85 protein-coding genes, 1 tRNA gene and 1 rRNA gene (1 of these 87 only partly in view) are annotated in these 92918 nt (G+C 32.4%); 48 read left to right on the top strand and 39 right to left on the bottom strand.

Going from position 1 to position 92918, the window contains the following annotated elements; translation table 11 throughout:
- Positions 1–5: 5 nt before the first annotated feature.
- Positions 6–115 (top strand): 5S ribosomal RNA (gene rrf, locus MW871_RS06720).
- A 1488-nt stretch (positions 116–1603) separates the two neighbouring features.
- Here rrf and MW871_RS06715 read toward each other — a convergent pair.
- Positions 1604–4351, bottom strand: coding sequence for an AsmA family protein (locus MW871_RS06715; protein WP_248428025.1), 2748 nt, complete (start codon positions 4349–4351; stop codon positions 1604–1606).
- A gap of 58 nt (positions 4352–4409) precedes the next feature.
- Positions 4410–4991 carry a MiaE family protein gene (locus MW871_RS06710; protein ID WP_248428024.1) on the bottom strand — a complete coding sequence of 194 codons (582 nt, stop codon included), beginning with the start codon at positions 4989–4991 and terminating at the stop codon, positions 4410–4412.
- Between the two features lie 479 nt (positions 4992–5470).
- Between MW871_RS06710 and MW871_RS06705 the strand changes: the two genes are divergently transcribed.
- Positions 5471–6721 carry a glycosyltransferase gene (locus MW871_RS06705; protein ID WP_248428023.1) on the top strand — a complete coding sequence of 417 codons (1251 nt, stop codon included), beginning with the start codon at positions 5471–5473 and terminating at the stop codon, positions 6719–6721.
- A 63-nt stretch (positions 6722–6784) separates the two neighbouring features.
- Here the strand turns inward: MW871_RS06705 and MW871_RS06700 are convergent, their stop codons facing one another.
- The 6 genes from MW871_RS06700 to porU form a co-directional block, all read right to left on the bottom strand.
- The gene (locus MW871_RS06700; protein WP_248428022.1) at positions 6785–8632 is read right to left on the bottom strand and encodes a hydrolase/aminopeptidase; all 1848 of its coding nucleotides are present in this window, start codon (positions 8630–8632) and stop codon (positions 6785–6787) included.
- A gap of 88 nt (positions 8633–8720) precedes the next feature.
- On the bottom strand, positions 8721–10361 hold the full coding sequence (locus MW871_RS06695; protein WP_248428021.1) for a pyruvate dehydrogenase complex dihydrolipoamide acetyltransferase: 1641 nt from the start codon (positions 10359–10361) through the stop codon (positions 8721–8723).
- Positions 10362–10366: 5 nt separating this feature from the next.
- Complete coding sequence (gene pdhA, locus MW871_RS06690) at positions 10367–11365, bottom strand: pyruvate dehydrogenase (acetyl-transferring) E1 component subunit alpha (RefSeq protein WP_188049903.1); 999 nt, start codon at positions 11363–11365, stop codon at positions 10367–10369.
- Positions 11366–11501: 136 nt separating this feature from the next.
- Positions 11502–11984, bottom strand: a complete 483-nt coding sequence (gene cdd / locus MW871_RS06685; protein ID WP_248428020.1) for a cytidine deaminase — start codon at positions 11982–11984, stop codon at positions 11502–11504.
- A gap of 72 nt (positions 11985–12056) precedes the next feature.
- The gene (porV, locus tag MW871_RS06680) at positions 12057–13238 is read right to left on the bottom strand and encodes a type IX secretion system outer membrane channel protein PorV (protein ID WP_188049905.1); all 1182 of its coding nucleotides are present in this window, start codon (positions 13236–13238) and stop codon (positions 12057–12059) included.
- Positions 13239–13271: 33 nt separating this feature from the next.
- Complete coding sequence (porU, locus tag MW871_RS06675; RefSeq protein ID WP_248428019.1) at positions 13272–17102, bottom strand: type IX secretion system sortase PorU; 3831 nt, start codon at positions 17100–17102, stop codon at positions 13272–13274.
- A 199-nt stretch (positions 17103–17301) separates the two neighbouring features.
- Here porU and gldJ point away from each other — a divergent pair, with 199 nt between their 5' ends.
- From gldJ to MW871_RS06660, 3 genes are all read left to right on the top strand, one after another.
- Positions 17302–18987, top strand: coding sequence for a gliding motility lipoprotein GldJ (gene gldJ / locus MW871_RS06670; protein WP_248428018.1), 1686 nt, complete (start codon positions 17302–17304; stop codon positions 18985–18987).
- A 62-nt stretch (positions 18988–19049) separates the two neighbouring features.
- Positions 19050–20336, top strand: a complete 1287-nt coding sequence (locus tag MW871_RS06665) for a UDP-N-acetylmuramoyl-tripeptide--D-alanyl-D-alanine ligase (RefSeq protein WP_248428017.1) — start codon at positions 19050–19052, stop codon at positions 20334–20336.
- A 130-nt stretch (positions 20337–20466) separates the two neighbouring features.
- A complete protein-coding gene (locus tag MW871_RS06660; RefSeq protein ID WP_248428016.1) occupies positions 20467–21924 on the top strand; it encodes an FAD-dependent oxidoreductase in 1458 nt (485 codons plus the stop codon).
- Positions 21925–21954: 30 nt separating this feature from the next.
- Here MW871_RS06660 and MW871_RS06655 read toward each other — a convergent pair.
- The 7 genes from MW871_RS06655 to MW871_RS06625 form a co-directional block, all read right to left on the bottom strand.
- A tRNA-Val gene (locus MW871_RS06655) sits at positions 21955–22032 on the bottom strand.
- A 90-nt stretch (positions 22033–22122) separates the two neighbouring features.
- A complete protein-coding gene (locus MW871_RS06650; RefSeq protein WP_248428015.1) occupies positions 22123–23343 on the bottom strand; it encodes a bifunctional folylpolyglutamate synthase/dihydrofolate synthase in 1221 nt (406 codons plus the stop codon).
- Between the two features lie 59 nt (positions 23344–23402).
- Complete coding sequence (locus MW871_RS06645; RefSeq protein ID WP_248428014.1) at positions 23403–24200, bottom strand: energy transducer TonB family protein; 798 nt, start codon at positions 24198–24200, stop codon at positions 23403–23405.
- A 30-nt stretch (positions 24201–24230) separates the two neighbouring features.
- A complete protein-coding gene (locus MW871_RS06640; RefSeq protein WP_188049912.1) occupies positions 24231–24623 on the bottom strand; it encodes an ExbD/TolR family protein in 393 nt (130 codons plus the stop codon).
- 2 nt (positions 24624–24625) lie between these two features.
- A complete protein-coding gene (locus tag MW871_RS06635) occupies positions 24626–25330 on the bottom strand; it encodes a MotA/TolQ/ExbB proton channel family protein (protein WP_188049913.1) in 705 nt (234 codons plus the stop codon).
- A 206-nt stretch (positions 25331–25536) separates the two neighbouring features.
- Positions 25537–26763 (bottom strand): Glu/Leu/Phe/Val dehydrogenase dimerization domain-containing protein, encoded by a 1227-nt coding sequence (locus MW871_RS06630; protein ID WP_248428013.1) that lies wholly within the window; start codon positions 26761–26763, stop codon positions 25537–25539.
- An 86-nt stretch (positions 26764–26849) separates the two neighbouring features.
- Complete coding sequence (locus MW871_RS06625) at positions 26850–27434, bottom strand: chalcone isomerase family protein (protein WP_188049915.1); 585 nt, start codon at positions 27432–27434, stop codon at positions 26850–26852.
- Between the two features lie 596 nt (positions 27435–28030).
- On the opposite strand from MW871_RS06625, the gene MW871_RS06620 reads away from it, so the two are divergent.
- On the top strand, positions 28031–29170 hold the full coding sequence (locus MW871_RS06620) for an acyl-CoA dehydrogenase family protein (protein ID WP_188049916.1): 1140 nt from the start codon (positions 28031–28033) through the stop codon (positions 29168–29170).
- A 305-nt stretch (positions 29171–29475) separates the two neighbouring features.
- On the opposite strand, the gene MW871_RS06615 is transcribed toward MW871_RS06620, so the two are convergent.
- Complete coding sequence (locus tag MW871_RS06615) at positions 29476–30054, bottom strand: GNAT family acetyltransferase (RefSeq protein ID WP_248428012.1); 579 nt, start codon at positions 30052–30054, stop codon at positions 29476–29478.
- A 129-nt stretch (positions 30055–30183) separates the two neighbouring features.
- Between MW871_RS06615 and MW871_RS06610 the strand changes: the two genes are divergently transcribed.
- From MW871_RS06610 to MW871_RS06600, 3 genes are all read left to right on the top strand, one after another.
- Entirely contained in the window at positions 30184–30861 is a 678-nt protein-coding gene (locus MW871_RS06610; protein ID WP_248428011.1) for an SDR family NAD(P)-dependent oxidoreductase, read from the top strand.
- A 13-nt stretch (positions 30862–30874) separates the two neighbouring features.
- A complete protein-coding gene (locus tag MW871_RS06605; protein WP_188049919.1) occupies positions 30875–31477 on the top strand; it encodes a SprT-like domain-containing protein in 603 nt (200 codons plus the stop codon).
- 102 nt (positions 31478–31579) lie between these two features.
- Complete coding sequence (locus MW871_RS06600) at positions 31580–32032, top strand: hypothetical protein (RefSeq protein ID WP_188049920.1); 453 nt, start codon at positions 31580–31582, stop codon at positions 32030–32032.
- 16 nt (positions 32033–32048) lie between these two features.
- Here MW871_RS06600 and MW871_RS06595 read toward each other — a convergent pair whose 3' ends face one another.
- From MW871_RS06595 to gcvP, 6 genes are all read right to left on the bottom strand, one after another.
- Positions 32049–32810 (bottom strand): ABC transporter ATP-binding protein, encoded by a 762-nt coding sequence (locus MW871_RS06595; RefSeq protein ID WP_188049921.1) that lies wholly within the window; start codon positions 32808–32810, stop codon positions 32049–32051.
- Positions 32807–33556, bottom strand: a complete 750-nt coding sequence (locus tag MW871_RS06590) for an MlaE family ABC transporter permease (RefSeq protein WP_188049922.1) — start codon at positions 33554–33556, stop codon at positions 32807–32809. Before MW871_RS06590 ends, MW871_RS06595 begins: the two co-directional genes overlap by 4 nt.
- A gap of 68 nt (positions 33557–33624) precedes the next feature.
- The gene (locus MW871_RS06585) at positions 33625–34473 is read right to left on the bottom strand and encodes a glycosyltransferase family 2 protein (RefSeq protein WP_248428010.1); all 849 of its coding nucleotides are present in this window, start codon (positions 34471–34473) and stop codon (positions 33625–33627) included.
- Between the two features lie 74 nt (positions 34474–34547).
- A complete protein-coding gene (locus MW871_RS06580) occupies positions 34548–35081 on the bottom strand; it encodes a class I SAM-dependent methyltransferase (RefSeq protein ID WP_248428009.1) in 534 nt (177 codons plus the stop codon).
- Between the two features lie 303 nt (positions 35082–35384).
- Positions 35385–36443 carry a 3-oxoacyl-ACP synthase III family protein gene (locus MW871_RS06575; protein WP_248428008.1) on the bottom strand — a complete coding sequence of 353 codons (1059 nt, stop codon included), beginning with the start codon at positions 36441–36443 and terminating at the stop codon, positions 35385–35387.
- A 320-nt stretch (positions 36444–36763) separates the two neighbouring features.
- Complete coding sequence (gene gcvP, locus MW871_RS06570) at positions 36764–39613, bottom strand: aminomethyl-transferring glycine dehydrogenase (protein WP_248428007.1); 2850 nt, start codon at positions 39611–39613, stop codon at positions 36764–36766.
- Between the two features lie 147 nt (positions 39614–39760).
- Here gcvP and MW871_RS06565 point away from each other — a divergent pair, with 147 nt between their 5' ends.
- Positions 39761–40573 (top strand): UbiA prenyltransferase family protein, encoded by an 813-nt coding sequence (locus MW871_RS06565; RefSeq protein ID WP_248428006.1) that lies wholly within the window; start codon positions 39761–39763, stop codon positions 40571–40573.
- 59 nt (positions 40574–40632) lie between these two features.
- On the opposite strand, the gene MW871_RS06560 is transcribed toward MW871_RS06565, so the two are convergent.
- The 7 genes from MW871_RS06560 to MW871_RS06530 all read right to left on the bottom strand — a co-directional run bounded on the left by MW871_RS06560 (position 40633) and on the right by MW871_RS06530 (position 46565).
- Positions 40633–41085, bottom strand: coding sequence for an SRPBCC family protein (locus MW871_RS06560; RefSeq protein ID WP_248428005.1), 453 nt, complete (start codon positions 41083–41085; stop codon positions 40633–40635).
- Complete coding sequence (locus MW871_RS06555; RefSeq protein WP_248428004.1) at positions 41086–41991, bottom strand: TIGR01777 family oxidoreductase; 906 nt, start codon at positions 41989–41991, stop codon at positions 41086–41088.
- Positions 41992–41996: 5 nt separating this feature from the next.
- Entirely contained in the window at positions 41997–42818 is an 822-nt protein-coding gene (locus tag MW871_RS06550) for a DUF393 domain-containing protein (protein WP_248428003.1), read from the bottom strand.
- The gene (locus tag MW871_RS06545) at positions 42784–43527 is read right to left on the bottom strand and encodes a YqjF family protein (protein WP_248428002.1); all 744 of its coding nucleotides are present in this window, start codon (positions 43525–43527) and stop codon (positions 42784–42786) included. The genes MW871_RS06550 and MW871_RS06545 overlap by 35 nt, the downstream gene beginning before the upstream one ends.
- On the bottom strand, positions 43524–43871 hold the full coding sequence (locus MW871_RS06540; RefSeq protein ID WP_248428001.1) for a hypothetical protein: 348 nt from the start codon (positions 43869–43871) through the stop codon (positions 43524–43526). Before MW871_RS06540 ends, MW871_RS06545 begins: the two co-directional genes overlap by 4 nt.
- A 58-nt stretch (positions 43872–43929) precedes the next feature.
- Positions 43930–44433: a GbsR/MarR family transcriptional regulator gene (locus MW871_RS06535; RefSeq protein ID WP_188049933.1), complete on the bottom strand. Its 504-nt coding sequence runs from the start codon at positions 44431–44433 to the stop codon at positions 43930–43932.
- A 104-nt stretch (positions 44434–44537) separates the two neighbouring features.
- Complete coding sequence (locus tag MW871_RS06530) at positions 44538–46565, bottom strand: M3 family metallopeptidase (RefSeq protein ID WP_248428000.1); 2028 nt, start codon at positions 46563–46565, stop codon at positions 44538–44540.
- Between the two features lie 226 nt (positions 46566–46791).
- Here MW871_RS06530 and MW871_RS06525 point away from each other — a divergent pair, with 226 nt between their 5' ends.
- Complete coding sequence (locus MW871_RS06525; protein WP_248427999.1) at positions 46792–47463, top strand: hypothetical protein; 672 nt, start codon at positions 46792–46794, stop codon at positions 47461–47463.
- A 109-nt stretch (positions 47464–47572) separates the two neighbouring features.
- On the opposite strand, the gene purE is transcribed toward MW871_RS06525, so the two are convergent.
- Genes purE through MW871_RS06510 form a run of 3 tightly spaced genes read right to left on the bottom strand, consistent with a single transcriptional unit; the run spans position 47573 to position 49858 of the window.
- Entirely contained in the window at positions 47573–48055 is a 483-nt protein-coding gene (gene purE, locus MW871_RS06520) for a 5-(carboxyamino)imidazole ribonucleotide mutase (RefSeq protein ID WP_248427998.1), read from the bottom strand.
- A gap of 60 nt (positions 48056–48115) precedes the next feature.
- Complete coding sequence (locus MW871_RS06515; RefSeq protein ID WP_248427997.1) at positions 48116–49273, bottom strand: 5-(carboxyamino)imidazole ribonucleotide synthase; 1158 nt, start codon at positions 49271–49273, stop codon at positions 48116–48118.
- Positions 49274–49327: 54 nt separating this feature from the next.
- The gene (locus tag MW871_RS06510; RefSeq protein WP_248427996.1) at positions 49328–49858 is read right to left on the bottom strand and encodes a hypothetical protein; all 531 of its coding nucleotides are present in this window, start codon (positions 49856–49858) and stop codon (positions 49328–49330) included.
- A 110-nt stretch (positions 49859–49968) separates the two neighbouring features.
- Between MW871_RS06510 and hpt the strand changes: the two genes are divergently transcribed.
- The 11 genes from hpt (at position 49969) to MW871_RS06455 (ending at position 61754) form a co-directional block, all read left to right on the top strand.
- Entirely contained in the window at positions 49969–50499 is a 531-nt protein-coding gene (gene hpt, locus MW871_RS06505; RefSeq protein ID WP_248427995.1) for a hypoxanthine phosphoribosyltransferase, read from the top strand.
- A gap of 15 nt (positions 50500–50514) precedes the next feature.
- Entirely contained in the window at positions 50515–51087 is a 573-nt protein-coding gene (locus MW871_RS06500) for an adenylate kinase (protein ID WP_248427994.1), read from the top strand.
- A 220-nt stretch (positions 51088–51307) separates the two neighbouring features.
- A complete protein-coding gene (locus MW871_RS06495; RefSeq protein WP_188049944.1) occupies positions 51308–52582 on the top strand; it encodes a hemolysin family protein in 1275 nt (424 codons plus the stop codon).
- A 72-nt stretch (positions 52583–52654) separates the two neighbouring features.
- Positions 52655–53656, top strand: a complete 1002-nt coding sequence (obgE, locus tag MW871_RS06490; RefSeq protein WP_188049945.1) for a GTPase ObgE — start codon at positions 52655–52657, stop codon at positions 53654–53656.
- A 173-nt stretch (positions 53657–53829) separates the two neighbouring features.
- Positions 53830–55974 (top strand): S46 family peptidase, encoded by a 2145-nt coding sequence (locus MW871_RS06485; RefSeq protein ID WP_248427993.1) that lies wholly within the window; start codon positions 53830–53832, stop codon positions 55972–55974.
- Between the two features lie 122 nt (positions 55975–56096).
- Positions 56097–56789 carry a tetratricopeptide repeat protein gene (locus MW871_RS06480; RefSeq protein ID WP_248427992.1) on the top strand — a complete coding sequence of 231 codons (693 nt, stop codon included), beginning with the start codon at positions 56097–56099 and terminating at the stop codon, positions 56787–56789.
- A 44-nt stretch (positions 56790–56833) separates the two neighbouring features.
- Positions 56834–58192 (top strand): UDP-N-acetylmuramate--L-alanine ligase, encoded by a 1359-nt coding sequence (locus MW871_RS06475; RefSeq protein ID WP_248427991.1) that lies wholly within the window; start codon positions 56834–56836, stop codon positions 58190–58192.
- 33 nt (positions 58193–58225) lie between these two features.
- Positions 58226–58921, top strand: coding sequence for a RadC family protein (gene radC / locus MW871_RS06470; protein ID WP_248427990.1), 696 nt, complete (start codon positions 58226–58228; stop codon positions 58919–58921).
- A gap of 9 nt (positions 58922–58930) precedes the next feature.
- On the top strand, positions 58931–59620 hold the full coding sequence (locus tag MW871_RS06465; RefSeq protein ID WP_248427989.1) for a YjjG family noncanonical pyrimidine nucleotidase: 690 nt from the start codon (positions 58931–58933) through the stop codon (positions 59618–59620).
- Positions 59621–59623: 3 nt separating this feature from the next.
- Positions 59624–60373, top strand: coding sequence for a hypothetical protein (locus tag MW871_RS06460; RefSeq protein ID WP_248427988.1), 750 nt, complete (start codon positions 59624–59626; stop codon positions 60371–60373).
- A 67-nt stretch (positions 60374–60440) separates the two neighbouring features.
- Entirely contained in the window at positions 60441–61754 is a 1314-nt protein-coding gene (locus tag MW871_RS06455; protein WP_248427987.1) for an amidohydrolase family protein, read from the top strand.
- A 48-nt stretch (positions 61755–61802) separates the two neighbouring features.
- Here MW871_RS06455 and MW871_RS06450 read toward each other — a convergent pair whose 3' ends face one another.
- Complete coding sequence (locus MW871_RS06450; protein ID WP_248427986.1) at positions 61803–63080, bottom strand: replication-associated recombination protein A; 1278 nt, start codon at positions 63078–63080, stop codon at positions 61803–61805.
- 283 nt (positions 63081–63363) lie between these two features.
- Here MW871_RS06450 and MW871_RS06445 point away from each other — a divergent pair, with 283 nt between their 5' ends.
- Positions 63364–64140, top strand: a complete 777-nt coding sequence (locus MW871_RS06445) for a rhomboid family intramembrane serine protease (RefSeq protein ID WP_248427985.1) — start codon at positions 63364–63366, stop codon at positions 64138–64140.
- A 57-nt stretch (positions 64141–64197) separates the two neighbouring features.
- Here MW871_RS06445 and rlmB read toward each other — a convergent pair whose 3' ends face one another.
- From rlmB to MW871_RS06415, 6 genes are all read right to left on the bottom strand, one after another.
- On the bottom strand, positions 64198–64932 hold the full coding sequence (gene rlmB / locus MW871_RS06440; protein WP_188049955.1) for a 23S rRNA (guanosine(2251)-2'-O)-methyltransferase RlmB: 735 nt from the start codon (positions 64930–64932) through the stop codon (positions 64198–64200).
- A gap of 61 nt (positions 64933–64993) precedes the next feature.
- Positions 64994–66442 carry a SusD/RagB family nutrient-binding outer membrane lipoprotein gene (locus tag MW871_RS06435; protein WP_248427984.1) on the bottom strand — a complete coding sequence of 483 codons (1449 nt, stop codon included), beginning with the start codon at positions 66440–66442 and terminating at the stop codon, positions 64994–64996.
- Between the two features lie 9 nt (positions 66443–66451).
- Positions 66452–69532, bottom strand: coding sequence for a SusC/RagA family TonB-linked outer membrane protein (locus MW871_RS06430; RefSeq protein WP_248427983.1), 3081 nt, complete (start codon positions 69530–69532; stop codon positions 66452–66454).
- Positions 69533–70557: 1025 nt separating this feature from the next.
- On the bottom strand, positions 70558–72102 hold the full coding sequence (locus tag MW871_RS06425; RefSeq protein WP_188049958.1) for a SusD/RagB family nutrient-binding outer membrane lipoprotein: 1545 nt from the start codon (positions 72100–72102) through the stop codon (positions 70558–70560).
- A gap of 10 nt (positions 72103–72112) precedes the next feature.
- Positions 72113–75211 carry a SusC/RagA family TonB-linked outer membrane protein gene (locus MW871_RS06420; protein ID WP_248427982.1) on the bottom strand — a complete coding sequence of 1033 codons (3099 nt, stop codon included), beginning with the start codon at positions 75209–75211 and terminating at the stop codon, positions 72113–72115.
- A 3209-nt stretch (positions 75212–78420) separates the two neighbouring features.
- Positions 78421–80124: a BamA/TamA family outer membrane protein gene (locus tag MW871_RS06415; protein ID WP_248427981.1), complete on the bottom strand. Its 1704-nt coding sequence runs from the start codon at positions 80122–80124 to the stop codon at positions 78421–78423.
- Positions 80125–80392: 268 nt separating this feature from the next.
- On the opposite strand from MW871_RS06415, the gene rpsL reads away from it, so the two are divergent.
- The 25 genes from rpsL to secY all read left to right on the top strand — a co-directional run.
- Complete coding sequence (rpsL, locus tag MW871_RS06410) at positions 80393–80776, top strand: 30S ribosomal protein S12 (RefSeq protein ID WP_022828353.1); 384 nt, start codon at positions 80393–80395, stop codon at positions 80774–80776.
- A gap of 70 nt (positions 80777–80846) precedes the next feature.
- Positions 80847–81323 carry a 30S ribosomal protein S7 gene (gene rpsG / locus MW871_RS06405; protein WP_035668130.1) on the top strand — a complete coding sequence of 159 codons (477 nt, stop codon included), beginning with the start codon at positions 80847–80849 and terminating at the stop codon, positions 81321–81323.
- A gap of 11 nt (positions 81324–81334) precedes the next feature.
- Complete coding sequence (gene fusA, locus MW871_RS06400) at positions 81335–83491, top strand: elongation factor G (RefSeq protein ID WP_188049961.1); 2157 nt, start codon at positions 81335–81337, stop codon at positions 83489–83491.
- Between the two features lie 11 nt (positions 83492–83502).
- The gene (gene rpsJ / locus MW871_RS06395; RefSeq protein WP_011963470.1) at positions 83503–83808 is read left to right on the top strand and encodes a 30S ribosomal protein S10; all 306 of its coding nucleotides are present in this window, start codon (positions 83503–83505) and stop codon (positions 83806–83808) included.
- 156 nt (positions 83809–83964) lie between these two features.
- Positions 83965–84582: a 50S ribosomal protein L3 gene (gene rplC, locus MW871_RS06390; RefSeq protein ID WP_072945403.1), complete on the top strand. Its 618-nt coding sequence runs from the start codon at positions 83965–83967 to the stop codon at positions 84580–84582.
- Positions 84582–85211, top strand: coding sequence for a 50S ribosomal protein L4 (gene rplD / locus MW871_RS06385; protein WP_035668126.1), 630 nt, complete (start codon positions 84582–84584; stop codon positions 85209–85211). The genes rplC and rplD overlap by 1 nt, the downstream gene beginning before the upstream one ends.
- Before the next feature lie 6 nt (positions 85212–85217).
- The gene (rplW, locus tag MW871_RS06380) at positions 85218–85508 is read left to right on the top strand and encodes a 50S ribosomal protein L23 (protein ID WP_248427980.1); all 291 of its coding nucleotides are present in this window, start codon (positions 85218–85220) and stop codon (positions 85506–85508) included.
- A gap of 6 nt (positions 85509–85514) precedes the next feature.
- Positions 85515–86339 (top strand): 50S ribosomal protein L2, encoded by an 825-nt coding sequence (rplB, locus tag MW871_RS06375; RefSeq protein WP_035668122.1) that lies wholly within the window; start codon positions 85515–85517, stop codon positions 86337–86339.
- A 6-nt stretch (positions 86340–86345) separates the two neighbouring features.
- Entirely contained in the window at positions 86346–86624 is a 279-nt protein-coding gene (gene rpsS, locus MW871_RS06370) for a 30S ribosomal protein S19 (RefSeq protein WP_007136562.1), read from the top strand.
- Positions 86625–86630: 6 nt separating this feature from the next.
- Positions 86631–87041 (top strand): 50S ribosomal protein L22, encoded by a 411-nt coding sequence (gene rplV, locus MW871_RS06365; protein WP_007136561.1) that lies wholly within the window; start codon positions 86631–86633, stop codon positions 87039–87041.
- A gap of 6 nt (positions 87042–87047) precedes the next feature.
- On the top strand, positions 87048–87809 hold the full coding sequence (rpsC, locus tag MW871_RS06360) for a 30S ribosomal protein S3 (protein ID WP_039110223.1): 762 nt from the start codon (positions 87048–87050) through the stop codon (positions 87807–87809).
- Positions 87810–87828: 19 nt separating this feature from the next.
- Entirely contained in the window at positions 87829–88254 is a 426-nt protein-coding gene (gene rplP, locus MW871_RS06355; protein ID WP_121925766.1) for a 50S ribosomal protein L16, read from the top strand.
- A gap of 13 nt (positions 88255–88267) precedes the next feature.
- Complete coding sequence (gene rpmC, locus MW871_RS06350) at positions 88268–88459, top strand: 50S ribosomal protein L29 (RefSeq protein WP_066081030.1); 192 nt, start codon at positions 88268–88270, stop codon at positions 88457–88459.
- A 17-nt stretch (positions 88460–88476) separates the two neighbouring features.
- Positions 88477–88737, top strand: coding sequence for a 30S ribosomal protein S17 (gene rpsQ / locus MW871_RS06345; protein WP_072992295.1), 261 nt, complete (start codon positions 88477–88479; stop codon positions 88735–88737).
- 2 nt (positions 88738–88739) lie between these two features.
- Entirely contained in the window at positions 88740–89108 is a 369-nt protein-coding gene (gene rplN, locus MW871_RS06340; RefSeq protein ID WP_026717863.1) for a 50S ribosomal protein L14, read from the top strand.
- Between the two features lie 11 nt (positions 89109–89119).
- Positions 89120–89434: a 50S ribosomal protein L24 gene (rplX, locus tag MW871_RS06335; protein WP_188049962.1), complete on the top strand. Its 315-nt coding sequence runs from the start codon at positions 89120–89122 to the stop codon at positions 89432–89434.
- Positions 89435–89436: 2 nt separating this feature from the next.
- Positions 89437–89988 carry a 50S ribosomal protein L5 gene (gene rplE, locus MW871_RS06330; RefSeq protein WP_121925769.1) on the top strand — a complete coding sequence of 184 codons (552 nt, stop codon included), beginning with the start codon at positions 89437–89439 and terminating at the stop codon, positions 89986–89988.
- Positions 89989–89991: 3 nt separating this feature from the next.
- A complete protein-coding gene (gene rpsN / locus MW871_RS06325; RefSeq protein ID WP_188049963.1) occupies positions 89992–90261 on the top strand; it encodes a 30S ribosomal protein S14 in 270 nt (89 codons plus the stop codon).
- A 124-nt stretch (positions 90262–90385) separates the two neighbouring features.
- On the top strand, positions 90386–90784 hold the full coding sequence (gene rpsH, locus MW871_RS06320; RefSeq protein WP_121925770.1) for a 30S ribosomal protein S8: 399 nt from the start codon (positions 90386–90388) through the stop codon (positions 90782–90784).
- An 18-nt stretch (positions 90785–90802) separates the two neighbouring features.
- Complete coding sequence (gene rplF / locus MW871_RS06315) at positions 90803–91345, top strand: 50S ribosomal protein L6 (RefSeq protein WP_121925771.1); 543 nt, start codon at positions 90803–90805, stop codon at positions 91343–91345.
- 11 nt (positions 91346–91356) lie between these two features.
- On the top strand, positions 91357–91707 hold the full coding sequence (gene rplR, locus MW871_RS06310) for a 50S ribosomal protein L18 (RefSeq protein ID WP_121925772.1): 351 nt from the start codon (positions 91357–91359) through the stop codon (positions 91705–91707).
- Between the two features lie 6 nt (positions 91708–91713).
- Positions 91714–92241 carry a 30S ribosomal protein S5 gene (gene rpsE / locus MW871_RS06305; RefSeq protein WP_121925773.1) on the top strand — a complete coding sequence of 176 codons (528 nt, stop codon included), beginning with the start codon at positions 91714–91716 and terminating at the stop codon, positions 92239–92241.
- A 12-nt stretch (positions 92242–92253) separates the two neighbouring features.
- Complete coding sequence (gene rpmD, locus MW871_RS06300) at positions 92254–92436, top strand: 50S ribosomal protein L30 (RefSeq protein ID WP_166138180.1); 183 nt, start codon at positions 92254–92256, stop codon at positions 92434–92436.
- Positions 92437–92447: 11 nt separating this feature from the next.
- Complete coding sequence (gene rplO / locus MW871_RS06295; RefSeq protein WP_066081007.1) at positions 92448–92900, top strand: 50S ribosomal protein L15; 453 nt, start codon at positions 92448–92450, stop codon at positions 92898–92900.
- Positions 92901–92913: 13 nt separating this feature from the next.
- Positions 92914–92918 carry the beginning of a preprotein translocase subunit SecY gene (secY, locus tag MW871_RS06290; protein WP_188049964.1) on the top strand. Its footprint extends 1342 nt past the window's final position, so 5 of the gene's 1347 nt are visible here — the first part of the coding sequence; its start codon is at positions 92914–92916; the stop codon falls past the right edge of the window.

The raw sequence follows: 92918 nt of genomic DNA, 5'->3' as shown, positions 1-92918 counted from the left end.
GACCTTAAGGTGGTTATTGCGGCGGGGCTCACCTCTTCCCATCCCGAACAGAGTAGTTAAGCCCGCCTGCGCAGATGGTACTGCAGTTATGTGGGAGAGTATGTCGTCGCCTTTCTTTAAAAACCCTTCATCTATCGATGAAGGGTTTTTTGTTTTATATCAAATCCCCATTTTAATCTTCTATTTGTAATTAAAATATTGAGCCTGTTTTAATTATTATTAAAAAAGAATTGGATAATTATCAAAAGTTGGGTATCATGGATTAATTCTAAAACCTGTGCGATGCAAAATTATGCATAGATATTGTTTAGCCTAAAAGGAAAAACGCTATATTCCTCACACCTCTAAATTGAAATTTAAAAGCTTTTATTTTAGCATTGGAATATTTTAGTGAAGCATTGATCGCTTTTATTGTCAAAATAGTTTTAGATTGACTGATATTGCAATTTTATCGTATTAAAGACACTTTATTTAAAGTTTTAAAATTTTGACATTAAAAAAAATATAGTGCTGTATAAGTTTAGTTTAAACAAACGCTATCATAGTTAGTAGTTAAATGTTTGGGAAAAATTTGAATGTTATGGTAAGCTATTATATTGACTATGTAAATAATATTATTGCTATGTTGTCTTAGTTAAGATTTATTATAACTTATACCTAACAAAAAACTTATTCGAATTAAAATTTGTTTATTAGTATCAATTTTATAAAATTCAAAATATTTATCCTTTAAACCTTTCTCTCTAGTTTATTTGATTGCTTAATTTTCTAAGTTCAAAGTTTATATCTTGATTGTATTATAGTATATTATAAGGCTTCATGACTTTTTTGCAGATTAAATATATAAGTTATTTGTACTGTCTCAAAAAAATATTTTGTGTTAATATTTTTCACTGAGTTGAACATATTCAAAGTGATTACTTTTAGTGTTTCTGCTAATCTAATACTAAGGACTATTTCTATTTTTTGATTAATATTAGTTGCTGAGAATACAACGAAGTTGCTACATTTTTTGCTTTTCTTAAACTTGTAGGTAATAATGGTATCTATCTCTGATTTATAAAAAAATGTTTAGTTAGTTAAAAGTCTTTTTTAATGTTTTAGAGTAAATGAATTAATCTACAGGATAAGATTTTTAAAAAAAAGTTTCAAAAACAATCAATAATTTTTTATATTGAAAATGAAGTTTCCATCCTTCAATAGCAAAAAAACTTTGATAGTATTGCAATTTATATATTTAGTATCGATTATTTTTTTAAACGAATACTCTCTTTTAATGATTCCCATTTTAAGCTAAATTCCATTCTGCTAGAACCAGTTTACTATTCTATCCATCGTTGATATTTAATATGAAAGAAAATGGGAATATCCAATTAAGGAAAATTCTGAATATCAATTTCATTATGAAAACCATGAGTTATCAAAATGGTATTAATCGTTATAGTTAGAACAATTTTATAGAATTGAAAAGACGATCTTATATTCTCCTTTAATTGTTGGTATTAAATCAAAATGATCAACTATCATTTCTTAAAATATTAATTTTAATAAAAAAGCCCGAATGCGTATTGCACATCCGAGCTTTTATATTGAATTACTAAAACTAATCAGTAGTATCTTGTGTCTCTTCTAAGTCTTCTGAAGTTCGACCTATTTTAACCTTTGGATTGTCTTTGTTACCTGTTATTATTAGTGGTACACCAATAATTCCTAAAGGTGGTAATCCTAATCTCATTTTTATATTTAACTTTCCATCTAAACTTGTTGTTCCTTCTATTCTTGGTCTGAATCCAGCAAATTTAAACTTAAATCTTTCTAAAGTAATGATGTTATTTTTTATTGAACTCTTTATGTCAATTTTGTTTACCTCAGGATCTTTTAAACCTTCATGACTTGTTTTGCTTGCAACAGCATTGAACATTTTTAGACCATAAAATTTTATATTTTTTACTGAAATAATACCATTACCAACTAAAGAAGGAAATACAGGCTCCATATTTTCGTTTAGTCGGCCTTTCAAATTGTAATCTAATGATATAATTCCTTGTGCTTTTTCAGCTGCACTTGCCATTTCTCTAAAAAGTTTCACTTCATTATAAGCTCTTTTTATATCAAATTCACTGGCTTTTATGTGATAATCAAATAAGGCTTTTTTTAATGTTATATTTTGGTAAGTTGCATCCATCGTAACCTTACAACCAATCAAGTCAAAACCTGTATTTTGTATAGTTAATAAACCATTTTTTAGTTTTAAAGCTCCTTTAGCTTCTTTGAGAGTTAGTCCGTTAAAGTCTATCTTTTGTGCATTTCCTTGTAAGTATAAATCAAGGTTGGGTGGAATCACAATTACACCTTTACTCGCAACATTTACTTTCGAGCTGGAAGTTTTTTCTGTAACTGTCGTCGGAACTAAATTATTTGTTGTCGACATGAATTCATCAGCATTAATAAAGTTTGAATTGAAAGAAAACGCACCCCTTAAAACTCCATTTTTTGACGCCATAAAATTAAAAATATTCTGAAAATAACCATTCATCTTAAAATCAGATTCTCCATAAGAAGCTAGGAAAGTTTTGAAATTCATTTTATCTTGGTTGAACTTAAATATTCCTTGCTTGATCAGAAAGTTCTTTGGCAGATATTGAGTTATTACATTAATATTACGAATTTCTAAAGTTCCAATGTTATGTAATTTAGAATACCTACCTTTTTCAGCATCGCTTTGATTTCCTTTTAAATGTAAATCGGCTTTTATAAATCCTTGCACGTTTAAACCCTCTTGCGCAAAAACTTTATATATTTTGGCTATGTCTAAAATCCCTTTGGCTTTGATATCATAAGTTAGATTTTTAAAATTGCTGAGATCAGCATCTACAAAAATAGGATTTCCTTCAAAAGTAAATTGTGCTGGTTTTGTAATTACTTTTAAATCATCAAAAGTACCTTTGGTATTGGAAACAGTAGCTATAAGTTGAATGTTAGTAATAGGATTTGGATAAAATTTCGTTTTTAAATATCCTTCTTTCAATTCAATTTTTGCATTGGTAACAGGAAAAACACCTTTCTTTTGGTCGAATAGCCCTTTTGCTTTTGCATCAGTAATAAGAATTCCTTTTAATTCAATTTCTGGAATTCCAAGTGCTTGATTTAACTTCCCTAAATCAATCTTTGCATCTAGATTTGCATCAACTTGAGCAATAGTTGTCCCGGTGCTATAAATTTTTGTTTTTAAATAATCGTTACCCATTTTTAAAGACAAATTTTTCAAATCTACAATTACAAGATTTGGATCTAGTGAAGGAACTTTGGTAGCAATATCTAGATTTAAATGGGTTATTGGATTTGTACTTTTGTTGTAATTCACAAAACCATCTCTTATTTTGAAGTCAAGATTAAGTGCTGGTGCAACGTTATCGGAGGCAATATAATTTCCTTTCAAAGTTAGAAGAAAATCTGTAGTGCCTTTTAATTCTGTTTTATTCAACCAAGTAATAAATTTTGGAGGAAAAGCAGTAAAGAAATCATTCAGATTGCTATTAGTCGTTTTCAGAATAAAATCCATGTTGTAGCCTTCTTTCAGGAAATCAAATTTTCCTTTAAAATCAACAAGAAGGTTGTTAATTTTCAAATCATTTTGTTCAAAAATAAACGAAAGTGAATTTACATTTACTTTAGTAATCAAATCGGCATTTACCTTTTTGTTCATTAAGTACGGTTCATTTTCATACAGAATATTTAGTTTTTCAATTTTTGCCTTAGAATACAAATCAAAAACTGCCTTGCTCAAATCGCCTTTTCCTAAATACTCGAAACCAAATATATCAAAGTGAAGTTTAGTCGATAAATCATCATAAACAATTTTACTATTTCTGATTTCTATTTTCTCTAATTTTAAGGAGCTGTCCTCACTTTTCTGCTCTTTTTGGGTGGTGTTAGCTTTATAAACGTTATAATTTGCAAGCCCTTCCTTATTTACTTTTACATTTATATCAGCTTCTGAAACAAAAATTTTGTCAATATTTATCGATTTTCCAAATAGTAAACTAGAAACATTGATACCAAAAGCAATTTCTTTCGCTGTAATCAGTTTCTCGTTTTCGTAAGGAGCAGATCCGCTGAGTTTAAATTGCTGTAAACCGACGGTTAATGAAGGAAAGTGATTAAAAAAAGAAATATTTGATTCAGAATAATCAAGTTTTGCATTTAGCTTTTCATTGGCAATTTTCTTAATCTCTGTATTAATTTTATCTGCAAAAACATAAGGAGCAATAAACATAAAAGCTAATAAGCTGACAAGGGTAATCCCTAGGTATTTTAATACTTTTAAAGAAATAGATTTTAAAGAAGACATTTGATATAATTAGATATGCTTAAGAAATTGGAAGGTTTTTTTTTGAAAAATTTAAATTTTATCCGTGTACAGTTTCGTTTTTGCCGTAGTTAACGATGATGGATGTTTCAAATTCAATCCATGCTGCCCAGCGTTTATCTACATCTACTTTTTCAGTATATTTTCTGGCAAAATTTAAAAAAGTAGTGTAATGACCCGCTTCAGAAATCATTAAATCACGATAAAATTTAGCCAATTCCTGATCTTCTATGTTTTCAGAGAGCACTTTAAATCGCTCACAACTTCTGGCTTCAATCATCGCTGAAAATAACAATCGATCAATCAAAGCATCATTTCGACTACCATCTTTTTTCATAAATTTAAAAAGTTCGTTCACATAATGGTCTTTATTTTCGCGACCTAGCTGAAGACCTTTTTTCTTAATGATATCATGAACCATCTGTAAATGCTCTAATTCTTCTCGCGCAATAATTAATAGTTCTGTAACTAACTCTTCTTTTTCAGGATTTTGTGTGATCAAACTTATCGCATTCGAAGCAGCTTTTTGTTCACACCAAGCGTGGTCTGTCAAAATTTCGTGAATATTCGATTCTACTATATTTACCCATCTTGGGTCTGTGGCTAATTTTAATCCTAACATGATATTGCAATTAATTTAACTGCAAAATTAGTCTTTTCCGGCTGATTTCTACGGATTAATACTCAAATGCTTAATGATTTTGTCTTTATATAATTAGGACGTGCCACCAATAAAAAACGGCTGAATTCATATAACCTCATAGCCGTTTTTATTGCTGTCGGGCTATCCGTTTCAAGTCCTCATCTCGATTACGCAAAAAGCTTCATCGAGATTCCGGGCTTTACACTGCTATCCCCCACGCAAACTATTGATATTGAGTTTTTTTTATTTTAAATACAATTACAATAATCTGTAATTAAATCTAGAATTCATATTGTAATTTTTACTTAAGAATTAAATTTTTTTAAAAAATTAGTAACATTTTTTTGTATAAATTCTAATTCGCAATAGTGCTGTTAATTTCTTTAGTAGTTAAATCACTTCTCACTTATAATTACCAATAAAATAGCATTATTTTGCAGTAAGAATTTTTTAAAATTATGAATCAAACACAATCGCTTTTAATAATAGGTTTTGTCTGGCCAGAACCCAATTCTTCGGCGGCAGGAGGGAGAATGATGCAATTGATTTCGCTATTTCAGGAACAGGGATTTCAGGTCACTTTTGCAAGTCCAGCTCAAGACAGCGACTTTATGGTTGATTTAAGTCAATACAAGGTCGAAAAAAAATCAATTGCGTTGAACAGTTCCAGTTTTGATACTTTCGTAAAAGAATTGAATCCGACAATTGTTTTATTCGATCGCTTTATGATCGAAGAACAATTTGGATGGCGCGTTGCCAAGAATTGTCCAAATGCGCTACGAATATTAGATACCGAAGATTTACACTGTTTGCGATTAGCCAGACAAAAAGCCTTCAAAGAAAAACGAGAATTTCAAACAACGGATTTGTTAGTTGAAGAAGTGGCCAAACGTGAAATTGCCAGTATTCTACGCTCTGATTTGTCTCTGATGATTTCCGAATTTGAAATCGAATTGCTAAAGACTACTTTTAAAATTGATAGTAGCTTATTGTATTATTTGCCGCTTTTATTAGAATCAGATCAAATACCTGATTTAGAAAAACTCCCTTCTTTTGAAAACCGTAAAGATTTTATTTTCATCGGGAATTTTCTTCATGAACCCAATTGGAATGCCGTTCAGTACCTCAAGGAAGCGATTTGGCCATTGATTAAAAAAGAATTACCCGAAGCGGTTTTAAATATTTATGGCGCTTATCCTTCACAAAAAGTTTTACAATTAAATAATTTGAAAGAAGGATTCTTGATAAAAGGGCGTGCAGAAAATGCTAATGAAGTAGTTCTAAAAGCACGAATAGTTTTGGCTCCTTTGCGCTTTGGTGCTGGAATAAAAGGAAAATTATTAGAAGCCATGCAATGCAGGACACCAAGCATCACCACTTCTATTGGAGCGGAGTCAATGCAAGCAGATTTATCTTGGAATGGCTTTGTTGAAGACAATCTAGAAATTTTCGCCAAAAAAGCAGTAGAATTATATCAAGACAAAAAACTTTGGCTGGCAGCCCAAATAAATGGAATTGCAATTATAGAAAAACGATATTTAAGATCATCATTTGAAGTTGATTTTGAAGAACGAGTAGAATTCACATTAAATAATTTACAACAACATCGTTTAAATAATTTTATGGGAGAGTTATTGCAACATCATACGTTGAAAAGTACTATGTATATGTCAAAGTGGATAGAAACAAAAAACAAAAATTCCAATTAATTGCTTAATTGGAATTTTTATTAACTCATATTGAGAAATATGTTACGTGTAAAACTTTGCTAACTATTTAAGTAAGCTTTCAACGCTTTGAATAGTTGTTGCGTGATATCCTGATTTTGCTTTTTCAAAAATCTTTTTTGCCCAAATTTTTCCTTCTGAAGTTTTTACCATTTGTTTGTAAAGCGTCATTAATGATCCAGTTCTACTAGTAGCAATCATAAACTGTTCAATTGCAGGATAAGCAATTGTATATTGACTGCGCATTGCAGGCACAAACCATTGACGTTTAATTACGAAATTCCCATCTTTAGTAAAGTTAAATTCGGCATCAATGTCGGCCATTTCTTTAGGCGTAATATCTTCAGGAAGATAATCTATAAAATGTTGCTTCTCTGTAGTTGATTTTATTTTTTGACTTAATCCTTTAACACCCGTTTTTCTCCAACTTTTTTGAATAAGATCTATTGCATTAAAATCTTTAGAAACTGATGGAACTATATTTGTTGGTATTCCGGGTTTATATATCCAGTCTTCTGCTTTTATTTTATCAGCAAGTACTTTGTCATTTTTGATAAGATTTTCATTTAAATAGGCAATAAAATCTTCTGTGGTGATTGACTTAAAAGCATGCGCATCAAAATAATTTCTGATGAAAATATCGAACTTTTCACGACCAACTGCCTGCTCGATTACCTTTAAAAAATTATACCCTTTTTCATAAGGAATTTCACTGATTCCATCATCTGGATTTCTTCTAGCCAAATCTACTTTAAGACGAGTATCAGGATTTGTAATGCCAAATTCAAGCATACTATCATCAAGCACTTTCCGAGTTAAAACATCTTGCATTTTGGCTTCTTTTTTTCCAAAAATGGCTTCGCCAATGCGATGTTCTACATAAGTTGTAAAACCTTCATTCAGCCAAATGTCATCCCAAGTTGCATTTGTTACTAAATTACCACTCCAACTGTGACCCAATTCATGTGCTAATAAACTCGTCAACGAACGATCGCCTGCAATAACACCAGGAGTTAGGAATGTCAAATTTGGATTTTCCATTCCACCATAAGGGAAACTTGGAGGTAAAACTAAAACATCATAACGTCCCCAACGATACGGGCCGTATAGTTTCTCTGCTGCGGCGACCATTTTTCCTAATTCGGCAAATTCCCAGGCCGCTTTTTTTAATACGGATGGTTCGGCATAAACGCCAGTTCGGTTATCGATAGATTTAAATTCAATATCACCAACGGCAATTGCCATTAAATAAGATGGAATTGCTTTATCTTGTTTGAAAGTATAAATTCCGGTATCGTTTTTTTGCTGTGGATTAATGGCGCTCATTACCGCCATTAAATCTTTAGGAACCGTAACTTTTGCATTATAAGTAAAACGAATTCCTGGTGAATCTTGACAAGGAATCCAAGTGCGTGACCAGATGCTTTCTCCTTGAGAAAATAGAAATGGTTTGTTTTTATCTGCCGTTTGCTGTGGAGTTAGCCACTGCAATGCAACAGCACCTTTATTTGTATGGTAATAGATATTAACTTTTGTAGTGTTTGGTTCTATGGTTATATGAAGCGGTCTTCCGTGTAATTCAACTTCTTTTCCAAGTTTAAATTGGGTCTCTTTTTCTTCGTCACCCAAAGTTATTTTTGTAATAGTAAGTGTATTTTCATCAAAGATAATTTCTTTTCCTTTGCTTACATTGTCAATTTGCCAAGATGCTTTTCCTGAAATTGATTGGGTTTCAAAATTTACATTAATATCAAGATCTAAATGTTTTACAACTGCCAGATTTGGTTTAGAAAAAGTATGTTTGTCAGTAACAATTACATTCTTTTGAATATTGTTTTTTTGCTGGCAAGCAAGAGTCAACATAAATAAAGATAGAATAAATAATTTTTTCATAGTGATGAAGGTTAGTTAGCGATTCTTAATTAAATAAAAAATCCCGTTTTGAAACGACAAAACGGGATTTTAATATGAAATATATTGATTATGCCAACATAGTTATTGGATTTTCGATGTATTGTTTTAATGTTTGTAAGAACTGTGCTCCAGTTGCTCCATCGATAGTACGGTGGTCACAAGCAAGAGATAACATCATTGTGTTTCCTACAACAATTTCTCCATTTTTAACAACTGGTTTCTCAACAATCGCTCCTACAGAAAGGATTGCAGAGTTGGGTTGGTTGATAATAGAATTGAATTCAGTGATTCCAAACATTCCAAGGTTCGAAACAGTAAATGTACTTCCTTCCATTTCTGTTGGTAGTAATTTTTTGTTTTTTGCTCTTCCTGCAAGGTCTCTTACGTTTCCGCCAATTTGTGATAAACTCATTGCATCTGTAAATTTTAATACAGGAACTACTAATCCATCCTCAACAGCTACGGCAACTCCAATGTTTACATGATGATTGATGATAATTGCATCTTCTCTCCATTGTGAGTTTATTTTTGGGTGTTTTTTTAATGCTAAAGCACAAGCTTTGATTACCATATCATTAAAAGATACTTTTGTATCAGGAAGGCTATTGATAATTGCTCTTGATTTCATTGCATCGTCCATAGTTACTTCGATCACTAAGTTGTAGTGAGGTGCGGTAAATAAAGATTCAGCTAAACGTTTCGCAATGATTTTACGCATTTGCGAATTTTTTATTTCCTCAGTAAATACTTCTCCAGCAGGAACAAATACTTTTGCAGCAGGTGTAGTAGTAGTTTCTGTTTTAGCAGGAGTGGCAGCTTGTGGAGCGGCAGTTGCTGGAGTAAAGTTTTCGATATCGCTTTTTACGATACGTCCGTTTTCTCCTGAACCTTTTACTTGATTTAATTGGATTCCTTTGTCGCTAGCAATTTTTTTAGCCAATGGAGAAGCTAAGATTCTTTGTCCCTCAGTTGAAGGTTCCTGTACAACAGGTTCGGCAGTTTTTTCTGTAGAAACTACTTCTTTTTCTTCCGTTTTTGCTGGAGCTGTTTGTGGTGCTCCACCAGTTTTATGATTAGCGGCAATTGCGCTTACATCAGTTCCAGCTGGTCCGATGATCGCTAAAAGGCTATCAACTGCTGCAGTGCTTCCTTCTTCAATTCCAATATATAATAAGGTACCTTGGTTGAATGATTCAAATTCCATTGTTGCTTTATCCGTTTCGATTTCAGCAAGAATATCTCCTTCGGAAATTTTATCCCCTACTTTTTTTAACCAAGTGGCAACAGTACCTTCAGTCATCGTATCACTTAAACGAGGCATAGTAACTACGATGACTCCTTTAGGAAGTGCTTCGATTGTTGGAACTGTAGGAGCTAAAACTTCTTCTTTTTTTGGTTCAGTTGCTGTAGGTGTAACGGCTGTTGGTGTTGGTGCAGCATCTCCAGAAATTAAGGAAGAAATATCTTCACCTTCTTTTCCGATTATAGCTAATAGTGAATCTACTGGAGCAGTTTCACCAGCAGGAATTCCTATGTATAATAATGTCCCTTCATTGAAAGACTCAAATTCCATTGTTGCTTTGTCGGTTTCAATTTCAGCAAGAATATCTCCTTCTGCAATTTTATCACCTACTTTTTTTAGCCAAGTTGCTACTGTTCCTTCCGTCATAGTATCGCTCAAACGAGGCATTGTTATTTTGATTGCCATATTGATTATAGTTTATGAGGTATAAAAGGATAGTTTTCTTGTTCGTATACTACGTCGTATAGTTGTTGAATTGGAGGGTAATCTGATTCTTCAGCGAAAGTTGCACATTCTTCTACTAAATCTTTTACTCTTTGATCAATTGCTTCAATTTCTTCTTCAGTAGCGTATTTTTGATCTTTAATTACATCTAAAACTTGTGTAATTGGATCTATTTTTTTGTATTCTTCTACTTCTTCTTTAGAACGGTATAATTGCGCATCTGACATAGAGTGACCTCTATAACGGTATGTTTTCATTTCTAAGAAAGTTGGTCCATCTCCGCGACGTGCTCTGTCGATTGCTTCGGTCATTGCCTCAGCAACTTTTACAGGATTCATTCCGTCAACGGGTCCACAAGGCATTTCATATCCTAATCCTAATTTCCAGATGTCAGTATGATTTGCTGTTCTTTCTACAGAAGTTCCCATTGCATATCCATTGTTTTCTACAATAAAAACAACCGGAAGTTTCCATAACATAGCCATATTAAAAGCTTCGTGTAATGATCCTTGACGTGCTGCACCATCACCAAAATAGGTCATTGTTACACCGCCAGTTTCAAAATATTTATCAGCAAAAGCTAATCCCGCACCTACAGGAATTTGACCTCCTACAATTCCGTGTCCACCATAAAAACGGTGTTCTTTAGAAAAAATATGCATGGAACCACCCATTCCTTTTGATGTCCCAGTAACTTTTCCTAAAAGTTCAGCCATTACTCGTCTAGGATCTACTCCCATACCTATTGGCTGTACGTGATTTCTATAGGCAGTAATCATCTTGTCTTTTGTCAAATCCATTGCATGCAATGCACCTGCTAAAACGGCCTCTTGACCATTATATAAATGTAAAAATCCTCTAACTTTTTGTTGGATGTATAACGCGGCAAGTTTGTCTTCAAACTTTCTCCAAAGTAACATATCTTCATACCACTTTAAATATACTTCTTTTGTAACTTCTTTCATCTGATTTTTTCTTTTGCTAAAGTGTTAACAACTTGTGTTTAATAACGCAAAATAGTTTCCTTCCACAAATTTGCGAAATGCAAAAATAACACATTCCAACTTAGAACTAAAATTTAATAGGTTATTTTTAGATTTTTTACAAGAATTTTTTATCAAACATAAAAGGGAGTAAGTTTTTTAAAGATTCCGATTTATATATCGATCCGATTTCTCCCATGAAATAAATTTCTATAGGGGTTTTTTGACGAATTTCGTATTCTGCAATCGATTGTCTGCAAGAACCGCAGGGCGGTATAGGGGCTTTAGTTTGGTTCGTATCTGAAGCTGCTGTAATTGCCATTTTTAATATTTTGGCATCTGGGTATACTGCTCCTGCATAAAAAATAGCTACTCGTTCCGCACAAAGTCCAGAAGGATAAGCTGCATTTTCTTGGTTAGAACCCAATACTGTTTTTCCGTTATCTAGAAGAATAGCAACACCCACTCTGAAATTTGAATAGGGAGCATAGGCATTTTTTCTGACTTCAATTGCTTGCGCCATTAGATCTTGTATTTCATTTGGAAGTTCTTGAACGTTTTCAAATGATGTAAACTGCGTTGTAATTGATATTTGTTTCATGTTTATTGAGGAAAAAAAATCCAAATTTCATAGTGTTGAAATTTGGATTGTTATTTATGAATAAAATCTATTTTAATATTGGTCGTATTTGTCTCCAAAATTAAAAGTAAGTGAGAATCGTAAAGTATTTTCTAATGGGTTTTTTACTTTTGAAGAAGAGAATAAATAAGATACATCTACTTTTACTACATTGTATTTGAAACCAGCTCCCAATGAAAAGAACTGTCTGGCTCCTTTTAATGGACTTTCATGAAAATATCCTAAACGCATGGCAAAGGAATCTTGGTATAAATATTCGGCACCAAGAGCATAAGTGAACTCTTTCATTTCTTCTTTAATTCCGTCAGGAGCATCTCCAAATGATTTGAAAATCCCTGAAGTCCAACCTATGGAACGATATTCTTCGTTATTTTTTGCCAATAATGCTATTTCTTCTGAACCTGATATTACTCCATCTCCGTTAAGATCGCTATTTTGTGGAGTGGGAACTAATAGTTTATTAAATTCAACATTTAAAGATACTTTATTGTAGTCATCTAAAATAAAATCAAATCCAGTTCCAATTTTTAAATTTGCAGGTAAGAAATTTTTATTCAATTCGTCTTTGTCATAATTTATCTTTGGACCTAAATTCTGAATATTAAACCCAGCTCTCCATCTTCCGTTAAATTCGCTGTAGGCGATTTCTTCGGACTGATAAAAACCGGCTACATCCACAGCAAAAGAACTTGCGGATGATGTATCATTATTTTCGTTAATGAATTTTAAATTAGAATTTATAAAACGTCCCCCAATAGCCATTGAGAACTTCTCGCTTAATTTTAAAGAATAAGAACCATCAATAGCAAATTCGTTTGGTGATACTGTAGCAAAATCTTCATTGACGTCTCCATTTTGACGCAGCTCAATATCTCCTAGACCAAAATATCTAATGCTGGCAGCAAAAGCACTTCTTTCGTTTAGCTTATTGTAATAGGTAAGTTGCGCAAGCGATATGTCATTTACTAAGTCAGTTAAGTAAGGCGTGTAGCTTACTGAAAAACCTTGAGCATCTGTTGAAAAAGCATATTTTGCTGGATTCCATTGCTGAGAAAAAGCATCTGCAGAGGTTGCAACTCCCATGTCACCCATACCTGCTGCTCTTGCATCAGCCGCTACTAATAAAAAAGGAACTCCAGTAGATATTGTTCGGTCCTGAGCTTTAGCAGAATAAATGATGATAAAATAAATGAGAATAAATATTTTTTTTTTCATTTTTAAAGTAATGTTAATAGTGCAAATATAGTGTTAAAGTATAACAAGTTTTTCAAATTTTTCGCTTTTCATATTGGTCAAGGTAGATTTTACAGTTAGTTTGTAAATGTAAACACCTTTTCCTATTTTGTCCCCAAAATCATCTCTGCCATTCCAAGTTATCTCTTTAGATAAGAAGCCTTCCGTGTTTATAATTTGATTTCTAGTCCAAACTATTTTACCGGTTATTGTCATGACTTGAATTTGAACTTCTAAAGGTTCGTAAGGCTTGTTGTGAGTGAACCAAAACTCAGTATAGTTTACAAATGGGTTGGGATAATTTAAAACGTGCGTTAATGTTATTTTATCATCTCCTGCAACTATAAATTGTATGTCTGCAGTTACGGGATTGTTGTATACATCCCAGGCTTTGAACGTTATTGTATGTAATCCTGGAGTTAATTTTCGCAAAGGAAAACGCAATGTACCCTTAGTAAAATCATCTAACTTTGTTTGAAAGTAATCGTTTAATACAAAAGGATTGCTATTATCTCCATCAAGTATAGCAACGATATCATGACCTATTCCGCTGGCTGTGTTAATTCCGTTTTCATCCTCAAGATGCGCAACCAAAAAAGGCGACTCATTGGTTGTGCCTCCAGAAACAAAAGTTTCGTCATTCATATATAACTTAACTCTTGGACTAATATTGTCTGCAACTGCATTTTCATTAATTCCTCCTATTTTTATAGTGGAGTCATAACCTGTTGCATTCTCTAATTCATTATTTTTTTTAGCATAAAAACTTATTCTTCCGTTTGCTAACGGAATTCGAATATCTCTTGGTACTACAAAACTAAATTCAAATTGACCATTTTTAACAGATGCGTTGCCTCTAAATATAGTTTCTCCTAAAACATCAAAATTTATTGCGGGACTATATCCATCATTATTGTAAGTTGTTCTTTTTATGTTTTTATCAAAGATAGTTGTTGCTATTTCGCCGCTGTAATTAGTCAATAGATTGTTGTTTTCGTCTGTAACTTCACCGGATAGTTTGATTTTAGATAATGATTTTAAATTATCTATTGATTGAGATATCGGTATGTCATTTACTTTCGTTAATCTAATGTTTGGTTTAGGCAATGCCAACATTAATGCAGGATCTCCAATGTAAAAAACAATATTACTAGATGAGTTTGGGTTGCTGTTTTTTGAAATTCTCAATGCCTCTGCAATAGAAGTATATTGGTTAGACTGATATGATAATAAGTTTTTAGACAAAAGATCATTAAAGTTTTCTGCGCTAGTTTGACCTATAGAACGAATGGTTGTAATCATGGCGATAGCTCCTCCTTTGGGATTCCAATAAGTATACTCGCCAGCAGTTGGCCTAAATGGATTATCAAAACGAGAAAATTCACAAGTGAGGGTTATAAATAATGGATATTTGAATTGGTTTTTCAAATTTTGTCCGTCTATTTTTTCCCAAACTCTTTCGGATGCTAAACCGTCCTCACCACCATGACCTAAATAATTAAAGATAAGTGCGCCTTTTTCAAATGCATTATAAAAATCAGTTCTTACTTTTGGATAACGGTTTCCGCCTGCAGAGGATTCTTGAGAGTAGGAGTCTAAAAAAATTTTATTTACATTTAGAAAAGGTTTTTCAATAGAAATCTTGGTTGCTAAATTATCTTGTCTAGCTTGTAAAGTAGCATCCGAAGCTATATCAGAATCGTCGGCAAGCAAGTAGATATTGTTTCGCCAGCTTCCGTAAGATCTTATGTCGTGGTATTCAATAATCTTATTTACCATTTCATCTGCTTGTTTTAAATCATTTACAAGCATTCTGCCTACTGCAATATCGATTCCTCCAAAATAAGAAGTAATATTACCTTCATTAGCATCCATTAGCCCGTAGAAATCATCCGATGCAAACGAAGATTCTCCAGTCGAATTACTGTTTAAAGCATGGTATATAGGAACAACATTGGTGTTATTGGGGATTCTATTTTTAAAATCATAAGAGGCATCTCCAAAAAGATTAATGTATTTAAGTCTTTTATCATTAGATGAAGCATTTTCATATACATATTTGATACAATTACGAATTGCAGCTATATCTTGTTTTCCAGATGCAAATTCCTGGTATATTAATTCTAAAGGAATTACTTTGACATTCAAATTAGAGTGATTGCGATGAAAGTTGGCTAATTTTTCAGCTTTTGAAACTAAAAAAGTGGGTGAAATAATTACATAATCAATGTCTTGAAACTGTCCTTCACTGTTTTTAAATAGCGTTCCTTTTAAATTTTGATTTGCAATTTTTGATTTAGCTTCTTTCAATGGCGTGTAAAAATCATTTTCGTCTAATGCAATATATTTTTTGCCATCAGCTAGATTTGATTTAAAATCAAAAGTACTCTGATTTGGATTTTCAATTTTTGTTATGTTGTAAGGATCGCTTATTTCCCAAACTTGATGTATTGTTGTTGCATTTGATAGCACATAATTTACAATTCCATTCACAGAACCAGATTGTTCGTATTGAAAATGAAATTGCTTTCCATAACCTTGAAGCTTTCTTTTAGCTGTAAGTCTGATATTGTCTAAAAAACCTTTAGAGCCCGGAACACCATTATTGTTGTATTTTAATTTTATTTTTATGTTTTCTTCACCTATAAATGACGTATTGTTAGGTAAAGAGGAGGAAATGAATTCAATACTAGAATTGTTGTTAATTGGAGGAAACGAAATTGAGCCTAAATTGGTTCCATTGGCTAGTATCTCAAATGATGTGGGTGTATAGGCTGCTGATGCTGCAGTTAACATTATTTTTACTGGAATTGTAGTGTCGATATTTGGAAAATAGAACTGAAACTCTTGTTCGTTTTTTACTTCAAATGATTCACCAAACCATTGTCGCCCTAAACGAGCTATATTAATAAGGTCTAGCTCATGAAATTGATAATCATCAAAACTAGTTACATTTACATCGCTATTTCCTGATGGCGGAATGTATGGATTTATTCTCTTTCCGTTTTCTCCTTGGGTATTAATATAATAATAGGACTTATTATCATACAAGTTGATGTTTGTTTTGCTTTCTTGGTTCCACGTATCAACTCCTTCTGCGTAAAAAAGAATATAATCTTCGTTGTTAAAAGTGCCGTCGTTTTCTCCAACAACTTGAATTGCATTTTCAACTATATCGTTTGGGTAATATGTGTTATTAGATAAGGGAAGCATTCTTCCTCCATTACCATAAATTTTAATTTTTCTTGGATTTAGGTTTGCAACGTCAATGCCTAATTGTTGCAGGAAATTTTTAGATATTTTATAAACCCCTGATTTTTCTATATAAAATCTAAACCAGTTTCCACTAGACAAAACCGAATTTGAAATAGGATTAGAAATAGTGTTAACTCGACCAGCGGTAAAACTGTTGTTTTCTATTATATAGGAGAAGGATTTTACTCTTTTTAATCCAAAATCATCTTTAATAATAGGAGAAATAGACAGAAAAGCTTGGTTGATCCCTCTTGATTTAGAGATGTTTAAAACTTCATTGGTGCTATTTGGTATGTTTTCAGAGGTTAAATCACCGAGTTGCTCCTTTGTAATTGATTCGTAGGTTATATTTGAGATCGTTATTTTTGCTTTGTCAAAAGAGAATGTATCTTTTAATTTAAAAGTAAAAAGTAATGTTTTGTTTGAAGCCTCATAATGGAAGCCATCACCTGTAAACTGAGGGATTGTGACTTTAAAGTCCCCATAAAACATCTCTTTTTTTTCTAACCAATCGATCGAAATGTCCCCTTTTATTTGAGTAAAACCAAGAAATGGAAGCAGTGCTATTAATCCAGAAAATAAATTTTTCATTGCTTTTTTAACGCGATTAGTAGTCTGTTATTATTAATTCGTAAAAATAAATTTTTTAGTGTAATTTTAAATAATAATTATTATAAATTTGCACCGTATTAGATATTATAATGTTAAAGTTAGAATTATTAAAAAATTTTGATGCTATTAATTGATAATTGTTATATTGCGTCACTAAAATTATTACCTACTAAAGAGTATGAAAGCAAAGAGAATTATGGGCATGCAGTTGTTACTGTCAATCATTTTGATTGTTGGTTTTTCAAGTTGCAGTAAAAAATCCAGTTCAAAGAACACGTCAAGAGCAACGGGTTGGAATATGGATGGTAAAAAAGGCTCAAGTAATAAAAAGCAACAAGCAGGACCAGGTTTGGTTTTTGTAGAAGGCGGTACTTTTACAATGGGTAAAGTACAAGATGATGTAATGCATGATTGGAACAATACACCAACTCAACAACACGTTCAGTCTTTTTACATGGATGAGACGGAAGTAACTAACTCAATGTATTTAGATTACTTAGAGTGGTTGAAAAATGTTTATCCACCAACAGAAGAAAATTATAAATACATATACGAAGGTGCATCACCAGATACTTTAGTATGGAGAAATCGTTTAGGTTACAACGAAACGATGACTAATAACTACTTAAGACATCCTTCATATGCTGAATATCCAGTAGTAGGAGTAAATTGGATTCAAGCAGTTGAATTTAGTAATTGGAGAACACAGCGTGTAAATGAAGCATTACTTGAAAAAAATGGGTATCTTAAAAAAGATGCTAAAACTCAAGATGTAACTGCGGATAGCAACTTTGACACTGAAACGTATTTAAATTCACCAACTTCTTCTTATGGAGGAAATGAAGAAATTGTTTTAAAAGGAGGTAAAGGTGGTAAAAAAGCGCCAAAAGCTAAGAAAGACGGAACTGTTGTAGAAGCAAAAAATGTTTATGCACAACGTTCTTCCGGAATATTACTTCCAGAATATAGATTGCCAACTGAAGCAGAATGGGAATATGCTGCTGCAGCTGCTGTTGGGCAAAGAGAATACAACATATATAAAGGTCAAAAGAAATATCCTTGGTCTGGTGCTTATACTCGTTCAAGTAAAAGAGCGAATAAAGGAGATCAATTGGCTAACTTCAAACAAGGTAATGGAGATTACGGTGGAATTGCAGGTTGGTCTGATGATGGAGCTGATATCACAAATGAAGTTAAGAAATATCCAGCAAATGATTTTGGTTTGTATGATATGGCCGGTAACGTTGCTGAATGGGTTCAGGATGTTTACAGACCTATAATTGATAATGAAGCTAATGACTTTAACTATTTTAGAGGAAATCTATATACCAAGAATAAAATCGGTGCAGATGGTAAAATAGAAATTGTTACTAAAGATAATATGCAGTTTAAAACTTTAAGTAATGGTAAAAAAGTTGCTACAAGTTTTCCAGGTCAAATTGCTCAAGTTCCAGTTGATGAAAATGAAACTTATTTAAGAACAAACTTTGATAAGAGTAATAATATCAACTACAGAGATGGTGATAAACAATCTACTAGATATTATGATTTTGGTGAATCAGAGTCTTCTGATGATAAAGCTAATGCTGATAAAATCATGTATAATTCTCCTAAACATAATGTTACAACTGACAGTTTAGGTAGAATGGTTAGAAAATATGACAATTCTAACAAAAGAACTACATTGATTAATGATGAATCAAGAGTTTATAAAGGTGGTTCTTGGAGAGATAGAGCGTATTGGTTAGATCCAGCTCAAAGAAGATACTTTCCACAAGATATGGCTACAGATTATATAGGTTTTAGATGTGCTATGTCAAGAGTAGGACCTAAAGCAGATAAAAAGAGATCAGTAAGAAATTAAATTATATAATAAAAAAATAAAAGCCCTTTCATTAGGGCTTTTATTTTTTTAAAACTTTTCAAATGGATATTAAATACATTCATAGTTTGTTTTTAAAATGTAGCAGTGTTTCTATAGATACGCGTAACATTCAAGCCAATTCATTATTTGTTGCTATAAAAGGAGATCGCTTTGATGCTAATGTATTTGCTCAACAAGCTTTAGAAAAAGGGGCTTCTTACGTAATAATCGATGACCAATCTTATTTTATTGATCATCGAACAATTTTGGTTAAAGATAGCTTGAAAGCGTTACAAGAGTTAGCTAAGTTTCATCGTGATTATTTAAAAATACCTATAATTGGTCTTACAGGTAGTAACGGAAAAACGACTACAAAAGAATTGATAAATGTAGTCCTGTCAAAAAAAATGAATACCAAAGCAACAGTTGGTAATCTGAATAATCATATTGGAGTTCCCTTAACTTTACTTTCGTTTACCTCTGAAACCGAAATCGGTATTGTAGAAATGGGGGCAAATCATCAAAAAGAAATTGAATTCTTGTGTGAAATTGCAAAACCTGATTTTGGTTATATTACTAATTTTGGCAAAGCACATTTAGAAGGATTCGGGGGTGTTGCAGGAGTTATTCAAGGTAAAAGCGAAATGTATAAGTATCTTTCTGAATGGGATAAACTTGTTTTTATAAATTTGGAAGATTCAATTCAAGTTGAAAAATCTGACGGATTAAGAGTATTTACTTTTGGGGTGGAAAAAAGGAATGCAGATGTGAATATTACTTCAGTTAAAGCAAATCCATTTGTTGAGATTTTCTTTTCTGATTTGGTTATTAAATCCCACTTGATCGGATTGTATAATGCAAATAATATTAACGCTGCATTAACTATAGGTAAGTATTTTGGAATTTCAGATAAAGAAATTAAGGAAGCTATTGAGAGTTATATTCCTGAAAACAATAGATCTCAATTGTTAACTAAGGGTACAAACAAAATCATTTTAGATGCTTATAATGCTAATCCTAGTAGCATGGTAGTAGCCATTGAAAACTTTATTCAGTTAGAGAATTCAAATAAGGTTATGATATTAGGAGATATGTTTGAGTTAGGTCAAGAAAGCTCTAAGGAACATCGTGCTATTATAAATATGTTATTAAATGAAGACGAAGTAAAATGTTATTTTGTTGGTTCTGCTTTTTATGAAAATAAAATAGAACAGCATCATTTTTTTTATTTTGAATCTTTTGAAGATTTTTCAAATAGTATTTCTGAGCATACATTTGCAAATAATTCTATTTTGATTAAAGGATCTAGAGGAATGGCGCTAGAACGTACGTTAGATTTTATTTCATAAATTATATAAATTTAGTTTTAATAAATGCCATCACAATTTTGTTGATGGCATTTTCTTTAAAATTTGTATTAAGATTAAACACTGAGTTTAATTTATTTAGGATTAAGTTTCAATAAATAATTGTTATTAAGTGGGTAAAGTAGAAAATAAACAGCAATGTTGGTCCACTTGTAGTGAATGTCATGGGCGTGGTAAGAAAAGTCGTGGGCTTAGTAAGAAAGTAAAGCACGATTACTTAATTGCATTAGAGAAATTTGAAAAGTCAGACAGACAGGGTGTAGCTCCTTCTCAACCAAAAGGTCATTTGTATTCTTGTCTGAATTGTGGAGGATCAGGCTTGATTCCTTCTCTTGATTTCCCAATAGCCGATAAAGAAAAATTTCCTCATGTAGCAATTATTGGAGGTGGTATTGGCGGAGTAGCTTTAGCTGTTGCGTGTTTGCATCGGGGTATTCCTTTTACTCTTTATGAACGAGATTTGAGTTTTGATACCAGATCACAAGGTTATGGGCTTACTTTGCAGCAAGCGGGAAAAGCAATAGAAGGATTAGGTATTTTCTCATTAGAAGAAAAGGTAATTTCAACAAAGCACATAGTTCATACTACAGATGGTAAGATAATCGGTGAATGGGGCGTAAGGAAATGGACGCCTTACAATGTAAAAGCAAATCCCAAACGATCTAATATGCATATATCTAGACAAGCTTTGAGATTAAAGTTATTAAGCCAACTTGGACAGGAAAATTTTGTCAAATGGGGATATCAATTAATTGATTTTAAAAAGTGTGATGATGAAAGTTATGAAATAAACTTTGAAGTTGAAGGGGAATTGAAAAAGATTAAGGCTGATCTAATTGTTGGTGCCGATGGTATTCGGAGTAGGGTTCGTAAGTTACTAATTGGAGAGCAACGATTCCCATTGCGTTATTTGGATTGTATGGTAATATTAGGTATTTGTCCATTAAGCGCTCTTAAAGAACTTGATAGTCCATTATTAGATTCAGCTACTGTATTTCAGACTGCAAATGGCACTGATCGAATCTATATTATGCCATACTCTGCTGATTCGGTAATGTGGCAATTAAGTTTTCCAATATCAGAGAGTGCAGCTAAACTTTTAAGCGCTCAAGGTCCATACGCGTTAAAAGAAGAAGCTAGCTTGAGAACTCATTGGCATGATCCTATTCCTCAGATTGTATCTGCTACTTTAGAATCTCAAATTTCAGGATATCCGGTATACGATCGCGAATTACTATCGTCTGAGATTTTAGAAAAAGCCGGAGCAATTACTCTGATAGGTGATGCAGCACATCCTATGAGCCCTTTTAAGGGGCAAGGAGCCAATCAAGCCTTGATTGATTCACTTTCGTTAGCTAGAGAAATTGCAAAGTCTTGTAATGCATCAAAAGAATGGCGTAAAACGGATATTAGGAAAGGTATATTGAATGCATTTGAAGAAGAGATGTTAGAGCGCACTGCTATTAAAGTAAAAGGATCAGCACTTGCTGCAGAATTTTTACATTCTGATATTGTGCTTGATACAGGTGATGCTCCTAGAGGTAGATTAATTCGAAAAAATAGGACATAAAAAAACTCCTTAATTTCTTAAGGAGTTTCTTGGTGGGCGATGAGGGGTTCGAACCCCCGACCCCCTCGGTGTAAACGAGGTGCTCTGAACCAGCTGAGCTAATCGCCCTATTTTTGCAGTTTGACAAATTTCGTTGCCGTTATTGCGTGTGCAAATATACGCCACTTTTTTAATTGTGCAAGTAAAAAAATAAAAAAATTACAATATTTCTGCTACTACAAAAGTGCTTCCACCAATGTAGATGAAGTCAGATTCTAAAGCGCTTTGTGTGGCTTTTTTGTAAGCTTCTGAAACAGAATTGTATACTTCTCCTTTTAGTTCATAAGTGTCAGCTTTCTGTTTTAAAATTGAAGCTTCTAATCCACGAGGAAGATTAGGTTTACAGAAATAATAAATTGCTTTTTTAGGAAATAAAGGTATTATTTCCTCTAAATCTTTATCATTTACCACTCCCAAAACAATATGCAAGTTGTCAAAAGTTTCTTTTTGGATTTGATTTAATGCAATTTTCAGCCCGTCTTTATTATGTGCTGTGTCGCAAATTACTTTTGGAAACGCTCTTAATTGTTGCCACCTTCCTTGCAGTCCTGTATTTCTTACCACATTTAAGAATCCAGATTGAATGTTCTCTATACTTATATTGTATTCTTTTTCTTGATTTAAAACGTTAATAGTTTGCAAAACCGTTCTCTTGTTATATACTTGGTAATCGCCAAGTAGATCAGAAGGATAGGTATTAGAAATTAAATCAGAGGCAAAGTAGATTTGGGATTGGCATTCTTTTGCTTTAGCCAAAAACACAGGTTTTGTTTCATCGGTATATTCTCCAATAATTACCGGAATTGATGGTTTTATAATTCCGGCTTTTTCAAAAGCTATTGAGGCGAGTGTGTTTCCGAGGAATTGAGTGTGATCTAAACCTATATTAGTGATAACGGAGATAAGCGGAGCAATAATATTGGTAGCATCCAATCTGCCGCCCATTCCCACTTCAATAATTGCTATGTCTACCTTTTCTTTTGAAAAATAATCGAAAGCTAATCCAACAGACATTTCAAAAAAACTAAAAGCTTCTTTTTCAAGGTAAAATTTGTGTTGTTCAATAAAGGAGCAAACAAAATCTTCAGAAATTTCTTTACCATTTATCTTAATTCGTTCTCTAAAATCTTTTAAGTGCGGTGAGGTATATAAGCCAACATTATAACCAGCTTCTTGTAGTATAGAAGATAACATATGGGACGTAGAGCCCTTACCATTAGTTCCAGCTACATGTATGCATTTTAATTTCTTTTCAGGATTGCCTAAGTGATCAGATAATAATAAGATATTAGTTAAGTCTTCTTTATAAGCAGATGCGCCTTGAGTTTGGTACATTGGTAGTTGTGCAAACATCCAATGAGTGGTTTCTTGGTAATTCATGAGGGTTATAAATAATAAAAACTCAAAGATACTTGAGTTTTTATTATTTATAGTTATGATTATTCCCCTATTTTAAAATTAACCGTTATGAAACCAATTTGGGTTTCAGGTGCTTTTGGATCGGGTTGCCATTTATATTTTCGTGCTGTTGCTAAAGCAGGTTCTACTAAACAAGGATTAGTATTTGTTGTTCCTTTAGTGTACTTAGCAGCAATAACATTACCATTTCTATTTACAGTGATTTGAACTACAACGGTTCCGAATTCATTGCATTTTTGAATTTCTTTTCCTCTAGTACTAATGCTTCTACCATTTAATCCCCAACCACTTCCGTTGCCGCTACCACTTCCTGATCCATAATAACTGTTGGCGTATGGATTACCGTTTATGCTTCCTTTATCACCTGCAACATCATCATTTCCTTCACCGCCTTGCGCTTTTCCATCTGATTTAGGGCCGTTTATTAAACTTGATAATGCATCCGAAGTGCTTTTTGAAGGTTTCGGAATTTCTTTTGGTTTTGGTTTAACTTCTTCTTTGGCGGCTTCTTTAGTTGGTTTGTTCTTTTTTGCTTCTTTTAAAACAACAGCTTCTTCAACATCCTGTGACAAGATTTCCTCATTACTAGCCGCAGCCTCTTTTGCAGCAACTGCTTTAGGTGCAGACTGTATTGCTTCTGTTGGCTGAATGTTTCCTGAACCAAATTCGGTTGTCCCAAAGTTAATTGCGATTCCATTCTCGGGGGGTGGATCTAAAGAAGTTAATCCTAAATAAAAGAACAAAATAAATAGAATCACAAAAATGGTTGATGTGATTGCAAATGATTTTTTTTCTTCTTCTGTTTCTATGTATTTCATGTAGAAAAATCTTTTTTAAGACTGCTAAATCTATTTAGGCCTCACTGCTAAAACAACTTTAATTTGATTTCTGTTTGCTATATCTAAAACATTAACCGCTTTTTCGATAGGTACACCTTCTTCAGCTCTTAAAATAATTGCTTTTTCTTTATCTGCAGAAAGTAAGGATAATAATTTTGATTCTAATTCGGTTTCGGATACGGGTTCTTTATCAATAAAAAACTCCAAATCCTTATTTATACTTACAGAAATATTTTTATTGCTATCTGTTTTACCTTTTGCTTTTGGGAGAACTAAATCTAAAGCATTAGTCGTTACCATTGTTGATGTTAGCATAAAAAATATCAGTAATAAAAACACAATATCGGTCATGGATGACATATTGAATTCGGCGCTAACTTTATTTCTTCCTCTTAGATTCATAATTATGCAGGGTCGTTTAATAAGTCTAGAAAGTCAACTGCAGTGGCTTCCATCTGGTGAACAATTTTATCTGTTTTTACTACTAAGTGATTGTACCCAACATAAGCAATAATTCCCACTACTAATCCTACTACAGTAGTTGTCATGGCGGTATAAATTCCTTCAGATAGTGCACCTACTTCTATTTGTCCTCCAGAACTGGCCATTTTATGAAAAGCTTGAATCATTCCGACAACAGTTCCTAAAAAACCAGTCATTGGTCCTGCTCCAGAAATAGTAGCAAGCATGCTTACATTTTTTTCAAGTTTGTAAATTTCAAGTTTTCCTGCATTTTCAATAGCCGTATTAATGTCGTCTAAAGGTTTGCCAATGCGGGAAATACCTTTCTCGATTAATCTGGCAACAGGAGATTTATAGTGAGCGCATGCTATTTTAGCGTTGTCAATACGTCCGTTTTTAATGTTGTCTTTAATTTGAGACATAAATCCAGGATCAATTTTGGAAGCAGCATTTATAGCCATTAATCTTTCAAAATAGAGGTATAAAGCAACGAAGAACATTAAGAATAACGAGGTCATAATTATTTGACCTGCTAATCCTCCGCTAGTTAGTAATTCGATTATAGATAAAGTTTTTTCAACAGGGACTGCATCAACTAAACCTTCTTTTGCAACAGATAAGCTGTCCGCTTGTAACAATAGACTCATAGAAATTTTATTTATTATGAAAACGCTAATATATTATAAAAATTGCTATTAATTAATATTAAAATTAACGTTCAAAATATTTTTATAGCTTTTAATTTATTTTATAAAAAAAAGCCAGTTTAATACTATTGTTTCAAACAATATGTATCAAACTGGCTCGTTTAATTATAGTTTATCAACGATTAAATCGAAGATAATCAATAGGATTATACTAACTGTTTTAAAGCAATTTCGAAAGCAGTAGCACTAATATTTGTTTTTGAGCTATTTAAAGCATAAGTCTTTTTCATAGCATTTTTGATCGTTTCTGAGGTATCCTGAAAAATTGCATCATCTGTCATTTCTACTCTTTTCTCCATGAAGTAAGCAAAAACACGAGCCATTCCACAATTAGAAATAAAATCAGGAATCAGACTTACTTTTGTGTCTATATCTTCCATTATTGGGCCAAAAAAGATAGCTGTGTCTGCAAACGGTACATTTGCACCACAAGAAATTACTTCAAGACCATTAGCGATTAAGCTGTCAATTTGAGATTGAGTAACCAATCTAGAAGCAGCGCAAGGAGTAAATATTTCAGCGCCTATAGTCCAGATTTTTTGATTGATTTCTTCAAAAGGAATCATGTTTGCGGCAACTAATTTATTTCCATCCTTAGCAAGATAAAAATCTTTTATTTCTTCAAATGTATATCCATTCTCATTTATTATTCCACCATCTCGGTCGATAATCCCAATTATTTTAGCGCCCATTCCGGCCAAATAATAAGCTGCAGCTGAACCTACATTTCCAAAACCTTGTATAATAGCTTTTTTTCCTTTTACATCACCGCCATAAATATCGTAATAATTGCGTACAGCTTCGGCAACACCAAAACCAGTAATCATATCAGCAACGGTATATTTACGAAGAATATCTGGAGAATATTTAGGATTTTCAATGACTTTTACAACTCCTTGACGTAATTGTCCAATTCTATTGATTTTATCGGCTTCTGTCGGTTTAAAGTGTCCGTTAAAAACACCTTCTTGTGGGTGCCATATACCGCATTCTTCAGTCATTGGAATTACTTCGTGGATTTCATCTACATTTAAATCTCCTCCAGTTCCATAATAACTTTTTAATAAAGGCGAAACAGCTTTAAACCAACGTTGTAAAACTCCTTTTTTTCTTGAGTCACTAGGGTCAAAATTTATTCCAGATTTAGCTCCTCCAATTGCAGGACCAGAAACAGAGAATTTCACTTCCATAGTTTTTGCCAAGGACAAAACCTCATTCATATCCAAGCCTTTTCTCATACGTGTTCCACCACCGGCAGCACCACCACGTAATGAGTTAATTACTGTCCATCCTTCTGCTTCTGTTTCAGCATCTTTCCAATGGAAAACTATTTCAGGCTCTTTATTTTCGAATTTATTCAATAAATCTTTCATTTTTTGCGATATGTTTAATTTACGCAAATATAAAAAAGGAATCGTTCGAATTGCTTAATATTCAAAAAAAACAAAAAAGAATCTTTTTAGAATTTACCTAACAAATCTTCTTTTAATGTTTTGTCTACAGGGTTTTCAGATAACCATATTCCGTAAAATGCTTTTTTAAATTCTAATCCAGTGATTTTTCCTTTGTAGTTCTTGTTCTTAGTAATCCATAACGATTGGTCGTCCGGATTAAAGGCTAGTTCAAATACATCTCCTTTTTTAGTTTCCTCAGTACTCAATAAATCTTCCAATTCTTTAAGTTCTTTAGCAAATTTCAGGATCCCTTTTTCTCCAACTGATTTTTCCATCCCTTTTTCTAAAGCCTTAGACAGTTTTTTTGAAGTAATCAATCCCGATGATACATGTAATGCAATTGCCATTTCAAGTTCACTATCTAAAATTTGTTTAGCATCTTGAGATAAAACGGTTAAGTACAATGCTTGAATGTAAAGTTCAGTAAAAAATTTTGAACGTTGTCCAATTCCATTTAAGGATAATTTTTTTCCTTTAAACTCTAATGTTCTTGGAATTTCAACACCATTAACAACGAATTTGTTTTGAGCAGTTGCGTTAGTAAATTGTAATGTGATAATAATCGTTAATAATGCTACTATTTTTTTCATATTAAGGGATTTAAGTTTTTTATTCAATTTTGAAATCGACCTGCAAATTTACTATAAACTTACAATAAAAGTAATTATTTTCTTTAAAAAAAGTTACAATTGATGAATATGTTTAATTTTAGCTTAAAAAATAAAAAATACTAACTTATATCCCATAAACATTACTAGACTGTAAAATTTATAGACTCATAATTCTTTTTTAATCACCGGGGATTTGTAGTTTTAATATTTCTTTTGAAGAGCTCTAATGTGAATTAGTTTAGTTTTTACCATTTTAAACAACTTCTTTGTATGGGATTATGGAAAAGTATTATTGAAAATTATTGCGAAACAAACGAATTGTTTCATTTAAAAGAAATGAGAAACACTATTTTGTTTGAATGTTTTGTTTAAGAAGTGGATGGCTTATTTTGTAATTATGTTATCAGTTTGGCTTTTAGATCAAATTGTCTTGCTTAATGAGTTGCAATGCAAGGCTTCTTCGATCACAAAGTTTTGTTTAAACAATAGCTAAATTCACGAAATCGTTTGAAATTTGATATTAAATAATTACTTTTGAGGATCAAATTTAAGAACATTTAATTTACAATAATAATATGGATTTTAATCTAACCGAAGAACAAATAATGATTCAACAAGCTGCTAAGGATTTTGCTGTTGCAGAATTATTACCAGGAGTTATAGAAAGGGATGAACATTCTAAATTCCCTACCGAGCAAGTCAAAATGATGGCTGAACTTGGTTTTATGGGAATGATGGTAGATCCAAAATATGGTGGTTCGGGTTTAGATAGTGTTTCGTATGTGTTGGCCATGACTGAAATTGCTAAAGTAGACGCTTCAGCTGCAGTGATCATGTCGGTAAATAATTCGCTTGTTTGTGCAGGTATGGAAAAATACTGTAACGAAGAACAAAAAATGAAATATTTAGTACCACTTGCAAAAGGGGAAGTAATTGGCGCTTTTTGTCTTTCTGAGCCAGAAGCTGGTAGTGATGCCACTTCGCAAAAGACTACAGCAATTGATATGGGAGACCATTATTTGTTGAACGGTACAAAAAACTGGATTACAAATGGATCAACTGCATCTACGTATTTAGTGATAGCACAAACTGATGTAGAAAAAAAGCATAAAGGAATAAATGCATTTATAGTTGAAAAAGGTTGGGCTGGTTTTGATATTGGACCAAAAGAAAGAAAAATGGGAATTCGCGGAAGTGACACTCATTCTTTGTTGTTTAATGATGTGAAAGTTCCAAAAGAAAATAGAATTGGCGAAGATGGTTTTGGTTTTGCATTTGCTATGAATGTATTGAATGGCGGAAGAATAGGAATTGCGTCACAAGCTTTAGGAATTGCAACCGGAGCTTATGAAATTGCTTTAAAATATGCTCAAGAACGAAAAGCTTTTGGTAAAGAAATTTTTCAGCATCAAGCAATTGCTTTTAAACTAGCGGATATGTACGTTAAAGTTACTGCAGCAAAATTATTAGTAATGAAAGCTGCTTGCGAAAAAGATGAAGGTAAAGATATTGCACATTCTGGAGCAATGGCAAAATTATATGCGTCAGAGATTGCGCTTGAAGTTGCTAATGAAGCTGTTCAAATTCATGGTGGTAACGGATATGTTGCTGAATATCATGTGGAGAGAATGATGCGTGATTCTAAAATTACACAAATTTATGAAGGTACTTCAGAGATTCAAAGAATTGTAATTTCTAGAGGTTTGGTTTCTTAAAACCTTGTTTTTTATATAACAAAAACCCTTTCTAATTTGGTTAGAAAGGGTTTTTTTTAGTTCTATTTTTTTGTTTCTTTTGCCACAAAGGAACAAATACGCAAATGGAAGTTGTAAAACGATTTATATTTATAAAAGAGTCAACCATGAAACTTTATAAAACCATTAAAGGAATTAAGTTGTTTAAGTCTTGTGAAACTTAATACTCTAGATGGTAAAAAAATACAATTAATTTAGATCACTTAGTGGCTTCGTGCCTATTAAATATTTCTATGTACTTTAAACGGAAATAAATAATTGTAAATTCAACTCCTACTAAAAACCTTTTGATTCATATCATAAGCTAAAATGTAATATTCATTGTTATTGAAATTAAAATCAGCAATAATGTTCCATTTTAGTTTTTCAGTATGCGCTTTACGAGATGGAATATTCGTTTTATTGATGAATGTTAGACTCAATGGATATTTGTTCATCATGTGCATTCTCATGAATTCAAAGAAAGGAAGGATCAAGCCTTTTCCTCTGTAATTCTTATGAATGCATATTGGTCCATATTGAAAACTATTTGTTGTTGTAAAACTAAAGTCTAAAAAATTAAGGTCAGTAAGTAATGTTATCATGTGTTCAAAAATCGGCCATTGAGCAAAAAACGTCCAACTTCCCGTAAAAATATAAGCGATAATTTTACCATTGTCTTTTGTAACAAATAGATTTTGGGCTTCAATAACTTCTGTTAATTGAGCGATAGTAAATGGGGTAGTAACAAATCCACCTTTTTTGTCTTCTTCGGTTAAATTAGAAACAAAATATAATTCTTGTAGTGCTAGTACACCATCGATGTCTTTTAGTGTAGCTATTTCAAAATTTATGTTATCCTTCATTTAATTTTTATTTTTGTAAGCGCGTTGTATCAAAATTAACCAAAATTATAATATTACTCACTCTAAAATCAAAAAACAATCCTGAGTTTTAAGTACTGCTGTTTTGTCAATTTTCCTTATTTTTGCTTTATGAAAAATATTATAATTACAGGAACGAGTAGAGGAATAGGTCATGAATTAGCCCTGCAATTTTCAAATGCTGGACATCAAGTTTTAGCTATTTCTAGAAAAGTTCCACAGACTTTATTGGGGAACAAAAATATTACTTGTCTATCCGTTGATTTATCTAATGAATTGGAACTAGCAAAAGTTAGTGATTTTGTTTCTAATACCTGGAAACAAATAGATGCCATCATTCACAATGCAGGTAGTTTGATTTTAAAACCATTTTTAGAAACAACTCAAGAGGATTTTGAGAACATCTACAAAGTAAATGTTTTTGCTGTGGCTAATTTAACTCGTATTGCTTTACCTTATTTACAAAAAAACAGTCATGTTGTAGCTATTAGTTCTATGGGAGGAATTCAAGGAAGCCTTAAATTTGCTGGACTTGCTGCTTATAGTTCTAGTAAAGGAGCCGTAATTACACTTATGGAATTGTTAGCCGAGGAATACAAAGACCGTGGTATTTCTTTTAATGTTCTTGCTTTAGGATCTGTTCAAACAGAAATGTTAGAAGAAGCTTTTCCGGGTTATCAAGCACCCATTTCTGCTAATGAAATGGCCGATTATATTTATAATTTCACTCTTACAGGAAATAAATATTTCAATGGAAAAGTGTTGCAAGTTTCGTCGACCAACCCATAAAAAGTAATCTGTTTTGAGTGAAACACTAGCAAGATATCTTCCCGAGCATGCTGTAAAACCAGTTTTTGAGTTAATTGTCGCCAATCAAGTACATCTTAAGATCGTCAATGAGCGACAGACACGTCATGGTGATTACCGAAAAGGATTGAATGGCAAGCATGAAATAACAGTCAATTCTAATTTAAATAAATATAAATTTTTAATTACACTGATTCATGAAATTTCACATCTAGTGGCTTTTGAAAAATTTGGACGAAACATAAAACCACATGGTGCAGAATGGAAATATTCTTTCCAACGATTAATGATTCCTTATATTAGGCCAGAGATTTTTCCAAATCATTTATTGCCTTTATTGGCAAGACATTTTAAAAATCCAACTGCAAGTAGTGATACTGATGCAACTTTGGCATTAGCATTAAAACAATTTGACCAACAAAATGATATGAACTACGTTTTTGAGCTCCCTTATGGCAGTGTTTTTAGAATACAGAATGGAAAAGTTTTTAAGAAAATAGCAGTTCGAACTAAACGTTTTGAATGTTTAGAAATTAGTTCTGGGAAAATGTATTTATTTAATCCTAACGCAGAAGTGGAATTGCTGAAAACCAATTAGGCTCTTTTAAAAGTAAATGATTACAGAGTTTTATTTGTAAGAAAAATTTCTAAGTATTTAAATTCATTATATTTGCCTTACATGAATTTGCAGCCTCTCAAGATGAAAAAATATTTAATGATTCTTTTTTTACTAGTCACGTTTTGCTTTAGTTATTCGCAACAACGTGGGATTTATTTAATGTCAAAAAAAGGAAATAGACAAACCTATCTACCCGAGAATAGAAGAATAAAAATAACACTCAACAATGGTAAAAAAATTGCTGGACATTTTACGATCCTAAACCAAGACACTATAATTATAAAAGAAGTTGAAATAAATCTTGATTCTATCATAAAAATTAGAAGAGCTTCAAACTTCTCTACTATATTAACACCTATTTCTGTAGCAAACGGTAGTGTTTTAGCTATAGTTGGTACTATTTTATTGAATTCGGGTAGTTATCTCGCATCTGTAGGAACTGTTCCTCTTATTTATGGTTCTGTATTCATCATTGTGCCTTTAATAGGAAAAAAACACAGCAGTAAAAACTGGAATTATAAAATTGAAAACTAAATTAATTTTTATTTTTTTATCCTTTTAAATACGCTTCCCTTACTTTTCTAAATAGATTAGATGAATAGACAAAGGCAACTACAGCTTCGTTATCTGTCTTGAAAATTTCTTCTTTTGTTCCTTGCCAAGCTTTAAGGCCGTCTTTCAGGAATAAAATATTATCTCCAATCTCCATAACAGAATTCATATCATGAGTATTAATCACGGTTGTTATGTCGTATTCTTCGGTAATTTCTTTGATTAAATTGTCAATTAATGTTGATGTATTTGGGTCAAGACCGGAGTTGGGTTCATCACAAAACAGGTATTTTGGACGGTTCACAATAGCACGAGCGATTGCAACTCTTTTTTGCATTCCACCTGATATTTCAGAGGGTAATTTATGATGAGCATCTTTTAATGCGACTCTTTCTAATACAAAGTCAACACGCTCTTTTATTTTAGCTTTATTATCTTTGGTAAACATTCTTAACGGGAAGCCCACATTTTCGGCAACAGTCATTGAGTCAAACAAGGCACTTCCCTGAAAAACCATTCCTATTTCAGTTCTAAGATCTCTCTTTTCATCGGCACCTAATTCAGAATAGATTCTCCCATCAAATTCAATTGTTCCTGACTCAGGAGTGTGAATTCCTAAAAGACTTTTTAGCAATACAGTTTTCCCTGACCCACTTTGTCCTATAATTAAATTGGTTTTCCCAGTTTCAAAAACTGTAGAAATACCTTTAAGGATTTTATTTTCACCAAATGATTTTTCTATGTTTTTTACTTCTATCATGATCCTAGCAACAGTTGTGTTAATATATAATTGAAAAGTATGATTGAAACTGATGTCCAAACAAAAGAAACCGTACTCGCTTTACCTACCTCAAGTGCACCACCTTTCATGTAGTAACCATGAAAAGAAGGAATTGTTGCTAATAACATCGCGAAAATTAATGTTTTTATAAAGGCATAGATCACATGAAAAGGAATGAAATCCATTTGTGTTCCATTAATGAATTCCTGGCTTGAGATAAAACCTCCATATACACCAGCCATCCATCCACCAAGAATACCCAGAAACATAGCTATACCAATTAGAAATGGATAGAGTAATAATGCAATTATTTTAGGGAAAACAAGGTAATTTAAAGCATTAACTCCCATAACCTCTAACGCATCAATTTGTTCTGTAACACGCATAGTTCCTATACTAGAAGTGATAAAAGAACCCATTTTTCCTGCCATAATTACAGAAATAAAGGTGGGTGCAAACTCTAATATTACGGATTGCCTTGTGGCAAAACCAATAAGATATTTGGGAATTAACGGATTAGTTAAATTTAGTGCTGTTTGGATGGCAACTACTCCTCCTACAAAGAAGGAAATGAAAGCTACAATACCAAGAGATCCAATTATCAAGTCGTCAATTTCTTTGAAGATTAAACTCTTCATAACGGACCATTTGGTTTGTTTGTTAAAAATTTCTTTAAGCATCAGGAAGTACCTTCCTATTTGTGATATATATCGAATGAGCATCATAGTTTTGTGAATATGGGCTAAATTACAAAAATAGTTATGAGTAATTGGTTAAGAGCGGTTAGTTTTCACTAGAAAAGCTTCTCTTTCATTTTTTTTAATCGGTAATTACGAATGAATTTTGCTTGTTCTTCGGTAACCATTAAGGGTGTTTTGGCTAATTTTGCTTTCCAAAATCCTTTGATATAATCTAAAAATAATAATGGTTTTTTCTTCATCATCGCCAGTTTTGCAGCTGCGATTCCTGTAATTATAAAACCGTAACCTAAAGTGTAAAATGCTTCTCCTTGTTTGTAGCGAGCTATTTTATTATAATTAGCACCAGTTGGTTTTAAGTGCTTAACATGTAAGGAAGAATCGGTAACTACTTTCCAATTGTAAAATTTGCATAACAATTCATCAACAGTATCCCAGCCCATTTGTGGTTTTAGGCCGCCAATTTGCTTAAAAACTTCTTTTCTATAGGCTTTTAAAGCTCCGCGAATGTGATCTTTATCTGTGAGATTTTCTAAAATCCAATCGCCATTTTTCTCAATATAACAAAAACCACCAACCATTCCAATGGTAGGATCTGATTTGAAATGTTTGTCAATCGTTTCAAAATAATTATTTGGAAAAATTAAGTCAGCATCTACTTTTACAATTACATCATAATTATCGTCTAAAGTTTCAAAGCCTGCTTGAAAAGCCTGAATGACTTTGCTTCCTGGTAAATGAATAGCACTTGATTTCTTTTCTAGCAATGAAATAAATGGATTTTCTTTGGCGAAAGCTATAACAATTTCGGCTGTTTTATCAGTAGAGTTGTCATTGACGATTACTATTTTTTTTGGCAAAAGTGTTTGAGTAATTAAAGACTCTAATGTTAGTGCAATAAATTCCTCTTCATTATGAGCAGGTATAACGATGTAATAGTTCATTTGATAAATTTTAGATTTTAATTGTAGTTTTTAAGTTCTTTCAAAACTGATCTAAAAACTCAAATAAAAAATCATTATTCTGCGGGCTTAATTCTCTCAGCATAAACGATATAATATCTAGGAGTAAATTTTCTTAATAGTGGACGAATTCCAAATTTTTTGACTGGGTTAGTCCACTTTTCACTGTCTATTATTTTCCATCCAGTTTTTTCTAGGAGCCAATCCAGCTGCCAATCCTCAAATTCATGATAATGTCTGTCCCACATATCAGTTTTGCTTCTGTAAGCAGGAGAAAACCATAAACGAAGCGGAATAGAAATAAAAAGTTTGTCTGATTTTATCTGGTTTAAGATGGTGTAGGGATTTAATAAATGTTCGAAAATTTCAAATGCAGTTACTACATCTGTTTTTTCTAAATGAAAAACATTTTGATTATTATCTAGATCTTCACCGCTTGTGTTTTTTACGGTAAAACCATCTTCTTTCATTATTTTTGAAAAAGGATTTTCAACACCTAAATCTAAAATGGTAGCTGAATTATTGATATGTTTATTTAGAAATTCTAAAGTGTGTTTGAATCTTTTATTAGGAAACGTTTTTTCGTACATGTTCTTTTTATTTTGCGCCTTCCCGAAGATTCGAGAACCAGGGTGCAAATATACTAATAAAAGTGTTTTTGACTCTTGTTTTTTTAACTCAGTTACTCCCAATACTTCGGGATAAAATCATCAAATTTTAAGAGGGCTTGTTTGTGAATGCAAGAAAGCGATAAAAAGATGCTTTCTTGCACTCTAGAAAAACAAGTTTTATTGAGGAATTGTAATAATAGCTATTTTTGAAAATCGGTAACTAGCAAATTATTCAACTATTTTTTGGTGCTAATTTAATATAATATGCAACTATATTTTTTATTAATATCTATATATAAAAGCATTTACATTCATTCCTGCTCCAACCGATGCAAATAAAAGAATGTCTCCTTTGCTTATAGTTTGATCTTTTATTTCGTTTCTAATTAATAAATCGAAAAGTGTAGGTACTGTAGCAACGCTGCTGTTTCCTAATTCATGAATACTCATTGGCATTATGTCCTTAGGAACTGGTTTGCCATGTAACTTATAAAAACGATGAATGATTGCTTCGTCCATCTTTTCATTAGCTTGGTGAATCAGAATTTTTTTGACGTCATCAATACCTAATCCACTTTTTTCTAAACAATTTTTCATTGCCGCTGGAACAGTATTTAAGGCAAACTCGTAAATTTTACGACCGTGCATTTTTATGTATCTCGTGTCGGGATCTAATTCTGGATTGTAGGATTTTCCAAAATATAAAAAATTTGCTTCATCCATTGCGTAAGTTCCGCTTTCATAAGAAAGTAGTCCTGATTCATCATCTGAAGCTTCGATTATTGATGCTCCCGCACCATCCGAATAAATCATAGAATCTCTATCATGATCATCAACAACTCTTGATAATGTTTCAGAACCTATTACTAAACAACGTTTAGCCATACCAGATTTTATAAATGCATTAGCTTGAAGTACACCTTCAATCCATCCTGGACATCCAAAAAGAATATCGTAAGCCACACATTTCGGATTCTTTATTTGTAGTTTATGTTTAACTCGTGTTGCTAAACTAGGGATCATATCAGATTGAATAGCTCCTTTTTTTACATCACCAAAATTGTGTGCAAATATGATATAATCAATCGTTTCTGGATCTATTTTTGCATTTTCAATTGCTTTTTGAGAAGCGAAAAAGGCTAAATCAGAAGAGCTGTAATGGTCCTCCGCGTAACGTCTTTTCTCTATTCCGGTAATTCCTTTGAATTTATTAATTACAACGTCATTAGGATAGCCAAATGCAGTTCCGTCTTCGTTTAAAAACACATGATTACTAAAATCTGCATTACTAATTTTTTTCTCAGGGATGTAACTTCCTATTCCGGTTATTTTTATTTTCATTGCTTTTATTTCCAAAATTTATGCTAATTTAAACATAAAAAAATTATTACTATCACAATATTTACTATGCGTGCATATAATTATTAAATTGTAAGTTTTAAGCTAAAATATTAAATATTTTGTTATAAATTACTAATAATAGTGTGATTTTATTAGGGTAATTGTTTTAAGTCCAAAAAAACAATTCGAGTTTAATTTTTGCTATTTTTTTAAATATTTAAAGATTCAAATTTCTTCAAATAACTGTTTTTTTTAAATTAGTATTTGAATTAATTGTAAAAAAAAATGTCCCGATTTCTCGAGACATTTTATGATTTATTTTAGCTTTCCATGTAGGCTTCAATTGGAGCGCATGAACAGTTTAAATTTCTATCGCCATAAGCTTCATCAACTCTACGAACAGTAGGCCAGAATTTATTTTCAGCAATATAATCTAGTGGAAATGCTGCTGCTTCACGACTGTATGGAAAATTCCAATTATCAGTCGTTACCATTGCTAAAGTATGTGGAGAATTTTTCAACACATTATTGGGATTGTCTAGTGTAGCTTCTTCAATTTCTTTTCTGATAGCGATCATTGCGTCACAAAAACGATCTAATTCTTCTAAGTTTTCACTTTCTGTAGGTTCGATCATTAAAGTTCCTGCAACAGGGAACGAAACAGTTGGAGCGTGGAAACCGTAATCCATCAATCGTTTTGCTATATCTGTTACTTCAATTCCTTTTTCTTTAAACGGACGACATTCTAAAATCATCTCATGTGCGGCACGACCCATTTCACCAGAGTATAAAGTGTCATAATGACCGTTTAATTTCTCCTTAATATAGTTAGCGTTTAAGATTGCATATTCTGTTGATTGTTTCAAACCTTCAGCGCCCAACATACAGATATATCCGTAAGAAATCAAACAAACTAATGCTGAACCCCAAGGTGCAGCCGAAATAGCTGTAATTGCATTTTCGCCACCAGTTGGTATTACTGGATTTGTAGGTAAAAACGGCACTAATTGTGGAGCAACGCATATTGGACCAACACCTGGACCTCCGCCACCGTGAGGAATAGCAAATGTTTTGTGTAAGTTTAAGTGACATACGTCTGCGCCAATTGTTGCTGGATTGGTTAATCCCACTTGCGCATTCATATTTGCACCATCCATGTATACTTGACCACCATTATCGTGAATTAATTGGGTGATTTCTTTAATAGCACTTTCAAAAACTCCATGAGTAGATGGGTAAGTAACCATCAAACAAGAAAGATTGTCTTTGTGTAAAATTGCTTTTGCACGTAAATCTTCCACGTCGATATTCCCGTTTTCTAATGTTTTTGTAACCACTACTTTCATTCCTGCCATCGCTGCCGAAGCTGGATTAGTTCCGTGAGCTGATGATGGAATCAAAGCAATATTTCTGTGGTGATCTCCTCTTGATTGGTGATACGCACGGATAACCATAAGTCCTGCATATTCTCCTTGAGCACCAGAATTAGGTTGTAATGTAGTTCCAGCAAAACCTGTAATTACATTTAATTGTTGCTCTAATTTAGCAAGCATTTCTTGGTATCCTTGGGCTTGATCTAATGGTGCAAATGGGTGAATGTTGTTCCATCGTGCATTACTTAAAGGTAACATTTCTGAAGCAGCATTCAATTTCATAGTACAAGATCCCAAAGAAATCATAGAATGATTCAATGCTAAATCTTTACGCTCTAACATTTTGATGTAACGCATTAAAGCGGTTTCAGAATGGTGTTTTGTAAAAACATCATGCTCTAAGAACGTTGAAGTTCTTTCGATGCTTTCTGGAAAATGATTGGTTTGAGATAAACTTTCAATTTTTATTGCCTGAGTCCCTTTTGCGGAAGCGAAAATAGTAACAATTTTATTTAAATCAGCGATACTTGTGGTTTCATTCAATGAGATTGAAATCGTGTTTTCATCAATATAATAAAAGTTTACTTCGTTTTGAACTGCAATTTCTTTTACTTTTTGAACATCAGCTTTTACTACAATTGTATCAAAGAAGGCTGTGTTTGTTTGCTCAAAACCTATTTTTTCTAATGTGTTTGCCAATGTCACTGCAGAAGCATGTACTTTACTAGCAATATATTTTAATCCTTTTGGACCGTGGTAGACTGCATACATTCCTGCCATTACAGATAACAAAACCTGGGCCGTACAAATATTTGAAGTCGCTTTATCACGTTTGATGTGTTGTTCACGTGTTTGTAGTGCCATACGAAGGGCACGATTTCCGTTGGTATCAATAGTTACACCAATGATTCTTCCGGGCATGCTTCGTTTGTATTCATCTTTAGTAGCAAAGTAAGCTGCGTGTGGTCCTCCGTATCCTAACGGAATTCCGAAACGTTGTGTAGTTCCTAAAACAACTGCTGCTCCAATTTCGCCAGGAGGAGTTAATTTAGCTAAACTTAAAATATCAGCTGCAACGGCTACTTTAATTTCGTTTTCGGCCGCTTTAGCGATGAAATCTGCATAGTCGTATACTTGGCCAAATTTTCCTGGATATTGTAGAATTGCTCCAAAAAATTCTGAAGAAAAATCAAATTTTTGGTGATCTCCAACAACTAATTCTACACCAATAGGAGTAGAACGGGTTTGCAAAACAGATAATGTTTGTGGTAGAATAGCATCAGAAACGAAGAACTTACATACGTTGGCTTTCTTTTGATCGCGAGTTCGCACATCAAATAATAATGCCATTGCTTCAGCTGCTGCAGTTGCTTCATCAAGAAGAGAAGCATTAGCAATTTCCATTCCTGTTAATTCGATAACCATTGTTTGGAAATTTAGAATTGCTTCTAAACGACCTTGCGCAATTTCTGCTTGATATGGTGTGTAAGCCGTGTACCATCCTGGATTTTCAAAAACATTTCGTTGAATAACAGCAGGGATAATAGCGGCGTTGTATCCTAAACCGATATACGATTGGAACATTTTATTTTTATTCCCTAATTGAGTGATATGATTTGCAAACTCATATTCGGTCATAGCAGGTTCAAGGTCTAGATCAGATTTTAAACGGATATCACTTGGAATAGTTTCCTGGATCAATTGATCTAGCGATTCTGCTCCAATTGTTTTAAGCATGTGTTCTAAATCATTGTCTCTTGGACCGATGTGTCTTAATGCAAAAGCGTCTGTTTTCATTATATATAAAATGGGTTGTGTGTTTCTTGTTTTTACAAGCGGTAAAATTAAATATTAATATGCGATAATTTGTCTTTTTTGAGTTGATTTTCTGTGAATTTTTCAACTAAAACACGTTCTTATTAACACTTTGATTAATTTTGTCTAATGAAGATTTTTAAACTTGTATTAGATTTTTATATTAATAGTAGTATTCACGTGGCTTTATCGTGTTATGCACTAGTAAAAATGACCCAACACATGTTCCACATACCTTACGAAGAGCCAGTTGCAAACTTTGCTTTTTTTGGGACTGTGGTAGGTTATAATTTTGTAAAATATGATGCATTGGCTCGGAGCAAGAAAAATAATATACGCAAAGAACTTAAAATGATTATTTTACTCAGTATTATTTCGCTTGTGTTTGTTGCGTATTATTTTTTTCAACTGCAAAGAATTACTCAAATTATAGCCATTACTTTTTTAAGTGTCACTTTATTGTACACGCTTCCTTTTTTTCCAAATCGTAAAAATGCTCGAAATTGGGCTGGCGTCAAAATTTATATTGTGTCACTGTGTTGGGTAGGAGTAACACTTGCATTGCCAATAGTAAATGCGGAAATAGATATTACAGCTGATTTTTTTCTTAAATGCATACAAAGATTTATCTTGATTTTTGTTTTAATTTTGGTTTTTGAAATTCTTGATCTTGCCAAAGATGATCCACATTTGCAAACAGTTCCGCAGCAAATTGGGGTCAAAAAAACTAAAATTTTAGGATGGATTTTAATGGTTGTGTTTTATTTTTTAGAATTATTTAAAAGTAACTTTGATCAAAAGCAATTAGTTGTAAATTTTGTTTTAGTGGTTTTGCTTTCTCTTTTTTTGCTATTTGCGAGTCACAAAAAGTCTAAGTATTACACTTCTTTTTGGGTCGAAGCTGTTCCAATTTTTTGGTGGTTAATGGTTGTTTTTATTTAGACAGTTAAGCATAAGCAATTCAAAATTAATCATTGATTAAAACTCAACAATATTTCTATTTACAGATGCTCTGTTATTTCTTTCAAAACCTTATTTCTTTCCTCAATAAGGTTTATTAAATGCTTCTTCAAAAACAAAAAATCAAATATTTTACCAAAAAAACCATAAGGAACTTCATAAGTAATTATATCTTCCATTAACGTTACTCCGTTTTTTTCTTTAAATAGGTGTTCGTGTTTAAAGGATTTGAATTTTCCTTCTTCCATTTCATCCACAAAATAGTCGTAAAGTTTCATTTGAGTTATTCTGCTTTTATGAGTTAAATAAAATCCGAAATGTTTGCCTCTCCAAGTTACGGTTTCTTTATAATTTATCAAACCTGATTGTACACCATCAATGGTAGTTTCATTTGTTAGCCTTACAGATTTTTTATGAACATCAATGTTTCTTGACAGATCAAAAACAATTGACTTTAATCCGTTTATTTCGGTTTTTAAAAATATTTTGGTCATCTAAACTAAATCTTTTAATGCTTTTTCTAATGTGTCAAATTCAAATTGGAATCCATTTTCTTGCAATCGTTTTGGAATCACATTTCTACTCTTTAACACTAATTCTGATTCGGTTCTGATAAATACTGCGCCAAGTTTTAATAATGATTCACTTATTGGAATCCCAAAAGGAGCACCAATAACTTTGCGTAGTACTGACATAAAATCTTTATTGGCGATGGGTTTTGGCGAAACAATATTCACAACACCAATCATTTCTTTCTCAACTATAAAATCAATCGCTCTCGCAAAATCTATTTCGTGTATCCAACTGATAAACTGATTTCCTTTTCCTTGTTTTCCTCCAAAACCAATTTTTGCTAACATTTTTATAGGCCGTAAAGCACCTCCATTTTTTCCTAAAACGATAGAAGTTCGTAAAGCAGTTTTAAGAGTTTTTGGCGTTTCCGATTTAAAAAATGCTTTTTCCCACGATTGCGCTACGTTCATAGAGAAATCATTTCCTATTTCGCCATCTACTTCATCCATTTGTTTATCTAAAGAAAAACGATAAATGGTTGAGGTTGATGAATTCAGCCAATGTTTAGGTGGATTTTTACAATCTAAAACAGCTTGATTCAAAATTTTAGTGCTTTCGATTCGGGATAACAGAATTTCTCTCTGATTTTCTTTTGTATAGCGACAATCCACAGATTTTCCGGCAAGATTAATTATAACAGTTGTGTTTTCTAATTCGGTTTCCCAACCTGAAAATGTTTTTGCATCCCAATTAACATATTTTATTCCGTCACTATTTCTGGATTTTCCTCTAGTTAAAATAACGATCTCTTCAAATTTATTTTTAAAGTGATTGATTAAGCTTTGGCCTAAAAAACCAGTTCCTGCTGCTATGATAAGTTTATTCATGATTTTTAAAAATTCAAAATTAGTAATAAAATGATAATTCTATAAATAACCCATGTTACACATAGATAAGTTGGAAGTTGTAGTATTTTAATTCTTCTAAAATGCTCCATAAACATGATCAAAGCTGTGAGTGAAAACCAGATTAAAAGCACTGTTTGTGGCATATTATAAATACTTTGTACTAATAATGCAGGCAACAGTAATAGGGAACCCATTAAGGTAACAGTCATTAAATTGCCGGCATAATTTACAATTGTTTCTTTTTTTAACTTCAAGATAAATATACTTTGAAAAAATAGTTGTCCTAAAGCAATCAGCAATTCTCTAAATATATTTGCTTTTGGTAAACTCGTAAAGAGAGCAGAATAATTATATAAAACAATTGTTGTAACTAGCGTTGCGAAACCAATAAATAAAAATCGGTATTTATAATTGAAGTCTGGTACGCATTGTAATGGTTGTTTTTCTTTTTTTTTACTGGGAATAATGACCTTGCGATTATAGGATATAAAAGAATAAAGTTTTTTTAAAAGGTATTTAAAGGGTTTTATGTTTCCAATTTTTTCGATCCAAGGAAAAGAAAATCCAATCACTTTTAGCAAACTATCGATTCCGTAAATTACAGTTTTATTTTTATTGTCAATTAATGCTATTTCGTTTGACGCTCGTTTTATATCTACAAAAACTTGCTCTTCCTCGCTCATTTGATTATAAGATTTGCGACCGTTTTGGTCTAGCATCTCTACTTTGATGAAAGCACTCGTGTACACTTGACACAAAGGGCAATCAATATCATAGAGTAAGGTTTGGTTTTCTAGCGTTTTCATGAGTTATGGTTTTTTTGTTTTCGACAGTCACAGCAGATCCTTTTGCTAAAAATACAGAAGATGGTTTTGCATTTTGTAAAACGGAAAAGTCAGTTCCGTAATTCCTGGTAAAGTCAACATCAAGCTCTAAATTTTTAACTTCTAATTGTTCCCATCTGGGATGTCTAACTTCATATTCAAAAGTTTTTTGGTCGTTATATTTCGTGTAACCAAAATAATGTTCCGTTATAAATTCAGCTTCTGAGTCGATTTCAATTGCTTTGTATTCTTTGTCAGTTTGTAATTGAATTGTATTCCATTTTTTATCTACTAACCATTCATAGCTAAAGGTTTTACTAAATTCATTTTCAGTATTGCAATGTCTCATTTGCTGAGTTTCATAATGTTCATGATACAAAGTATTTGCTATGATTGTGATTGCTTTTTTTGGAACAATTTCTTTTATAAAAACCACGCCACGTTTCCAGTTTCCATTTTCAAAACGTTTTACATAAAACCGAAGATTGACTTCTTCAAAATTAATGTGGAAAGGAAATTTAATCCCTAATACTTTGGTTTCTTTAAAAATAAAAGCAACCAAACTAGCGTAACATTTTCCGTTATGAAAATCTAATTCTGTTCCTAATGGAACGTATTTTTCTAGTATTGCAGCATCAATTTCATAATTGATTAAAGCTAAATTTTCCCATTTTGCACTTAAGAAACTCATGATTGTTGTTTTGTATAAATTAGTACTGAAAAATAAATAGCAAGGATTGGTGGCACAGGAATTAAAATAAAGTAGAGGATATCGCTTTTTAGAATATTCAAGTTAAAAGTAAATGTCAAAAAGAACAGTACTACTAAGGAAATATATACTTGTAGCAATTTATCTTTCGGTTGATCAAGTAGCAATGAAATTCCAGTAATGATTTGGAATACTCCGGTAAGGATTAAAAATAATATACCAAATCCGATTAATGCTCCTAAACTTTTTGCAAATAAAGTTCCTGTTAGGATTAGTAGTATTGGCGTTCCTACAAAAAAGTAATTAAGATAGTTTAAGTTTTTCATGATTATATTTATTTTTAAAGTTTCAGAAAATATTGAAACATTTTATTAAATTTTTTTTCTATTTCATAAATTTGACGACTAATTTAGTAAGCCAATTGTCTTTGTATTCTGTGATTTTATCAAGCACATTATCTGCTTTTAATACAAAGTCATATAGTTTTGTTGTTTGATCTATAAAGTGTTTTTCTTCTATAGAATCAGAAGCTTTTATAGAGGAAACTTCCTTTAAGATTTTAAGCGCAGGCTTAATTTCTCTTTTGCTTCTTTCTCTTGCAATTTTAACGGCTAATTCGTCTAAATCTTTTTCGGCAGTAAAAAACTCTCTTCTTTCTCCTGCTTTGTATTCTTTATACACAATTCCCCAATCCATTAGAGCTCTCAAATTCATACTGGCATTTCCTCTAGAAATTTGCAATTCTTCCATTACATCTTCCATAGAAACCGCTTCACTTGACACCATTAATAGTGCATGAATCTGAGCCATGGTTTTGTTAATTCCCCATTGCGAACCTAATGCTCCCCAGGTTTGTACAAATTTATTTTTTGCTTCTTTGAATTCCATAGTACAAATGTATATAAAAGTTTTTAAACTTTCAAAAATAAATGAAACTTTATATTAAAAATAAAACCGAAGTAGTGCTACCTCGGTTTTATATGATTTGAAATCTAGAGTAATCCTGCGCGTTTCAATAAAGCATCAGGTTTTGGTTCTTGTCCTCTAAATCGTTTGTATAATTCCATTGGTGGTTCTGTTCCGCCTTTAGAAAGTACATTTTCTTTAAATTTAGTGGCTACTTCTTTATTGAAAATTCCTTTTTCTTGAAAATATTCAAAAGCGTCAGCATCTAGTACTTCAGCCCATTTATAGCTATAATAGCCAGAAGAATAACCGCCTTGAAAAATGTGCGAAAAAGCAGTACTCATCGCATTCTCTGCTACTTCAGGATACAATTGCGTTGCTGCAAATTGTTCCGTTTCAAAAGATTTGACATCAGTAATAGAAGAAGGATCTTGACCATGCCAACCCATATCTAATAATCCAAAACTCAACTGACGCATCGTAGCTAATCCTTCTTGGAAACTGGCACTTTCTTTAATCTTGTTTACATATTCTTGTGGAATCACTTCGCCAGTTTCATAATGTGTTGCAAACAAAGCCAAAGCTTCAGGCTCGTAACACCAGTTTTCCATTACTTGGCTTGGCAATTCTACAAAGTCCCAATAAACTGAAGTTCCTGATAAACTTGGATAAATCGTGTTGGCTAACATGCCATGTAATCCATGTCCGAATTCATGAAATAAAGTCGTTACTTCATTAAAGGTTAAAAGTGATGGTTTAGTTTCCGTCGGTTTAGTGAAATTACAAACATTTGAAATGTGCGGTCTTTCATTTTGCCCATTTTTTACATATTGCGATTTGAATGAAGTCATCCAAGCACCGTTACGTTTCCCTTTTCTTGGAAAAAAATCAGCATAAAAAACAGCTACTAAATCCTTTTTTTCGTCTGTGACTTCATAAGTCATTACTTCAGGATGGTATTTGTCAATGTAAAATACTTCCGTAAAAGTCAATCCGTATAATTTTTCAGCAATTGTAAAAGCTCCGTTTAATACTTTTTCTAACTGAAAATAAGGTTTTAATTTTTCATCGTCTAAATTAAAAAGTTGCTGTTTTAATTTTTCAGCATAATAACCGCCATCCCATTTTTCTAGTTGCTCAATTCCGTCTAATTCTTTGGCAAAAGCCGATAATTGTTCAAATTCTTTTAAAGCTGCCGGTTTTGCTTTTGATAATAAATCATTCGAGAAGGAAAGTACTTTTTCAGGACTTTGTGCCATTCTTTCTTCTAAAACAAAATGTGCATGCGTAGCATATCCTAATAATTGTGCTCTTTCAAAACGTAATTTGGCGATTTTCAAAACGATTGCTTGATTGTCAAATTCGTTATTTTGAAATCCTCGTGCGCCAAAAGCAATTGCTAGTTTTTTACGCAATTCTCGATTATCCGCATAAGTCATATACGGAACATAACTTGGATGGTCAAGAGTAAAAATCCAACCTTCTTTATCTTGTGCTTTCGCCAAAGAGCGAGCCGCTTCTATAGTGCCTTCTGGCAATCCGGCTAAATCTTTTTCATCTGTTAGATGCATTTCGAAAGCATTGGTTTCAGCCAAAATATTTTCGCCAAATTGCAAACTTAGTTTCGATAATTCCTTGTCGATTTCGCGTAAAGTATTTTTCTTATCCTCTGGCAAATTAGCACCATTTCTAGAAAAGCTTTTGTATTTTTTATCTAAAAGAGTACTTTGTTCAGGCGTAAGTTTGAATGAATCTTTTGAATCATAAACTGATTTTACTTTGGCAAATAAGGCTGGATTTAAAGTAATGTCATTTCCAAACTCAGATAACAATGGCGAAACTTCTTGGGCGATTTTTTGCATTTCGTCATTCGTTTCTGCTGAATTTAAGTTAAAGAATATACTAGAAGCTCTGTCTAGAATATCACCTGCATAATCCATTGCTTCAATCGTGTTTTCGAAAGTCGGTACTTCAGGATTATTTACGATAGCCTCAATTTCAGCTTTCGCTAAAGAGATTCCTTCTTGAATAGCGGGTAAATAATCTTCATTTTTTATTTGGGAAAAAGGAGCAGTATTGTGTTTAGTTGAAAAGTATTTCGTTAAGATGTTCATTTTTATGTGTAATTAATTCTATTAATTGGCTTTGATTTTTATGTTTTACAAAGATAGCGATTTATAAAAAAAAACTAATCTTAAAAAGAGTGGATTATATTGATATTGCAGTTCTCAGTTGATGTTATAGTTATGTTATTTATTTTCTAGGCAACTTTAAAAGGTGTAAATTGGGAAAAGATTAATTAACGAGTTTACTTAATCAAAATAATTTTAAAATATAAGTATGAATTATCAAGTTATAATAAAGCGTATTGATACGGTAAATGAAGTGGAAGGATATTGGTCAGATCAAGATTTGATTCAATTGTTAGATAAATTTAATTATCCTGATGGTGCAACTGCAGAGAAAAAAAACTTGCCTGAATTGTTAGAAATGGCTATTTCTGATTACGAACCTAGTGAAGCGGCTGAAATAGTATTGGCATATAAATTCTCTGAGGAATTAAACGAAGGGCAAATACAGCAAATTGCACATAATATGCTAATTGATAAAGTGTGTGAGGAATATCCTGAAATCCACATGCAAGGAAGATTATTCCATACGAATCAATTGTTGTTTAAGGCATACAACGGGAAGTTTCCAAATGCTAAAGCTTCAGTAGTTCATTTCTCGATGCAACCCGAACAAAATGAGGCTACAAAAGTCTTAACCAAAGAAAATGTACTTAAATTACTCAATAATGGTTTGTCTGATCGAAATTTAATCAAGCGATTGTTTGACGATCAAATGACGCAAAACATACCTTTTCCAGAAGCAGAAGGGATTATTTGGGAATTGAACACGACTGACAATTTAAATTATACTTTAGTAACATCTGAAAATTGGATAAACAACGAAGATCTGATTAGTTCAGAATTCGAAAGTGTATTAGAGGAAGTAATAGAAGAAGTTTAGCTCCTTGAAATTATAAAATAAAAAAGGCTTCCTGTTATTGGAAGCCTTTTCTGTATATAAAATGATTGTCCTACATTTTACAAATAAAATTAGGAGGAGAGTTATGGTTTTATTTAATCAAACTTTTGGAAGCTTTGATAACGGCTTCTTTTAACTCTAATTTGTATGCAATAATTCGGTTTAAAACTTTAGCGTTGTTGCTTCCAATAATTTGAGCGGCTAATATTCCGGCATTTTTAGCACCATTCAGCGCTACAGTCGCTACGGGAACACCACCTGGCATTTGTAGGATAGACAAAACAGAATCCCAACCGTCAATAGAATTACTAGATTTTACAGGAACACCAATTACAGGAAGTGGCGACATTGAAGCAACCATTCCTGGCAAATGCGCAGCGCCTCCAGCTCCAGCTACAATTACTGAAATGCCACGTTTGTGCGCATTTTGACTAAAATCAAATAATTTTTCTGGTGTTCTGTGTGCCGATACAATATCAACTTCTACTTCGATTTCAAATGATTTTAATATATCGATTGCTTCTTGCATTACGGGCATGTCTGAGATACTGCCCATTATTACGGCTACTTTCATTTTATTTTTTATTTTTTGTACAAAAATTTCAGAAATCAAATCTGTAAAATTTTTGACTGTTTATTTTTGACTAATCACTCTTATTGTATTCTTTACATCTTCTGCAATTCGTCGGGCTTCTACAATATCAGCATTTACAATAGTAACGTGACCCATTTTTCTAAAAGGACGCGTTTGTTTTTTGCCGTAAATATGAGGTGTAACTCCGTTCCAACTCATTATTTTTTCGATGTTTTCATAAACTACATTTCCAGAATGTCCCTCTGCACCAACTAGATTCACCATAATTCCTGCCACTTTACTGTCTGTATTTCCCAAAGGTAAATCTAAAATAGCCCGTAAATGGTTTTCAAATTGAGACGTAAAACTGGCTTCGATAGAATAATGTCCAGAATTATGTGGGCGAGGAGCAACTTCATTTACGATAATTTCGTCCTCTTCTGTTTGAAACATTTCCACAGCTAGTAATCCAACATGATTGAATTTTTCCGAAACATGTAGCGCAATTGCTCTTGCTTTATCAGCTACTTTTGTATCAATTCGAGCCGGACAAATTACATATTCTACTTGATTGGCTTCTGGATGAAACTCCATTTCGACTACCGGATAGGTTTTTATTTCGCCTGACGGGGAACGACAGACAATAACCGCTAATTCATTTTTAAAAGGAATCATTTCTTCGGCAATGCATTCTACATTGGCTAAATTGTCTAAGTCAGTTATATCCCGAATAACTTTTACACCGTTTCCGTCGTAGCCAAATTCAGTGCATTTCCATACAAATGGTAATGTTATTTGAGATTCTAAGATGGCTAAGATTAAGCTTTTTATGTCTTTAAATCGCTTATAATTTGCTGTCGGTATTTGGTGTTGCGTATAAAAATCCTTTTGAACTCCTTTGTTCTGAATTAATTGTAATGTTTTTGGAGAAGGATATACTTTTAATCCCTCTTCTTCTAGTTTTATTAAAGCTTCAAGATTAACTAATTCAATTTCGAAAGTCAAAACATCGACTAGTTTACCAAAATTGTAAACTGTTTGAAAATCCATTAAGTCACCTTTAATAAAAGTGTCACAAGCAATTTTGCAGGGCGCTTCGTCGCTTGGATCAAGAATGTAAGTTTGTATGTCAAATTTTCGAGTGTCAAACAAAAGCATTTTACCCAGTTGTCCGCCCCCAAGAATTCCTAATTTGAAATCAGAAGAAAAATAATTCATTGTGTAGTTGTATGTTTGAGCAAAGATACTTTATAATGATTGAATCCAAAAATGCTATTTAATTTTCTTCAAAATTTCTCTAGCAACTGCCCTGTATGCCGATGAGTTTTTAGGATAGTCATCAATAAGGATCCGCTTTAAATCAACAAGAATAGAATGGTTTTTCGTGCTAAGAGCATATAAACTCCTTATAGCATACGCTTTTGTTGCTGTTTTTGTAGTGTCGTTAATAATCCAGTCTAGACAATTTTCAGTAATTTTTTGTTCTTGAAAAGGAGTTAGTGTGCCGTTTTGAGACAAAAACATACTTATTTTTGAGATTGAACGCATAGCACTTTGATTAGTATATTTAGACATGCTATTGCAAAATACATCAAGGTATTTTTCTAGTAAAAAAAGGTGTTTTTCTAGTACCAGTTCTAAAATCCAGCAAGCTTTGTGGTGATTTTTGTCACCAACATGCAAAGCTATTTCAAGCAAGTCAGGAAGTAAATAGATATTTGCTAAAATATGTTCTGCATTTTCGTCTCTGCTGGCTCTATGTGCGGTGCTATTGGCTATTTTTGTATAAAGTTCACTATTCATAAATGACTAAAAAGCAAGTTATTTTCAAATGTACGGTATTCTTATGGTTTTAAAACTGAATTCTCAATTCAGAAATTGCTATATTTGCCCATTATTTTAAACATTAAAAAATGATACAACTTCACGATAAACAATTTGTTCCGTTTATTTCTGCGCAAGAAATTGAGTTTGCCTTGGTTAAAATGGTTGCTCAAATAGAAGATGATTTTATAGATGAAACGCCAGTTTTTGTAGGGGTATTAAATGGTTCTTTTATGGTGGTTTCTGATTTTATGAAACTATACAAAAAACCATGTGAAGTCTCATTTATAAAAATGGCATCTTATGAAGGAACCGCTACTACAAACGTTGTAAAACAGTTGATTGGTTTGAACCAAGATTTAACAGGACGCAGCGTTATTGTCATTGAAGACATCGTAGATACGGGAAACACATTAGTGGAGCTGAAAGAATTGTTTAAAAAACAAAATGTAAAACATTTTAAAATAGCAACACTTTTCTTTAAGCCAGAAGCGTATACCAAGGACATAAAAATAGATTATGTTGGGATTAGAATTCCTAATAAGTTTATCGTCGGGTATGGCTTAGATTACGATGGCTTAGGAAGAAACTTACCAGAAGTATATAAACTAAAAGAATAACCATACAACCACAACATGACTAATATTGTTTTATTTGGAAAACCAGGAGCTGGTAAAGGAACTCAAGCTGAGTTTTTGAAAGAAAAATATAAATTAACGCACATATCAACTGGCGATGTATTCCGTTTTAATTTAAAAAACGATACAGAATTAGGCAAACAAGCAAGAGTGTACATGGATGCCGGAGATTTAGTTCCGGATGAACTAACTACAAAAATGCTGATTGATGAGGTCAATAAACATTTGGATACAAACGGAATTTTATTTGACGGTTACCCAAGAACTATTGCTCAAGCAGAAACTTTAGATGTATTTTTAACTTCATTAGGTTCAAAAGTTGCTGCAACAGTTGCACTCGAAGCTGATGATGAGGTTTTAGTGCAGCGTTTGTTAGAAAGAGGAAAAACAAGTGGTAGAATTGATGATCAAGATGAAGAAAAAATCAGAAATCGCTACCAAGAATATAATGAAAAGACAGCTCCTTTAATGAGTTATTATCAAGCTCAAGGAAAGTTTCACGCTGTAAATGGAATAGGTTCTATTGCTGAAATTACAGATAGAGTAAGTAAGGTAATCGATAATTTATAGAAGCTTTGTCCAGCTTTACGTTGCAAGTCCTCACTTATAAAACGTGTTTTCTAAGCCATAAAAGGAGCTTCCTGTGGTCGCTCTTATATGTCAAGAAAATTACTTTTTATAAATTCCGGGCTTTGCACTGCTATCTGGGCTAAAATAAGGAATAATTAAAAACTCGATTTTAAAAAACGAAAAATCGAATGAGAATAACTAAACGAATCAAAATAATAACTTGGAAATAGTAATAATATTTTTTCTGATACTGCTAAATGGGGTTTTCTCCATGTCCGAAATCGCCTTGATTTCAGCACGAAAAAATAGATTAGAAACTGCAGCAAAAAAAGGAAACAAAAGCGCAAAAATAGCTTTAGACTTGGCAAATTCGCCAAACAAATTTTTGTCAACTGTACAGATAGGAATTACCCTAATCGGAATTCTTACCGGTATTTATAGTGGTGACAAAATAACAAAAGACGTTGAGATTTTTATACAAGGATTTGAAGTCTTAAAACCATATGCGCATCCGGTTGCTGTTGGTCTTGTTGTAGTAATACTGACTTTTTTCTCTCTAGTTTTAGGGGAATTGTTGCCTAAGCGAATAGGTTTAAATCATCCAGAAGCAATTGCAAAAGCGGTGGCGCTGCCAATGAAAATAGTTTCTATCGTAACGGCTCCTTTTATCTGGTTATTAACACATTCTACAGATTTTTTGTTAGATATATTGCAAATAAAACCTACTGCTGACGGAAAAGTCACAGAGGAAGAAATCAAAGCAATTATTAAAGAAGGTACCGAAGGTGGTGAAGTACAAGAAATTGAACAAGATATTGTAGAGCGCGTTTTTCATATTGGCGACAGAAAAATAAACTCTTTGATGACCCATAGAAAATCGGTTATGTTTTTGCCTTTAAATTCAAATAAAGAGGAAGTTAAAGAGTATATGCTAAAAGAATTGCACTCCATTTATCCCGTTTATAATGGCAATTATGATGATATAGTAGGTGTAGTGAATTTAAAAAATATTTTTGCTCATTTTGAAAATGAAAATTTCAACTTAGCAGATATAATGACAGAGGCTCCTTTTATGATGGAGCAAACAACCGCTTATGTTGCTTTAGAAAATTTTAAAAAATCAGGGATTCATTACGCATTTGTATCAGATGAATATGGTGTTTTTCAGGGCATAATTACCCTAAATGATATTCTAGAAGCATTGGTAGGTGATGCTGCTGAGTTTTATAAAGATGATTTTCAGTTAATAGAAAGAGAAGATGGAACTTGGTTAGTAGATGGGCATTATTCATTACATGATTTCTTGACTTATTTTGAATTGGATGAATTAATTAATGATTATGAAGTCACGACGGTAAGCGGATTAATAATGACTGAATTGTCCCGTATTCCTAAACAAGGCGAAAAGCTGGTTTGGCAAAAGTTTGAGTTGGAAGTAATTGATATGGATGGTGTAAAGATTGACAAAGTAATGGTCAAAGCATTACAAATGTAATAATAGTTTTATAGCGATTAAAAGCTCAGAATGAGTTTTATAGGTATAGTTGAAAATTGAATAGTAGAAAAAATGACAGAGGGGAATTTTGTAGATTACGTAAAAATATTTGTTTCTTCCGGAAAAGGGGGGAAAGGATCAACGCATTTGCATAGAGAAAAATTTATTGAAAAAGGTGGGCCGGACGGTGGTGATGGTGGTCGTGGTGGTCACGTTTATTTAGTTGGTAATAAAGGACTTTGGACCTTATTTCACCTAAAATTTGCAAGACATATTAAAGCAGGTAATGGGGGAGATGGTAGTGGTGATAGAAGTACGGGTGCTGATGGAGATGACAAGTATATCGAGGTACCATTAGGTACTGTAGTGAAAGATAAAGAAACAGGTGAAATCCTATTTGAAATAACAGATGATGGTGAGAAACAAGTTCTTTCTCGCGGAGGTAAAGGTGGTTTAGGAAACTGGCACTTTAGAAGTTCAACCAATCAAACGCCAAGATATTCTCAGCCCGGTTTGCCTGGAATAGAAATGGATGTTATTTTAGAGCTTAAAGTATTAGCAGATGTAGGTTTAGTAGGTTTTCCTAATGCTGGAAAATCAACTTTATTATCTGTTTTAACTTCTGCTAAACCAAAAATTGCAGATTATCCTTTTACTACTTTAAAACCTAATTTAGGAATTGTAGCTTATCGTGATTTTCAATCTTTTGTAATTGCGGATATTCCTGGAATTATTGAAGGAGCCGCTGAGGGTAAAGGATTAGGTCATTACTTCTTAAGACATATCGAAAGAAATTCAACTTTGCTTTTTCTTGTTCCTGTGGATACTCCAGACATCAAAGGAGAATATGATATTCTTGTGAATGAGTTAACAAAATACAATCCTGAGATGTTAGATAAGGAACGTATGGTTGTAATTTCTAAATGTGACATGCTCGATGAAGAGTTGAAAGCAGAATTAAAAGCAGAATTAGATGTTTCTTTCAAAGGTGTTCCCTATATGTTTATTTCGTCTATAGCCCAACAAGGTTTGACCGAATTAAAAGACAAATTATGGAAAATGTTGAATGAATAATTGCTAAATTTTCATAATAAGGTGCTCTAGAAATAGAGTGCCTTTTTTTATGTAAAATTATTAAATTCATAAAATTATATTAAAATAACATCTGATACTAATGTTTGTTTGGCAAAGAGAGGTCGAGATTGCGAAAATGATTTATATTCGCACAACAAAAAAATAGTTACATTATGAAAAAAATAATTTTATTCTTTACCATGTGTCTCGTGGCTTTTCCAGCAAAAGCAGATGAAGGAATGTGGTTTTTGATGTTTATCGAAAGATTGAACCATAGAGATATGGAAAAATTGGGTTTACAGCTTACTGCTGAAGAAATTTACAGTATCAATAATCATAGTTTGAAAGATGCTGTAGTACAGTTTAATGGTGGTTGTACTGCCGAAATGGTTTCTAAAGAAGGATTAGTTTTAACGAATCACCACTGTGGATATGATGCAATTGCAGAACTATCTTCTGAAGAGCAAAATTATCTAAAAAATGGTTTTTGGGCAAAAGATAAAAGTGCTGAAATGAAACCAAAGTCTTTATTCGTACGTTTCTTTGTTCGTATGGATGATGTTTCTAAAAGAATTTTATCTAAAGTAAATGATAAAATGACAGAAGCAGAAAGAAATAAAGCGATTCAGCAAGAAATGGCTTTAATCGAAAAAGAAAATAGTGATGGAGGAAAATATACCGTTTCTGTTCGTCCTTTCTTTCAAGGAAATGAATATTACTATTTTGTTTATCAAGATTACAAAGATGTTCGTCTAGTTGGAACACCACCAGAAAGTTTAGGTAAATTTGGTGGAGACACTGATAACTGGGAGTGGCCAAGACACACAGCTGATTTCTCTATGTTTAGAGTGTACGCTGATGCTAATGGAAATCCAGCAGAATATTCTAAAAATAATGTGCCATTACAACCTAAACATTATTTACCAGTAAGTATCAAAGGGGTTCAAGAAAATGATTTTGCTATGATTTTAGGTTATCCAGGACGTACCAACCGTTGGATGCCTGCAGGAGGAATTGAGCAAAACGTAAAATTTGCTTATCCAGCATGGGTTGAAGGTGCCAAAACCGGAATGGATAGAATGAAGGTTTACATGGACAAGGATGAAACTGTTAAATTAGAGTATGCATCTAAATATGCTTCGACAGCCAATTACTGGAAAAATCGTCAAGGAATGATTGATGCTTTGACTAAAGCGGGTACAGCTGTTACCAAATCTAAAGAAGAAGCTAAATTTAATGCTTGGGCTAATAAAAAAGCGAATAAAGAGAAATATGGTACTGTGATCGCTACCATTAATAATTATTACGCTCAAACAAATTTAAAATCAAGCCATGATAATTACTTAAGTCAATTAATGAGAACAGCTGCATACGGAGCTGCTCCTGCTAATTTAGGTAATGCTTTGATTTCTTATTATAAGGAAAACGACGCAAAGAAGACTGAAATGCTTCCAAAATTAAATCAGTTTATTGAAAACGTTTATGGTAATTTTTATGCTCCTTTAGAAAAAGATGTATTTGCAGCACAATTGAATTTATATACATCAAAAGGTGCTGCTTACGGACTTCCTGAAGGTATTGCCAAATTAAGTCAAGACAATAAAGGTGATTTTACTACTTATGTGAATAACGCTGTGGCCAAAAGTATTTTTGCTACTAAAGAAAGTGTTTTGGCTTTTATGAAAGATCCAAAACCAGAAAATATCACAAATGATCCATTATATGTTGTTTCAAATGAGTTATCATTAAAAATGAGAGCTAAAACTCCTGAGCAATTAAAAGCAGATGATGATTTCGCAATTGCATTCCGTAATTTAGTTGAAGGCTTACGTGAATCTAAAATGAATTCAATAAAATATCCGGACGCTAACTCTACTTTGAGATTAACTTACGGAAAAGTGCGTGCTTTGCCTGCAGACAAACGCAATGATGCTACTGTGAACAATTATACTACAATGACTGGAATGGTTAAAAAGTATAAAGCAGGAGACCAAGAATTTGATTTGCCAGCTCGATTATTAGAGTTGAATGCGGCTAAAGATTTTGGACAATATGCTGATAAAGCTGGATATATGCCAGTAAACTTTTTGACTGATAATGATATTACGGGAGGAAATTCAGGTTCGCCGGTATTAAACGGTAAAGGGGAATTAGTAGGTATTGCTTTTGATGGAAATATTGAAGCTATGGCTGGTGATGTAATCTTTGATGCAAAATTACAAAGAACTATTAGTGTTGATATTCGTTATGTACTTTGGATAATAGATAAATATGCTGGAGCAAAGCATATTATCGATGAAATGACAATAGTAAAATAAATTTAGTCTAAAATAATAAAAGCCTCTTACCTTGTGTTTAAATCAAGTTAAGAGGCTTTTTTAATATAAAACCTTTTGTGTGTAAAATACATTTCAATTATTAATTTCGTTATTTTTGAACAATGAAACATATAATTTTTTTATTGATACCCTTTCTGATGTGGTCACAATCTAACTTTGAAAAAGCAGAAAAATTTTTTCAGGAGGAAAAATTTGAGCAAGCACAAGCACTTTTTGAGTTGTACCTAAAATCTAATTCGGGAGATTTAAAAACAATAGAATATTTAGGAGATATTGCAGGCCAAAACAAATCATGGGATAAAGCAATAGCATACTATAAAAGATTAAAAGAGTTAAAACCATTAGAAGCCAATTATTATTATAAGTATGGAGGTGCTTTAGGAATGAAAGCTAAAGATTCTAATAAGTTTAAAGCCTTAGGAATGATTGATGAAGTCAAAGAGTCTTTTGAGAAAGCAATTAGTTTAAACCCCAAACATATTGAGTCAAGATGGGCTTTGATCGAATTGTATATTCAGTTACCCGGAATTGTTGGCGGAAGTGAATCAAAAGCCATCAAATATTCAAACGAATTAATGCAACTGTCAACCGTAGATGGTTATTTGTCAAGAGGACACATAGATGAATTTTTTAAAAGATATGAATTAGCAGAAAAACAATACAAAAAAGCGATTGAACTTACGGGTTCTAAAGTAAGTTATTATAAATTAGCTAATCTCTATAAAAATAAAATGAAACAACCAGATAAGGCAAAATCTGTTTTAGAAGTCTATAATAAAAAAAATTCGAGATAGTTATCACTCCTCTTAATAATAAAATTTAAATCAAAAAAATTAGAATGCGTACACATTTTATAGCTATTGGCGGAAGTGCCATGCACAATTTAGCATTAGCTCTTCATAATAAAGGATATCAAGTTACGGGTAGTGACGATGCTATTTTTGAACCTTCAAAATCCAGATTAGATAAAAAAGGAATTTTGCCAGCTGAATTAGGTTGGTTTCCTGAAAAAATAACGGCCAATATAGAAGCTGTAATCCTAGGAATGCATGCAAAAGCTGATAATCCTGAATTACTAAAAGCTCAGGAACTTGGATTAAAAATTTATTCCTATCCCGAGTTCTTATACGAACAATCTAAAAATAAAACACGCGTCGTAATTGGTGGTTCTCATGGAAAAACTACAATTACATCAATGATTTTACACGTAATGAATTATCATGATATTGCTGTTGATTATATGGTAGGTGCACAATTAGAAGGTTTTGATACGATGGTGCATCTTACAGAAGAAAATGATTTTATAGTTTTAGAAGGAGATGAATATTTGTCTTCACCAATTGATAGAAGACCAAAATTTCATTTATACCAACCTAACATAGCTTTGATTTCTGGAATTGCCTGGGATCACATCAATGTTTTCCCGACCTATGAGAATTATGTAGAGCAGTTTGAAATTTTTATTAGCAAAATTACTAATGGTGGAATTTTAGTTTACAACGAAGAAGATCCTGAGGTAAAACGTGTGGCAGAAGCGGCAATAAATCCAATTAGGAAAATGGCGTATCATACTCCAAATTATTCAGTTGAAGAAGGTGTCACTTTATTAGAAACACCTGAAGGCGATATGCCAATAGAAGTTTTTGGTGCTCATAATTTAAATAATTTAGCTGGAGCCAAATGGATTTGCCAGAATATGGGAGTCGATGAAGCTGATTTTTATGAAGCAATTGCTAGTTTTAAAGGAGCATCAAAACGCTTAGAAAAAATAGCAGAAAGCAAAACTAAAGTAGCTTATAAAGACTTTGCGCATTCTCCTAGTAAGGTCGCAGCGACCACTAAAGCAGTAAAAGAACAATATCCAAATAGAACCTTAATAGCTTGTTTAGAATTGCACACTTATAGCAGTTTGAATGCTGAGTTTTTAAAGGAATATGAAGGCGCATTAGAATATGCAGATACAGCAGTTGTTTTTTACTCACCAGATGCTGTAAAAATAAAGCAGTTGGATGAAGTGAGTTATGATCAAATTGCTACTGCTTTTAATCGTAAAGATTTAATAATTTATACTAATCCTGTTGAATTTAAGGAGTTTTTATTCAAACAAAATTTTGACAACTCAGCTTTGCTATTAATGAGTTCAGGGAATTATGGAGGCTTAAATTTTGATGAGGTAAAGCAAATAATTGTGAACTAAAAAGGATAAATTGAATTAAAGATAAAAAATACTATGGCTGAAAATTCCTTTTTTCCTATCACCAATTGGTCCGAAGATGACAAGCCACGTGAAAAACTTATGCTGAAAGGTAAAAGTGTTTTAAGTGATGCGGAACTAATTGCGATATTGATCGGATCGGGGAGTAGAAGCGAATCGGCAGTTGATTTAAGTAAGCGAATTTTAGCAAGTGTTGATTGTAATTTAAATGCTTTAGGCAAACTCTCAATTACACAATTAATGGTTTTTAAAGGGATAGGCGAAGCAAAAGCAATATCAATAATCGCAGCTTTAGAATTAGGGAGAAGAAGACGTTCCGAAGAAGCTGTAGAATTAAAAAAAGTGACTTCTAGTAAAGTTATTTTTGAAATAATGCAACCTATTATCGGAGAATTGCCTCATGAAGAGTTTTGGATTGTCTATTTGAATAATTCAAATAAGGTAATTTCAAAATCGCAATTAAGTAAAGGCGGAATCACGGGAACATTAGTTGACGTGAGAATTGTTTTTAAAACAGCACTCGAAATGGGTGCAACGGCATTAATTTTATGCCATAATCATCCTTCAGGAACTTTGATTCCTAGTGAGGCTGACAAACAAATTACTAAAAAATTAAAATTAGCAGGTGACAGTTTAGAAATAAAAGTACTTGATCATCTGATAGTAGCGGAATCTAGCTATTTTAGTTTTGCAGACGAAGGAATATTTTAAAAATAGAAAATGAAATTACCACACATAACCGATGTTTTTTTTGATTTAGATCATACACTATGGGATTTTGATAAAAATTCAGAGTTGACTTTTGAAGAGATTTTTAACAGAAATCATCCAAAAATAGAAACTAAAGAATTTATCGAAAAATACATTCCAATAAATCAAGAATGCTGGAGACTTTACCAATATGATAAAATTACGCATGAAGAATTGCGTTACAATAGATTAAAAAATTCTTTTGATGCTATAAATTATTCTATTTCTGATCAAGAAATTGATAAGATTTCAGAGGATTATATTCAGTTTTTACCAGATAACAACCATCTTTTTGATGGCACAATAGAAGTGTTGGACTACCTCAAGTCAAAATATAATTTGCATATTATAACTAATGGTTTTGCTGAAGTTCAATTTAAAAAAATGAATAATTCTAAAATAACGCCTTATTTCTTAACCGTTACTAATTCAGAAATGGCTGGCGTAAAAAAGCCTAATCCTATTATATTTGATTACGCATTAGATTTAGCAAAAGCAAAAAAAGAAAATAGCATTATGATTGGTGATAGTTTAGAAGCAGATGTAAAAGGTGCTTTAGATGCAGGTTTAGATGCAATTTTTTTTAATGAAAACAACACTATTATTGAGAATCATATCAAGCAAATTAATCATTTATTAGAACTAAAAAAATATTTATAAATTATGAAAAAGTTAATCCTATTATTGCTAATGTTCGCGTTTAGTTTTTCTTATGCGCAATCTGTAAATGATTATAGTGCGGTTATTGTTCCATTAAAATTTAATTTTTTAAGATCCGAAAATCAATATCGATTGAACACGATTACGAAGTTTTATTTTACCAAAGCAGGTTTTGAATCTTTTTACGCTAAAGAAAGTATGCCAGCAGAGTATAACGATCGTTGCAGTTTACTATATGCAGATGTAGAAAAGGAAAGTGGTTTTTTAGTAACAAAGCTTTTTATAACGCTCAAAGATTGTAATGATAATGTAATTTTTAAATCTAAAATAGGTAGGAGTAAAGATAAAGATTTTCAAACTGCTTACACGCAAGCTCTCAACGAAGCTTTTCAATCGGTTAATGAATTGAATTATAAGTTTAACGGTACTTCTAATAAAACAAAAACAAATGTTAGTCAGGAAATTGTTGCTAACAACGCTACTAATCAGACTATAGTTAATGAAAGTAATCAGACTGCTGTGGTACTAAACGATAAAAATTTATTGTATGCACAAGTTACACCAACGGGATATCAATTGATTGATAGTACGCCAAAAGTAGTAATGAAATTGATGAAAACATCACAGCCCAATTCTTTTATTGCAATGAAAGATAATTTACAAGGTTCTTTAATTCTAAAAGATAATCAATGGTTTTTTGAATATTATCAGAATGAAAAACTTGTTTCTGAGAAATTAAATATTAAGTTTTAGACACATTGTTTATATAATTATCTATTTATTTTTGCTAAAGTTTATTTTCATTAAATTCTTGTTCTCCATGAAAAAAATGTTCACTCTTCTATTTGTATTTCAATCAATGTTCTTTCTGGCACAGAATAAAATTAATGAGACCAGGAATTTTATAGTTTCTAATGTTTCTGTTATTTCAATGACGAAAGATGAAGTAGTGAAAAATCAAGATGTAATTGTACAAAATGGGAAGATAATTTCTATTGGTAAAACGAAGAAAATTAAAGACAAGAATGCTACAATATATGACGGTACAGGAAAATTTATAATGCCTTCACTCGCAGATGCTCATGTTCATTTTCCTGAGACAGAGCCGGAAATGGAAAGAATTTTGCAATTGAATTTGATTAATGGTGTGACTAAGTTACGTTCTATGCGTGGGGATTGGATGCATAAAGAATGGAGAAATAAGTATAATAGCATCGATAGTTATTATCCAAAATTATATCTTTCTCCACCACCTATTACAAGAAATTCTGATTTAAACTTAGAACAGATAGAATCTTTTGTAAAAGCCGCAAAAGAGAATGGATTTGAATTCCTTAAAGTTTTAAGTCTTAAAAATGACGTTTTTTTTAAGCAATTAGATAGTGTTTGTAAAAAGTATAATTTTTCAATTAGTGGTCATTTTCCATTTGTTTCAATTGGAAATCAGCTAGAAGATAAAACTATTTTTGCGTCAAATTATAATTCTTTTGAACATTTAGGAGGTTTGTCAGGCGAAACTGATGATAAGATTGATGCTAGAATTAATATTATTAAAAATAAAGGAATTGTAATTTGTCCTACTCTTTCGTGGTATAATGTTGGTTCGGGTAGATATTCATTAGAGGAGCTAAGAAACTTATGCGGAATGGAATTTGTTTCAAAAGTAATGATGGACAAATGGATTTCAGAGACAAAAGCGTATAGAGAAAAAATGGGCAACGAAGCATATCAGACTGAAGTTACAAAACAATTAAAATCATTAGAGGCAAAATACATAATTATAAAAAAACTAGATAAAGCAGGCGTAAAAATGATTCTAAGCCCTGATGCTTCCTCAAAGTTTATGATGGCTGGATCAACTATTTTAGATGAGATGGAATTACTTAAAAATGCCGATTTATCTAATTTCAGCATTTTAAAGATGGCGACTACTAATTTTGCTAACTTTTTTAAAGAAAATTATGGTACTTTAGAAGTAGGTAAAACTGCAGATTTTATAGTTTTAGAAAAAAATCCACTTCAAGACTTAAATGCATTAAAAGAGATTAAAGCAGTTTACACTAATAATCATTTTATAAATGAAAATAATTTAAAAGAAATTCGCCAGCAGTTAATTAATTCGGTAGAACTTTAAATTTTCTACTTTTCTTTTTCTTGACTTCTCTTTCCTTTAAATAAAAAATTAATATCCATATTTTTCCTTCCAACGATTTTTTAGAAATTCACGAATACTATTTTCTCTTGAATTATTTCCAGGTATATATATCGGATTGTTGCTCAGTCCTTCTGGCAAAAATTCTTGATCTGCAAAATTATTAGTGTAATCATGAGAATATTTATATTCTTCACCATATCCCAATTCCTTCATTAATTTTGTGGGTGCATTGCGCAAATGGATAGGTACTGGCAAATCCCCCGTTTGTTTTACCAACTGTTGAGCAGTTCCAATTGCTAAATACGAAGCATTGCTTTTGGCAGAAGTTGCGAGATACACAGCGCACTGACTTAAGATAATTCTACTTTCAGGATAGCCAATAGTACTAACCGCCTGAAAAGTATTATTGGCCATTATAAATGCTGTAGGATTCGCATTTCCGATGTCCTCACTACTTAGTATCAGCATTCTTCTAGCAATAAATTTTACATCCTCTCCACCTTCAATCATTCTGGCAAGCCAATAAACAGCTCCATTAGGATCGCTTCCGCGGATCGATTTTATAAAAGCAGAAACAATGTCATAATGTTGCTCTCCAGATTTGTCATATAGAACTGTATTTTGTTGTACTAATTCAAAAACTCGATCATTAGTAATTATAATTTCGTCTTCATTAGAAGCGTTTACGACTAGTTCAAAAATATTTAATAGTTTTCGTCCATCACCACCAGAAAGGCGCAGTAAAGCCTCTGTTTCTTTTAAATTAATTTTTTTTGTAGCCAAATAGCTGTCGGTTTTCATGGCACGCTCTAATAAAGATTCTAAATCTTTTTTTGTAAAAGCATTCAAAACATAAACCTGACAGCGGGACAAAAGAGCAGGTATAACTTCAAAGCTTGGGTTTTCTGTTGTTGCGCCTATTAAGGTAATCCAACCTTTTTCTACAGCAGCTAATAAAGAGTCTTGTTGTGATTTGCTAAAACGATGAATTTCATCAATAAAAAGAATAGGATTTCTAGCTGTAAATAATCCACCACTTTGTTTGGCTTTTTCAATAACCTCTCTAATATCTTTAACTCCTGAATTAATAGCACTTAAAATATAAAAAGGTCTTTTTGATTCTTGAGCAATAATTTGTGCCAAAGTTGTTTTACCAGTTCCTGGAGGTCCCCATAAAATTAAAGAGGGTATAATTCCTTTAATAATTTGTTGTGTCAATGAGCCATTTGTACCCACCAAATGAGATTGACTTACATAATCTTGTAGTTTTTGAGGTCTTATGCGTTCTGCAAGGGGTGCTTCCATTTATTATTAAATTTTAATTTTTAAATTAAAAATTACCATCGGTAAAAATAACCTTTCTTTTTATTTCTTGGAGCTATTTCCAGCTTTCCGTTGCAATCTTTTCTTTTTTATTGATTGCTTCGTTCCTCGCAATCAACAAAAAGAAAAGGATTTTCTCTGCAATCTGGGCTAAAGTATTTGTTTATAATTGTCTTTTTTGGTTTTAACTATGACAAATTAGCATTTATTTGGCTTTGGCTATATTTTTGAAACCAATTAAATATTGATTGATGATATTTACTAAATGGATAAGGATTTTAAATTTACAAATGCTGTAGTTATATTACCATTAATTTTTGTGGTTGTAATATGGCTTGTTTTTTGGTTAGAAGTCCGCTTTGATTATGATTTTATTCAAAACGGAATTTATCCTAGGACTTTCTCTGGATTGCAAGGTGTTGTTTTTAGCCCTTTTATTCACGCTGATTCAGAACATTTATATAACAATTCACTCCCATTACTAGTTCTTTTGGCAGCATTGCAGTTTTTTTATCCCAGACAATCCTTAAAAGTTGTGCTTTGCGGCATTTTGCTTTCAGGGATATTAACGTGGAGCATTGGAAGAGAAAATTATCATATTGGTGCAAGTGGTTTAATATATGTCTTGTTTAGTTTTATTTTTTTCAAAGGTATTCAAACAAAGCACATTCGGCTTATTGCTCTTTCACTTACAGTAATCATTGTTTACGGTGGGTTAGTTTGGTACATTTTTCCAACTCCAGATGTACCCGGTGAAAAGTCTATTTCTTGGGAAGGGCATTTATCTGGATTATTAGCAGGTTTTATTTTATCTATCATTTATAAAACACCAGAGTATAAAAAGGTACCTAAATACGATTGGGAAAAACCAGATTATAACTCTGAAGAAGATGAATTTATGCAGCGTTTTGATGAAAACGGCAATTTTGTAAATCTTCCAGTAGTAGAGGATGAGGTCATTCTAACTTATTATTTTTCTAACATTCCAGTATCGTATGAAATTATTTCTAACGAAAAAAGTGAATCAAAACCGGAGTCTTAATTCACTTTTAATATTTTATATACTATTTATTGCTTTATGAAAAAGTATAAAATAGAATTATTGTCTTTGTCTTACGGCCTCATATAAAAAAGCACCACATGCTACAGAAACATTCAGCGAACCAATTGTTCCAAACATAGGTAGTTTTGCTTTTTCATCTACGATTTTTAAAACCGATGGATTAACCCCACGATCTTCTGACCCCATAATGATAGCAACAGGTTCATTCAGAGTAATATCGTAAATGTTTTTATCTGTTTTTTCTGTTGCAGCTATAGTTTTAATTCCGCTAGCTTGCAATAAGAAAATGGCGTCTTTAATGTGTTCCACTTTACAAATAGGAATATTAAATACAGCTCCAGCAGATGTTTTTACCGTGTCACCATTAACTGGCGCAGATCCTGCTTTTTGAACGATGATACCATTTACGCCTGTGCATTCAGCGGTACGAATAATGGCGCCAAAATTACGAGCATCAGATATTTGATCTAAAATTAAAAACAATGGTTTTTTTCCGTTTTCAATTACTGATTCAATTAAAGATTCCAAGTCAAAAAAGGAAATAGGAGAGATTGTGGCTACAGCACCTTGATGATTGTTCGGTGTTAGCCTATTAAGTTTTTCAACAGGAACGTAAGAAAAGTTGATGTTACCTCTCTTCATTACTTTCATTAAATCCTTCATTAGTTCGCTGCTTGCTTCCTTTTGAATGTATACTTTGTCTACTGTTGCCCCTGCTTGGATGGCTTCAATTATTGCTCTAATCCCAAATATTTGATGTTCTTTTTCCATGGTGCAAAGATATAAAAAAAACCACCACTTTTTAAAGTGGTGGTTTTGTTATTTAGGGTTTTTATAAATCCCACCAAACCTTATTACTTAACGAGACATAAGGTAATGGAATGCCTGGCCCTGCCTTGAGAGCAGCCGTATTTACATTAATCTCAATTTGAGGATATGATAGTCTTACAGGTATGTTATTACTAGTTCTGTTGTTGACTGAAGGTAATAATACTGGATAGCCAGTCCTTCTCCAATCAACAAAAGATTCATATGCTCCTTGGAACATGGTAATCCATTTTTGCTCCATTATTCTCTGTAGGGTGTTATTGTATGTAACTAAAGGATTTGTTAAATAACTAGATGCAGAAGATCCTAAGCCTAAAGAATTCATATCTTCTGTAATTGCATTTTTATAACTAATTTCAGAATTTATTGCGTCATTAGCTCTAAAATAAATTTCTGCTTTAATAAAGTTTACTTCAGCAGCACTTATTAGTACTACTGGAGAATTTGTTGAAGCATATGCTGATCCGGTTCTAGAAAATAAGTTTTCACCAGAATCATCGTTATCATCACCAGGAATGTTTCCTAAGAATTGACCTGCTAAAGCACCATTATTAACTGGTTTAAAATATACAGGAATTCTAGGATCAGATAAAGATTTCATTTTATTAACAATAGTATTTGCTATTGCGTTATCCTTTCTCCCAGATAAAACATCAAATTGAAAAATTGGATTAGCGTTCGAGGCGCTAATACCAAATACTACTTTTGCATCATTTGTTGAATTAATAATTAAAGTCGGATTCGTTTGTAAATATGCTAAAGCTAGAGTTGGTCTTCTTAAACTTAAATGATTTAATAATCTAAGCTTTAGTGAAGTTCCAAAAGCAGCCCATTTTGCAGCTGAACCATTATATATAACATCAGCTGTTCCAGGATTTGATCCCGAGTTAGTAATTACATTTGCTATACCTTTGTCAACATTTACTAATAAAGCATCATAAATGGCTTCTTGTTTGTCATAGGCTGGATTTATATTACCTGATAATTGTAATGCTTCATTGTAAGGAATGTCTCCAAAAGCATCAGTTAAAACACTAAAACTATATACTTGTAATAATTGGGATATTCCTAAGTATAATTTATCATTGGTCTCTGCTGTATTATTTTCTATAGCTTTTAGATCTGCAAGTAAATTGTACATATTTGTCCATAATCCGTCAGTAGAAGCGGGTGTTATATCATAACGTGAATATTCAAGAGGTTGTCCTCTGTGTCCAGCGTAATATTGAACAATATTGGCTGGCATACGTGTTGCTTCACCTCCAATGATGTATCCTAAATTAACTTCAGATGATGTTAGTAATGTTGAATTAGGCACTATCGTTGGTGCGTTAGGGTCGTTATTAATATCTAGCTCACTGGAACATGAGGATATAAATAACATTATTGAAAAAATTCCAACAAAAATATTTTTTGTATGAATTGTTCTATTAATAAAATTTATTTTTTTCATATTTTTTTTTTAAAATTGAACTTTTAGATTAAATCCAATTGTTCTCGTTGTAGGAAAAGCAAATCTAGAAACACCTTGAGCATTACCAGTTCCAAAAGAACTTGATTCTGGGTCTATGTGAGGTATTTTTGTCCATAACGCCAAGTTACGTCCATAAAAGCTAATGTCTAATGCTTTTATTTTTTTGTCAGTTAGTTTGAAGGTATAGCCTATAGATGCCTCTCTTAGTTTAACCCAATTATTTTCATAAACATACTCTTCATTAGGATATGCATTACCATACCAAACTGCATCTCTTTTAAGCACTACATCATTAGGATTACCTGTTGTTGAATTTACTCCAGGAAATGTATAATCTTGTTCTCTATTTGCAGTTTTTGCTGATACACCATAAAAATCTAATAACTCCTCAGTTCCGCTATATATACTTCCTCCTTGTCTTGTGTCTATTTGTGCAGAAACATATAAATTTTTATATGTAAATGTGTTTGTAATTCCGCCGGTCCAATCGGGTTCTACATATCCTAGATTTTTACCGTCTTCAAACAATGGATATCCATCATCATCCGTTAAAATTTGTCCATTTGAATTGCGCTGATATGCTGAACCTACTATGTTACCATATCTCTCATCTTTAATAGCGAAAATTGCAGGATTCCCTCCAAATCCTCCTAAGAAAATTTTGTCAACACCTGGATAAGTTGCAACAACTTTAGATTTAATTTTACTAAAATTTACGTTAATGTCCCATCTAAAATCTTTTGTTTGAATTGGTGTTCCGCGTAAAGCTAATTCAATTCCTCTAGAATTTGTTTCACCACTATTTACAACTGTATTTGTTGCGCCTGAAGCTGGTGAAATATCTAATTGTATAATTCCACCAGTATTTACATTTTTAAAAAATGAAGCATCTAAACCAAGTCTGTTTTTAAACATTTTTAATTCAATACCAACTTCATATTCTGTTGTAAATTCTGGTTTTAAATTAGCATTTGCAATTGTATTGTCAACAGTGTATCCTGGAATTCCATTAAAAGGGAAAGTAATACCATCTGTAAATCCATCAGCAAACTGACCTAGCTTAAATGTTTGTTGTGTCAAATAAACATTTGCATCACGAGCTGTTTTTGATGCACCAACTCTTAATTTTCCATAGTTTAATAAATCCCCTTTTATATCTAAAGCTTCTGAAAATATAAATGATGCACTAGCTCCTGGATAAAAGAAACTTCTGTTTTGTTTAGGTAAGGTCGAACTCCACTCGTTACGTCCAACTATATCTAAAAAAAGATAATTGTTGTAACTCAGCGTTAAATTTCCAAATGCACCAATTAAGTTACGTTTGCTTGTTTGATTAAAACCTGGATCAAAAGTTTGGATATTATTTGTGTTTTGTATTCCTGGTAGTACTAATTGAGATCCGGTAATAATATTTTGCCTAAATGTTCTAGTATTAATATCTTGGCCTATTAACAAAGTGGCAGCAAATTTATCTGTAATTTTTGTGTTAAAAGTTGATGTAAGTGTAGATGTTATTTCGTTTCTTGAGATATCATCAAAAGACAGAAAACCTGAAGGAGCACTTCCGCTATTTTTATCTCTAAATATCTTTCTATTATCCACTAAGTTATCATTCCCTAAACGATAGTTTAATTTCATCCAGCTAGCTAATTCATAGCCTAAATTTACACTCATAATGTATCTTTTACTATCGGTGGTTGCTGAGTTTTTATTTACCGTCCATAATGGGTTATCAAAAGATCCACCTCTTGAGTTTATCTGTCTTCCATCAGGTCTTTCGTATCCGTATCCTAAAATATCCCAAGTTATAGGCATGTGATATAATGCAAAAATTGGATTATTTCCATCTTGACCAGTAAAGGGTAGATCTCCATTTGAAACATTATAAGAGAAGTTTACACCTGCATTGAATTTATTAGAAAACTTGTAATTTCCATTAAATCTAGCATTAATCTTGTTAAATCCTTGATTCGGGATAATAGATGTCTGTCTAGAATTTCCTAATGAAGCAAACATGCTGTATTTATCCGAAGAATTAGATAACGATATGTTATTATTGTTTGTAAATCCCGTATTTAAAAAGTCTTTTCTAGGATCAAAAGCTTTTAGTTTTATTGCCTGTGGTCCTAAGCCCCTGGCTGCACCCGCACCAGCACTATTTACTGTTTGTCCAGTGATTCTTGGTCCGAAAGAACGAGATCCTCCCTCTGCATACGTAACACCATTATTACCTTGTGCAAACTCTCTTTGATAATCTGGAAGAATTAAAGCTTCATCAGCCGCAAATTGGCTAGTAAATTCTATCACGGGTACGCCACTATTATTTTTACCTGATTTAGTAGTTATTAAGATAACTCCGTTTGAGCCTCTATTTCCATATAGTACCGCACCTGCAGAACCTTTAAGTACAGTGACAGATTCAATATCGTTTGGATTAATATCTGAAGCTCTATTAGGACTTGCGAAACCTTCAACTGTATTTCCATTACCGTCATTTGAATTAGATATTGGTACACCATCGATCACGTAAAGTGGTTCGTTTGAATTAGTAATTGATTTATTTCCACCTCTAATTACTAATCTACTTGCTTGCCCAGGTGCTCCACCCGAAGCGATTACTTGTAAGCCTGCAACTTTTCCACCTAGGGCGTTTACAAAATTCTGATTTCCACCTTTGATTATTTCATCAGTATTAACTACTGAGGTTGAGTACCCTAATGCTCTTTCTTGTTTTTTAATGCCAAGGGCAGTAACTACAACTCCTTCTAATTGAACTGAATCATCTTTCAATCTAATGTTGATTATACTTGTACTAGCAACTATTTCTTGAGATTTCATCCCAATGTAGCTAAATAGCAAAGTTTGGTTTGGTGATGCTTTGATAGAGAACTTTCCATCAAAATCAGTTTGTGTTCCAGATTTAGTTCCCTTAATCAATACACTAACACCTGGTAAAGGCATACCTGAATTGTCGGAAACAGTCCCAGAAACAGCTCTTTCTTGCGCAAAGGTTAGTTGCGCGATTAGCACTAATAGTAGTACTAAGAATCCATTGAACTTTAGTTTCATTTTATAAAATTTTGAATTAGTCTTACAAATTTCTTAAAAAATTGTTAACTTTCCTACAATTATTTCTATTATTTGTGTTAAAATTAATTTGTAGTCTTTTATGTAAATTTTAATAACTTTTTTCACTTTACAATTTTTAATCAAATTATATATTGTTTTATGCATAATTTATTTAAAATTTAATTTTAATTTTTTTTACGCATTAATGTGAAGAATTTTACTGGAATTAATCTTAGCATTTTCATGGTGATTATCTATCATCTTTTGAATATATTTATATAGAATTTTTAATAATGTTATTGTTATTTTAACATTAGTACTTTCATTAAACTGCTAAGCTTACTCAATTGTATTAGTAATTTTATTTGGAAAAATATTAAAATTACTTTTTTGTTAATTATTAATTCATTGATAAAAGCAGGGAATATTTAACCACAAAATCATTTTTTTTTAAGCTGCAGATTCCTTAAATTATATTTAATAAAGAAAGGAATAGTATAGTGTAATTACTCAATTTCCTTTATAATTATGAGTGATTTCTTAATTACCTCACTTTTGTCTATTGTTTTAATCGATTCATTTCTTTATAAAAAAATATTTTCGAAGAAATTGATGATTAGGTTTAAATTTAATAATCCACTTATTATAATTAACGCTAATTAATTTATTAATAATTTATAGAAATAGTATTCGTGTCTTTAAAAACAAATATTATAATTTTTGTTCGTTTTTAAAATTTTCTTATCGGTATTAAATAAATCTTTTTAATTTTTTTGACTTTATAAATGATTTTGTTTGCAATTGGATAAAGTAATTATTCTAATTATTGCTCAACAAAAATAACTTAGTAATTCTTTTTAACTTCTTTTTTTTTATATTGAATTAATCTTAAAGTTTATTATTTTTCAATTCCATTTATACAAAGACACTTAATTTTTTTGTATAAGTTTTAAAATTACTACATTATTAAATAAAAAAAGGCTGCCTTTTAGAGCAGCCTTTTTAAATATTAGAAATGGTATTAATTATGGTACGTACCAGAAAGGACCTTGAGTTGTTATTTGAGCAGATGTCAAAATAGGCACATTTGCAGAATTTGCATTATACTCTGACAATGGATAGATTAATCTTTTAGGCCTGGTTGGTTGTAAATTAAACCCATTTATAGATCCAGGAATTACTGGGTATCCAGTACGGGTGTAATTAATATAATTCTCAACACCATGAATACCACTCAACGCAATCCACTTTTGAGTAAGAATAACTTGTACCTTGTCAGTTGATGCTGACCAACCAAAATTAGCTTTACTGTCAATGTCAGTAAGATACGTTCCAATTGTAGCTCCTAAGTAAGTGAATGATGCTTGTACTCCTTCATTAAATAAAGTTTGTGCTGTTCCAATTAAATAACCTCTTTGAACAGCTTCTGCTTGAAGAAATTTACTTTCAGATAAAAGCATTAAAACGCCTGCTTTTGAAGATGCTGCTACGTTTGCTGCAGCTGCGTTTGCTCCTGCATAACCTGTTAAACCCGCTCCGAATCTTGAAGTAGGATTTGTAGAGTTGTTTTGTCCAGGTACTGGTTTTTGACCTTGATCAGTTCCTACAACTTTACCGCCAACTTGAGTCCAAATTCTAGCTCTCCTTGGGTCAATAACACCTGCGGTAGGGCCTCCTGCTTCGCCATTCAAAACGTCAGCAAAAAATTTAGAAGACGTAAATAATGTGTTAGTTGTGTTTGTGGTTGAACCAGCTGCGTCTCTTCCAAAATTCCCATAAAACGGATTTTGTTTTGCATCATTAGCAGCAGAGTATCCAGGATTGATTAAAACATCTGCATTTACAAAATTATTTAAAGTTTTTAGATCTGCATATTTTGTGTTTAAATAAGCTAAAGTAGTTGCATCTGTTAATTTACTTTGTCTTAACAGTATTCTAAGCTCTATTGTATTGGCTAATTTTAACCATTTTGACATATCTCCTGCAAAAACGACATCAGTAGTTGCTCCTATTGCTGTTGGAGAAGCATTCTGAATAAGAGTTCTAGCTTCCTCCAATTCTCTAATCAAATCCTTATATATTAGTGCATCGTCAGAGTAAATAGGAGTTAAATTATTTTGTCCTTTAAATGCATCGAAATAAGGGCAGTCACCATACAAATCAACAATATATTGCATGTAGTGAGCTTTCATTATTTTTGAGATTGCAATGTAATTTTGTTGATCTGCCAAAGGAGTTTCAATGATTTTTTGGAAGTTATTTATACTTCTATATAAACCATCCCATACTGCTGCGTATGTACCATTACTGAAGTTATATGAGTATTCTACTTGTAAAGGATTTGTAAATTGATATATATTTCCTCCCCATGCATTTGTCATAATGCTTCCAAGCTGATTCATGTTAATTGCTTGTGTTCTAAAAGCCTGGGTTTGAGCACCAGGCAAAATTAGTCTTGGCGGAATAGCATCTGCCAATGGACTATTAACGTTATCATTGTCTGCTAAATAATCACTACATGATGTTAGTGAAAGTGTTAAAACAGCAATTAATAAAAATATTTTTTTCATGTTATTTTAATTAAAAAGTTAAGTTGATGCTTCCACCAAAAGTTCTTGTATTTGGATATTGTCCTGTTCCTGAGTATCCAATTCCATTTCCATTATTTGCAGTACTGTCTGAAGCTTCTGGGTCTGTATAACCTTTATTAGCGTCTGCTAAAACTGTAAAAGGATTTCTAGCATTTATACCGAATCTAAGTGCAGTTAATCCCATTCTTTCAATAATAGAAGTCGGCATAGAATAGCTTAAAGATAATTCTCTTACTTTAAATGCAGTTGCATCAATAACATTATGCTCACCTGTTCTACTTGCTGTAGCATAATAATCAATAATTCCATTTGGATCATAACCTGCTGCTGTGTAAACAGAATTATTTGGAACATATACACCTGAACCTGGAGCCGTCTGAATAACAGAATTTGGTAAAATGAATCCTACTTCTCTGTCGAAATCAGCAGATTCTACTAATCTTCCCGGCCATGTTAAATCATATTTTGTTCCAGATATAATTTGATGTCCTGTTCTATAATCCATAACAGCTGTTAATGTGATTCCTTTAAATTCGATAGAGTTTGTTAAACCCAAAATGTAATCGGGAGTTGCTTTTCCTAAAATTGAATTAGAAGAAGATCTTGTAGGAAGACCAAATTGGTTTACTATAATACCTCCATTTGCATCTCTAACAAATGTTGACCCTTTGATTAATGGAAATTCTTGACCAACTTGTGCAAAAACTCCAGTTCCTGTATTTGCATCAGATAAAAGATTGATTTCATTTGCTCCTGCAGCTAATGAATTAATTACTGATTTATTAGTAGAGTAGCTTGCTCTTAATTTCCAAGAGAAATTTTCTGTTTTAATTGGTATTAATCCTAAATCTATTTCTAAACCTTTTGTAGTCATGTCTCCAATGTTAGACTGAGAAGTTGCAAGACCTGAAGCTGATGATGCTGTAGCAGAAGTGATTAAATCTTTAGTTTCAGAAATATAAGCAGAACCATCAATTGTTATTCTGTTATTAAATAATCCGATATTTAAGTTTAACTCTTTTGTTGTTACAAATTCAGGTTTTATATTTTTATCTGTAGGTCTTTGATTAACAATATATGATCCTAATTGACCATAAGGAAATCCTGTTGGGAAAACCCCTATTTCAGATATTGCATAAGGTTGAATAGAAGATGAATTTCCTACTTTTACAATATTAGCTGAAAGTTTTAAATAATTAAGAGTTTCACTTTTTAATCCTTCAAATGCTAAAGTAGGAACAAATGATATACCCGCACTTGGATAGAAAAAATTATTATTTTCTTTAGATAATACAGACGTCCAATCGTTACGGCCTGTAAGATTTAAAAATAAATAATCTCTATATGCTAAATCTACGTTTGCTAATACAGATGCACGATTTGATTTTTGTGATCTATTGTCTAGAGATGATGGACTTGATGGACTCAAAACATTGTTAATATGATACCATCCTGGGATGTCAAGATTTTGACCGCCTTGAGAAGTTATTCTATAATTACGATCCTGCATATTACTACCAACGTTTGCTTTTAAGCTTAAATCTTCTGTAAGATTGTAATTAAAATTAACTAATAAATCTCCATAATAAGTTCTTAAATAAGATTGATTAGAGAAAAACTCAGAAGTTTGATTTCTATTGGCGCCAGCACCGGCTAAAGCTGGAGTTTCTCTGTATTGATTAATGTGAGATTGTGCATCTCTAGCAGTGAACTGTAAGTTTCCAGTATAGGTAATACTGATATTTTTATTTAAATCATATTTTAATGCTGCAATTGTATTAATAAATGATCTTCTAGAGTCGCTCCTGTTATTGTCTATTGTCCAAAATGGATTTTTGAAATAAATAGTATAGTTACCTTCATTCCCTGAATTTTTAAATAAATTTAAATCTATGTTTCCAGGAGTTTGAATTAAGTCATTAAGCAAAGTTGAAGAAGTTTCGCTACTTTTTTGATGAGAATAGTTTACGCTTCCATCAATGCTTAATCTATTAATTTTTTTACCTGCTTTAAATAAAAAGCTATTTCTTTCTAGTTTGTCTCCGTTAACAACGAAATCTGTTTTTACCTTATTTGCAGAAATTAATGCGTAAGAATCTGTTGAACCTGCATTTATTGAAAAACCATTTTGCGAAGTTATACCTGTCTGGTAAAAATCTTTAATATTGTTTTTTATGGCTGAATATGGTCTTTCGAATCTATTACCATCTGCTTGAGGTAATCCTGTTGGTCTTAATACACCATCATAAGGCAATCCCCATGATCCATTTTCCTGTGGATCTTGAACTCCATCCCAACCTTGTCCATATTTTTGTTGTGTTTTTGGCAAGTAAGCTACTGTTTCAAAATCAACTGCTGAATTTACATTTACTGTAATTCTTCCTTTTTCTTTTCCTTTGACAGTAGTAACTAAAATTACACCGTTAACACCTTGTTCTCCATAAAGTGCAGCACCCTGCATACCTTTTATTACGTTAACGCTTTCAATTAACTCAGGAGGTAATTGTTGTAAAGCTGCAGATGTAGATATAGCATTGTCAATAACAATTAACGCTTCGTTATTTCCTGTAATTGATCTAGAACCTCTCAAAACTATTCTAGTTGTACCGTTTACTCCGCTACTAGATTTGTTTATTTGAAGACCAGAAACTTTACCAACTAAAGACTGTACAACGTTTGGATTTGCTGCTTGTGTAAGCTCTTTGCTAGATACAATTTGTGTGGCAGATGTTAGTGCGTTTTTACTTCTTTTAATACCTAACACACCAACTACTACAACACCTTCTAATTGTACTGAATCATCTTTTAGCTTAGCATTAACTATTGATGATGTTGCAGGTAATTCCTGCGTTTTCATGCCAATATATGTAAATATTAACATTTGGTTTGGAGATACTTTGATGGAATATGTTCCGTCAAAATCAGTTTGTGTCCCATTTTTAGTTCCTTTTACTAATACACTTGCGCCTGGTAATGGCATTCCTGCATTATCGGAAACTGTTCCTGAAACAACTCTTTCTTGGCCAAAAGTAATTTGTGCCGCTAGTACTAATAATAGTACTAAGAATCCATTGAACTTAAGTTTCATTTTTTAAAATTTTGAATTAGTTTAACAAACATCTTAATAATTTGTTAACTTTCCTATAACATTTCATTTTTTCTGTAATTAAATTATGTTAAATATTTTTATTGTAAGAATATTTTGAACAAATCGTAATAAAAAGAGTGTAAATTACATTTATTGTTGGTTTTTTATATTTAGAGGAAGGTAACATGTTATCTGTAATTTTTACAAGTAAATATAAATGATTCTGAAATTGGTTAAAAACCTTAATTTTAGAGTCTTGAATTTTAAAAATACCTAATATCTATTTCATGTTTTAATAAAATTTGATTTAGAATTTTATATGTTATTAGTTCATTGAACTTTGATTCTACTGCCATTTTAATGTAGGAAGGAGATTTTAAATAACTGCTATTGAATTAGCAATTAATCCTAGTGGCTTAATATATGTCAATTGATGGTGTGGTTAAGTTTTTAAAAAAAAGTAGAAAATATGTTTATAGTAAATTTAATCGATCGTTGTCATTATAATGAAATCCGAATTAAACTATTTCAATTAATAAAAATAATATAACTTTTTTATGGCTGATTTTCAGATTTTTATAATTGTTTTATTAGTCATTTAAAGATTTAAAAAAAATAAGGTAAAATAATATTAAAATGTCTAGAAATAATTTTGAAATTGCTCCATAAAACGTTTTAAGTTTTACACGATGTGTGATTATATGGGTACAATTTAAAATGGATTTGTTCAGGTTTAAAAGTATTCTATTCTATCAAAATCGTAAAAGGTAATTTTCGCATTGTTCAAACACTTAAAGATTTGAAATTCCAAATCTTTGATAGTTTATTGCTTGTGGATAGAGGTTATCTTCTATTAAGAAATTAATTAGATTTATTATGAAAGCTAATATAGTTTTGGAAATTTTAATGAGAATAAATGAAAAAGACCTTGAACAGTAACCTTATATTTTAGAAAATCACGAAAAATACTTGAAAAATGTTTTCTCTTTTATTTGAACTTTACAGAATTATAAATATTTACTTTAAGGTTTTTGATGTATTTAAAGTTACAATTTCATTAAAAACAACTACTCTAAATATGATCTGTTAATATGAATAAATTTATATTAACAGATCATTGAATAATATCAAAATTCTAATTAATTATACTCAACAATTAGATTAATGTTAAATTTAATTAATACCAAAACCAAATCAAAATTTCCTGATGTGGTTTAATATTAAATTAATAATTATGTTAGAATTTATCCCAAAATAATCTTTTGATAAATTGTCACCGCCATTTACAATTGATAAAGACGTGTAATTTTCTAAATTTAATGACTGTTCAACTACTGGATAAATATATCTCACATCAACAGTTAAGAATAAATTATTACTAGATTTTGCAGAGGTATTTAATTTGGAAAATCCAATCTTTAATATAAATTTCATGCTTAAATTCTCTATTTTACATATCAAACTAAGCTTGTGTTCCTATTTTTTCTTGCTTTATAGTATTAGGGTTTGTATAAATTAGTTTTGACAATAATAAGTGTGTTGTAGCATCTGTTCCCAAACCTCAATAATTATAAGACGCTGTTATTCATGCGTCATAATAGATATTGTAACAGTTAAACTACCAGATATTATGTCTCTTTCTTCACCTTCACCCAAAAGAACTGTAGTTCAGTAAAATATAATTATGTAATAATATAAACTGTACTATGGAGGATATTTGCTATTTACGAGCTACCTTTAAATCATTGTTTTTTTTGCTTGTTTGATTAAGAGGTTAAAAGTTTTAGCTACAGCTTGTGTAATTGTTTAAGATGTTCTGTCTTATAGGAAAATAATGTATGTAAATCTTTTTTTTTTCTTTCTACCATCATAGCTATGGCGATTTTGTGTCCAAGACCTACAATTTGGTCAGCTTCTCAATGAATTAGTTGTTTTCTGTCCTCTATGTTTGGCCTCATTTCAATATTAACACCATCTTTAATTCTCGATCTTTTAAAACCAGATCTCTTTTTGTTTCTTTTTTAGAATAGCTGTAGGGTGTTGTTTTAATTAACTTCCGTCCTAATCTTGATAGTCTATGCTTTTAAATATGTTTATAAATTGCTTCATAATAAATAGATATTACAGGACCATTTGGATGTAAATCTTTGATGCTTTTATCAATTTGTTCTGGTTAGTGATTTTTGAGCAATCCTCTCCATACAAATACGTTCAACCTAAAATAGGTGTCTATTTTTATCGAGTTTTCTTTTTTTTAAATACTCATATTTAGTAAAAAAAATCTGAAAAGTGTACTTGAGATACATCAGAGGGTTTATGAATCCATTTTTTGACTTCTCTGTATATTGAACTTCTATTTCTATCTAATTGCCTGGATATGCATTAAATTGATCTCATTTGAGAGAGTAAAGTCTCTATAATAGTACGCACGGTAAAGATTAATCTATCTCGCTTCTTTTCCAGATACTACAAATTTAAAAAATAAAACTGTTGCATTAAGTTGTTGAATTTATGATTACTATAATCATAATTTTAACACATTTCTTGGCTTTGAGAAACTTTGGTTGAATTAATTATTCCTCATAGGTATAAGGTTAATTACAATTAACATTTGATTATCACTTATAAGATTCTAACTCATCTTGATGCTACATTTGTAGGCAGATTAAGATTTTTTTCCTAACGCTCACACCAGCTGCTTATCCTGAAAAATCATTTAGAAAAATAGGTCCAAATATTCTAGTGGATATATTAAATCCTTTTAATTTTTAATTTGTACATCCAAGTGCTTTTTTGTCTTTTTTAATCCCCATTTTTATAATAACAATTCCTTATAATTCAACTCAGTCGTGTTTCAGTTTAACTTTAATGATACAAGTGAGTGAATTTAATTTTAACTTTTATTGTCAATAGAACTAAATATCAATATTTTACTTTCCGTTGCTTTAATAAAATATTTTTTATCAAAATCACTTTCATTTCCAGATTTAATTCGTCTTACTAATAGACTTACAACTAGAAAGTGCATCTCTGCATTATTCGAAAAAATACTTCAAAGAATTCCTGAAACAATTCTGACCTAAGCAAAGATTTGTTATGCAATCAGCAATAAGAATTCTACTAAAAATCAATTGAAATTTAATTTCTAAATATTTTTTGGTTAGTTTAATGAAATTTTAAACGCTTCTAATTTTTTTAGTTACTTATTACTAAAATTTAACATTATAACTAATGTGTAAAATTGTGTTGTAAGTTTCGAATTTATTCTTGGTATTGTTGCCGTTTGCAACTGCTATTTTAAACAATCCATTTTTTGTGTTTATACCAATTCCTGCTCCTAAACCTATTAAATTTTCGGTGTAAATTGAATTTGAAAATTCTAATTTATTCTTTAAAATACTGTAGTCTAGTATGCTATGAATATAAAGGTTAGGTGTTATTAAATAACGATATTCAGTTGTTATTGTAGAATAATAGTAGGCATTGAGACTATTCTCGGGAAAACCTCTTATGCTGTTTAATCCACCAAAACGAAATAATTCATTTGCGAGATAGCGTTTACTTTGCATATAATAATTTTGTGTTTTTAATTCTATGGCGCTTTTATTGTTTAATAGTATGTTATGTTTAATGTTTAAATTAATGATAAATTGTTGATTGGTAGTATTATTTGTCAAATTTTTGATTTCTCTTGATCCTAATGCAAGAGATGTCCCTATCTGGGTTTTTATTGGGAAAGCGGTATTGGGATTGTTGAATTTAGTAAACTCAAAGCTTGAAGTGATGAATGAGTTGTTGAAATCGCTTATTAAATTTGATTCCAAATTTTGAATGTTACTCGATTCAGTTGTGTGATAACCTATGTATATTCTCGAGCCGTAATTTATAAAATAGCTTAAGTCGATTGCTATATTTGTGTTTTGAAATGTCGAATCTTGTCTAAAAATATTTAGTTGCGTTTTTATGCCTACTGGACTTTTGAAAAGATAGGGAATTTCAAGGCTTCCTTTAAATGACTTTTGGTTATTTCCGTCGCTTTTCCAATAGACAGAAAGTTCTTCTCCTGAGCCTAAAATATTATCTAATTTTAAATCTAGATAGCCATTTAAAGTAATCTTTTTATTTTCATTATTAGAAAAACCTAGAAATCCATCAAAATTATTCGATTTTCTTTTTTCTAAATACACATAGATAGTAGTGCTGTCTTGGGTGAATAGGATTTCTGGATATTTTACTTGATTTACAAAACTGAATTTATTAAAATCATCATTAATTTTTTCAACTGTCTTTTGATTGAAAATTGTATTTTGGTATTTCTTATTTATTTGTTTTAAATGTCCTTTTGGGAATTTAGTCGTTTCTTCTTCAGCATATCGTATTGTGATAGTGTTTAAATTTCTTTTTTGCGCTGTTTCTAATTTTAAATCTGCATATAAAGTATTTTGGTTCCTTTCTATATTGATCAATTTTAATTTTGCTAATGCGTATCCTATTTTTTCAAGTTTTTGTGAAGTTTCTTTTAAAAAAAAATCTATTTCATTGTAGGGTAATTGTATTTTGTTGTTTTTAATGCTTGATGAAATAATGGAGGCGAGTAAACTGTCTGTGTCAAGATTAATAGTTAAAAATTTTATTTTTTCACCCAAGATAAATTCCGATATATAAATAGAGTCGTTTATTAGTTTTGCATCATCTGTGATATTGTCGATGTATCCTAATTTTGTTAGTTTAAGTGAGAAAGCCTTTATTTCGTCAGTTAATGATTTTATGTTTTTATGCTTGGTATTATAGATTAAAGAGTCGATTGTTTTATTTTCTAAATTATTTTTTCCTTTAATTTTTAAATAAAAATTCTGCGCAGAAGTGTTCCAGCAAATAGTGAAAAAGAAAATAAAAAATAAAAATGATTTCAAAATGATTAGTTTTTTTTAATAAATGTAATGCAAATATCTATTGTTTCTAATGTAAATCAAACTTCAAAATGATTCTTTAGGAATTGAGACTGTACTAGTAATTTTAAAACTTAATTATTAAAGGTGTTTCTTTATATTATTCAGGGACAAATTATTAGTTGAATAAAAATTTAATGAATTAGCGTTTGTGGAGTAAAAAATATTTTCTACATTTGCAACCCCGTAAAAAGCGGGAATTTAATATAATAAGAAATTTTTAGTATTAATTATGCCAACAATTCAACAATTAGTAAGAACAGGAAGAACTCAGATGACTAAGAAGAGTAAATCGGTTGCTTTAGATTCTTGTCCTCAAAGAAGAGGGGTTTGTACGCGTGTTTACACTACAACACCAAAAAAACCAAACTCTGCAATGCGTAAAGTAGCGCGTGTACGTTTGACAAATGGTAATGAAGTAAATGCCTACATCCCTGGTGAAGGACACAATCTACAAGAGCACTCGATAGTATTAGTTAGGGGTGGAAGGGTAAAAGATTTACCAGGAGTTAGATATCATATCGTTCGTGGTGCACTTGATACGTCAGGAGTAGCAGGAAGAACGCAAAGAAGATCTAAGTACGGAGCAAAACGCCCAAAAGAAGCAAAAAAGTAATTTAAAGTTTGCATTATATAGGCACGATTAATCGTGACTTATAGGTGTGTAATTTTATTAAAAAAAAGACATGAGAAAAAGAGCGGCAAAGAAGAGACCACTTTTACCAGATCCAAGGTTTAATGACCAACTGGTAACACGTTTTGTGAACAACTTAATGTGGGATGGAAAAAAATCGACAGCGTTTAAAGTATTTTATGATGCTATTGACATCATTGAGTCTAAAAAACAAGATGCAGAAAAACCATCATTAGAAATATGGAAAGATGCTTTAACTAACGTTATGCCTCACGTAGAAGTACGTAGTCGTAGAGTAGGTGGAGCTACATTTCAAATTCCAATGCAAATTCGTCCAGATAGAAAAATTTCTATGGCGATGAAATGGTTGATTCTATATTCAAGAAGAAGAAACGAAAAGTCAATGGCTCAAAGGTTAGCTTCAGAATGTTTAGCTGCGGCTAAAGAAGAAGGTGCTGCTGTTAAGAAAAGAATGGATACTCACAAAATGGCAGAAGCTAATAAAGCTTTCTCTCACTTTAGATTTTAATTCATAGAGAAATGGCTAGAGACTTAAGATATACAAGAAATATTGGAATCGCTGCTCACATTGATGCTGGTAAAACAACAACAACAGAGCGTATTCTTTTTTATACAGGGAAGAACCATAAAATTGGTGAAACTCACGAAGGTTCTGCAACAATGGACTGGATGGCGCAAGAGCAAGAAAGAGGTATTACAATTACTTCTGCTGCTACAACTTGTGAGTGGAATTTTCCAACTCAACAAGGTAAAGTTTTGCCTGAGTCGTTACCTTACCACTTTAATATTATTGATACTCCAGGACACGTTGATTTTACTGTAGAGGTGAATCGTTCATTACGTGTGTTAGATGGTTTAGTTTTCTTGTTTAGTGCAGTTGATGGTGTTGAGCCTCAATCTGAAACGAACTGGAGATTAGCAGATCAATATAGAGTTCCGCGTATGGGATTCGTAAACAAAATGGACCGTCAAGGTTCTAACTTCTTGGGAGTATGCCAACAAGTTAGAGACATGTTGAAATCTAATGCTGTTGCGATCACTTTGCCAATTGGTGAAGAGAATGATTTCAAAGGAGTAGTTGACTTAGTGAAAAATCAAGCCATGATTTGGCATGATGAAAATCACGGTGCTACTTATGATATTGTGCCTATCCCTGAGGATATGCTTGCAGAAGTGAAAGAATATAGATCTATTTTGATTGAAGCAGTTGCTGATTACGATGAGAATCTTTTAGATAAGTACATGGAAGATGAAACTTCTATTACTGAAGAGGAGATAAACAACGCATTAAGAGCGGCTACTATTGACATGGCGATTATACCTATGTTATGTGGATCATCATTCAAAAACAAAGGAGTTCAGTTTTTATTAGATGCAGTTTGTAAATACTTACCATCTCCAATGGAGAAAGAAGGTATTTGGGGAATCCATCCTGATGATGCTGAATTGTTAGAAGAAGACCAAGTTAAAATCTTACGTAAGCCATCTGTAGCTGAGCCATTCGCGGCTTTAGCTTTTAAAATTGCTACTGACCCATTCGTAGGTCGTTTAGCTTTTTTCCGTGCTTACTCAGGACGTTTAGATGCAGGTTCATATATCTTGAACACTCGTTCAGGAAACAAAGAAAGAATTTCTCGTATCTATCAAATGCACGCTAACAAGCAAAATCCAATCGATTTTATCGAAGCTGGAGATATTGGGGCAGCAGTTGGATTTAAAGATATCAAGACTGGAGATACAATGTGTGATGAAAAACACCCAATTATTCTTGAGTCAATGAAGTTTCCAGCTCCGGTAATCGGGGTTGCAATTGAGCCTAAAACTAAAGTTGATGTTGATAAAATGGGTATGGCTTTAGCTAAATTAGCTGAAGAAGATCCTACGTTTACAGTTAGAACTGATGAAGCTTCAGGTCAAACTATTATATCAGGTATGGGTGAGCTTCACTTAGATGTACTTATCGATCGTATGAGACGTGAGTTTAAAGTTGAAGTGAATCAAGGTGAGCCTCAAGTTGAATATAAAGAAGCTTTTACAAGATCTGCAACGCACAGAGAAACGTACAAGAAACAATCTGGAGGTCGTGGTAAATTCGGTGATATCGTATTTACATTAGAGCCTGCTGATGAAGTAGACGGTAAAGCTCCAGTTGGATTACAGTTCGTAAATGCTGTAAAAGGTGGTAACGTTCCTAAAGAATATATCCCATCTGTTGAAAAAGGTTTTAGAGAAGCTATGAAAACTGGTCCATTAGCTGGATACCAAGTAGATAGTTTGAAAGTAACTTTGACAGACGGATCTTTTCACCCTGTGGATTCAGATGCACTATCTTTTGAGTTAGCTGCTAGAATGGGTTACAGAGAAGTAGCTAAAGCTGCTGGAGCTGTTATTCTTGAGCCAATCATGAAGATGGAAGTTATTACGCCAGAAGAAAACATGGGTGATATCGTAGGTGATATCAACCGTCGTAGAGGTCAGGTAAATGACATGGGTGATAGAGCTGGTGCTAAAACTATTAAAGCGGATGTTCCGTTATCAGAAATGTTTGGTTATGTTACAACATTAAGAACACTTTCTTCTGGTAGAGCAACTTCTACAATGGAATTTTCACACTACGCTGAAACACCTGCTAATATTTCGGAAGCAGTAATCAAAAAAGCAAAAGGAAACGCTTAATCTTTAAGAAAATGAGTCAAAAAATCAGAATAAAATTAAAATCTTACGATCACATGTTGGTAGACAAGTCTGCTGAGAAGATTGTAAAAACTGTTAAGAGTACAGGTGCAGTAGTTACAGGACCAATTCCTTTGCCAACTCACAAAAAACTTTTCACTGTATTGCGTTCTCCACACGTTAACAAAAAAGCGAGAGAGCAATTTGAAGTAATGTCATACAAGAGATTAATTGACATTTATTCATCTTCATCTAAAACTATTGATGCGTTAATGAAACTTGAATTGCCAAGTGGAGTTGAAGTTGAAATCAAAGTTTAAGTAGTTTAAGAGTAAAAAAGAACGCTGCTTTTAATTGAAAAATATTTTTTTTGGTTTGTGTGTAAATAAGTTATACTTTTGCACCACTAAAAAAAAATAGGATTCGGTTAAAAGCTGCGTTCTATGTTTATATTTAATAATTAATAATTAATAATTATGTCTGGGTTAATTGGTAGAAAAATCGGCATGACTAGCATTTTCGACGAGAACGGGAAAAACATTCCTTGTACAGTAATCGAAGCTGGACCATGCGTTGTTACCCAAGTCAGAACCAAAGGTGTTGACGGGTACGAAGCGTTGCAACTAGGTTTCGATGACAAAAACGAGAAACATTCCACAAAAGCGGCTTTAGGTCACTTTAAAAAAGCGGGAACTGTAGCTAAGAAAAAAGTCGTTGAATTCCAAGATTTTGCAACTGAACAAAAATTAGGAGATCTTATAGATGTTTCTATTTTTGCTGAAGGAGAATTTGTAGATGTACAAGGTGTTTCTAAAGGTAAAGGTTTTCAAGGGGTTGTTAAACGTCACGGTTTTGGTGGTGTTGGACAAGCAACTCACGGTCAACACAACCGTTTAAGAGCGCCAGGTTCTGTAGGAGCTTCTTCTTATCCATCTAGAGTATTCAAAGGAATGCGTATGGCTGGACGTATGGGAGGAGACAATGTAAAAGTTCAAAACCTTAGAGTTTTAAAAGTAGTTGCTGAAAAGAACCTACTTGTTATAAAAGGATGTGTTCCTGGTCATAACAACTCTTATGTAATCATTCAGAAGTAATGGAAGCAAAAGTATTAGATTTCAACGGAAAAGATACTGGAAGAAAAGTGCAACTTTCTGATTCAGTATTTGGTATAGAACCAAACAATCACGCAGTATACCTTGATGTAAAGCAATATCTTGCTAATCAAAGACAAGGAACGCACAAAGCTAAAGAAAGAGCTGAAGTAGCGGGAAGTACTCGTAAGATAAAAAAACAAAAAGGAACTGGTACTGCTCGTGCGGGTAGTGCAAAGAATCCATTGTTTAAAGGTGGTGGAACAGTTTTCGGACCAAGACCAAGAAGTTATTCATTCAAATTGAATAAAAGCTTGAAACGTTTGGCTAGAAAATCAGCTTTCTCAATCAAAGCAAAAGAATCGAATATTATCGTTCTTGAAGACTTTAATTTTGAAACACCAAACACTAAAAATTTCATCAACGTTTTGAAAGCTTTAGAGTTAGAAAATAAAAAATCTCTATTTGTATTGGGTGATACCAATAAAAATGTATATTTGTCCTCACGCAATTTAAAAGGCTCTAGCGTTGTAAGTAGCTTAGAATTAAGCACTTATGCTATTCTAAATGCTAATAATTTAGTTCTTTTAGAGAGTTCTTTAGAGATAATTGAAGAAAATTTAAGTAAATAATAGGATATGAGCATCATAATTAAGCCTATAGTAACGGAAAAAGTAACCAAAGAAAGTGAAGTTTTAAACCGCTTCGGATTCGTTGTTGACAAAAAAGCCAATAAAGTACAAATTAAGAAAGCTATTGAAGCTGCTTATGGAGTAAAGATTTTGAGCGTTAACACGATGAACGTAAGACCGGATAGAACTACAAAATACACTAAAAGTGGTTTAATCAGTGGAAAGACAAATGCAATCAAAAAAGCAATTGTACAAGTACAAGAAGGAGAAACAATTGATTTTTACAACAATATCTAAGATAAAATGTCAGTAAGAAAATTAAAACCTATTACCCCAGGTCAGCGATTTAGAGTTGTGAATGGTTATGACGCCATTACAACTGATAAGCCGGAACGCTCTTTGATAGCGCCGATAAAAAACTCTGGAGGTAGAAATAGTCAAGGAAAGATGACCATGCGTTATACGGGTGGTGGTCACAAGCAGAGATATCGTATTATTGATTTCAAACGTACAAAAGAAGGAATTCCAGCTACAGTGAAATCAATCGAATATGATCCAAATCGTACTGCTTTTATCGCATTATTAGCTTATGCTGATGGTGAGAAAACTTATGTTATTGCTCAAAACGGATTGAAAGTTGGTCAGAAATTAGTTTCTGGTCCAGAATCTCAACCTGAAATTGGTAATACATTACCTTTAAGTAGAGTTCCACTAGGAACTGTAATTTCTTGTATCGAATTGAGACCAGGACAAGGAGCTGTAATCGCTCGTTCTGCTGGAACATTTGCTCAATTAATGGCAAGAGATGGAAAATATGCTACAATCAAAATGCCTTCTGGTGAAACAAGATTAATCTTGTTGACTTGTTCGGCTACAATTGGAGCGGTTTCAAATTCAGACCACCAATTAGTTGTATCTGGTAAAGCAGGTAGAACAAGATGGTTAGGTAGAAGACCTAGAACAAGACCTGTTGCAATGAACCCTGTCGATCACCCAATGGGTGGTGGTGAAGGACGTTCTTCTGGTGGACATCCACGTTCAAGAAATGGAATACCAGCTAAAGGTTATAGAACTCGTTCTAAGAAAAACCCGAGTAACAAGTATATCGTAGAACGTAGAAAGAAATAATAAGATATGGCACGTTCATTAAAAAAAGGACCTTTCGTTCATTATAAGTTAGACAAGAAAGTTCAAGAAAACATCGCTGGTGGAAATAAAGGAGTAGTTAAGACTTGGTCTCGCGCTTCTATGATTACTCCAGACTTTGTTGGACAAACTATCGCAGTTCATAACGGTCGTCAATTTGTACCAGTTTACGTAACAGAAAACATGGTAGGTCACAAATTAGGAGAATTTTCACCAACTAGATCTTTTAGAGGTCATGCTGGAGCAAAAAATAAAGGTAAAAAATAAGAAGCAATGGGAGTTCGTAAAAGAGAAACAGCAGATGCGAGAAAAGAGGCTAATAAGTCTATAGCTTTCGCAAAATTGAATAACTGCCCTACTTCACCTAGAAAAATGCGCTTAGTAGCGGACTTGGTAAGAGGTCAGAAGGTAGAGAGAGCATTGAACATCTTAAGATTTAGTTCTAAAGAAGCTTCAAGAAAATTAGAAAAATTGGTTTTATCTGTTATTGCCAACTGGCAAGCAAAAAACCCAGACGCTAATATGGAAGAAGCTGGTTTATTTGTTAAAACGATTACAGTAGATGGTGGAATGATGTTGAAAAGACTTCGTCCAGCTCCACAAGGTCGTGCTCACAGAATTAGAAAACGTTCTAATCACGTAACAATCGTGCTTGGATCTATTAATAACACACAAGCAATTTAATACAAGATGGGACAAAAGACAAATCCAATTGGAAATAGACTTGGTATCATCAGAGGATGGGACTCAAACTGGTATGGTGGAAATGATTATGGTGATAAACTTGCCGAAGATCACAAAATCAGAAAGTATATCCATGCTCGTTTATCAAAAGCTAGTGTATCAAAAGTAATCATCGAGAGAACTTTGAAACTTGTAACCGTTACTATCACTACTGCTAGACCTGGTATTATTATCGGAAAAGGTGGACAAGAGGTAGACAAGTTGAAAGAAGAGCTTAAGAAAATTACTGACAAAGAGGTTCAAATCAACATCTTTGAAATAAAAAGACCTGAACTTGACGCGTATCTAGTTGCTACAAGCATCTGTCGTCAAATCGAAAGCCGTATTTCTTACAGACGTGCAATCAAAATGGCTATTGCTGCTTCTATGCGTATGAACGCTGAAGGTATCAAAGTTTTGATTTCTGGTCGTTTGAATGGTGCAGAGATGGCACGTTCAGAAGGTTTCAAAGAAGGAAGAATTCCTCTATCAACTTTCAGAGCCGATATTGATTATGCATTAGCTGAAGCGCATACTACTTATGGTAGAATGGGGATCAAAGTGTGGATCATGAAAGGTGAAGTTTATGGAAAGAGAGATCTTTCTCCGCTTGCTGGAATGGACAAAAAACAATCTGGTACTGGTGGAGGTAAAGGTGGAGATTCTCCAAGAGGAGACAGAAAACCTTTTAACAAAGGTGGAAAACCAGATGCTCGTAAACGAAAGTAAATTTTTAAATTAAAGAAAAATGTTACAGCCTAAAAGAACAAAATACCGTAAGGTACAAAAGGGTAAAATGAAAGGGAACTCTCATAGAGGGTATGAGCTTTCAAATGGAATGTTTGGTATTAAATCTGTACATGAAGATGGAATGTTCTTAACCTCACGTCAAATCGAAGCTGCGCGTATTGCTGCAACTCGTTTTATGAAAAGAGAAGGACAATTATGGATCAAAGTATTTCCAGACAAACCAATTACTAAGAAGCCTCTTGAGGTACGTATGGGTAAAGGTAAAGGAGCCGTTGAATATTGGGCTGCTGTTGTTAAACCCGGAAGAATTATGTTTGAAGTTGGAGGAGTTCCTTTATCAGTTGCAAAAGAGGCGTTGCGTCTTGCAGCTCAAAAGCTTCCAGTAAAAACAAAATTCGTTGTTGCTAGAGATTTCGAAGCATAATCTATATTATATTATGAAACAATCAGAAATAAAAGATCTTTCTGCAGCAGAGTTGCAAGAAAAGCTTAGCCAGACTAAGAAAACATATGCTGATCTAAAAATGGCTCATGCTATTTCACCAATTGAGAACCCACTTCAAATTAGAAGTGTAAGAAGAGTGGTTGCTAGATTAGCTACAGAACTTACTAAAAGAGAGTTACAATAACTGTAGTCTGCTGAAAGATGGAAGAAAAAAGAAATTTAAGAAAAGAGAGAATTGGTGTTGTTACTTCAGACAAAATGGATAAGTCTATTGTTGTTGCAGAAGTACGTAAAGTAAAACACCCATTATACGGTAAGTTCGTGTTGAAAACTAAAAAGTATCACGCACACGACGAAATGAACGACTGTAACATTGGAGATACGGTAAGGATTAGCGAAACGCGTCCTTTAAGTAAAACTAAATGTTGGAGGTTAGTTGAAATCTTAGAAAGAGCTAAATAATTATGGTACAACAAGAGTCAAGATTAAAAGTAGCAGATAACACTGGAGCTAAAGAAGTTTTAACTATCCGTGTTTTAGGAGGTACCAAAAGAAGGTATGCCTCTGTTGGTGACAAAATTGTAGTTTCTATCAAAGATACAGCACCTAACGGAAGCGTTAAAAAAGGAGCTGTTTCAACTGCAGTTGTTGTACGTACCAAAAAAGAAGTGAGAAGAGCTGATGGTTCTTATATCCGTTTCGATGACAATGCATGTGTTCTTTTGAATGCTGCAGGTGAAATGAGAGGAACTCGTGTTTTTGGTCCAGTAGCAAGAGAACTTCGTGAAAAACAATTCATGAAAATTGTATCATTAGCACCAGAAGTGCTTTAATTCGTTTTAAGATGATAAAGCTAAAAATAAAATCAGGTGACATCGTAAGAGTAATTGCTGGAGACCATAAAGGTGCTGAAGGTAAAGTATTACGTGTGTACAAAGAGAAAAACAAAGCGATTGTAGAAGGTGTAAATATGGTTTCTAAACACACGAAACCAAGTGCAAAAAGCCCTCAAGGTGGTATTGTAAAGAAAGAAGCTTCTATACAAATATCTAACATCTCTTTAATTGATCCTAAAACTAAGGAAACAACTAGAGTTGGTATTAGAGTAGAAGGAGATAAGAAAGTAAGATTTTCAAAAAAATCTAATCAAGTACTATAGTAATGGCGTATATACCTAGACTAAAAGAAGAATATAAGAGCAGAGTAATCGCTGCTCTTAAAGAGGAATTCGGATACGTAAACGTAATGCAAGTTCCTAAATTGGAAAAAATCGTTTTAAGTAAAGGAGTTGGTGCAGCTGTATCTGATAAAAAACTAATTGACTATGCAGTTGATGAGTTAACAAAGATCACTGGACAGAAAGCAGTATCTACTATCTCTAAGAAAGACGTTGCGTCTTTTAAATTGAGAAAAGGGATGCCGATTGGAGCAAAAGTTACTTTGCGTGGAGAAAGAATGTATGAGTTTTTAGATAGACTTGTAACTTCAGCTTTGCCACGTGTTAGAGATTTTAGTGGTATCAAAGCTACTGGATTCGATGGAAGAGGTAATTACAATCTTGGTGTTTTAGAGCAAATCATTTTCCCAGAAATTGATATTGACAAAGTAAACAAAATATCAGGAATGGATATTACTTTTGTAACGTCTGCAAAAACGGATAAAGAAGCAAAGTCTCTATTAACAGAATTAGGATTACCTTTTAAAAAGAATTAAGACATGGCTAAAGAATCAATGAAAGCCCGCGAGGTTAAGAGAGAAAAAACAGTAGCTAAGTTTGCTGAGAAAAGAAAAGCTTTGTTAGAAGCTGGAGATTTCGTAGGTTTGCAAAAGTTACCGAAAAATGCTTCACCAGTTCGTTTGCACAATCGTTGTAAATTAACAGGTAGACCAAGAGGATATATGCGTCAATTCGGTCTTTCACGTGTTACATTTCGTGAAATGGCAAATAACGGATTGATTCCAGGTGTTAAAAAAGCATCTTGGTAATACGTAATTTTATTACGTTCTGATACAGACGCAACCTAGTTACGTCTGTATCATTCATATTTATAAACTGGTTTCAGGTTCGATGAATAGTTCATCGAAAACCAAAACCGCAAATTGATACATAATGTATACAGATCCTATTGCTGATTATTTGACAAGAGTTCGTAACGCTGTGGCTGCAAACCACAAAGTTGTAGAAATTCCTGCATCTAATCTAAAAAAAGAAATAACTAAGATCTTATTTGATCAAGGTTATATCTTGAGTTACAAATTTGAGGACAACGCTGTTCAGGGTTCAATCAAAATCGCTTTAAAGTATGATAAAGATACTAAAGAGCCGGTAATTAAAGATATCCAAAGAATTAGTAAACCAGGTTTACGTAAATATTCAAGTTCTTCATCTATTCCTAGAATCCTTAACGGATTAGGTATTGCTATCGTGTCAACTTCTAAAGGGTTAATGACTGGAAAGAAAGCAAAACAATTGAACGTAGGTGGTGAAGTTATTTGTTACGTATACTAATTTAAAGACTATATAAAGATGTCAAGAATAGGTAAAAGTCCGGTAACTATACCAGCTGGTGTAACTGTTGAAGTTGCAAATGGTATTATTACAGTAAAAGGAAAAAATGGTCAACTAACTCAGGAGTTTTCGGACGTTACTGTTACAGTTGAAGGCGATCAAGTTCAAGTAGAAAGATCGTCTGATCACAAAGACCAAAGAGCAAAACATGGTTTGTACAGATCTTTAATCAATAATATGATTATCGGTGTTACAGAAGGTTTTACAAAGTCATTAGAATTGGTAGGAGTTGGTTATAGAGCTTCAAATCAAGGACAAAAATTAGATTTAGCACTTGGATTCTCTCACAATATAGTTTTAGAAATTGCTCCTGAAGTTACTTTAGAAACAATATCTGAAAAAGGTAAGAACCCTATAGTTAAATTAACATCATTTGACAAACAACTTTTAGGGCAAGTAGCTGCGAAAATCAGAGGTTTCCGTAAGCCAGAGCCGTATAAAGGAAAAGGTGTTAAATTTGTAGGTGAAGTATTAAGAAGAAAAGCAGGTAAATCAGCTTAAAAAATAAGATTATGTCATTAACAAAACCTGAAAGAAGACAAAGAATTAGATTCAGAATTAGAAAAACGATTAGTGGTACTGCTACAAATCCAAGACTATCTGTATTTAGAAGTAACAAAGAAATTTACGCTCAACTTATTGATGACGTAAACGGTGTTACTTTATTAGCAGCTTCTTCAAGAGAAAAAGAAATAGGTAACGGTACGAATATCGAAGTGGCTACAGCAGTTGGAAAACTAGTTGCTGAAAAAGCTTTAAAAGCCGGAATTGAGGTAGTAACTTTCGATAGAGGAGGTTATTTATATCACGGTCGTATTAAATCATTAGCGGAAGGCGCAAGAGCGGCTGGACTTAAATTCTAATATAGTATGTCTAATAGTAAATACAAGAATGTAGAGTTAGTAAAACCAAGTGGTCTTGAATTAAAAGATCGTTTGGTAAGTGTAAATCGTGTTACTAAGGTTACAAAAGGTGGTAGAGCTTTCGGTTTTTCTGCTATTGTAGTTGTAGGTGATGAAAATGGAGTGGTTGGACATGGTTTAGGGAAATCTAAAGACGTTTCTGAAGCAATTGCGAAAGCAGTAGAAGATGCTAAGAAAAATCTAGTTAAGATTCCTTTGAATGGTCTTTCAGTTCCTCACGAACAAAAAGGTAAATTTGGTGGTGCACGTGTTTTCTTAATTCCTGCCTCTCATGGTACAGGAGTTATTGCTGGTGGAGCTGTTCGTTCAGTTCTTGAATCAGTAGGGATTCATGATGTATTATCTAAATCACAAGGATCTTCAAATCCTCACAACGTAGTAAAAGCAACTTTTGATGCTTTATTACAAATGAGAAGTGCTTATGCTGTTGCAAAACAAAGAGGTGTTTCTTTAGAAAAAGTTTTTAAAGGTTAATTCAAGGAAATTATGGCTAAATTATTAGTAAAACAAGTTAGAAGCAAAATCAACTGTCCTCTTTCTCAAAAGAGAGGATTAGAAGCTTTAGGTCTACGTAAAATGGGACAAGTTGTAGAGCATGATTCAAACCCTACAATCCTTGGGATGATAAATAAAGTTAAACACTTAGTTTCTGTTGAAGAAACTAAATAACAAATACTGTTATGAATTTAAGTAACTTACAACCTGCTGAAGGTTCTACACACAATCAGAATAAAAGATTAGGTAGAGGAGAAGGTTCTGGAAAAGGTGGTACTTCTGCAAGAGGACACAAAGGAGCAAAATCTCGTTCTGGTTATTCTAAAAAGATTGGTTTTGAGGGAGGGCAAATGCCACTTCAAAGACGTGTGCCTAAGTTTGGTTTTACAAACATCAATCGTAAAGATTACGAAGGTGTAAATCTTGATACACTTCAACTTTTAGTTGATAATGGTGTTATTAAAGATACTGTTGATATGACAGTTTATGTTGCTAATCGTTTAGCTACTAAAAATGAAATCGTAAAGATTTTAGGTAGAGGTGAATTGACAGCAAAATTAAAAGTAACCGCTCACAAATTTACTGCTACTGCAAAAGCTGCTATTGAAGCTGCTGGTGGAGAAGCTGTAACAATGTAATTTTTCTATTAATATGAA

The sequence above is a fragment of the Flavobacterium pygoscelis genome, from assembly GCF_023162025.1.
Lineage (GTDB): Bacteria > Bacteroidota > Bacteroidia > Flavobacteriales > Flavobacteriaceae > Flavobacterium > Flavobacterium pygoscelis.
The sequence above is the reverse complement of the archived record's forward strand: the minus strand, read 5'-3'. Positions and strand labels throughout refer to the sequence as shown.

What these genes read in the sequence shown, in the direction of transcription:
- MW871_RS06715 (WP_248428025.1), bottom strand. Translation starts at nt 4,351, where the DNA reads ATGTCTTCTTTAAAATCTATTTCTTTAAAAGTATTAAAATACCTAGGG.
- MW871_RS06710 (WP_248428024.1), bottom strand. Translation starts at nt 4,991, where the DNA reads ATGTTAGGATTAAAATTAGCCACAGACCCAAGATGGGTAAATATAGTA.
- MW871_RS06705 (WP_248428023.1), top strand. Translation starts at nt 5,471, where the DNA reads ATGAATCAAACACAATCGCTTTTAATAATAGGTTTTGTCTGGCCAGAA.
- MW871_RS06700 (WP_248428022.1), bottom strand. Translation starts at nt 8,632, where the DNA reads ATGAAAAAATTATTTATTCTATCTTTATTTATGTTGACTCTTGCTTGC.
- MW871_RS06695 (WP_248428021.1), bottom strand. Translation starts at nt 10,361, where the DNA reads ATGGCAATCAAAATAACAATGCCTCGTTTGAGCGATACTATGACGGAA.
- pdhA (WP_188049903.1), bottom strand. Translation starts at nt 11,365, where the DNA reads ATGAAAGAAGTTACAAAAGAAGTATATTTAAAGTGGTATGAAGATATG.
- cdd (WP_248428020.1), bottom strand. Translation starts at nt 11,984, where the DNA reads ATGAAACAAATATCAATTACAACGCAGTTTACATCATTTGAAAACGTT.
- porV (WP_188049905.1), bottom strand. Translation starts at nt 13,238, where the DNA reads ATGAAAAAAAAAATATTTATTCTCATTTATTTTATCATCATTTATTCT.
- porU (WP_248428019.1), bottom strand. Translation starts at nt 17,102, where the DNA reads ATGAAAAATTTATTTTCTGGATTAATAGCACTGCTTCCATTTCTTGGT.
- gldJ (WP_248428018.1), top strand. Translation starts at nt 17,302, where the DNA reads ATGAAAGCAAAGAGAATTATGGGCATGCAGTTGTTACTGTCAATCATT.
- MW871_RS06665 (WP_248428017.1), top strand. Translation starts at nt 19,050, where the DNA reads ATGGATATTAAATACATTCATAGTTTGTTTTTAAAATGTAGCAGTGTT.
- MW871_RS06650 (WP_248428015.1), bottom strand. Translation starts at nt 23,343, where the DNA reads ATGAATTACCAAGAAACCACTCATTGGATGTTTGCACAACTACCAATG.
- MW871_RS06645 (WP_248428014.1), bottom strand. Translation starts at nt 24,200, where the DNA reads ATGAAATACATAGAAACAGAAGAAGAAAAAAAATCATTTGCAATCACA.
- MW871_RS06640 (WP_188049912.1), bottom strand. Translation starts at nt 24,623, where the DNA reads ATGAATCTAAGAGGAAGAAATAAAGTTAGCGCCGAATTCAATATGTCA.
- MW871_RS06635 (WP_188049913.1), bottom strand. Translation starts at nt 25,330, where the DNA reads ATGAGTCTATTGTTACAAGCGGACAGCTTATCTGTTGCAAAAGAAGGT.
- MW871_RS06630 (WP_248428013.1), bottom strand. Translation starts at nt 26,763, where the DNA reads ATGAAAGATTTATTGAATAAATTCGAAAATAAAGAGCCTGAAATAGTT.
- MW871_RS06625 (WP_188049915.1), bottom strand. Translation starts at nt 27,434, where the DNA reads ATGAAAAAAATAGTAGCATTATTAACGATTATTATCACATTACAATTT.
- MW871_RS06620 (WP_188049916.1), top strand. Translation starts at nt 28,031, where the DNA reads ATGGATTTTAATCTAACCGAAGAACAAATAATGATTCAACAAGCTGCT.
- MW871_RS06615 (WP_248428012.1), bottom strand. Translation starts at nt 30,054, where the DNA reads ATGAAGGATAACATAAATTTTGAAATAGCTACACTAAAAGACATCGAT.
- MW871_RS06610 (WP_248428011.1), top strand. Translation starts at nt 30,184, where the DNA reads ATGAAAAATATTATAATTACAGGAACGAGTAGAGGAATAGGTCATGAA.
- MW871_RS06600 (WP_188049920.1), top strand. Translation starts at nt 31,580, where the DNA reads ATGAAAAAATATTTAATGATTCTTTTTTTACTAGTCACGTTTTGCTTT.
- MW871_RS06595 (WP_188049921.1), bottom strand. Translation starts at nt 32,810, where the DNA reads ATGATAGAAGTAAAAAACATAGAAAAATCATTTGGTGAAAATAAAATC.
- MW871_RS06590 (WP_188049922.1), bottom strand. Translation starts at nt 33,556, where the DNA reads ATGATGCTCATTCGATATATATCACAAATAGGAAGGTACTTCCTGATG.
- MW871_RS06585 (WP_248428010.1), bottom strand. Translation starts at nt 34,473, where the DNA reads ATGAACTATTACATCGTTATACCTGCTCATAATGAAGAGGAATTTATT.
- MW871_RS06580 (WP_248428009.1), bottom strand. Translation starts at nt 35,081, where the DNA reads ATGTACGAAAAAACGTTTCCTAATAAAAGATTCAAACACACTTTAGAA.
- MW871_RS06575 (WP_248428008.1), bottom strand. Translation starts at nt 36,443, where the DNA reads ATGAAAATAAAAATAACCGGAATAGGAAGTTACATCCCTGAGAAAAAA.
- gcvP (WP_248428007.1), bottom strand. Translation starts at nt 39,613, where the DNA reads ATGAAAACAGACGCTTTTGCATTAAGACACATCGGTCCAAGAGACAAT.
- MW871_RS06565 (WP_248428006.1), top strand. Translation starts at nt 39,761, where the DNA reads ATGAAGATTTTTAAACTTGTATTAGATTTTTATATTAATAGTAGTATT.
- MW871_RS06560 (WP_248428005.1), bottom strand. Translation starts at nt 41,085, where the DNA reads ATGACCAAAATATTTTTAAAAACCGAAATAAACGGATTAAAGTCAATT.
- MW871_RS06555 (WP_248428004.1), bottom strand. Translation starts at nt 41,991, where the DNA reads ATGAATAAACTTATCATAGCAGCAGGAACTGGTTTTTTAGGCCAAAGC.
- MW871_RS06550 (WP_248428003.1), bottom strand. Translation starts at nt 42,818, where the DNA reads ATGAAAACGCTAGAAAACCAAACCTTACTCTATGATATTGATTGCCCT.
- MW871_RS06545 (WP_248428002.1), bottom strand. Translation starts at nt 43,527, where the DNA reads ATGAGTTTCTTAAGTGCAAAATGGGAAAATTTAGCTTTAATCAATTAT.
- MW871_RS06540 (WP_248428001.1), bottom strand. Translation starts at nt 43,871, where the DNA reads ATGAAAAACTTAAACTATCTTAATTACTTTTTTGTAGGAACGCCAATA.
- MW871_RS06535 (WP_188049933.1), bottom strand. Translation starts at nt 44,433, where the DNA reads ATGGAATTCAAAGAAGCAAAAAATAAATTTGTACAAACCTGGGGAGCA.
- MW871_RS06530 (WP_248428000.1), bottom strand. Translation starts at nt 46,565, where the DNA reads ATGAACATCTTAACGAAATACTTTTCAACTAAACACAATACTGCTCCT.
- MW871_RS06525 (WP_248427999.1), top strand. Translation starts at nt 46,792, where the DNA reads ATGAATTATCAAGTTATAATAAAGCGTATTGATACGGTAAATGAAGTG.
- purE (WP_248427998.1), bottom strand. Translation starts at nt 48,055, where the DNA reads ATGAAAGTAGCCGTAATAATGGGCAGTATCTCAGACATGCCCGTAATG.
- MW871_RS06515 (WP_248427997.1), bottom strand. Translation starts at nt 49,273, where the DNA reads ATGAATTATTTTTCTTCTGATTTCAAATTAGGAATTCTTGGGGGCGGA.
- MW871_RS06510 (WP_248427996.1), bottom strand. Translation starts at nt 49,858, where the DNA reads ATGAATAGTGAACTTTATACAAAAATAGCCAATAGCACCGCACATAGA.
- hpt (WP_248427995.1), top strand. Translation starts at nt 49,969, where the DNA reads ATGATACAACTTCACGATAAACAATTTGTTCCGTTTATTTCTGCGCAA.
- MW871_RS06500 (WP_248427994.1), top strand. Translation starts at nt 50,515, where the DNA reads ATGACTAATATTGTTTTATTTGGAAAACCAGGAGCTGGTAAAGGAACT.
- obgE (WP_188049945.1), top strand. Translation starts at nt 52,655, where the DNA reads ATGACAGAGGGGAATTTTGTAGATTACGTAAAAATATTTGTTTCTTCC.
- MW871_RS06485 (WP_248427993.1), top strand. Translation starts at nt 53,830, where the DNA reads ATGAAAAAAATAATTTTATTCTTTACCATGTGTCTCGTGGCTTTTCCA.
- MW871_RS06480 (WP_248427992.1), top strand. Translation starts at nt 56,097, where the DNA reads ATGAAACATATAATTTTTTTATTGATACCCTTTCTGATGTGGTCACAA.
- MW871_RS06475 (WP_248427991.1), top strand. Translation starts at nt 56,834, where the DNA reads ATGCGTACACATTTTATAGCTATTGGCGGAAGTGCCATGCACAATTTA.
- radC (WP_248427990.1), top strand. Translation starts at nt 58,226, where the DNA reads ATGGCTGAAAATTCCTTTTTTCCTATCACCAATTGGTCCGAAGATGAC.
- MW871_RS06465 (WP_248427989.1), top strand. Translation starts at nt 58,931, where the DNA reads ATGAAATTACCACACATAACCGATGTTTTTTTTGATTTAGATCATACA.
- MW871_RS06460 (WP_248427988.1), top strand. Translation starts at nt 59,624, where the DNA reads ATGAAAAAGTTAATCCTATTATTGCTAATGTTCGCGTTTAGTTTTTCT.
- MW871_RS06455 (WP_248427987.1), top strand. Translation starts at nt 60,441, where the DNA reads ATGAAAAAAATGTTCACTCTTCTATTTGTATTTCAATCAATGTTCTTT.
- MW871_RS06450 (WP_248427986.1), bottom strand. Translation starts at nt 63,080, where the DNA reads ATGGAAGCACCCCTTGCAGAACGCATAAGACCTCAAAAACTACAAGAT.
- MW871_RS06445 (WP_248427985.1), top strand. Translation starts at nt 63,364, where the DNA reads ATGGATAAGGATTTTAAATTTACAAATGCTGTAGTTATATTACCATTA.
- rlmB (WP_188049955.1), bottom strand. Translation starts at nt 64,932, where the DNA reads ATGGAAAAAGAACATCAAATATTTGGGATTAGAGCAATAATTGAAGCC.
- MW871_RS06435 (WP_248427984.1), bottom strand. Translation starts at nt 66,442, where the DNA reads ATGAAAAAAATAAATTTTATTAATAGAACAATTCATACAAAAAATATT.
- MW871_RS06430 (WP_248427983.1), bottom strand. Translation starts at nt 69,532, where the DNA reads ATGAAACTAAAGTTCAATGGATTCTTAGTACTACTATTAGTGCTAATC.
- MW871_RS06425 (WP_188049958.1), bottom strand. Translation starts at nt 72,102, where the DNA reads ATGAAAAAAATATTTTTATTAATTGCTGTTTTAACACTTTCACTAACA.
- MW871_RS06420 (WP_248427982.1), bottom strand. Translation starts at nt 75,211, where the DNA reads ATGAAACTTAAGTTCAATGGATTCTTAGTACTATTATTAGTACTAGCG.
- rpsL (WP_022828353.1), top strand. Translation starts at nt 80,393, where the DNA reads ATGCCAACAATTCAACAATTAGTAAGAACAGGAAGAACTCAGATGACT.
- rpsG (WP_035668130.1), top strand. Translation starts at nt 80,847, where the DNA reads ATGAGAAAAAGAGCGGCAAAGAAGAGACCACTTTTACCAGATCCAAGG.
- fusA (WP_188049961.1), top strand. Translation starts at nt 81,335, where the DNA reads ATGGCTAGAGACTTAAGATATACAAGAAATATTGGAATCGCTGCTCAC.
- rpsJ (WP_011963470.1), top strand. Translation starts at nt 83,503, where the DNA reads ATGAGTCAAAAAATCAGAATAAAATTAAAATCTTACGATCACATGTTG.
- rplC (WP_072945403.1), top strand. Translation starts at nt 83,965, where the DNA reads ATGTCTGGGTTAATTGGTAGAAAAATCGGCATGACTAGCATTTTCGAC.
- rplD (WP_035668126.1), top strand. Translation starts at nt 84,582, where the DNA reads ATGGAAGCAAAAGTATTAGATTTCAACGGAAAAGATACTGGAAGAAAA.
- rplW (WP_248427980.1), top strand. Translation starts at nt 85,218, where the DNA reads ATGAGCATCATAATTAAGCCTATAGTAACGGAAAAAGTAACCAAAGAA.
- rplB (WP_035668122.1), top strand. Translation starts at nt 85,515, where the DNA reads ATGTCAGTAAGAAAATTAAAACCTATTACCCCAGGTCAGCGATTTAGA.
- rpsS (WP_007136562.1), top strand. Translation starts at nt 86,346, where the DNA reads ATGGCACGTTCATTAAAAAAAGGACCTTTCGTTCATTATAAGTTAGAC.
- rplV (WP_007136561.1), top strand. Translation starts at nt 86,631, where the DNA reads ATGGGAGTTCGTAAAAGAGAAACAGCAGATGCGAGAAAAGAGGCTAAT.
- rpsC (WP_039110223.1), top strand. Translation starts at nt 87,048, where the DNA reads ATGGGACAAAAGACAAATCCAATTGGAAATAGACTTGGTATCATCAGA.
- rplP (WP_121925766.1), top strand. Translation starts at nt 87,829, where the DNA reads ATGTTACAGCCTAAAAGAACAAAATACCGTAAGGTACAAAAGGGTAAA.
- rpmC (WP_066081030.1), top strand. Translation starts at nt 88,268, where the DNA reads ATGAAACAATCAGAAATAAAAGATCTTTCTGCAGCAGAGTTGCAAGAA.
- rpsQ (WP_072992295.1), top strand. Translation starts at nt 88,477, where the DNA reads ATGGAAGAAAAAAGAAATTTAAGAAAAGAGAGAATTGGTGTTGTTACT.
- rplN (WP_026717863.1), top strand. Translation starts at nt 88,740, where the DNA reads ATGGTACAACAAGAGTCAAGATTAAAAGTAGCAGATAACACTGGAGCT.
- rplX (WP_188049962.1), top strand. Translation starts at nt 89,120, where the DNA reads ATGATAAAGCTAAAAATAAAATCAGGTGACATCGTAAGAGTAATTGCT.
- rplE (WP_121925769.1), top strand. Translation starts at nt 89,437, where the DNA reads ATGGCGTATATACCTAGACTAAAAGAAGAATATAAGAGCAGAGTAATC.
- rpsN (WP_188049963.1), top strand. Translation starts at nt 89,992, where the DNA reads ATGGCTAAAGAATCAATGAAAGCCCGCGAGGTTAAGAGAGAAAAAACA.
- rpsH (WP_121925770.1), top strand. Translation starts at nt 90,386, where the DNA reads ATGTATACAGATCCTATTGCTGATTATTTGACAAGAGTTCGTAACGCT.
- rplF (WP_121925771.1), top strand. Translation starts at nt 90,803, where the DNA reads ATGTCAAGAATAGGTAAAAGTCCGGTAACTATACCAGCTGGTGTAACT.
- rplR (WP_121925772.1), top strand. Translation starts at nt 91,357, where the DNA reads ATGTCATTAACAAAACCTGAAAGAAGACAAAGAATTAGATTCAGAATT.
- rpsE (WP_121925773.1), top strand. Translation starts at nt 91,714, where the DNA reads ATGTCTAATAGTAAATACAAGAATGTAGAGTTAGTAAAACCAAGTGGT.
- rpmD (WP_166138180.1), top strand. Translation starts at nt 92,254, where the DNA reads ATGGCTAAATTATTAGTAAAACAAGTTAGAAGCAAAATCAACTGTCCT.
- rplO (WP_066081007.1), top strand. Translation starts at nt 92,448, where the DNA reads ATGAATTTAAGTAACTTACAACCTGCTGAAGGTTCTACACACAATCAG.